At 38.0% G+C, this 97,412-nt stretch carries 79 protein-coding genes and 1 rRNA gene; 33 read left to right on the top strand and 47 right to left on the bottom strand.

Translation table 11 applies throughout. The annotated features are described in order from the left end of the window. Window positions 1-91 precede the first annotated feature (91 nt). On the top strand, window positions 92-1,579 hold the full coding sequence (pdxR, locus tag GWJ01_RS02980; protein ID WP_161710690.1) for a MocR-like pyridoxine biosynthesis transcription factor PdxR: 1,488 nt from the start codon (window positions 92-94) through the stop codon (window positions 1,577-1,579). A gap of 55 nt (window positions 1,580-1,634) precedes the next feature. Here the strand turns inward: pdxR and GWJ01_RS02985 are convergent, their stop codons facing one another. Continuing rightward, the gene (locus tag GWJ01_RS02985) at window positions 1,635-2,204 is read right to left on the bottom strand and encodes a class I SAM-dependent methyltransferase (RefSeq protein ID WP_109402168.1); all 570 of its coding nucleotides are present in this window, start codon (window positions 2,202-2,204) and stop codon (window positions 1,635-1,637) included. A 472-nt stretch (window positions 2,205-2,676) separates the two neighbouring features. Between GWJ01_RS02985 and asd the strand changes: the two genes are divergently transcribed. The 3 genes from asd to pepT all read left to right on the top strand — a co-directional run bounded on the left by asd (window position 2,677) and on the right by pepT (window position 7,070). Next, window positions 2,677-3,783 carry an aspartate-semialdehyde dehydrogenase gene (asd, locus tag GWJ01_RS02990; protein WP_109402169.1) on the top strand — a complete coding sequence of 369 codons (1,107 nt, stop codon included), beginning with the start codon at window positions 2,677-2,679 and terminating at the stop codon, window positions 3,781-3,783. 462 nt (window positions 3,784-4,245) lie between these two features. After that, on the top strand, window positions 4,246-5,793 hold the full coding sequence (locus tag GWJ01_RS02995) for an AbgT family transporter (protein WP_109402170.1): 1,548 nt from the start codon (window positions 4,246-4,248) through the stop codon (window positions 5,791-5,793). 41 nt (window positions 5,794-5,834) lie between these two features. Beyond that, window positions 5,835-7,070, top strand: coding sequence for a peptidase T (gene pepT / locus GWJ01_RS03000; RefSeq protein WP_109394438.1), 1,236 nt, complete (start codon window positions 5,835-5,837; stop codon window positions 7,068-7,070). A gap of 74 nt (window positions 7,071-7,144) precedes the next feature. Here pepT and gyrB read toward each other — a convergent pair whose 3' ends face one another. The 5 genes from gyrB to GWJ01_RS18670 form a co-directional block, all read right to left on the bottom strand. Next, window positions 7,145-9,559 carry a DNA topoisomerase (ATP-hydrolyzing) subunit B gene (gyrB, locus tag GWJ01_RS03005; protein ID WP_109394440.1) on the bottom strand — a complete coding sequence of 805 codons (2,415 nt, stop codon included), beginning with the start codon at window positions 9,557-9,559 and terminating at the stop codon, window positions 7,145-7,147. A gap of 20 nt (window positions 9,560-9,579) precedes the next feature. Continuing rightward, window positions 9,580-10,668, bottom strand: coding sequence for a DNA replication/repair protein RecF (gene recF / locus GWJ01_RS03010; RefSeq protein WP_109394442.1), 1,089 nt, complete (start codon window positions 10,666-10,668; stop codon window positions 9,580-9,582). 11 nt (window positions 10,669-10,679) lie between these two features. Next, window positions 10,680-11,783, bottom strand: coding sequence for a DNA polymerase III subunit beta (dnaN, locus tag GWJ01_RS03015; protein WP_075673270.1), 1,104 nt, complete (start codon window positions 11,781-11,783; stop codon window positions 10,680-10,682). A gap of 4 nt (window positions 11,784-11,787) precedes the next feature. Continuing rightward, entirely contained in the window at window positions 11,788-13,188 is a 1,401-nt protein-coding gene (gene dnaA / locus GWJ01_RS03020) for a chromosomal replication initiator protein DnaA (RefSeq protein ID WP_109394444.1), read from the bottom strand. 529 nt (window positions 13,189-13,717) lie between these two features. Beyond that, window positions 13,718-13,945, bottom strand: a complete 228-nt coding sequence (locus tag GWJ01_RS18670) for a hypothetical protein (protein ID WP_167394835.1) — start codon at window positions 13,943-13,945, stop codon at window positions 13,718-13,720. Here GWJ01_RS18670 and rpmH point away from each other — a divergent pair. The 10 genes from rpmH (at window position 13,928) to GWJ01_RS03070 (ending at window position 23,475) form a co-directional block, all read left to right on the top strand. Continuing rightward, the gene (gene rpmH, locus GWJ01_RS03025) at window positions 13,928-14,071 is read left to right on the top strand and encodes a 50S ribosomal protein L34 (protein ID WP_004246509.1); all 144 of its coding nucleotides are present in this window, start codon (window positions 13,928-13,930) and stop codon (window positions 14,069-14,071) included. The two genes, GWJ01_RS18670 and rpmH, sit on opposite strands and share 18 nt — an antisense overlap. A 17-nt stretch (window positions 14,072-14,088) precedes the next feature. Continuing rightward, window positions 14,089-14,448 carry a ribonuclease P protein component gene (rnpA, locus tag GWJ01_RS03030; RefSeq protein WP_071788569.1) on the top strand — a complete coding sequence of 120 codons (360 nt, stop codon included), beginning with the start codon at window positions 14,089-14,091 and terminating at the stop codon, window positions 14,446-14,448. Beyond that, window positions 14,412-14,672, top strand: coding sequence for a membrane protein insertion efficiency factor YidD (yidD, locus tag GWJ01_RS03035; protein WP_072064717.1), 261 nt, complete (start codon window positions 14,412-14,414; stop codon window positions 14,670-14,672). Before rnpA ends, yidD begins: the two co-directional genes overlap by 37 nt. Window positions 14,673-14,674: 2 nt before the next feature. After that, entirely contained in the window at window positions 14,675-16,315 is a 1,641-nt protein-coding gene (gene yidC / locus GWJ01_RS03040; protein ID WP_109394445.1) for a membrane protein insertase YidC, read from the top strand. Between the two features lie 130 nt (window positions 16,316-16,445). After that, window positions 16,446-17,810 carry a tRNA uridine-5-carboxymethylaminomethyl(34) synthesis GTPase MnmE gene (gene mnmE, locus GWJ01_RS03045; RefSeq protein ID WP_109394447.1) on the top strand — a complete coding sequence of 455 codons (1,365 nt, stop codon included), beginning with the start codon at window positions 16,446-16,448 and terminating at the stop codon, window positions 17,808-17,810. Window positions 17,811-17,958: 148 nt separating this feature from the next. Then, window positions 17,959-18,216: a helix-turn-helix domain-containing protein gene (locus GWJ01_RS03050; protein WP_072070485.1), complete on the top strand. Its 258-nt coding sequence runs from the start codon at window positions 17,959-17,961 to the stop codon at window positions 18,214-18,216. After that, window positions 18,217-19,530: a type II toxin-antitoxin system HipA family toxin gene (locus GWJ01_RS03055; protein ID WP_109402173.1), complete on the top strand. Its 1,314-nt coding sequence runs from the start codon at window positions 18,217-18,219 to the stop codon at window positions 19,528-19,530. It abuts the gene before it with no gap. A 404-nt stretch (window positions 19,531-19,934) separates the two neighbouring features. Further along, complete coding sequence (locus tag GWJ01_RS03060) at window positions 19,935-20,399, top strand: DUF1097 domain-containing protein (protein WP_109402174.1); 465 nt, start codon at window positions 19,935-19,937, stop codon at window positions 20,397-20,399. Window positions 20,400-20,562: 163 nt separating this feature from the next. Next, the gene (locus tag GWJ01_RS03065; RefSeq protein WP_109402175.1) at window positions 20,563-21,492 is read left to right on the top strand and encodes a metallophosphoesterase; all 930 of its coding nucleotides are present in this window, start codon (window positions 20,563-20,565) and stop codon (window positions 21,490-21,492) included. A gap of 21 nt (window positions 21,493-21,513) precedes the next feature. Next, window positions 21,514-23,475, top strand: a complete 1,962-nt coding sequence (locus GWJ01_RS03070) for an insecticidal delta-endotoxin Cry8Ea1 family protein (protein WP_109402176.1) — start codon at window positions 21,514-21,516, stop codon at window positions 23,473-23,475. A gap of 57 nt (window positions 23,476-23,532) precedes the next feature. Here the strand turns inward: GWJ01_RS03070 and GWJ01_RS03075 are convergent, their stop codons facing one another. The 7 genes from GWJ01_RS03075 to GWJ01_RS03100 form a co-directional block, all read right to left on the bottom strand. Next, a complete protein-coding gene (locus GWJ01_RS03075; protein WP_109402177.1) occupies window positions 23,533-24,333 on the bottom strand; it encodes an energy transducer TonB in 801 nt (266 codons plus the stop codon). 27 nt (window positions 24,334-24,360) lie between these two features. After that, on the bottom strand, window positions 24,361-24,843 hold the full coding sequence (locus tag GWJ01_RS18905) for a TonB-dependent receptor (protein ID WP_272927635.1): 483 nt from the start codon (window positions 24,841-24,843) through the stop codon (window positions 24,361-24,363). A gap of 35 nt (window positions 24,844-24,878) precedes the next feature. After that, entirely contained in the window at window positions 24,879-27,401 is a 2,523-nt protein-coding gene (locus tag GWJ01_RS03080; protein WP_272927636.1) for a TonB-dependent receptor domain-containing protein, read from the bottom strand. 41 nt (window positions 27,402-27,442) lie between these two features. Then, window positions 27,443-28,804: a porin family protein gene (locus GWJ01_RS03085; protein ID WP_161710691.1), complete on the bottom strand. Its 1,362-nt coding sequence runs from the start codon at window positions 28,802-28,804 to the stop codon at window positions 27,443-27,445. Window positions 28,805-29,015: 211 nt separating this feature from the next. Continuing rightward, the gene (locus GWJ01_RS03090; RefSeq protein WP_157957604.1) at window positions 29,016-29,777 is read right to left on the bottom strand and encodes a Slam-dependent surface lipoprotein; all 762 of its coding nucleotides are present in this window, start codon (window positions 29,775-29,777) and stop codon (window positions 29,016-29,018) included. Between the two features lie 432 nt (window positions 29,778-30,209). Next, window positions 30,210-31,097 carry a LysR family transcriptional regulator gene (locus tag GWJ01_RS03095; RefSeq protein WP_109402180.1) on the bottom strand — a complete coding sequence of 296 codons (888 nt, stop codon included), beginning with the start codon at window positions 31,095-31,097 and terminating at the stop codon, window positions 30,210-30,212. 174 nt (window positions 31,098-31,271) lie between these two features. Then, on the bottom strand, window positions 31,272-32,240 hold the full coding sequence (locus GWJ01_RS03100; RefSeq protein WP_109402181.1) for a nitrilase family protein: 969 nt from the start codon (window positions 32,238-32,240) through the stop codon (window positions 31,272-31,274). A 199-nt stretch (window positions 32,241-32,439) separates the two neighbouring features. Between GWJ01_RS03100 and umoA the strand changes: the two genes are divergently transcribed. From umoA to GWJ01_RS03115, 3 genes are all read left to right on the top strand, one after another. Then, on the top strand, window positions 32,440-32,979 hold the full coding sequence (gene umoA, locus GWJ01_RS03105) for a UmoA family flagellar biogenesis regulator (protein ID WP_161710692.1): 540 nt from the start codon (window positions 32,440-32,442) through the stop codon (window positions 32,977-32,979). 255 nt (window positions 32,980-33,234) lie between these two features. Further along, on the top strand, window positions 33,235-34,098 hold the full coding sequence (locus GWJ01_RS03110) for an ATP-grasp fold amidoligase family protein (protein WP_109394467.1): 864 nt from the start codon (window positions 33,235-33,237) through the stop codon (window positions 34,096-34,098). Window positions 34,099-34,133: 35 nt separating this feature from the next. Further along, window positions 34,134-34,898 (top strand): GNAT family N-acetyltransferase, encoded by a 765-nt coding sequence (locus tag GWJ01_RS03115; protein ID WP_109402183.1) that lies wholly within the window; start codon window positions 34,134-34,136, stop codon window positions 34,896-34,898. Here the strand turns inward: GWJ01_RS03115 and fdhD are convergent. Next, on the bottom strand, window positions 34,895-35,725 hold the full coding sequence (fdhD, locus tag GWJ01_RS03120) for a formate dehydrogenase accessory sulfurtransferase FdhD (RefSeq protein WP_109394471.1): 831 nt from the start codon (window positions 35,723-35,725) through the stop codon (window positions 34,895-34,897). The two genes, GWJ01_RS03115 and fdhD, sit on opposite strands and share 4 nt — an antisense overlap. A 178-nt stretch (window positions 35,726-35,903) precedes the next feature. On the opposite strand from fdhD, the gene fdnG reads away from it, so the two are divergent. The 7 genes from fdnG (at window position 35,904) to GWJ01_RS03155 (ending at window position 46,706) form a co-directional block, all read left to right on the top strand. Continuing rightward, complete coding sequence (fdnG, locus tag GWJ01_RS03125) at window positions 35,904-38,951, top strand: formate dehydrogenase-N subunit alpha (protein ID WP_157957605.1); 3,048 nt, start codon at window positions 35,904-35,906, stop codon at window positions 38,949-38,951. Window positions 38,952-38,962: 11 nt separating this feature from the next. Then, entirely contained in the window at window positions 38,963-39,901 is a 939-nt protein-coding gene (gene fdxH / locus GWJ01_RS03130; RefSeq protein WP_161710693.1) for a formate dehydrogenase subunit beta, read from the top strand. After that, window positions 39,898-40,554, top strand: coding sequence for a formate dehydrogenase cytochrome b556 subunit (gene fdoI, locus GWJ01_RS03135; RefSeq protein WP_075673730.1), 657 nt, complete (start codon window positions 39,898-39,900; stop codon window positions 40,552-40,554). The genes fdxH and fdoI overlap by 4 nt, the downstream gene beginning before the upstream one ends. A 206-nt stretch (window positions 40,555-40,760) precedes the next feature. Next, complete coding sequence (fdhE, locus tag GWJ01_RS03140; RefSeq protein WP_075673731.1) at window positions 40,761-41,681, top strand: formate dehydrogenase accessory protein FdhE; 921 nt, start codon at window positions 40,761-40,763, stop codon at window positions 41,679-41,681. Window positions 41,682-41,696: 15 nt separating this feature from the next. Continuing rightward, a complete protein-coding gene (gene selA / locus GWJ01_RS03145) occupies window positions 41,697-43,088 on the top strand; it encodes an L-seryl-tRNA(Sec) selenium transferase (protein ID WP_109394475.1) in 1,392 nt (463 codons plus the stop codon). Beyond that, on the top strand, window positions 43,085-44,947 hold the full coding sequence (gene selB, locus GWJ01_RS03150) for a selenocysteine-specific translation elongation factor (protein ID WP_109394477.1): 1,863 nt from the start codon (window positions 43,085-43,087) through the stop codon (window positions 44,945-44,947). Before selA ends, selB begins: the two co-directional genes overlap by 4 nt. A 109-nt stretch (window positions 44,948-45,056) precedes the next feature. Then, window positions 45,057-46,706 carry an LTA synthase family protein gene (locus tag GWJ01_RS03155; RefSeq protein ID WP_161710694.1) on the top strand — a complete coding sequence of 550 codons (1,650 nt, stop codon included), beginning with the start codon at window positions 45,057-45,059 and terminating at the stop codon, window positions 46,704-46,706. A gap of 116 nt (window positions 46,707-46,822) precedes the next feature. Here GWJ01_RS03155 and GWJ01_RS03160 read toward each other — a convergent pair whose 3' ends face one another. The 9 genes from GWJ01_RS03160 to GWJ01_RS03200 all read right to left on the bottom strand — a co-directional run bounded on the left by GWJ01_RS03160 (window position 46,823) and on the right by GWJ01_RS03200 (window position 59,993). Then, a complete protein-coding gene (locus GWJ01_RS03160; protein ID WP_109394481.1) occupies window positions 46,823-47,251 on the bottom strand; it encodes a TOBE domain-containing protein in 429 nt (142 codons plus the stop codon). 315 nt (window positions 47,252-47,566) lie between these two features. Further along, window positions 47,567-48,595 (bottom strand): glycosyl hydrolase family 8, encoded by a 1,029-nt coding sequence (locus GWJ01_RS03165; RefSeq protein ID WP_109394482.1) that lies wholly within the window; start codon window positions 48,593-48,595, stop codon window positions 47,567-47,569. A 73-nt stretch (window positions 48,596-48,668) separates the two neighbouring features. Continuing rightward, complete coding sequence (gene galU / locus GWJ01_RS03170) at window positions 48,669-49,628, bottom strand: UTP--glucose-1-phosphate uridylyltransferase GalU (RefSeq protein ID WP_227003157.1); 960 nt, start codon at window positions 49,626-49,628, stop codon at window positions 48,669-48,671. Window positions 49,629-49,796: 168 nt separating this feature from the next. Continuing rightward, window positions 49,797-50,708, bottom strand: a complete 912-nt coding sequence (locus GWJ01_RS03175; RefSeq protein WP_109394484.1) for a sensor domain-containing diguanylate cyclase — start codon at window positions 50,706-50,708, stop codon at window positions 49,797-49,799. Between the two features lie 39 nt (window positions 50,709-50,747). After that, window positions 50,748-51,218, bottom strand: coding sequence for a cellulose biosynthesis protein BcsD (gene bcsD, locus GWJ01_RS03180; protein WP_109394486.1), 471 nt, complete (start codon window positions 51,216-51,218; stop codon window positions 50,748-50,750). Between the two features lie 15 nt (window positions 51,219-51,233). Next, window positions 51,234-54,935, bottom strand: coding sequence for a cellulose biosynthesis protein BcsC (locus GWJ01_RS03185; RefSeq protein WP_109402187.1), 3,702 nt, complete (start codon window positions 54,933-54,935; stop codon window positions 51,234-51,236). Window positions 54,936-54,948: 13 nt separating this feature from the next. Next, window positions 54,949-57,300: a cellulose biosynthesis cyclic di-GMP-binding regulatory protein BcsB gene (bcsB, locus tag GWJ01_RS03190; protein ID WP_161710695.1), complete on the bottom strand. Its 2,352-nt coding sequence runs from the start codon at window positions 57,298-57,300 to the stop codon at window positions 54,949-54,951. Window positions 57,301-57,302: 2 nt separating this feature from the next. Beyond that, window positions 57,303-59,423, bottom strand: a complete 2,121-nt coding sequence (bcsA, locus tag GWJ01_RS03195) for a UDP-forming cellulose synthase catalytic subunit (RefSeq protein WP_109394492.1) — start codon at window positions 59,421-59,423, stop codon at window positions 57,303-57,305. 171 nt (window positions 59,424-59,594) lie between these two features. Then, complete coding sequence (locus GWJ01_RS03200) at window positions 59,595-59,993, bottom strand: hypothetical protein (protein ID WP_109394494.1); 399 nt, start codon at window positions 59,991-59,993, stop codon at window positions 59,595-59,597. 1,365 nt (window positions 59,994-61,358) lie between these two features. Between GWJ01_RS03200 and GWJ01_RS03205 the strand changes: the two genes are divergently transcribed. The 3 genes from GWJ01_RS03205 (at window position 61,359) to GWJ01_RS03215 (ending at window position 63,662) form a co-directional block, all read left to right on the top strand. After that, on the top strand, window positions 61,359-61,910 hold the full coding sequence (locus tag GWJ01_RS03205; protein ID WP_161710696.1) for an NADAR family protein: 552 nt from the start codon (window positions 61,359-61,361) through the stop codon (window positions 61,908-61,910). A 158-nt stretch (window positions 61,911-62,068) separates the two neighbouring features. Further along, window positions 62,069-62,980 carry an N-acetylglucosamine kinase gene (gene nagK, locus GWJ01_RS03210; RefSeq protein ID WP_109394497.1) on the top strand — a complete coding sequence of 304 codons (912 nt, stop codon included), beginning with the start codon at window positions 62,069-62,071 and terminating at the stop codon, window positions 62,978-62,980. Window positions 62,981-63,077: 97 nt separating this feature from the next. Further along, a complete protein-coding gene (locus tag GWJ01_RS03215; protein WP_109394499.1) occupies window positions 63,078-63,662 on the top strand; it encodes a rhomboid family intramembrane serine protease in 585 nt (194 codons plus the stop codon). 19 nt (window positions 63,663-63,681) lie between these two features. On the opposite strand, the gene satP is transcribed toward GWJ01_RS03215, so the two are convergent. Beyond that, window positions 63,682-64,245, bottom strand: a complete 564-nt coding sequence (gene satP / locus GWJ01_RS03220) for an acetate uptake transporter (RefSeq protein WP_098944031.1) — start codon at window positions 64,243-64,245, stop codon at window positions 63,682-63,684. 346 nt (window positions 64,246-64,591) lie between these two features. Between satP and GWJ01_RS03225 the strand changes: the two genes are divergently transcribed. Together GWJ01_RS03225 and GWJ01_RS03230 are read left to right on the top strand one after the other, a co-directional pair. After that, a complete protein-coding gene (locus tag GWJ01_RS03225) occupies window positions 64,592-64,999 on the top strand; it encodes a YgiW/YdeI family stress tolerance OB fold protein (protein ID WP_375804076.1) in 408 nt (135 codons plus the stop codon). A 498-nt stretch (window positions 65,000-65,497) separates the two neighbouring features. Beyond that, entirely contained in the window at window positions 65,498-65,947 is a 450-nt protein-coding gene (locus GWJ01_RS03230; protein WP_161710697.1) for a DUF411 domain-containing protein, read from the top strand. Between the two features lie 104 nt (window positions 65,948-66,051). On the opposite strand, the gene GWJ01_RS03235 is transcribed toward GWJ01_RS03230, so the two are convergent. Both GWJ01_RS03235 and GWJ01_RS03240 read right to left on the bottom strand, forming a co-directional pair. Further along, on the bottom strand, window positions 66,052-67,587 hold the full coding sequence (locus tag GWJ01_RS03235) for an MFS transporter (RefSeq protein ID WP_227003158.1): 1,536 nt from the start codon (window positions 67,585-67,587) through the stop codon (window positions 66,052-66,054). Next, a complete protein-coding gene (locus GWJ01_RS03240) occupies window positions 67,574-68,674 on the bottom strand; it encodes an HlyD family secretion protein (protein ID WP_161710698.1) in 1,101 nt (366 codons plus the stop codon). Before GWJ01_RS03240 ends, GWJ01_RS03235 begins: the two co-directional genes overlap by 14 nt. 118 nt (window positions 68,675-68,792) lie before the next feature. Here GWJ01_RS03240 and GWJ01_RS03245 point away from each other — a divergent pair, with 118 nt between their 5' ends. After that, complete coding sequence (locus GWJ01_RS03245) at window positions 68,793-69,425, top strand: TetR/AcrR family transcriptional regulator C-terminal domain-containing protein (RefSeq protein ID WP_161710699.1); 633 nt, start codon at window positions 68,793-68,795, stop codon at window positions 69,423-69,425. Window positions 69,426-69,481: 56 nt separating this feature from the next. Here GWJ01_RS03245 and GWJ01_RS03250 read toward each other — a convergent pair whose 3' ends face one another. The 17 genes from GWJ01_RS03250 to asnC form a co-directional block, all read right to left on the bottom strand. After that, window positions 69,482-70,888, bottom strand: coding sequence for a YfcC family protein (locus GWJ01_RS03250; RefSeq protein ID WP_161710700.1), 1,407 nt, complete (start codon window positions 70,886-70,888; stop codon window positions 69,482-69,484). A gap of 9 nt (window positions 70,889-70,897) precedes the next feature. Beyond that, on the bottom strand, window positions 70,898-72,031 hold the full coding sequence (locus GWJ01_RS03255; protein WP_109394513.1) for a M20 family metallopeptidase: 1,134 nt from the start codon (window positions 72,029-72,031) through the stop codon (window positions 70,898-70,900). An 813-nt stretch (window positions 72,032-72,844) separates the two neighbouring features. Next, entirely contained in the window at window positions 72,845-74,671 is a 1,827-nt protein-coding gene (gene glmS, locus GWJ01_RS03260; RefSeq protein WP_109394515.1) for a glutamine--fructose-6-phosphate transaminase (isomerizing), read from the bottom strand. A 160-nt stretch (window positions 74,672-74,831) separates the two neighbouring features. Then, complete coding sequence (gene glmU, locus GWJ01_RS03265) at window positions 74,832-76,205, bottom strand: bifunctional UDP-N-acetylglucosamine diphosphorylase/glucosamine-1-phosphate N-acetyltransferase GlmU (RefSeq protein WP_098941544.1); 1,374 nt, start codon at window positions 76,203-76,205, stop codon at window positions 74,832-74,834. A gap of 152 nt (window positions 76,206-76,357) precedes the next feature. Beyond that, complete coding sequence (locus GWJ01_RS03270) at window positions 76,358-76,774, bottom strand: F0F1 ATP synthase subunit epsilon (protein WP_006534340.1); 417 nt, start codon at window positions 76,772-76,774, stop codon at window positions 76,358-76,360. 21 nt (window positions 76,775-76,795) lie between these two features. Next, window positions 76,796-78,178: a F0F1 ATP synthase subunit beta gene (atpD, locus tag GWJ01_RS03275; RefSeq protein WP_023583323.1), complete on the bottom strand. Its 1,383-nt coding sequence runs from the start codon at window positions 78,176-78,178 to the stop codon at window positions 76,796-76,798. Window positions 78,179-78,212: 34 nt separating this feature from the next. After that, on the bottom strand, window positions 78,213-79,076 hold the full coding sequence (atpG, locus tag GWJ01_RS03280) for a F0F1 ATP synthase subunit gamma (protein WP_109394519.1): 864 nt from the start codon (window positions 79,074-79,076) through the stop codon (window positions 78,213-78,215). Between the two features lie 58 nt (window positions 79,077-79,134). Next, window positions 79,135-80,676, bottom strand: a complete 1,542-nt coding sequence (gene atpA, locus GWJ01_RS03285; RefSeq protein ID WP_006534343.1) for a F0F1 ATP synthase subunit alpha — start codon at window positions 80,674-80,676, stop codon at window positions 79,135-79,137. 14 nt (window positions 80,677-80,690) lie between these two features. Continuing rightward, window positions 80,691-81,224, bottom strand: a complete 534-nt coding sequence (atpH, locus tag GWJ01_RS03290; protein ID WP_006534344.1) for a F0F1 ATP synthase subunit delta — start codon at window positions 81,222-81,224, stop codon at window positions 80,691-80,693. A gap of 12 nt (window positions 81,225-81,236) precedes the next feature. Continuing rightward, window positions 81,237-81,707 (bottom strand): F0F1 ATP synthase subunit B, encoded by a 471-nt coding sequence (atpF, locus tag GWJ01_RS03295; protein ID WP_036914499.1) that lies wholly within the window; start codon window positions 81,705-81,707, stop codon window positions 81,237-81,239. 61 nt (window positions 81,708-81,768) lie between these two features. Continuing rightward, window positions 81,769-82,008, bottom strand: a complete 240-nt coding sequence (gene atpE, locus GWJ01_RS03300) for a F0F1 ATP synthase subunit C (protein ID WP_004246596.1) — start codon at window positions 82,006-82,008, stop codon at window positions 81,769-81,771. Window positions 82,009-82,053: 45 nt separating this feature from the next. Then, window positions 82,054-82,878, bottom strand: coding sequence for a F0F1 ATP synthase subunit A (gene atpB, locus GWJ01_RS03305; protein ID WP_023583322.1), 825 nt, complete (start codon window positions 82,876-82,878; stop codon window positions 82,054-82,056). Between the two features lie 31 nt (window positions 82,879-82,909). Further along, window positions 82,910-83,287 carry a F0F1 ATP synthase subunit I gene (atpI, locus tag GWJ01_RS03310; RefSeq protein WP_098941545.1) on the bottom strand — a complete coding sequence of 126 codons (378 nt, stop codon included), beginning with the start codon at window positions 83,285-83,287 and terminating at the stop codon, window positions 82,910-82,912. Between the two features lie 613 nt (window positions 83,288-83,900). Further along, window positions 83,901-84,527 carry a 16S rRNA (guanine(527)-N(7))-methyltransferase RsmG gene (gene rsmG, locus GWJ01_RS03315; protein ID WP_109394523.1) on the bottom strand — a complete coding sequence of 209 codons (627 nt, stop codon included), beginning with the start codon at window positions 84,525-84,527 and terminating at the stop codon, window positions 83,901-83,903. After that, entirely contained in the window at window positions 84,524-86,422 is a 1,899-nt protein-coding gene (gene mnmG / locus GWJ01_RS03320; RefSeq protein WP_109394525.1) for a tRNA uridine-5-carboxymethylaminomethyl(34) synthesis enzyme MnmG, read from the bottom strand. The genes rsmG and mnmG overlap by 4 nt, the downstream gene beginning before the upstream one ends. A 377-nt stretch (window positions 86,423-86,799) precedes the next feature. Then, complete coding sequence (mioC, locus tag GWJ01_RS03325; protein ID WP_161710701.1) at window positions 86,800-87,240, bottom strand: FMN-binding protein MioC; 441 nt, start codon at window positions 87,238-87,240, stop codon at window positions 86,800-86,802. Between the two features lie 101 nt (window positions 87,241-87,341). Further along, window positions 87,342-87,803, bottom strand: coding sequence for a transcriptional regulator AsnC (gene asnC, locus GWJ01_RS03330; protein WP_161710702.1), 462 nt, complete (start codon window positions 87,801-87,803; stop codon window positions 87,342-87,344). 159 nt (window positions 87,804-87,962) lie between these two features. On the opposite strand from asnC, the gene asnA reads away from it, so the two are divergent. After that, the gene (asnA, locus tag GWJ01_RS03335; RefSeq protein ID WP_109394529.1) at window positions 87,963-88,955 is read left to right on the top strand and encodes an aspartate--ammonia ligase; all 993 of its coding nucleotides are present in this window, start codon (window positions 87,963-87,965) and stop codon (window positions 88,953-88,955) included. Here asnA and viaA read toward each other — a convergent pair whose 3' ends face one another. Then, entirely contained in the window at window positions 88,956-90,413 is a 1,458-nt protein-coding gene (gene viaA, locus GWJ01_RS03340) for an ATPase RavA stimulator ViaA (RefSeq protein ID WP_161710703.1), read from the bottom strand. A gap of 7 nt (window positions 90,414-90,420) precedes the next feature. Next, window positions 90,421-91,920, bottom strand: coding sequence for an ATPase RavA (gene ravA, locus GWJ01_RS03345; protein WP_109402948.1), 1,500 nt, complete (start codon window positions 91,918-91,920; stop codon window positions 90,421-90,423). A gap of 281 nt (window positions 91,921-92,201) precedes the next feature. On the opposite strand from ravA, the gene rbsK reads away from it, so the two are divergent. After that, the gene (gene rbsK, locus GWJ01_RS03350; protein ID WP_109394535.1) at window positions 92,202-93,131 is read left to right on the top strand and encodes a ribokinase; all 930 of its coding nucleotides are present in this window, start codon (window positions 92,202-92,204) and stop codon (window positions 93,129-93,131) included. Window positions 93,132-93,196: 65 nt separating this feature from the next. Here rbsK and mdtD read toward each other — a convergent pair whose 3' ends face one another. Together mdtD and GWJ01_RS03360 are read right to left on the bottom strand one after the other, a co-directional pair. Further along, on the bottom strand, window positions 93,197-94,591 hold the full coding sequence (mdtD, locus tag GWJ01_RS03355; protein ID WP_109394537.1) for a multidrug transporter subunit MdtD: 1,395 nt from the start codon (window positions 94,589-94,591) through the stop codon (window positions 93,197-93,199). An 82-nt stretch (window positions 94,592-94,673) separates the two neighbouring features. Further along, entirely contained in the window at window positions 94,674-95,360 is a 687-nt protein-coding gene (locus GWJ01_RS03360; RefSeq protein ID WP_109402947.1) for a FadR/GntR family transcriptional regulator, read from the bottom strand. A 494-nt stretch (window positions 95,361-95,854) separates the two neighbouring features. Between GWJ01_RS03360 and GWJ01_RS03365 the strand changes: the two genes are divergently transcribed. After that, a 16S ribosomal RNA gene (locus GWJ01_RS03365) occupies window positions 95,855-97,397 on the top strand. Window positions 97,398-97,412 lie beyond the last annotated feature (15 nt).

Raw genomic sequence — 97,412 nt, forward strand, 5'->3', positions numbered from 1 at the left:
AAGGTATCACCTGCCTTTAATCGTGGTCATGGTACGTTTAATTTTGGTTCTCAATAAGGTACACTTTTTGTGTTTTTATAGGGTCCACTTTATGAAACAGAAAAAAACAGCTTATTTCCCTAACCTTGTTTTAGAAGAAGGACCTATTGGTTCTCAGGTTTATCACGCGATTAGAAAAGCGATTTTAGATGGACGCTTAACATCAGGTAGTCGTCTACCGTCAAGCCGTACCTTAGCTGAAATGATGTCTATTTCCCGCAATTCTGTTATTGCAGGATTTGAACGTTTAATTGATGAAGGCTATTTATTTACTCGACGCGGTGCAGGTACTTTTGTTGCAAGTACAATCCCTGATGCCATTATTTCGGATAAGTGGATCAAAACAACCCACTCTATTTCATCACCCTCAATCGAAAGCCCATTAGAAACACTAAACCCCAATATGCAAAAAGCACAAGCTTTTTGGCAACAATCACAACCCAATATCAATAATAATCCGATATTTCATGTTGGCGTTGGATGTGTTGATCTGTTTCCACATGAGCTTTGGGGAAGGTTATTAGGGCGAGTTTGGCGACAATCGAAAAAAGCACTCGCAACATTTAATTCGCCAACAGGTTACACACCTTTAAAAGAGATGATATGCCAATATATGCAATCAACTCGTGGGCTTTTTTGCCAACCTGAACAAATCATTATTGTGAATGGAACACAGCAAGCGATTAATCTCACCACCAGAGTATTATTAAAAGAAGGTGATGCAGTTTGGTTAGATGATCCTGGTTATGACAGTGCTCGGGGGATCTTCACATCTTATGGTATAAAATCACATCCAATAAATTCGGATGTTAATGGGATGGATATTTCTCAAGGAATAGAAAAGTGTCCTGAAGCAAAACTTGTTTTTACGACACCTTCGCATCAATTCCCTTTGGGTAATACACTCTCACTTTCACGCCGTATTGTGTTGTTAGAGTGGGCGTCATCCAATAATGTGTGGATCTTTGAAGATGACTACAATAGTGAATTTCGCTATCACTCTAAACCCATTCAATCTCTCCAAGGATTAGATAAATACCAGCGCGTTATTTATGCTGGTACATTCTCAAAAATGATGTATCCCGGATTTCGTTTAGGCTTTTTAGTGGTTCCTTTACCTTTAGTTGATGCCTTTAAAGCCGCTAAATACTATACCGATTCACATTCTGGCTTTTTAGAGCAAGCCACATTGGCGCTGTTTATTTCTCAAGGGCATTATGCACGTCATGTTAGGCGAATACGCAAAGCCTGTTATGAACGTTATCAAGTGTTAACTAATGCTATAAAAACACATCTATCTCATGTTTTCCGTGTTGAACCGACAGACTCAGGTATCCATATTGTCTGCTGGTTACAGGCTGGCTATACAGAAGAATATATTGTGAAAAAATCACGAGAGATTGGATTAGCTATACAGCCTTTATCCCGTTACTGCATCCAAACCTACCCAAAACAAGGCGTATTATTAGGGTATGCGGCTCATGATCCTATTGAAATTGAAAAGAGTATTATTTTGCTTGCTCAAACATTATCTAAATAAATAACATTTATTCTTATTTGTTATTTGCAATATAAATGTCGAACAAGCTTTGCATTTACCCTATTTTATTTTTTGGCGTGCAATAATAAACCCAAGCAGGAGGAACATTCAGCATTACCAATTTTTTTTCTAAATGAAAATAACGAGATAACGTTTTTTCATATCGAGTTGTATATTGAAATAATACAAAACAACCTTGTGTTTTTAATAGCTCTTTATGCACGCGTTTTAAAACTTTTAAACCTGTTTTTTTAGGAATAGATAAAAAAGGTAGCCCTGAAATAATCATATTATAATGGCTATTTAATTTTTCTGCTGATGCGGTATAGACCCTTAATCGCTTATCGTTAATTTTATCTAATTCTGTCGCAAAGCTGGGTTCTATTTCAAAAACATCTAATGAAGAATTCAACGACATTCTTTTTAAGATCTGTTGAGTAATAACCCCTGTACCGGCACCTAACTCAGCAACCTGAATGTCCTGTTGCCAATTGAGTTTATCTAACATTTCGTAGCATAACCAACGAGATGAAGGCGCGATAGTACCCATCGTGGTTGGTGAGATCACAAACCGTTTTAAATATGAGTAGTATGTAGATAATGGAATGAATGTGGATATATCCATCTTCGCCTCCTAGTGCCTTTTAATTAAGGTAAAATAAAATTTAGATTAAATGAAGAACATTCATCATTATTTTTATTTATGAAAATACATCATCTATTGAATAATGACTTTCAGTATAAAGCTTGGAGTCATCTCTAAGTAAATACGTTTTTCTTATATATTACACTATTTTACATTTTTCTATTTTTACTCTATTTTCTTAAACAAGAATATATTTTTATTTATCCTAAAAAAGAAAATAAGATATAGCAGATTATTCTTACACTTTTATGGTTGGTTCATTTTCTTTTTTAACAACTCATTGATATTTGTTCGTTCTGTGGCTTTCTTTTGTTAACTCTACGCAGACTATAAGAAACACTTCTAATTCTTTGGTAAATAATCAATAAATTAACTTGCACCCATCTCTATATTTTGTCAGGTTAGTGTGAGGTCTCTCACTATTCCTACAGATAAAGACAGGGTAATTACAATGAAAAATGTTGGTTTTGTGGGCTGGCGTGGTATGGTCGGCTCCGTTTTAATGCAAAGAATGGTTGAAGAACGTGATTTTGATGGGATAAACCCTGTTTTCTTCACCACATCTCAATTAGGTGAAGCAGCACCCGCTTATGGTAATCACCGTAGCACTCTGCAAGATGCTTATGATATTGATACCTTAGCATCACTCGATATTATTATTAGTTGCCAAGGTGGTGACTACACCAATGAAATCTATCCAAAACTGCGTCAAGCAGGTTGGCAAGGTTACTGGATTGATGCAGCATCCGCACTGCGTATGAATGATGATGCCGTGATTATTCTCGATCCTGTTAATGGACAGCATATTCAAGACAGCTTAAATAAAGGTATTAAAGCCTTTGTCGGCGGTAACTGCACCGTCAGTTTAATGCTGATGTCATTAGGTGGTCTGTTTGCTAACAATTTAGTGGAATGGGCAAGCGTATCCACTTATCAAGCGGCTTCTGGGGCCGGCGCTCGCCATATGAGAGAGTTACTGTCACAGATGGGTTCTTTACATAATCAAGTGGTTAAAGAGCTAGAAAACCCAGCATCAGCAATCTTAGATATTGAACGTAAAGTCACTAACTTTACACGCAGTGGTGCGATGCCCACTGAACAATTTGGTGTTCCTCTAGCAGGTAGCTTGATCCCTTGGATTGATAAACAATTAGAAAATGGTCAAAGCCGCGAAGAGTGGAAAGGACAAGCAGAAACTAACAAGATCCTCAATACAGGTTCAAATATCATTCCTGTGGATGGTCTTTGCGTTCGTATTGGCGCATTACGCTGCCATAGCCAAGCATTTACCTTAAAACTGAAGAAAGACTTACCTGTTACTGAGATTGAACAGTTACTCGCAAGCCATAATGATTGGGTAAAAGTCATTCCTAATGATCGTGAGTTAACTATACGTGAATTAACACCTGCCGCAGTTACCGGTACATTGAGCACACCAGTAGGCCGTATTCGTAAACTGAATATGGGCCCTGAATTTATTTCAGCCTTTACAGTGGGTGACCAACTGTTATGGGGTGCCGCAGAGCCTTTACGTCGTATGCTGAATATTCTGCGTTAATATTAATTATTTGGAATATCGGCCATTTTTAGAAAATAGAAATGGTTGGTATTCTTATTCTCAATAGCTATTAGCTTTATTTCTTATTTCCCCTCCTCTTCTTTTTTCACAAAACTATTTTTTAAATTTTCATATTTTATTTATTTTTAATTTTATGGCGATTTATAAAATACGTTTCCTACAATACTTTCAAAAATAACGCTAAAGAATTCAGTCAGGTTATTCAGAATAATTCACCTATTTTTATTTAAAATAGAGCGCAAAAATAAATAAAGTATTTTTTAACAACTGAAAAGTAATGACGAAGAAAATCCAATTATAACAATTTCTAATATATTATCCCTTTTCTCTTTATTAAAGAGAGGTTGCGGTAACTACTTATTATTTAAAAATAAATTTACTTTATATTGTCATTTATTTATGGTTATTTTTATTACTTTTATAAAAAGATGCATTATAAATATGACAACACAAACACAACCCAATAAAAAAGGTTTTTTAAACCGAGTAGAACGTATTGGTAATGTCATGCCTGATGTTACGATGCTGTTCGTTTACGCCCTAGTGATCTGCTGGATATTTTCATTTCTCCTCTCTTTTGTACATTTTGATTATTTCCATCCAGTGACTAAAGAGAAAATCACCGTTATTAATATGTTTCAATATGAAGAAATCATATTATTTGTGACAAGTGCGGTAAAAAATTTCATTAGCTTTCCGCCACTTGGAATAACGATTGTTGCAACATTAGGAATTGGTATTGCAGAAAGCAGTGGCTTTATTAAAACAGCTTTAAAAAAGATGCTTTCGTTTATTTCTCCTAAAATGCTAACACCAACGGTTGTCTTTGTTGGTATTGTTGCGCACTTAGCGTCTGACTCAGCTTACGTTATTCTTATGCCTGTCTCTGCGATGATGTTCTATGCTAGTGGTCGTCATCCTTTAGCTGGGATCGCCGCCTCATTTGCAGGTTTAGCAGGTGGATTTACCGCAAGTTATACACCGTCAATCATTGATCCAATAATGCAAAGCTTTACTCAAGAAGCGGCGCAAATTATGGCTCCGGGATATAGCGTTAACGTTTTATGTAACTACTTTTTTAGTGTAGGTGGTACATTTGGTGTTATTTTAACTTGTTGGTATATCACTGAAAAAATTGTCGAGCCTTGGTTAAACAAAAACTGCCCAGTCTCTTCAGGGATTGATACCAAGGATGCGGAGTTGGGTGAAATCACACCAATAGAAAAACGCGCATTCCGTTTTGCTGGTTGGGCGGTTGTGTTGATGGGAATTGGTTTATTTGCCCTGTTATTACCAGAAACTTCGCCATTACGTTCACCAGAAGGGAGCTTAACCAGCCCTAAAGCGCCAATTATGCAAATTGTGGTGCCTTTACTGTTTATCTTCTTCTCTGTACCCGGTTTAATCTATGGCTATATGACCAAGTCTTTTGCTTCCACAAAAGATATCGTCAAAGCAATGGAAAATATCACTAAATCGCTGATCCCATTTATCGTTTTTGCCTTTTTTGCAGCTCAGTTTCTTTACTCTTTCCAACACTCGAATTTAGGAACTTTATTAGCGCTATCAGGTGCAGAGTTACTGCGTACGCTTAATATGCCTTCAGGTATGACGGTATTAGGTGTGATTTTGCTGACTGCTATTTTAAATATCATGATCACCTCAGCAACATCAAAATGGGCTGTTATTGCACCGGTATTAGTGCCAATGTTAATGGCTGTCGGAATTTCACCTGAATTAACGCAAGCTGCGTTCCGTGTCAGTGATTCCGCAATGAATGTGAGTACACCGATGTTCCCATTCTACCCACTGATTTTGATGTATTGCCAAAAATACTATAAAGGGGCTGGTATCGGTACACTATGCTCAATGATGATCCCTTTCACTATTGGCTTGCTTATTGTGTTAACGACAACACTGTTTGTCTTCTGGGGACTCGATATTCCTCTTGGCTTTGACAGTGGATATACATGGCAACCGGCATCATAACTCACGCTTATAAAAACAACTGTATTAGGAACAACATTATAATGAACACCCTAGGTCAAAAGTTAGAACAGCGTTTCTTCCGTTATCTGGCAATTGAAAGCCAAAGTGATGCATCTGCTTCTGTTGTACCCAGCACGCAAGGGCAACTTGAGTTAGCAAAGTTACTGGCTAAAGAGCTAGAAACTTATGGACTAAAAGATATCTATATCGATTCTCATGCCATTTTATATGCAATGAGACCGGGTACTAAACCCAATGCCCCTAAAGTTGGGTTTGTTGCTCACCTTGATACTGTTGATGTGGGTATTTCGCCTGATATTCACCCTCAAACACTGCGTTATGAAGGAAAAGATCTCTGCTTAAATAAAGAAAAGGATGTCTGGTTTAAAGCTCAAGAACACCCTGAAGCAGAACCTTATATTGGTGAAGAGATTATCTTCAGTGATGGTACAAGCGTATTAGGTGCTGATAATAAAGCAGCGATCACCGTGGTTATGGAGTTAATGGATAAACTTCAACATGCTGATTTTGATTGTGGCGATATCTATGTTGCGTTTGTACCTGATGAAGAGATTGGATTACGCGGTTCTAAACTGATGGATTTATCTCGCTTCAACGTTGATTTTGCTTACACCATAGATTGCTGTGCATTAGGCGAAGTGGTGTATGAAACCTTTAATGCGGCATCAATTAAAGTGTCTGTAAAAGGTATTACTGCGCACCCAATGTCAGCGAAAAACGTATTATTAAACCCAATTCGTGTTGCTCATGATTTTATTGGCTGTTTTGACCGCTTTGATACACCAGAGCACACCGAACATCGCGAAGGTTATTTCTATGTCACTGATTTAATCGCCAACCCTGATAATGCGGTGATTAAAATGGCCATTCGTGATTTTGATAAACAAAGTTATGAAGCCCGTAAACAGTTTATTAAGCAATCTGTTGCTTTGATCCAAGCTCGCCACCCTCGTGCGCAAATCGATTACGAGATTGTCGATGTGTATAGCAATATCAGTGATTCGATAGGGGAAGATCGCACAGCTATCGAACTTATTTTTGAGGCATTAAAACAATTAGATATTCAACCTAATGTGATCCCAATGCGAGGCGGCACAGATGGCTCTGCACTTTCTGCAAGAGGATTACTAACACCAAACTATTTTACTGGTGCACTGAATTTTCACTCTCGTTTTGAGTTTTTACCTGTTAGCTCATTTGAAAAGAGCTATTTAGTAACAGAAATGCTGTGTCGATTGGTCGGACAACGCGGATAAGCGTTATTGTTTTAGCCAACAAAAAAGCGGAACCATTTTCATGGCTCCGCTTTTTTATCTAACTTAATCTAAAACTAGATATCAATATTTGCAGCTTTCAGCGCATTCTCTTCGATAAAGGCACGACGAGGTTCAACCGCATCACCCATTAAGGTGGTAAATAATTCATCGGTTGCAATCGCATCTTTCACTGTAACTTGCATCATACGGCGTGTATCTGGATTCATGGTGGTTTCCCATAATTGCTCTGGGTTCATTTCACCAAGACCTTTATAACGCTGTACAGCAAGGCCACGACGAGATTCTTTTGTTAACCACTCAAGTGCTTCTTCAAAGCTTGAAATCGCCTGACGACGCTCTCCACGCTCAATAAACGCACCCTCTTCAATTAGGTTACCAATAATGTCACCTAAATGGGTAATACGTTGATATTCACTACTGTGGATAAAGTCATAATCCAGTTTATAGTCTGTATCAATACCATAAGTACGGATACGTAATACTGGCTCAAATAAACGGTTTTCATCGTTTTGAGTGATGGTATAACTATAAGTACTACTTTGCTCTTCCGCATTATTTAAACGGTTGACCAAGCCACTCATCCACTCTTCAACTTTAGCTTTATCTAATAACGCATCTTCTGTTAGCGTTGAATGATATACCAAGCTGTTTAACATGCTAAGTGGATAGATACGCTCCATTCGACGAATAATCTTGTGCGCTACATGGTAATCAACAACCAGTTTTTCAAGTTGCTCACCGTGCATTGCTGGTGCGTGTTCACTCACATAAAGTGCTGCTCCATCAAGCGCGATCGACATCAGATATTCATCCATTGCGTCGTCATCTTTGATGTATTGCTCTTGTTTACCTTTCTTCACTTTGTAAAGTGGTGGCTGAGCAATAAAGATATGACCACGTTCGATAATTTCTGGCATTTGACGATAGAAGAATGTCAGTAACAGAGTACGAATGTGAGAACCATCGACGTCCGCATCCGTCATGATGATAATACTGTGATAACGCAGTTTATCTGGGTTATATTCATCACGACCGATACCACAACCTAATGCAGTGATTAACGTTGCAACTTCTTGAGAAGCCAACATTTTATCAAAGCGCGCTTTCTCAACGTTTAAGATTTTACCTTTTAACGGAAGAATAGCCTGCGTTTTACGGTTACGCCCTTGTTTTGCAGAGCCACCCGCAGAGTCCCCTTCCACTAAGTACAGTTCAGAGAAAGCAGGATCTCGTTCAGAACAGTCCGCTAATTTACCTGGTAAACCACCTAAATCTAATGCGCCTTTACGACGTGTCATCTCACGTGCTTTACGCGCTGCTTCACGAGCACGAGCGGCGTCAATAATTTTACCAACAACAATTTTCGCGTCGTTTGGATTTTCTAACAGGTATTCCACCAGCTTCTCATTCATCAGCGTTTCTACCGCTGTTTTCACTTCTGAAGAAACCAGTTTATCTTTTGTTTGTGATGAGAATTTAGGATCGGGTACTTTAACAGAAACAACCGCAATCAAGCCTTCACGAGCATCATCACCCGTAGCACTGATTTTTGACTTCTTATTAAAACCTTCTTTATCCATATAGTTGTTTAACGTACGTGTCATAGCAGTACGGAAACCAACTAAGTGGGTACCACCATCACGTTGTGGAATGTTGTTGGTAAAACAATAAACATTCTCTTGGAAACCATCATTCCACAGCATCCCCACTTCAACACCGATGCCATCTTTTTCAGTTGAGAAATAGAATACATTTTGGTGAATCGGCGTTTTGTTACGGCTTAAGTATTCAACAAATGCCTTAATACCGCCTTCATAGTGGAAATGATCTTCACGGTTATCACGTTTATCAATTAAACGGATAGAAACGCCTGAGTTTAAGAATGACAACTCACGAAGACGTTTTGCTAAAATGTCATACTGGAATTCAGTCTCACCTTTAAAAGTTTCAAGACTTGGCCAGAAGCGAACAAATGTTCCTGATTTTTCAGTATCACCAATCACTTTTAAGCGATCATCAGGTACACCATGACGATAAATTTGCTGATGGATTTTTCCATCGCGATGAATAGTCAGTTCGAGTTTTTCAGACAACGCATTAACAACAGAAACCCCTACACCATGAAGTCCACCAGAGACTTTATAGGAGTTATCATCGAATTTCCCCCCAGCATGCAGAACCGTCATAATAACTTCTGCTGCTGAAACACCCTCTTCTTGGTGAATGCCGGTTGGAATTCCACGACCATCATCTCGAACAGAGACGGAGTTATCTGAATGGATAGTGACAATAATCTCATCACAGAAACCCGCGAGGGCTTCGTCGATTGCGTTGTCGACCACCTCGAAGACCATGTGATGCAGACCGGTTCCATCATCTGTATCCCCGATATACATCCCCGGGCGCTTACGCACCGCATCCAGCCCTTTTAATACTTTGATACTTGAGGAGTCATATGTATTCGACATCAACGTTTCTCGCTTTATTCCTATGGTTTAACCTCTATTTTGCCACGTTCTACGCTAAATAGCCTGCTATTTACATCTAGCATATCTTTCACTTGCCCTTGTGTTATCGCACTGACAAACACCTGAGCTTGCGTAGATTTTAGACGCTCGGCTAACAACTGACGCCGACTTGCATCTAATTCGGAAGCAAAATCATCGAGCAGATACAGGCATCTTTGCCCATTCTTACGAGTGAAATATTCACCTTGTGCCAGTCTCAAAGCACACATCAATAACTTGAGCTGACCTCGTGACAACATATCTTCTACTGGTGTGCCGTTTGCTCTAATACGTAAATCCGCTTTATGAGCACCAAGTGAGGTATACGCTAGCATTTTATCACGTTCAAATTGACGTGCTAGCAACTCACCATAATCTGTTTCTTTATCCCATCCACGTTGAAAGCTCACTTTCAACAAAAACTCAGGCAAAAACAGACGACACGTTTCTTCAATATCTTTAGCAATATCTTCGGTATATTGAGCTCGCCATTCACTTATCTGTTCTGTTAATGAGATAAGTTCTTTATCCCAAGGCATCAGTTGTCGATATGACGTTGCTTGCCTCAGTGCTGCATTACGTTGTTTTAATACACGTTTTAAATCTGACCATGCAGCAAAAAATCGAGGTTCATTATGAAAACAACCCCAATCAATAAAAGCGCGGCGATATTTAGGCCCACCATTCAGTAGTGTAAAGCCTTCAGGTGTTATTAATTGCATGGGTAACAATTTTGCTAACTCTGCAATTTTATGACCATCGCTGCCATCAATACGAACTGTACTATTTCCTTCGCGATCTTTACTTAATCCAATCGCATAACCACGGCTCTCTTCATTTAGTCCACTTAAGCGGCCATGAAGAATAAATTCATTTTCATCATGCTGGATCACGCGATTAGCTTGAGAGCTACGAAATGCACGCCCATGACCTAGAGTGTAAATCGCTTCAAGTATACTTGTTTTACCACTCCCGTTAGGCCCAACAAGAAAATTAAAGCCATCCGCTAATGGCAGATCCGCCTGTTCAATATTTCTAAAATGACGGATCAATAAACGGGATAAAATCATGTTAGTGACTATTATAAACGCATTGGCATAACAACATAAGCAGCCGCAGAACTTGCCACATTCTCCACTTGAACACTTGAAACAGCATCTGTTAGCAGCAGCTTAACTTCTTCACATTTCAATGTATTAAGTACATCAAGGAGATAACTGACATTAAAGCCAATTTCCATTTCTTCACCTTGATATTGAACATCAACAATCTCTTCTGCTTCTTCTTGCTCAGGGTTATTCGCTGTAATCTTCAATTGACCATTGGTGAGGTTTATACGCACACCACGGAATTTTTCATTAGATAAAATTGCAGCACGAGAAAATGCCTGTTTAAGAATATCACAACCCGCGGTCACTGTTTTTGTTGGGTTTTTCGGTAATACACGACGATAGTCAGGGAAACGACCATCAACCAACTTCGAGGTGAAAATAAAATCACCTACATGGGCACGGATATTGTTACTACCGATTTGCAATTGCAGTGAGCTTTCACCACCGCCATCAAGTAAACGCATCAATTCAATGACACCTTTACGAGGAACAATAACAGAATGTCCCGGTAAAGATTGTCCAATATCCATTGAACATACCGCTAAACGGTGTCCATCTGTTGCAACTGTGCGTAACTCTGTATTTTCAGTTTCAAACAACATACCGTTGAGGTAATAACGCACATCTTGATGCGCCATTGAAAACTGAGTGGACTCAATCAGACGTTTTAATGTTGCTTGAGGCAAAGTAAATTCAACCTCACTTTGCCAGTCATCTAAATTAGGAAAATCAGACGCAGGTAATGTTGATAAAGAAAAACGGCTACGACCTGAACGCACTAAGAGGCGATCACCGTCGAGCTCAACACTGATTTCTGCGCCTTCTGGTAGCCCACGCCAAATATCAAAAAACTTACGCGCAGGAACAGTTGTGGCGCCAATTTCATGAGATTGGCTAAGATTAACTCTTGCCACCATCTCCATTTCAAGGTCGGTCCCCGTTAGCGATAAGGTGTTTTCAGTTACCTTAAGTAATAGGTTACCTAAAATAGGTAATGTTGGACGACCACCTAAAGGGCCACTTACTTGTTGTAGCGGCTTAAGAAGCTGTTCACGTTCAATGATAAATTTCATAGCGCTAGGATGATAATGTTCTGATTAAGTTAGAAAAATCTTCTTTGATGTCATGACTCTCTTCACGCAATTGCTCTATTTTTCGGCACGCATGAAGTACAGTTGTATGATCACGACCCCCAAAGGCATCCCCGATTTCAGGCAAGCTGTGGTTTGTTAATTCCTTCGCCAGCGCCATTGCCATTTGCCTCGGACGGGCAACCGATCGAGATCTCCGCTTTGACAGTAAATCAGCAACTTTAATTTTATAATATTCAGCAACTGTTTTTTGAATATTATCAATAGTGACTAATTTTTCCTGCAAGGCGAGCAGATCGCGCAATGCTTCACGTACAAAGTCGATAGTAATCGCACGACCTGTAAAGTTTGCGTTAGCAATCACTCGGTTTAATGCACCTTCAAGCTCACGGACGTTAGAACGAAGTCTTTTGGCAATAAAAAAAGCCACTTCGTCAGGTAATTGAATTTGGTTTTCATCCGCTTTTTTCATCAAAATCGCCACTCGGGTTTCAAGTTCAGGCGGCTCAATAGCAACCGTTAACCCCCAACCAAAGCGTGATTTTAATCTATCTTCAACACCATTTATCTCTTTAGGATAACGGTCTGACGTTAAAATAATTTGCTGATTCCCCTCTAACAATGCGTTAAAGGTATGAAAAAATTCTTCTTGTGAACGCTCTTTATTGGCAAAAAATTGAATATCATCAATTAATAGTGCATCCACAGAACGGTAATAGCGTTTAAAGTCTTCTATCGCATTATTTTGTAACGCTTTTACCATATCTTGTACGAAACGTTCAGAATGCATATAAACGACTTTTGCATTCGCTTTACGTTCCATAATGCTGTTACCCACTGCGTGCAATAAGTGCGTTTTACCAAGCCCTGTTCCGCCATATAAAAAGAGTGGGTTATAAGCACCACCGGGGTTATCAGCAACTTGTCTTGCAGCAGCTCTTGCTAACTGGTTTGATTTACCTTCAACGAAGTTATCAAATTTATGTTTAGGGTTAACGTTAGAACGATAATTAAGTTCAGGCAATTGAGAAGCTGGTTGATTATCCCAACTTGGGCGAATAGGCTGACTATGCGTAGGAGCCGTATTCACCGTTGGATGTACAACCGCTTTAGGAATACTTTCCGTAGTACGTGCTGATGCGGGTTTATTACCGACTTCAAAACGTAAAGAAGGGACTTCAGAGCCACAAAAATCCACTAATAATGCGTTGATATTATTAATGTATTTTTCTCTCACCCAATCTAAAACAAAACGATTAGGTGCATACAGCGCCAGCGTATCATCGCTTAGTTCTGCCTGCAAGGGACGTATCCACATACTAAATTCAGTGGCAGGTAACTCATCCTGCAATCGGGCAAGACAATGCTGCCAAAGCGAAAGTGACACGGCGGACTCCCCTAAAAAAACAAGACTAAAAAATAAACAGGAAAAATGCAGTTAAACACTGTGTGCCTAAATACAAAGTGCACAACACCGTTCCTCTTCAATTCTTAATAAGGAACAACTCTTGGTGACAACGATTTTTTTACATCGTGACTCACGATCGCAGACTGGCTATTCTGATCGTGACGGGGGATCATATCGCAAAATGAAACGAAGATCCTCTTTCTTTTGCACAGTTTTTATGGTTTTTATCCACAGGCTTGCTGATTTACGATAATTCACCAAATGAAATATGCAAAGGCATTCTAGTGTACTTGAGTCGTCCTATAAATAGCAATTGGGGATAACTTTCTCTTTGCATAAATCTCCCTTTCTTATAGTAAGTGATCAAATATCTCTCATTTGATCCACTAAAGATCCTTGCGCTTTCACCATGAGTCCGTATAATCTTGCACCCTGCGTGCTTGTACCAACAAAGTCACTTATTAAGACTTTATTTAGGTCACTAATAAGCGTACTCGTTGCGCATAAGTCAGGATTGATTATCGGGTTTGCTAAAAAGACGACAAAAATCGGTACTTAAAGCGTCATCTTCATTGACGCATTTGAGTGATTTTATTACAATCCCGCATCTTTCCATCATTGATGCTGCGATTGAAGTACCGGTTTGTTTATTTATTGCACGCCAGTCTGTCAACGCATTTGCTGAATCAGTAATAATATTAAGTAGGTAGAAATCGCCATGAAACGCACTTTTCAACCGTCTGTACTGAAGCGCAACCGTAACCACGGCTTCCGCGCTCGTATGGCCACTAAAAATGGTCGTCAGGTTCTGGCTCGCCGTCGTGCGAAAGGCCGCGCTCGTCTGACCGTTTCTTCGAAATAATAAAAGCTAACCATTCCGTGGTTAAGCTCGCTTTTCCAAGGGAGTTACGTTTGTTAACTCCCAAGCATTTCAATTTTGTTTTCCAGCAACCACAACGTGCGAGTTCTCCAGAAGTTACTATTTTGGGTCGCCAGAATGAGCTGGGGCATCCCCGCATCGGTCTAACAATCGCAAAGAAAAACGTTAAACGTGCTCATGAGCGTAATCGCATTAAACGATTAGCCCGTGAATACTTTCGTTTACATCAGCATGAATTACCGCCGATGGATTTTGTGCTATTAGTAAGAAAAGGGGTTGCTGAACTTGATAACCATCAATTGACGGAAGTATTGGGTAAATTATGGCGTCGTCATTGTCGCTTGGCTCAAAAGTCCTGATCTTGCTGATTAGGGGCTATCAACTGGGGATTAGTCCTCTGTTGGGGCCTCGTTGTCGTTTTAATCCTACATGCTCTAATTACGGAATTGAGGCATTACGCAGGTTTGGAATGATAAAAGGTAGTTGGTTAACAGTGAAACGCATATTAAAATGCCACCCTTTACACGAAGGTGGTGATGATCCTGTCCCACCTAGAAAAAACGACGATAACAGAGAAAATTAACGATGGATTCGCAACGCAATCTTCTATTCATCGCTTTGCTGTTCGTTTCTTTCCTGATCTGGCAGCAGTGGGAGGGTGATAAAGTTTCACAAAACACCACCACTACCGCTCAGGTCTCGCAACAAGCGGACGTGCCAAGCAGTGATAGTCTTGCTGTAACTGGTAACAGCAATGAGCAGGCAAAATTGATTACCGTAAAAACTGACGTACTTGATATTCGTATCAATACTCAGGGCGGTACTATCGATGAGGCTGATTTGTTAGCCTATCCCGCCGAGCTTAATTCACAGACACCTTTCCGTTTACTGGAAACTACACCACAATTCCTGTATCAGGCTCAAAGTGGCTTAATCGGCCCAGATGGTCCAGATCAGAAATCTCGCCCAGTTTATAGTGCTGATAAAAACGAATTCGTACTTGGTGAAAACCAAGATGAATTACGTGTACCTATGACTTTCGTAAATGAAGAAGGCGTGAAATTCGTCAAAACCTTCATTCTGAAGAAAGGTCAGTACGATATCGGTATTGATTACAAAATTGAGAATACAACAGATAAAACGCTGACCATGAACTTCTACGGCCAGTTAAAACAATCTGTTAAATTGCCAGAAAGCCGTGATACAGGTAGTAGCAACTTTGCACTACACACTTATCGTGGTGCGGCATACTCATCAGATGAAACCAACTATAAAAAATATAGTTTTGGTGATATCGAAGATAAAAACTTATCTCTAACCACTAATAATGGTTGGGTTGCAATGTTACAACAATACTTTGCAACAGCATGGATTCCTTCTAAAGATAGTCAGAACAATAGCTTCTACTCTATCACTTTAGAAAACAAATCTATTGCTCTGATTGGTTATAAATCAGCACCGGTGACAATTGCACCAAATAGCAGTGCTGATATCAGCTCAACATTATGGGTTGGCCCTGAAATTCAGTCAGAAATGTCAGCCATTGCGCCACATTTAGACCTGTCTGTAGACTACGGTTGGTTATGGTTTATCTCTCAGCCACTGTTTAAACTGTTGAAATTCCTTCACAGCTTTATCGGTAACTGGGGCTTCTCCATCATCATGATCACCTTTATCGTTCGTGGTATCATGTACCCGCTGACTAAAGCACAGTACACCTCCATGGCGAAAATGCGTTTACTGCAACCAAAACTGGCTGCACTGCGTGAGCGTATTGGTGATGACAAACAGCGTATGAGCCAAGAAATGATGGCGTTATACAAACAAGAGAAAGTGAATCCTCTGGGTGGTTGTTTACCACTGATTATCCAGATGCCAATCTTCCTTGCGTTGTATTACATGCTGATGGGCTCTGTTGAATTACGTCATGCACCATTCATGTTATGGATCCAAGACTTATCTGCACAAGATCCGTACTACATCCTGCCATTATTAATGGGTGTGACAATGTTCATCATTCAGAAACTGTCTCCAACAGCAGTAACTGATCCGATGCAACAAAAAATCATGACCTTTATGCCGGTTGTGTTTACCGTATTCTTCCTGTGGTTCCCATCAGGTCTGGTTCTGTACTATATCGTCAGTAACTTAGTGACCATTATCCAGCAGCAGTTAATTTACCGCGGTCTGGAAAAACGTGGTTTACACAGCAGAGACAAAAAATAAGGTTACATGAGGGAAAACCTCTTCCTTGGTTACATTCAAAGGAAAGTGACATAAAATAGCGAAGGCGGTCTACCATGACCGCCTTCTGTTTTTTATATTGATATGATTATTCTGATTAAGCGAGTACACCATGCATAGCACTGATACTATCGTCGCTCAGGCCACACCTCCGGGAAGAGGCGGTGTTGGTATCCTACGCGTTTCTGGCCCTAAAGCTGCCCTTGTAGCACAAACCATTTTAGGCAAGTTGCCTAAACCTCGTTATGCCGATTATCTGCCATTTCGCAATGATGACAACTCAGTACTTGATCAGGGTATCGCCCTTTTCTTCCCTAATCCAAACTCATTTACAGGTGAAGATGTTCTAGAACTACAAGGCCATGGTGGCCCCGTTATTTTAGATTTATTGCTAAAACGTATTTTACAAATCCCTGGTGTGCGTATTGCTAATCCTGGTGAATTTTCTGAACGTGCGTTTTTAAATGACAAACTCGATTTAGCACAAGCAGAAGCGATTGCCGATTTAATTGATGCCAGCTCAGAACAAGCAGCTCGTTCAGCAATTAATTCGCTACAAGGTGCATTTTCCTCTCATATTAACGAGATGGTAGAGTCATTAACTCACTTACGTATCTATGTTGAAGCAGCCATTGATTTCCCTGATGAAGAGATTGATTTTCTTTCTGACGGTATCATCGAAGGAAAACTTAACGCCGTTATTGCTGAATTAGATGACGTTCGTGCTCAAGCTCGCCAAGGTAGCCTGTTACGTGAAGGAATGAAAGTAGTTATCGCAGGTCGGCCTAATGCAGGTAAATCAAGCCTATTAAATGCATTAGCAGGTCGAGAAGCAGCTATTGTCACGGATATTGCGGGTACAACTCGTGATGTATTGCGTGAGCATATTCATATTGATGGTATGCCTTTGCATATTATCGACACAGCCGGCTTACGTGAAGCCAGTGATGAAGTTGAACGCATTGGTATTGAACGTGCTTGGAAAGAGATTGAGCAAGCAGACAGAGTACTGTTTATGGTTGATAGCACCACAACCGATGCTACAACACCTGAAGATATCTGGCCTGAATTTATGGCTCGTTTACCAAATACCTTGCCTGTCACTGTTATTCGTAACAAGTCGGATTTAACAGGGGAAAATGTCGAGATCACGGCACAAGGTAACTACCCGATGATCCGCTTATCTGCTCGTGATGGAATGGGTATTGAGTTACTGCGTGATCACCTAAAAGAAGCCATGGGCTTTAATAGCAATACAGAAGGTGGTTTCTTGGCTCGCCGCCGCCACTTACAGGCATTAAATACTGCTGCGGAGCATTTACAGCAAGGCCATGAACAATTGGTTTATGCAAAATCCGGTGAATTGTTGGCAGAAGAGTTAAGACTGGCTCAGCAAGCATTAAGTGAGATCACTGGTGAATTTACTTCAGATGACTTATTAGGCCGTATTTTCTCAAGCTTCTGTATTGGGAAGTAACCATTAAATCTTACCTGCTATACCGTGTAAACCTTAGCTTAACGGTTATAGCAGGTAAAATCTGTTTTACACGCTATAACCACTAAATCTTGAACTACACGCTATAACCGGTATATTAGATGTTAACGCCTATAACCGGTAGAAGATGATGATTATAATTAACGCCTATCAACTCAGCGTACATCTAAAAGATGTCCGATTAACAAAAAAACTTTCTCAAGGTAAAGTCGCCCAAAAAGTGGGAATTCGACAAGACACTGTGTCCAATTTTGAACTTAATCCTAATTCCACCAAGCTAGAAACTTTTTTTAAACTACTCTCCGCACTAAATTTAGAGATGGAGATTCATCCTAAAGATGCTAAAAATAATTTAGCACACAAAAGTGAATGGAAAGAGGAGTGGTAAATGGCGAGCCTTGATGTGTATATGAATGAATATTATGTGGGCATTTTTACTAAAAAAAGCTCAGGTGCACATTCATTCCAATATGCTGAAGATTGGGTTAATCAACCAGGAAGTCGCCCTATATCTCTTTCTATGCCACTACAACTTCAAGAATATCAAGGAGATTGTGTCTATAATTTCTTTGATAATCTTTTACCTGATAATCCTGAAATTAGAAATCGTATTGTGAGTCGCTATAATGCAAACTCAAATCAACCATTTGATCTATTAACTGCCGTGGGTGCAGATACGGTTGGTGCATTACGGTTACTTCCTAGTGGTAGTACGCCAGCTAATATAAAAAAAATAGAATATAACAAACTTGATAACGCTGAACTTGAAAAAATACTATTAGGATATCAATCCAATACACCACTCGGTATGCTTGAAGAATATACTGATTTCAGAATTTCTATTGCTGGTGCGCAAGAAAAAACAGCGTTACTTTTAAAAGATGATCATTGGTGTGTGCCACACAGTAATACGCCGACTACACATATTATTAAGCTCCCCATTGGTGTTATTGAAGGGCATTCCTATACAATGGATTTGTCCGATAGTGTAGAAAATGAATATCTTTGTACCTTAATTGCCAAAGAATTTGATCTTCCTGTTCCTCACTGTTTTATTGTTAAAACAAAAAATATTAAAGCGCTTGCTGTAGAACGCTTTGATAGAAAATACTCATCAGATAAATCGTGGATAATACGCTTACCCCAAGAAGATTTTTGCCAAATTCTAAATATACCTTCAGCTCTAAAATATGAAAATGAAGGGGACCCTGGTATTATTGATATTATGAATTATTTGCTTGGTTCATCAAATGCTGATCAAGACCGTTTTCATTTTATGAAGGCACAAGTACTATTTTGGCTTTTGGCTGCAACAGATGGACATGCAAAGAATTTTTCTGTTTTTATCAATCAAGAAGGACGTTTTCACCTCACACCTCTTTATGACATCATGTCTATCTATCCCAATTTTGGAGGACGAGGACTTAATCCACGAGATGCAAAACTCGCTATGGGATTACAGGCAAGCCGAGGCAAAAAATATGCCATAGAGCAAATTTTTCCTCGTCATTTTTACCAAACAGCTGAAGCAGCCAGTTTCGATCCTTTATTGATGACAGATATTCTTCGTTATTTTTATAAAGAAATGGACGATGCCATCAAACGCGTAAAACAACAACTACCTGATGATTTTCCTTCTGAAATTAGCAATAAAATATTGGATGGAATGAAAACACGCTCTGCAAGATTAGCCAACATATAGCCATTTACCTGCTATACCGTGTAAACTTCAATTTAACGGTTATAGCAGGTAAAGATGATAGATGCGCATTCAACTTAGCTAATAAACTCTCTCAAAAAGAGTAAGATAAATTACTTATCTTCTTTTATTTTTATATTATTTAATACCATTCTTTAATTAAACTATTAATAATAAATATCAAACGATGTATCTAGTTATTTTTTATTTAACCATAGATCAAATAGCGCAATCGTTTACTTTTTGCTTTTTCTATCTTGAATAAAGATCAATATATCCAACACGTATTAATACCATTATTAAATGTACTTTTTAATGATCTAAATATAGAAAATCAGTCAATGACAATGCTAAACTTCGTTTTTAGTTAACAGGGTAAATATTCCCCTTATATTTAAGAGTCTATCGTGAGAACGCTTTATTTTACTGCGCTGACAACTGGCATTCTTTCTGCCATTTGGGCATTTGTGGCTAATCAATTTGGCTTATTAAGCTGGGCTGGCTTTTTGGGTTGCACCGCCTATTTTGCTTATCCTAAAGAAGGTATTAAAGGATTAGCTGTCACTATGGCTACCATTATGAGTGGCGTGATTTGGGCATTGGCGATTATTTACGGTAGCCAAGTCTTTAGTGATATTTCTATTTTTGGCTATGCTGTCACTGGTGTTATTGCCTTTGTGATGTGTATTCAAGCTAAAAGTGTACTACTTGCTTATATTCCCGGCACCTTTATTGGAGCATGCACTATATTTGCCGCTCAAGGGGATCTTTCTCAAACCATCCCTTCATTAATTGTCGGTGTTTTATTTGGTTATGCCATGAAAATGAGTGGGCTTTGGATTGCGAATAAATCACAAAAAAATGTAATTTAATTTTTTTATCATATAAATAAAAAGCGGTACGCATAATAAGTATTGCTTTTTATTTTTCTTCTATTTTCTTTTTCCATATATTACTAACAAACTTTGAAATTGTAGTTATTTATCTATTGAGTCAAAAAGGAGGTTCTCAACTTCAGTAAAAAGGAATATAGAAATGACATCCCCAAAATCGACAGATTACAACATTATCGTCATGTCTGACCCTCAACCTTGGCGACTAGATCTAGATAATAACGACCCCAATAATGACCAAGATCGTTGGGAGTCTACCGTTAGAAAAGTCAGAGATAGCATCAAATTATTACACCATGAAAAATCATTTGCTTTTGGCATTATCAATGGTGATTTAACCGAATTTGGTCGTCGTTACCAACGAGAAAGTTTTCGTTCTCTTTTTGCCCCATCCCCATTAGGATTTAACACCTATGTCGGCCTTGGTAACCATGACTATCAAAATAATGTTGGTGATTGCGCTGAGCCGGGTAATTCTGATTACAGTATGAATGCCTGTGCTCGTGGCATGGTATTTGATATGCACTACCGTATTGAAGAATATCAACATTATGCAACATCTGAAAACTTTAAAGCTGATAGTAGCGAATATTCCGGCAGTAAAGCTTATTCTTGGGACTATGGTGATATTCATTTTGTACAATTACAAAACTATCCTACCTATCATGTTGTACTTGATCACTGGGCCGCATCCACAATTACAGTCACCGATTCAATTGATTGGTTAGAAAAAGATTTAATTCAAGCACGAAATCGTAATAAAACCATCGTGTTAAACTTTCATGATGGTAACCAACACTTTCCTGAAAACTCTTCACAAGAGGAACTCTCATTCTTTAAATACATGCTTGAGCATTATGGTGTAAAAGCTGTATTTGTTGGTCATACCCATTATGTTGGGCAGGATAATCTCTATGGGAAAAGTGAGATCTTTGGTGATATTCCTGTTTATAACAGTGGCGCTTTATTTAAAGGTGATTACTTAGCTGTCGGCATCCGGGGCTCTCAATTTTCTATTGCGGTTTATAACGGATTATCAGGACAACCCAAGTTAATCGAGCATTGGAATTAGTGCAAACAAGGAATCTCAGTTATGAATTTAAACCCATTAAAAATCGCCATGAGTCCGTCATCATTACCCGCTACACAGCCATTACATTGTATCGATTATCAAGAATTACAAGATGGTATGTTAGACATGATTAATCGTAACAGTAATGTATTGCCTACAATTGTAGATAAATTTAATGAACAAGATCCACTCAATGCCCCCATTATTGTCGGGCAAACAGTTATTGGACATATTATTGGCTTAGTACCTATTGTTGGTGGTGTATTATCCAAAGTCACTGCAGCGCTCTTTAATATGATGAATAAAAATATGAAAGATAGATCACTCGCTGAGCAGATTATTGAACATGTCTCTCATATTATTGATGCAAAAATTACTGACAATAATGTCAAAATTATCAAGTTAACTACGGAAGGAATTTCTGATGTTTACCAACTATTTTCTGATACTCTCTCCCGTTATCTTGATCATAACGCGAATTATTCTGAGCAACAAAAAAAAGACTTACAAGAACAAGTACTAAACCGTTTCGATGATGTTATTACGACGGTTGTTTCTCAACAACCGCTGGTTTTAAATTTAGCACAATCAGCAGGACTCCCTTTTTACTGTCACTGTTGCGCACTTTTTGTTGCAGCACACTGCGATATTCTAACCAATAAAGATAGCCTAGGATTAAGTGATAATTACTTTAAAAGTAATCTAAGAACATTAAGAGAAAGTATAGATAAGTTTAATCGTGAAATTCATACTGCAATTTATCAGCAAACCTCTGGGATATTTAAAGATGATTACAATAAAAGTAATACTTTTTTATCTGGTATCTATACCTCCGGCCTCTCTTTTTATCAGGCTTGGGTAAAACGCAGTTTTGCCATTGAGTTAAATACTCCATTTTCTCGCTGGAATAGCTTAGAGTTATATGGAAACGACTATAGTCATGATCCCAAAATCAGTTATTACAACGCTTATTTTGATATAGGAAAAGACATATTATACCGAACATCAATGTTGCAAAGTATCGAAACGTATTCCCATATTGATGCCATTATTCGCATTAAACACAACTATTTCAGCGTTGAAAAAGTAGCTGATAGTTTTCAATATGAAGGCTGTTATGGTGTGACGGGTGATAATCAAGATGTCGTAAAAACAAAAACATTCTTCACACCTGATAGTAATAAAGCCTATTTATCGCCCTCTCAAATTTTACCTTCTGTTCGCTATATTTCTGATACACCTTGGGGCGCTTTACATTATATGGTGCTTGATGATGTAAATAATAATAGCTTTACTCTTGGACAAGGTAACAGAGAGAACAAATCCTATCTCAATATTCCAGGTTACTGTTTTAATGGTGTAAACCTTTATTTAAGCCGACATAATGGTAAACAATGCCATGATGATTCTGGTGCTTGGCTAACAGAGTCAGCACCAATATTTCGTTTTTATGATGGCTATGCATCTCTTTTATTAGAAATTGAAAACCATTTACCTGTACCGCAAAAAAGCTATGAGTTAGATTTAAATCATGGGTTTGATACAAAGTTAAGTAACGCCCAATCTGGTTATAGCGATATGCTGGTAGGTAAAAACTGTATTTTATTAAATCAAGATGCTTATTTCTGCTTACCTTCAGAAGAACCCATAGGTAAAGCCAACTCCGCCCAGAAGATAAAAATATTATTACAGTGTGCAGCTGAAAGCGAACAACAATTATCAGTATTTATAAGAACGGGTAACGCGATTAATGGTTCATTGATTGCCTCAAACGAGTTTTCTCTTATGCTTAACCAAGACAATATTATTTATAATATAAAACCGTTACTTAATCACCCTATCACAAATAATAAAGCCTATTTTCGTACCTATCAGCTTGAATTAGATTGTTCATTTACTCATGAGAATGAATCAAATCTTTATTTCTATTTACACTTTTCTAAACCGAATACGGTATTAGCAGATATTACTGTTATGTTCTAATAATTGTTCCTAAAAAACACCTAAGTACGATGTAAACTTAGGTGTTTTAGACAAACCTCAATTTAATTCGAAATCTAATGAAACAATCAAAGGGTTCAATAAGTTTTCGGGTTTAGGACCTATGGGTTTTACGCGTTTAACCGCAGCAATAGCCGCATTATCAAGAGAAGAAATACCAGAAGTACTTTCTATCTCAACCCTTGAAATCGCACCTTCAGATGTGAGTGAAAAAGTCACCACCACCTGACCTTCATGTTGCATACGACGTGCTTGTGATGGGTAACGTTTATGACGCTCTATTTCTCGACGCAGTGAGCTAAGGTAGTGATTATCAGATTCGCCTTGCCCTATCCCTTTCTCGCTTAATGCATGACTTCTTCCTGCTAACGAGCTTGCCGTATATTGCGTTAAACTTTCTGCCGATGCATCTGATGTCGTTTGCGCTATTTGGCTTTCTAAATCACGTTGTTCTGTCGGCTCTACTTTTTCTTGCACCACCTGTTTTTTTACGGGTGTAATTTGTTTTGGTTTTAGAGGTATGGGTTTTTCTTTTATTTTTTCAGGAGGCTTTTTTTGTACTTCAACAAATTCGCCTTGTTGAGCGCTCGGTAAAATAATAGCCGTATCCTGAGATCCAATTTCTTCAATAGGCTCGGGTACCACTGTAGATTGTTGAGGCGGTGAAAATACCACTTGGTAAACGGATAATGTATTTTCTTGTCGCTGATGAATATGGTGTGCACTTTCTGTCATAGAAAGTGAACGCAACACCCAACTTAATATAGCGATATAAACTAACGATATGCCAATCAGCCAATAATAAATATTAAACGGATGCCTGACAGAAAGTGCCAACATAAATAAAAGCTCCTTACTCTCTTTTAGTTAAAATTGTGCAGTCACACCTAATCGGAATGTTCTTCCCGGCGCAGGCATACCTGATCGCGTTAAAGGATCAATGTAGTATTCGTTTAATAAATTACTGCCTGTTATTTCAAAAGATAAATTAGGGCTATACTGATAGTTAATATAAGCATCAACGGTAAAGACTTTTGCCCAACGCATTGGGTTGTTATTTCTGCCATACATTTCTCGTGGTAATTTTTCTTTTAGCCATTTTTCATCTTTATTTTCCACTTCTGATGAATAAAGCCAACGACTTCCAACTTCTAATTTATTATCTAACCAACGAGTCCCTAAATGTAAATTAACCGAATATTTAGGTTGGATAGAAGTACGTAAAAAACCACCGGGATAACCCCCCGTCATACATTGTTTAACACCTAATAACCCTGAAGGATCGTAGTTACTAAAGGCATTTTTATCACATACTTTATTTTTATGGCTATAAACTAAAGCTGTATCCATAAAAATAAAGCCATTATCAAAGCGAGCTTGAACCTCTAACCCTCTAATATTTGCTTTTCAAATTGCCTAATTTGCCAATTCGCATCTCTATCAAACACATTTTCAATATTGGTACGAAAATAATTAATTTTAATATCGGCATGGCGCTCCACATTGAGCCAATCTGTCAAATCAAACACAACACCTAACTCAGTACTTTTTGCACGTTCGGGTTTTAATTTAAAACCGTAATAACGCGCTTTTGACCCAGAAAAACCACTGGTGTCTTCAAATAAACTAGGTAACCGTAGCTGCTCAGTATAACGTCCATAAAAACGCAATATATCGTTGGCATATATCGTCGCAGACACTAAGGGTGAAAATGCACCATGATGATAGCTGGGCTCTGGTGCAAATTTATCTTTATCATCAAGATAAATAGGTATCGGATTAGAAACGCCCATTTCATACTTATTAACTAATTCACCTGTAATTGGATCAGGTACTTTTTCATTAATATTAATATAACCGTTTAACAAAATATTATTGCTTTTTAATAACTCTCCATATTCATCAAAACCCCAATATAATAACTCTGTTTTCATTGGTCTCATAGTAGTAGAGTTGAAAACAACATTTCCATTCTCATCACGGAGATATGTTCTATTTTCAAAATGCATTTGTTTTGAGATTTTTATTTTACGATTAATTTCTTTTTTTATATTATCAGGTAGTTTTTCATACTCTGGATGAGTTAATTTATACGCTTGTACTATCCTTCTTTTTTCTCTAAGTTCAGGATCTCTTATTACTCTTTTATATTTTTCTGGTAACTGTTGTTCCGTAATTCCACATAGAGTGCCAACTAAATAACACTCTTCCTGTGTCAATGTTCTTTTATAACTTACTATATATCCTCTAATAGAGGGAGTTTTCTCATAACCTTTTACGTTATTCCTTCGCTTATTATTTAAAAAAGTATCTGTTAAATGATAATAATGGTATTTCCCACCCGCAGTAATGGCTAACCAAGAAAGTGGCTTCCAATCTGTGGAAAGGGCTAAATTAATTTCATGACGCTGCCCTGCTCGCCCGGCGGTAACAAAATCAAGCCCTGTAGGTACTTCCAATTCATCACTGTCTAATTTTTCAAACTGATAATTACTGGAAAATGAAATAGAAAATTGAGGTGATAATTTAAATATAGAAGATAAATCCACACCATAGCGGTTATTTTTTTGATAAAGAGAAGCTGTATCAATAAAATGGGTATCTACTTTTGCATCCCATTTAGATAAATACCGTTCTTCATAATCAATCTCCATTGATACTCTGGGTTCACCACCACGAGTATTCGTATGCCCTGAAGTTAAATTACCCCATAAACGTAACAGAAAATCCGCTTGCTTATCTTCTGGTTTCCACTGATAAGTTAATATTCCCGCCTGTTGATTAATCGTTGCTAGTGGCCATTGAGTCACGACATTTTTTTCGTAACGAGCCCACTCTAATCTCAGAGGCATAATATCGCCAAACAGTAAGTCTGTGTATCGATAGTTAATCGAAAAACGGTGTGTTGATTCGGGGAATAATGTTCCTTTTACTAAAAAGGAACGATTACGACTGGAGGTATTAGGGACTTCATTACCAGGACGATAAATATGGGCAATAAAAGGAACATAAGGCGTTAACCTTAATTTATAATCAATAGAATGGATTGCCTTCATATCATCCGTTTCGAGATAAGCTTTTGTATTTCTTTTTCCTGCTAAATAATTTCCTTTTTCTCGTAATGCATAAGCAAATAATAAATTAAATTTTTCTTCTTCAAAACCAACCCCAAGTCGAAATGAATGGTCATGAAAATTCCAATCTTTATTTTTTTGAGGTGTTATTTCTAAAGCAGGATCAACGACCCTTGAACCATGATGATAGAAATAAGGATAATTGCGATAATCTCCGAGCATATCTAAATAGACTTCTTTATATCGTGTGGAGTTATTACTAATATCTCCTTTAAAATTAATCCCAAAAGAATCACCTATAGGTACAATATCTCGAATATCTAAGGTTTTTATCGCAATACCGCCACCAATACCTGTTTTCATATCAGGTGTTAATGAGGGACCTTTTTCAATATAGATACTGCTAATCAGATTAGAATCAATATAGTTACGATTAGATGCACCACTATAACCTCGATAAACGGTAATTGCCTGCTCTGTCCCATCGACAGTCACAGGTATTCGGCCTTGTCCTTGAATACCTCGAATATTAGGATCAAGCGCCCCCCCATTACGCGCCTCACCACTATAAACACCAATGGCGCTTTTTAGTAAATCAGCGGGAGAAACACCTTGATAACGCTCTAATAGCTCTTTTCCTAAATAAACATTAGAAACATCTTTTTCATATACTTGTGAATAACCTTGTTTATCTTTTTCTTTATTATCAGAAATTTGAATATGACCAAGATCGGTTTTATCTTCTTTGGCTTGCAGATAAAAGCAAGGTGAAAATAGCGATAGAGAAACGAAGATTGAAACAATTTTTCGCTTTTTAAAAAGCATTACATGCATTGTTTTACCTATTCAATTAATAAAGGAAGTCACTTATTTAATTAAAATTGTTTTTCTAATTTAAATAACACTTCATGTTGCTGATATTGATATAACCAATCCACATTGCTTAATCTTCGGGTATAACGTAATTCAATTGTGGGATAAAACCCTAAAACAAAAGGCGATTTACTTTTAATATTGGTTGTAAAAATAAAACCATTGTCTTTTCTTCTCTTTTTTAATAAAGAATTATAGTTATTAAAACATTTAAATTGATACTGTAAAAAAAGAGAGATATGCCAATTAGCTGGCAATGGATAATAAACGCCAGTTTTTATACCATACAGATGATAATTTAATAAAGTGTTTTTTTTACGAGCTAACTGATAATTTAATTGATTAACTAAGTGTATTTTATTATTAAAATAATAGTTATGGTAAGCACTATAACTAAATCGCTTACTATTTAAATTATTTAACGATTTTTGATATTTCTTTATTTTATAATTAAAGATTAAATTAATAGTTTGCTTTTTATTAATAAAATAGGAAAGCTGTGTTTCATTTCCCCATGCTTGATATTCATATTGTTCCCGTGATGATTTTATTTCGTAATAAGGTGTTATTGACCACTGATATTGAGGTTTTTGATAGCGATAACCCAGTTGTGTATATAATGCAAAAAAATTGGCGTGACGGTGAGAGAGATAATCTATATATCGAGCATAAGTATAAGAAGAAAAAGCATGGTGAGAATAAATAATAACAGGTTGATAAAAAGAAAAATAATGGGTAATTCCTGTAGATGCAATAGGTTTTGCACCTCTTAGCGTCGTTTTCCCTTGAGTGGATTGAGAGACAATTTTTTCAGATAAGTAAGGTGCATGATTAATATTATCGTCATAAAAAAAGCCAAGTTGATAGAAACGTTGGCCTTGAAAATAAGAGGCTAACTTAACCTTATAAAACTCAATAGACTGGATAATATCTTTAGATAAATCAACAATATTGCTCAGTTGATTAAGTTGTTGCTGTGCTTTTTTATATTCTCGTAAATGAAAATAAAGTTGAATTAGCCCGGTTTGGGCTGGGATAAAATCGGCTTTTTGCTTAAGTTGTTGCCGATAATAAAATTCAGCGTTTAAAAAATCACCTCTGTTTTGTGCCAATAACGCCTTTGCATAATTAACAAGTAATACTTCATGTTGAGATTGTTGTTGATAATAAAGCAATAATCTTTCTGCTTTTTGCCACTGTTGTTGTTGCAAATAGTGATAAAGTTGCTGACCAATTTCAGCTGTATTCGTTGTTTCAAGATAATAAAATGGCTTGTCACGGCTCTCTTTTGCACTCCCATTAAATGAAAATAAAATAAGCAATAAAGCCAATAATCCTCTTATTAAAGGTCGATAATAATTCATGGTATATCCTTATAAAAACAAAAGAACAATTCCTTTAAATCGGCTTAATTTAGATAAAAAAAAACAGATAACCCTATACCAGATTATCTGTTGCTAACATTTAGCGTAATGACCACTAATACCACTTTTAAAGAATTAACCGATTGTTTTATCAAATAAAGCTATAATATTATTTTTGAAAAAATCAAGAAGCATTCATGCCTGCTGTCATTTATTCACTGTCACTGCTATTTTTCATACCACCAAAACCAATATCTTTTTTATGGTCTGAACTAAACACCACAATACCTGCTAATCCTTCAGCACTTTCACCAAAGAAAGCGCCTTCAACAACCCCTGATGTTGACCCTTCATTTGCATCTGCAGAAAACGTCACTTCATTATTTGCGGTATAAAGATTTCCTCCTGCTAAATCAACCGTACGTTGACTATTAGTCAGCGAACCTTCGATTTTCTTCTGTGAAAAATCAACATCAAACGTACCTGAAAGTAAGTTACTGCCGCTATATTGACTAATACCCGTTACCGTATAAGTAGCGCTATCTGTTGGTAATGTGGTTGTAACATCTTTACCGATATAATAGGTTTGGTGTGTCGCATCTGTCGTTGATGTTGTTTTTGCCCAGTCACCAAAATAGACATTAGCATCAGTAATTTTGGCAAAATGGAAAACACCCATATCACTATGTTGATGATTGGATTGGACTGTATAAATCCCATTACTATCCGCTCCACCACTCATCCTTGCTGATGTTAACGAAGCAAAACCAATTTTTTTCCCGCCTCCTACTGTGCTAATACCAACACCCGGTTCTCCTCCAGCTGATTGATGAGGACCTCGATTAACTGCATCACTTGCTCCCACTTCCATCGTTGTTAAAGGGCCACTTTGATTAGAGTGAATTTCAGCATGTACAGTATGAGAGCCCATTAATATAAATAATGCGCAGACTAATTTATTACGTTTATTCATAATAACTTCCTTATTATTCATTGAAGGGTGTGGCTACTTATTATAAATAGAAATAACAAGTAGCCACTTACAGAAATATTGATATTTTATCTATCGTTCCAGCTTCACTTACGAATATAAAGTTTGCTGTGTTGTTCGTAGGTAATATTAAATAAATCTCTTTTATTGTAAATAACACATTTTAATTAGAGAGATTTTAATTAACCCTATTTATGTTATGAAAATTAAATTAATTAAATGATTTACTTTGATTTTTTATTTAAACACATAAAAAACCAATAAATATTTCATGTTTATTTCTGTGAACAGTCTCGCAATTATTTATCTTTATTCATTTTAAGACTAATTAATATTTATTAGGTATTTTAGCTTTATTATAAATTATATATTATAAATATAATCATTACTCAAATTAAAAATCTTTTTCATTCACTATATTTTATTTATTTCCTCAGAAATTATTTTTATAAAGATATCACGATCTTTATTCTGAATATTATTATTCCAAATAACACCTATTTCCCATTGTGTATACAAGCCAGATAGTGGCAATAAAGTGACTTTTTGTTTGTCACAAATAAGTTCTGCATTTTTAGGCACCAATGCCATACCTAATCCTGCCGCAACTAATGCTAACTGCGTTTGAATATCTTGTGATTGTTGTAATACACGAGGTTTGATTTGATGATATTTCAGAAAATCATGGATTTGTTGATACAGTTTTTTTCCTTTTTCAGGAGACAACTGAATAAGCCCAAGCGTATTAAAGTAGTAGAGTGGATCATCATCAGCCTCTAGCACCATAATAGTTTGCGTGGGGATTGCTAACATTAATCGCTCTTGCACTAATGAAATACTTTTTAGTGGCTCTGTAACTGGTAAACGTGAAAATGCCAGATCAAGCTCACCCAAAAGTAATTTGTCTTCCATTGTGTTAGAAGGCATATCATCAATGTGAACAGTAATATCAGGGTGAACACGATTAAATTTTGCCAATAATGGTGTAATAAAATTTAATGAGGACAGACCAAATCCTGCATACAGCTCTACTTTTTGAGGTGCACTTAATTGGCGAGCTTGTTTTTCTAGAATACGGGCTTCTCTTAAGACTGACTGAGATTGACTCAGTAAATACTGTCCTTCAGGGGTTAATTTTGCGCCGTGACGCCCACGCTGAAAAAGAGTGACACCCAACTGAGATTCTAATGTTTTTATCTGTTTAGTGAGTGCGGGTTGGCTAATAAAAAGCCTTGATGAAGCTTCACCAAAATGTTCTGTTTCAGCTAAAACAACAAATGCATTCAATAAACGGGTATCCATGATTAATTATTGATCCTATCTTATTTTTCCTTTTATTATTCTAACATAGAATAAATAAATAAAATTAATAACCAACAGCAATACATTAATAAGTAAAACAAATAAATTAAATTGAGATTATTCTTTAACCAAAACAAAAACAGCCAACAAAATGAAAGCTGTTTTTTTATTGAATTACTCTTTACCAAATCGAACTGAAATAGGATCTTGTTCATTTCCTAATCTTGTCGTTAATATCGAATAAAGTTCAGGTCTTCGCCCTGTTAGCCAGCGTCTTCCTGTTGAGTTTTCTAATAATGTAAGATCAAGATCTGCAATCACCATATCATCATCAATTGCTTTGCTCTCTTTTATTACTCGTCCATAAGGGTCAATGATCATCGCATTACCTGTGCGAATTTCTTCCTCATCACGGCCTACACCATTACTAAATAACACAAACATGCCGTTATCATGGGCTCTTGCTGGTAACCAACGCATTAACCAACCTCTTCCATGCTCTCCTTGAAATGCTTCTTGTAATGATGTGGGGTCTTGATGTCGATTTTCCCAAAGTGTCATAGGGATCGGCTTCATACTATGTGGACTACGTGAATTTGTTCCACCTGTTTGATGAGGCGCGAGTAAAATATCAGCACCTAATAATGCATTAGCCCTTGCATTTTCAACCAAGTTATTATCCCAGCAAATTAACACTCCCATTTTAACGCCCCAAGGGGTTTCAAAGACAGTGTATTGCTCACCACTTTTGATGATTGGATGTTCGAAAGCATGTAATTTCCGATGCTTATGTAAAGAGCCATCAGGCATACAAACAACCCATGTATTATAGAGTGTATTGTCTTCTGCTTGCTCAATAAGCCCGACACCTATCGCCATTTGATGCGCTATCGCTTTTTGTTTGATTAACGCTAAAGACTCACTATCAGAAACACGCTCGCTTAATGCATAGACTGCATGTTCTGGCAATTGAGGAACATGCCAATATCCAGTAATACACATTTCAGGAAGCACTAATACATTCACCTGCTGACTGGCTGCACTATCTATGAATTGATGGATTTTCGCTAAATTATAAGCTTTGTCGTTTGCTTTATGCTGAAACTGCACTGTAGCAACGCGTAATGTTTTAGATGTATTCATACGTTTCACCTATTAAGCCTGATATCTCTATCAATATAAAAACGTATTTATTGCTTAAAAGATAATCACTTATTCTCTATTTTTGATAACCTTTTGGAATGAAATTAGATAACAGCAAGAAATAACAGGGTTATACACCTCTGTTTCACGGAACAATTACCTTATTTTTTGGCATCATAATGGCAATAAAGGAGTATTTATGTCAGCCAAGTCCCTATTTATAATTCTTTCATTGTTAGGATTATCTGTTTCCTGTTTGGCAGGAGATGGCTTAGTGGATAGAACATGGCCAGTTTCTGGATTAGATACACAAAACTATCGGCAAGCATTAAGACAGCCAACGGCAAGTTCTCGATATACACTTTTTAATATCACACCAGATATGCCCGTTCCGGGTGGTGCAAGCCATTCAACTCCTCCTCAAGGCATTCGTTATATTGCAATGAAATACGGCCCTTATGGTCAACCAGAACACTACAAAACCTACCAAATTATGTTTTCTCACTATTCAAATAGTAGTACGAAAAAAATTCGCTATTTAGGTGAACTATATACCGTTGTTGGCGATATCTATTTGATAGATCCTTTTGCAACAACCAATGAATGGCAACGTGGCCGTAGCCAAATCGTTGAAGAGTATTATGAGATATTAGATGCTCACGGAAATAGAACCGGCAAAGGATTACGCTTTAATAATTGGGATAAACCAATTCATATAACTAAATGGTCATCAAATTAATATACTCTTAATTAATATTCATTTTTGTTAACTCTCTCTTAATGTCGTCATTTTTTCTTTTATTAAAATAAGTACTTTGAATATTAACCTACGTTAATACTTTCTAAGTTTACATAAATAAACAATATAAGAATATCAATAACTGACATTATTCTCTTAATTTCTATTTAATTTAATTATTTCTTTATATAGAAGTTTAATTCAAAGAAAAGTTAGTTTTTATTTCACTTATCTATTTAAAATAATCATTAGCTTATGAAAATCATAGAATATTATTTCAAACAGTTTCGCACTATCGCATTACCTGATCGTGTGTACTTAAAGAATAAGTTTATACGTAACTTAGGTTATCAGCCTAACTTTAAAATACCGACATCACTTAATGAAAAAATTAATGCTCGTATGCTATTCGATAGAAATCCAATTTATACGCGCTTAGCTGATAAAATCAAAGTCAGAGATTATGTGATAGAAAAGATTGGCCCACACTATCTTGTTCCAATTATTAACACCTATTCTCATCCTGATGAAATCGATATTACTCAACTTCCTTCACGTTTTGTACTCAAATGTAATCATGACAGTGGTAGTACAATCATCTGCCTTGATAAAGCCACTTTTGATTTTGAAAAAGCAAAGAAAAAGCTTCAGTTTCATTTAAAACGTAATCTCTATCCTGTCACGCGCGAATGGCATTATAAAAATATCAAGGCACAAATTCTCTGCGAAGAATATATTGATTTATTTGATACAAAAAAACCAATGATACCAACAACTTGTCGTCTTCACTGTTTTAATGGCCAACCTCATTATGCTGAAATTGATATTTCTGACACCAAAGGGAATGAGTACATTAATGTGTATGATACAAATTGGCAGTTACAACCTATAACATTAGAAGATCCCAACACTCCAGAATATGTTGAAAAACCAGCTCAATTTGAAAATATGTTGCAATTAGCCACTAAAATGGCAAGTGACTTTAATTATTGCCGAGTTGATTTTTTAATGTCTGAAAATAGGCTGATCTTCAGCGAAATGACCTTTACTCCAAATGCAGGACGTATCCCCATCAAACCTAAAGAGTGGGATTATAAATTAGGTGCATTGTGGCCATAATCGGCTGGCTACGTTTATTAATAAGTTAATTAACTATGAAGAATATCGTAATTACACATTTTCAGTCTCGTACTGATTTACTCGAAAAAGCAGAAAAAATGATAGCTGCTCATTGGCCAGCTTTTATGATGGGAACATCGATTAATGAAAGCTATTGGGATCGCTTATATGCACCTCCTTTTTCTTATTATCAATTTCTCGCAGTATTAAAAGAAAACGATCAAGAAGAAGTCGTTGGTGTAATAAACGCTGTCGCTTTACCTTGGGAACATAATAGTTTTGATGCTCTTCCTGATAATGGCTGGGATTGTGTATTTGAATTAGGTATGCAAGCTGATGAAAAACAGCTCCCATGCCAACTTATTTCAGCATTATCCGTAACCGTTGATAGCCGTTATCGTGGCCAAGGTATTCCTCAGCATTTAATTAATGCCTTAAAAGCCTACGCAAAAAAACAAGGCTATCTAGGTGTTGTGGTTCCCGTTCGACCCACATTAAAACACCGCTATCCACTGCACTCTTTTGAAGAATATTGCCAGTGGCAGAATAATAATAATGAACCTTTTGATCCTTGGATACGTACACATTGGCGATTAGGTGCAACGATTATCAAAATAGCCCCACAGTCTATGAAAATCGAAGCCACGAAAGAAACATGGGAGCAATGGACTTCGCTACAATTTCCAATGAGTGGTGATTATGCCATTCCTATGGGGCTTGCACCGGTTAGTATTGATACTCAACGCCAATCTGGTACTTATCTTGAACCCAATCTTTGGATGTTCCACGATATTAATTAGTCAGTCAGTCGTTGTGGATGAGTAAACACCGTTGCTCTTCCGCGACGGCAAAAACCCACCAGTGTAACATTATATTTATTAGCCACTTCAACAGCTAAAGAGGTTGCCGCAGAAACAGCGAATAAAATTTCTGCACCACACATAGCGGCTTTTTGCACCATTTCATAACTGGCACGACTAGAGACTAATACCGCACCTTCTTTCCATTTTTCTTGTGCTTTCATACCTAACAGCTTATCAAGTGCGACATGACGACCCACATCTTCACATCCCCCTTGCATTTCACCTTCTGGTGATAACCAAACAGCCGCATGAGTACAGCCGGTTAATTCACCGATTTCTTGAACAGTTGTCATCTGCTCTAAAGCTTTATCAAGGTTTGAAAGTGAAAACGTTTGTGTAAAAGGTAACGGCGTAATCGGTCGAAAAATCTCTTCCAGTTGTTCAGTTCCACAAATACCACAGCCAGTACGGCCAGTCATATTGCGGCGACGCTCTTTTAATCCCATAAAACGTCGGCTTGATAATTCAACTTGAACTTCAATGCCTCCGTTACAACTTTCCACAATTTCGATACTGCGAATTTCATTAGAAGACTCTATAATGCCTTCGGATAAAGAAAATCCGACAGCAAACAACTCTAAATTTTTAGGGCTAGCCATCATAACAACGTGAGAAATTCCGTTGTACACTAATGCAACAGGAACTTCGAGTGCAATATAATCGTCTTCTTGTCTGTTAAGCGATCCTTTGTGTTGCACAATTGTTTGATCTACGCCAACGATTACACGTTTAGTTAACAATTTTGTCGATTTTGTTTCATCCATAAGATGAATTCCTAAATTTATTAATACATAATAACAATACGGGTAAAACGATTTTACACTACCTATCAGGCAATGAACCTGATCCTATTAAGGATAATAGGAATAAAAAAACAATCAGCTCCATTTTCGTGAAGAAAATCAGAGTCAGTAAAAGCAATGTATGATGAGGAGAGACCCCATGCAGGTCAGCAGAAGGCAATTCTTTAAGATCTGTGCTGGCGGTATGGCAGGTACTACAGCGGCGGCGCTTGGTTTTGCACCAGCAGTTGCGCTAGCAGGTTCACGTCAGTATAAATTACTGAGAGCCCGCGAAACCCGCAATACCTGTACGTACTGTTCTGTCGGTTGTGGACTATTAATGTATAGTCTGGGCGATGGCGCGAAAAACGCAAAAGAAACGATATTCCATATTGAAGGTGACTCAGACCATCCAGTAAACCGTGGTGCATTATGCCCTAAAGGTGCTGGTCTTGTGGATTTCATCCATAGTGAAGGTCGTTTAAAACACCCTGAATACCGTGCACCCGGCTCGGATAAATGGGTAAAACTCTCATGGGAAGAAACATTCGATCGTATTGCGCGCTTAATCAAAAAAGACCGCGATGCCAACTTCCAAAAATTCAATAAAGAAGGTGTAGAAGTCAACCGTTGGTTAACAACCGGTATGCTTTGCGCCTCAGCAGCAAGCAATGAAACTGGGTTTTTAACTCAGAAATTCTCAAGAGCTCTTGGGATGCTAGCTGTCGATAACCAAGCGCGTGTCTGACACGGACCAACGGTAGCAAGTCTTGCTCCAACATTTGGTCGCGGTGCGATGACCAACCACTGGGTTGATATGAAAAATGCCAACCTTATCGTCGTTATGGGCGGTAATGCGGCAGAAGCACACCCTGTGGGATTCCGCTGGGCGATGGAAGCTAAAATCCATAATAACGCCAAGCTCATTGTTATTGATCCTCGCTTCACCCGTACTGCGGCTGTTGCGGATTTCTATACGCCTATCCGTTCTGGTACTGATATTACGTTCTTATCGGGCGTTATCTTATATCTGCTCGAAAATAAGAAATATCAAAAAGAATACGTTGAGGCTTATACCAATGCTAGCTTGATTGTCCGTGAAGACTATCATTTTGATGATGGTTTATTCAGCGGATATGATGCAGAAAAACGTAAATACGATAAAACCACTTGGAACTACGAGATGGATGAAAATGGTTTCGCAAAACGCGATACCACATTACAACATCCTCGTTGTGTCTGGAATCTGTTAAAACAACACGTTAGCCGTTATACGCCTGATGTAGTTACTCAGATTTGTGGTACACCAAAAGACGATTTCTTAAAAGTCTGTGAATATATTGCTGAAACAGCGGCGAAAGATAAAACAGCTTCTTTCCTGTACGCATTAGGCTGGACTCAACATACCGTTGGTGCCCAAAACATTCGTACCATGGCAATGATCCAATTACTGTTAGGTAATATGGGTATGGCTGGTGGCGGTGTTAACGCACTACGTGGTCACTCCAATATTCAAGGCTTAACTGACCTCGGTCTATTATCTCAAAGCTTACCAGGCTATATGACTCTGCCTTCTGAAAAGCAGACTTCATTAGAAACCTACTTAGCTGCGAATACGCCAAAAGCGACAGTACCGGGACAAGTTAACTACTGGGGCAATTATCCTAAATTCTTCGTCAGTATGATGAAGACATTCTATGGCGATAATGCTCAACGTGATAATGATTGGGGCTTCTCACTGTTACCTAAGTGGGACAAACCTTACGACGTTCTACAATATTTCGACATGATGGATAAAGGTGAAGTCAACGGCTATATCTGCCAAGGCTTTAACCCAGTTGCATCGTTCCCGAATAAGAACAAAGTTGTTCGTTCATTATCAAAACTGAAATTCCTTATCACAATGGACCCGCTAAACACTGAAACTTCGTGTTTCTGGCAGAACCACGGTGAAGAGAACGACGTTAAAACAGCAGATATCCAGACAGAAGTCTTCCGTCTACCAACAACCTGTTTCGCAGAGGAAGACGGTTCTATCGTTAACTCTGGTCGCTGGTTACAGTGGCACTGGAAAGGTGGTGATGCCCCAGGTATTGCTATCCCTGATGCTGAGATTTTATCAGGTATTTTCCATCGTTTACGCCAACTCTATAAAGAAGAAGGCGGCGCGATGCCAGAGCAAGTGTTGAATATGACTTGGGATTACTTTGATCCTGATAATCCAACATCGGCAGAAGTGGCTCAAGAAAGTAATGGTAGAGCATTAGTAGATTTAAAAGATGCTGATGGCAATATCATTCTGAAAAAAGGTCAACTGCTTAGCTCGTTCGCTCAGTTACGTGATGATGGTACAACAGCAAGTGGCTGTTGGATCTTCGCTGGTAGCTGGACAGAGAAAGGTAACCAAATGGCCAACCGTGATAACTCAGATCCATCAGGATTGGGTAATACATTAGGTTGGGCATGGGCATGGCCTCTTAACCGTCGCATTATTTATAACCGCGCATCGGCAGATCCACAAGGTCAACCATGGGATCCTAAACGTAAATTAATCGAATGGGATGGCAGCAAATGGACAGGTATTGATGTACCTGACTATAGCAACGCTGCACCGGGTTCTGATGTTGGTCCATTTATTATGCAGCCGGAAGGTATGGGACGTCTGTTTGCTATCGATAAGATGGCAGAAGGCCCATTCCCTGAACACTATGAGCCAATTGAAACACCATTGGGTACTAACCCACTGCATCCAAATGTGGTTTCAAACCCAGCAGCGCGTATCTTTAAAGATGACTGGAAAGATATGGGTAAAGCAGAAGATTTCCCATATGTCGGTACGACTTATCGTCTGACAGAACATTTCCACTTCTGGACTAAACACGCGCGCTTAAATGCGATTATTCAGCCTCAACAATTTATTGAAATTGGTGAGCGTTTAGCCGCAGAAAAAGGCATTGTTCAAGGCGATACCGTTAAAGTCAGCTCAAAACGTGGTTATATCAAAGCGAAAGCGGTAGTCACTAAACGTATTAGAACCCTTGATGTTGATGGACGCAAAGTGGATACCATTGGTATTCCTATTCACTGGGGCTTTGAAGGTGTTGCAGTGAAAGGCTTTATTGCGAATACATTAACGCCATTCGTTGGTGATGCGAATACACAAACGCCTGAGTTTAAAGCGTTCCTTGTTAATGTGGAAAAGGTGTAAGGAGATAAATTATGTCACTGCAATCCCAAGACATTATTCGTCGCTCTGCTACCAATTCCCTTACTCCCGCGCCTCAGGTGCGGGATTACAAGGAAGAAGTGGCAAAACTTATCGACGTAACAACCTGTATCGGCTGTAAAGCCTGTCAGGTTGCTTGTTCTGAATGGAACGATATTCGCGATAAAATTGGTACTAACGTCGGTGTTTACGATAACCCAACTGACCTAACCGCGAAATCATGGACAGTGATGCGTTTCTCTGAAGTTGAAGAGAACGGCAAACTGGAGTGGTTAATTCGTAAAGATGGTTGTATGCACTGTGCTGATCCAGGCTGTTTAAAAGCCTGTCCAGCAGAAGGTGCAATCATTCAATACGCTAATGGTATTGTTGATTTCCAATCAGAACATTGTATTGGTTGTGGTTATTGTATTGCAGGTTGTCCTTTCGATGTGCCTCGCATTAATGAAGAAGATAACCGTGCTTACAAATGTACGTTATGTGTTGACCGTGTCGAAGTCGGTCAAGAGCCTGCATGTGTGAAAACTTGCCCAACCGGCGCGATTCATTTTGGTTCGAAAGAAGCCATGATCAATCTTGCTAATGAGCGTGTTTCTGAACTGCAAACTCGTGGTTACGACAACGCTGGTCTTTACGATCCACAAGGTGTGGGTGGTACACACGTGATGTATGTTCTCCATCATGCTGACAAACCAAATCTGTACCACGGTTTACCAGAAAACCCAGAAATTAGCTCTACCGTTAAATTCTGGAAAGGTATTTGGAAACCATTGGCTGCCGTTGGTTTTGCCGCAACCTTCGCGGGTGCAATTTTCCACTATTTAGGTGTCGGTCCAAACCGTACAACTGAAGAAGATGAAGAAGAAGCGCTCAAAGAGATGGAAGCATCTTCTAAAACACAGACCTCTGTGAATAAGGAGGAGCAGAAATGATGAAGAAGAAAGGCGATAAAATTCTTCGCCACACCGCTTCTGAGCGTATTAACCATTGGTTAGTAGTGATTGTATTTCTGTTTACTGCTATCAGCGGATTGGGTTTCTTCTTCCCATCTCTGAACTGGTTCATGAATATTTTAGGTACACCAGAACTGTCGCGTTTGTTACACCCATTCGTGGGTAGCGTGATGGCGTTCCTCTTTCTCTTTATGTTCTTCAGATATCTGAAGCACAACTTTATTGATAAAGATGACTTAGTCTGGGCTAAAAACATTCATAAAGTACTGCAAAATGAAGAAGCTGGCGATATTGGCCACTACAACTTAGGTCAGAAAGGCATTTACTGGACATTAAGTATCAGCCTGATCTTACTAACAGTCAGTGGTGTTATTATTTGGCGTCCTTATTTCGCAGAGTATTTCTCGATCCCAGTGATCCGAATTGCCTTATTAGTTCACTCATTATCAGCAATCTTACTGATAATCACCGTATTTGTTCACGCTTATGCGGCATTCTGGGTGAAAGGTTCAATTCGTAGCATGATTGAAGGCTGGGTAACTCGTGGTTGGGCTAAAAAGCACCACCCTCGTTGGTATCGTGAAATTCTCGAAGAAGAGAAAAAAGAAGCCGAAAAACAGTCAGAGAAATAATGCCCTAAAGCGTATTTCTGAACAAACGGAGGCTTGTAAGCCTCCGTTTTTTATTCAATTTACGTCTGATTTTAAGGCGTAAAAAACAATAAAATCACGCTATTATTACCCACTGTCATGGCTTCGTATCTGTATTTGATTTATTCTGAAGCCAAACCCTGTGGGTATTCACTATAAAATTTATGATAATAGGAAGATAGAACGTTATGAGTATTCGCATCGTTCCTAAAGAGCAATTAGGTAAAGAGCAATCAGAAAAAGGGATCAGTTTTATTCCACCCGTATTATTCCCTAATCTGAAAAACCTTTATCAACGTCGTGCTGAACGTTTTCAAACACTAGCAAAAGATAATCCTTTCGCAGACTACCTTGAATTTGCAGCAGAAATTGTCAAGGCTCAAGAAAAAGCACTTCATGACAATCCGCTTGTCATTGATCTTGCCCCACTCCTTGCACAACAAGTTGGCGTAGCGCCTTTAGATAGAAAAACATTTAAACGCAGTAAACATTGGCATGCTTTATTAGCCTCGATTATTGCTGAATTACGTCCAGTTGTGCCTGAAAGTGCCACTATCACTTTAGAAAACCTCTCTAAAGCTTCTGAAACTGAATTAGAAGAGATGGCAACAGCATTACTCAATGATGAATATTCAAAAGTCTCAGCAGATAAATCTGTCTTTATTTGGGCAGCACTGTCTCTTTACTGGGCACAATTAGCAGCAAATATTCCAGGCAAAGCTAAAACAGAATACGGTGAAAATCGTCAATTCTGCCCAGTTTGTAACAGTATGCCAGTGGCAAGCATGGTACAAATCGGCACAACACAAGGTTTACGCTATTTACACTGTAATTTATGTGAAACACAGTGGCATGTCGTACGCATTAAGTGCACTAACTGTGAATTAACCGGCAAATTAAATTACTGGTCTTTAGATAGTGAAAATGCCCCTGTGAAAGCAGAAAGCTGTGGTGATTGTGGAAGCTATCTGAAAATTTTATATCAAGAAAAAGATGCCAATGTGGATGCTGTCGCTGATGATTTAGCGTCTATTGTTCTTGATGCAAAAATGGAAGAAGAAGGCTTTGCTCGTAGTAGCATTAATCCATTCCTGTTCCCAAATGAATAATAATTAGGTATTAGCATGACAAATGATACGCGCTCACTTTATAGCCAACTGCCATCTATTGATAAGTTACTGCACCAAGCAGACATTCAAGCCCTTGTAACTTCTTATGGTCAGACATTTATTGCAGAGCATTTACGAAAGTTACAAGAAGAAGCGCGTATCATTATTCGCCAAGAAAACGAGTTACCACAATGGCACAACCATTGGGCTGATGAATTAAAAAATCGCATTACATTACAACGAAAATCTTCGATTAAACCTGTTTTCAATTTAACAGGTACCGTTTTACACACCAATCTAGGGCGTGCATTAATGGCAGAATCCGCCATCGAAGCCGTTAGCCAAGTTATGCGTTCACCAGCAACCTTAGAGTATTCTCTTGATGGTGCTTCAAGAGGACACCGTGATCGCGCTATCGCTGACTTGTTATGTGAATTAACAGGAGCAGAAGATGCCTGTATCGTAAATAACAACGCAGCGGCTGTTTTACTGATGCTTGCAACAGTGGCTCCAAATAAAGAGGTTGTTGTTTCTCGAGGTGAATTAGTTGAGATAGGTGGTGCTTTTCGTATCCCTGATGTAATGACACAAGCAGGATGTACACTCAAAGAAGTCGGTACAACAAACCGAACCCATCTTAAAGATTATCGTAACGCCATTAATGAAAATACAGGTTTGCTAATGAAAGTTCATACTAGCAACTATTGTATTCAAGGCTTTACAGCTGAAGTACATGGTGATGAACTTGCTGCGCTTGGTAAAGAGATGAACTTACCAACCGCTATCGATTTAGGCAGTGGCTCAATGACTAATTTAGCTGCCTTAGGTTTACCTTCAGAGCCAATGCCACAAGATTATCTGCAACAAGGCATCGACCTTGTCACCTTCTCTGGTGATAAACTATTAGGTGGTCCACAAGCAGGAATAATCCTTGGTAAAAAAGTGTGGATTGAGGCTATTCAGCGCCATCCTTTAAAGCGTGCATTACGTGTTGATAAAATGACATTAGCTGCTTTAGGCGCCACATTATGCCTTTATCAGCAACCTGAAAAAATGGCTGTTGAGATCCCGACATTACGTTTGTTAACTCGGACACAAACAGAAATTAATGATATGGCGCAACGGTTATTGCCTCATTTTCAGGCATATTATGGGGATAACTACCATATCACGATATCCTCATGTGCTTCTCAAATAGGCAGTGGTTCGTTACCTATTGAAAGTTTACCGAGCGTAGCACTTACCTTTGAAGCCAAAGATGGAAAAGGTAGCCAGTTAGATGCGCTAGCTGCGCATTGGCGTAATTTAGAAAAGCCGATTATTGGTCGAATTACTGATGGTCGCCTGTGGCTTGATCTGCGCTGTCTTGAGGATGAAAATGCATTAATACAGGCACTTTTACTATGATTTTTGCGACAGCTGGTCACGTAGACCACGGAAAAACCACTCTTATACAGGCCATTACTGGAGTAGACACTACCCATTTACCTGAAGAGAAAAAACGAGGCATGACCATTGATTTAGGTTATGCCTATTGGCGTCAAGATGATGGAACCTCAATTGGTTTTGTGGATGTTCCCGGCCATGAAAAATTCCTTTCAAATATGCTCGCGGGTGTCGGTGGGATCTCTCATGCACTATTAATTGTGGCTTGTGACGATGGCGTTATGGCACAAACCATCGAACATATTTCTATTTTACGTCTTGCTGGCTGTCCTCAAGTTACCATTATTCTCACCAAAGCAGATCGCGTTACACCTGAGCGAATTGAAGAAGTTCGTTCACAAACAATTGATGTATTAGCCAATTTAGGCTGGCAACAACCTGATATTTTTGTCACCTCAGCCCCTTCTGGTGAAGGTATTCCAGCGCTTCGTGACTACCTTGTTGAGTTGCATCAGCAAGAGCAACAACACCCTCAATGGCATAAGCGTTTTCGTTTAGCAATAGACCGTGTTTTTAGCATTAAAGGGGCAGGATTAGTTGTCACAGGTACCGCACTTGCGGGACAAATCTCTGTTGGTGATACCTTTTGGCTAACTGGTGCAGATAAACCCGTAAGAATAAGAGCTTTACATGCACAAAATCAGCCCGTAGAGAGTGCGGGTGCAGGTCATCGTATTGCAATTAATATCACAGGAGATGTCAGTAAAGAAAACGTCTCTCGTGGTGACTGGTTGCTTTCTCAAGTACCTAACTATCAATCTCATAAAATATTAGTCAGTTTAATTGGAGATGAACCTTTAAAGCATTGGCAGCCTGTACATATTCACCATGGTACACGCCATATTACAGGTCGTGTTGCTCTTTTAAATGATGCTAATGAAACATCACAGTTAGCTGAGCTTATTCTTGATGACCCCCTTTGGCTGGTGGATAACGACAGACTTATCTTGCGCGATATCAGTGCTCAACGCACTTTAGCTGCTGCGAAAGTCTTACATTTGCACTCACCACGTAGAGGTAAACGACAAGCTGAGTTCTTAACTTGGTTACACCAACTTGATAGTGCAAACAGCGTTAGTGCCAATTTAGCGTTATGTTTACCAAAAGGTGAACTTTCTCTAAATCAGTTTGCTTGGGCTCAGCAATTAACTGAAAGTGCGCTAACTCAATTATTAGAAACCTTTGATTTAGTCAATGTTGCAGGTGTTATTCTTTCTAAAGAAAATGCTGATAATGCAAAACAGAAATTACTCGATACCCTTGCGGAATATCATCAACAACATAATGATCAAATGGGTGTGGGTCGTTCTCGTTTAAAACGGATGTCACTACCGACTTATCATGATGAATTGGTCTATCACTTAATAGATCAATTACGTAAAGAAGGTGCTATTAGTCAAAGTCGTGGTTGGCTTCATCTCCCAACTCATGGTCTTGCTTTTTCCCCAGAACAAGATGCGTTATGGCAAAATGCCAAAGTCTACTTTGAGCAATCTGAACCTTGGTGGGTACGTGATCTAGCCAATGAAATGAAAAATGATGAGAAGGTGATCCGCTCATTATTACGTAAAGCAGCGCAATTAGGTTTAATTATTCCGATTATTGCCGATCGCTACTATACACACCAAACAATAGAAAAATTTGCATCTATCATTGTGAAATATAATGAAAGCAATGGCAGTGTTACCGCAGCGGATTTCCGTGATGAATTATCCGTTGGGCGTAAATTAGCAGTGCAAATTTTAGAGTATTTTGATCGCACGGGTTTTACTCGTCGCAAAAAAGATCTTCATATTTTACGAGACAAAGGGTTATTCTAAATACAGATGTTAATTTAGGCTAAATAAAGTTATTTAGCCTATTTAATGTTATCTCCTACAATACTTGTAAAATACCCCTTTATTCTTTATCGCTATACTCGGAAGAGATATGAAAAAAATATTAGGAAGTGCTTATCTTGCACTTATTCTTATAGCATCACTCTTTATTATTTTTGAGAAAGTAACGTTTATTTATACTGCACTTCTTTCTGTAGGTGCTTATTTTATTCTTTTTTCTCTTTGCTTTATTTTATCTGCTCGTGTCTTATTTTCGGCTATTACCACCGGTACACTCTTCCTGATAACTAAGTTTATTAATCAGCTCAAAGTCCATTATTACAAAGAAACATTAATGTTCTCTGACTTTGATCTGGCTTTTGATAGCTCGAATTTAGGGACATTAGGCCATTATTGGGAAGCCGGTGTTGCATTGATTGCGATGCTAATATGGCTTCTTATCAATATGTCCATCGCTTGGCGTTTTTCCCAAAAATCACGCCCAGCCTTACGTATAAGTAGCCTACTCTTAATAGTCATTGGGTTTACCACTATCCATTTCACCGTAGAAAAATGGCAGGCTGAATGGGAAGGCACACTTCCGGGTGGACGAGGTACTGTCACTAATTTAATTATGTCTGGCTACCAAACGGCTTATCACCCTCCTTATTTCAAGGAAGATGCAGATTACTTTCTTGAACAAGCGAACAAAACCGTGTTACCAGAAACACAGACAGGCATAAAACCTGACATTATTGTTTTATTACAGGAATCGACAGTTAACCCTCATATTTATCAATTTAATACAGATGTTGCACTGCCTGATTTATTTATGTTCCAAAAAGATGAAGGTGTGAGTGCACAAAGCCCTTTACGTGTACAAACCTTTGGTGGTGGTACTTGGCTTTCTGAATTTTCTGTATTAACAGGGCTAAATACGGATGATTTTGGTGCGCGTAAAAACTCTGTATTCTATTTTGTTGTCGATAATCTTAATGAAAGTTTATTCCGCCAACTAAAAGCTGAAGGCTATTACACCGTTTTACTCACCCCGTTTAATCGTAGTGCCTACCATGCAGGTTACGCTTATGAAAAAATGGGAATTGATGAAATCATTCAACCTCAAGAGCTTGGCTACCCGGGAACATTAGAGGAAAACCTCTGGAAGATATCGACAGTAGATATGCTGGGTTACGTTGAAGAAGTACTGAAGAAACGCACAGATAAACCCTTATTCATATTCTCATTAACCATGTACGAACATGGCCCTTATGACGAATCACACAGAGATATGTACCAAATTGCAGGTCATACAGAAAGTAGTAATGCACCGGGTAAATTTAGCCACTATATGGAAAAAATAATTACCAGTGATCCGGCAATTAAAGATTTCTCTAATTTTGTCGCCCAAAGAGAAAAACCGACAATGTTTCTCTATTTTGGTGATCATCAACCAAATATTGAGCTAAATAATTACCAGTCACCATTTACTAACCCCGCACATATCACTCAATTCACATTGAGAGATAACCTAACGCAAGGTGCATCACTTTCAACGGGTGAGTTAACGGATATTAGCTTTTTAGGTGGCATGATACTGGAGCGTGCTCGTTTGCCATTATCTCCTTTCTACAAAGCAAACATTCAAATGCGCCATTTATGTGAAGGTAAATTAAACGATTGTGAAGACGAGAAATTAGTTAATAGTTATAAAAATTATATCTATGACAAACTGAAAGTTGCAGGTAGTACAGATAATTAATTTTTATTACCTGAATAAAAGATGATCGGGATAATAAATTCAAAAAAATAATTAATATCAAAAAGAAAGAGGCTAAATATTTAGCCTCTTTTTTATTTCAATAAATAAACTTGCAATTATTTGCGTGTCGCAACAATCACACTTGATGCTTTCACTAGCGCTAAAACATCACTGCCTTTTGCCAGTTTCATCTCTTGTAAGCTTTCATTTGTAATAACAGCTGTCAGTTCTAGACCTTTAGCTGTTTCTAAATGAACGGTAGAGTTCACCGCACCTTGTGCGATTTGAGTTACTTTACCTAAAAATTGGTTACGTGCAGAAAAATTTAAACCGCAATCAGGTAGTGCTAAAACAACCCACGGCGCTTTAATAATGGCAATTGCTTCGCCATCTTTTTTGATCTTTAAACTGTCACAGCTCTCTTTAGTAATAATTGTGGCAAGTTTTTCACCATGAGCTAAAGATAAAATCACTTCGCTATTAACGGCACCGTCAATAATATCAACAACTTTACCAACTAGCTGATTACGTGCTGAAACTTTCATTTATTCACCTCTATTCTATTATTGATGAGAAATTATATTAATAACACTATCAAATTACTGAGATAACTTTAGCATAAACATCATCAAATAAATTATTTTCAGATCATGGTTTAAAGTTTATTTATTATTTAAAAACATAGCGTTATAAAAAATATGGAGATAACGAATTATTATTAACTTATTAGAATCGAATAAGTATAAATAATTTAGAAAGTTATTTTTTTAGCACTATCAATATAAAAAAATAGATAACTTAATGCCTTTCTGTATTAAAAGGAATTTAAGCTATCTATCATTAAAATTAACTAAATATACTTATTGCCCGTTTTGAGCAAAAGCCGCTAATAAATGTAAAGCTGAAGAATAATAGTCCGTATCTTTACTTAAATCGACATCTTCAATAGGTGTTTTCATCGTTAAATCTCTCACCGCCATCATGCCGGGAGTAAGGTTATATTCAGCGCGCTCTTGAGCATCAATACTTACCCAAGCTGGGGTTTTATAACGATCAAATTGCTGCCAATACTGCACAAAAGGTTGTAGCGCTAATTCGTCATGTGCCCAAGCTAAATAAAGTGGAATGCGTATTGCATCAAAGCTAAATCGTGCAGGCCATTTTTCACTCGGTTCTATCTTTCCATCTGGATATAAACTTACCCAGTCAGTGGGTAATTGATATTCACCAAATCGCATGTTTCTAAGTAAAGACTGGCTATCATTAATTAACGCTTTCCAACGAACATCTTGGCTTGTGCGATAAAAATCTTTCCATGCAGGGAAAATAAAATAGGATGGGTTAATAATAATTTCTTCTGGCGTTTTAAACCCATTAATACCGGGTAAAAGTACGGTATAATTTTTTGTCTTAACTAAAGTATGTTCCAAAATAGCGTGTTGAATAGAATCAGAAGCTGAAAGGTAACTTTCATCATTCCATTTTTCGCCAGCTTTTAATAATGCCCACGCAATTAAGATATCACCATCTGTCGCATTATTAGGATCAGGGGTATGTTCACTATTTTCAGGCTCATAACGCCATTTAAATAAGCCTAAATCGCCACGATAAAGAGAAGCTGCTGTCCAGCGCCATAACTTATTAAATGTTTCATGATCATCACTCATCACAGCCATTAACATGCCATAGCCTTGACCTTCAGAGTGTGAAATATTTTTGTTAGCGCTGTCTATAACTCGCCCATCATCCTTAATGTAGCGCTCTTTAAACTGTTGCCATCCTAATTGAGTATCTGCTGCCTGTATTGAGGGTGAAACCATAAGCAACAAACCTAAAATAAAAAAGGTGGAAAATAGAAAATTACAACGAGATAAGTGCCTAAAAGACATTGCCTTTCTCTCCTGCTATTGCCGACCGCCATCTTAGTTCGGTCGGCATATTGCATATTATTTCAAGATAAACTCAAAAGATAGCAACTATCTTTTGTGCTTCACTTACTTCATCTTCTTCTATGACTTCTGTTTTGGGTAACAATGTTTTTTCACAAAAGTCCTGCATCCAAGAAGCAAATTCTTCTTTTAACACAGAATTATGTAGGCCATATTCAACAAAGGCTTTCATATATCCTAGCTTATTACCACAGTCATGTGATTTACCCACTAAGGTATATGCTTCAGCGACTTCTTTTTTCAATAATAAATCAATCGCATCCGTTAATTGAATTTCACCACCTACGCCAGCTGGTAGACCATCTAATAATTCCCAGATAGCTTCAGAAAAAACGTAACGGCCAACAACAGAAAGATTAGAAGGCGCATCTTCAGGATTTGGTTTTTCTACGATACGACGAATAGGAGCCCAATTACCTTGAGGACAGAAAACCCCTTCACAATCTACAACACCATATTGTTGCACTTGGCTCATTGGCACAGGTTCAACCATTATTTGGCTACGTTCTGTTTTTTCAAAACGTTTTATCATTGCTGATAAATTATCATGTTGAGGATCACAATAGTGTGCATTTAATAAAACATCTGGCAGTAAAACAATAAATGGATTATTGCCAATAACTGGACGTGCACAGCAAATTGCATGGCCTAAACCTAAAGCATGACCTTGACGAATTTGAACAATTTTGACATTGTCAGGACAAATTGAGCGCACTTCTTCTAATAATTTATTTTTAATACGCTGTTCCAGCATATTTTCTAATTCAAAGCTGGTATCAAAGTGATCCGCAATTGAATTTTTAGAAGAGTGAGTCACTAAAATAATTTCCTCAACACCTGCCTGAGCGCACTCTTCAACAATATATTGAATTAAAGGGCGATCAACGATTGGCAGCATTTCTTTAGGAATTGATTTCGTTGCAGGTAACATACGAGTACCTAATCCAGCAACAGGGATAACCGCTTTCATCATAATAAAATCCTCTAATAGATATTTATCTAAAACTAATATTTAGTGTTATTTTAAAATTACTCTTATATTTCATTAGGAATGCTAGATATATTTTAAAAACAGTCACCTCCCTCTTCGTTAAAAAGAGATAACGTTATTTTATATATCTTTATTTAAAAATTTTTCTATTTAAAATCCAGAATAAAATCCATATTTGTTACCACCCTTTTCTTTTATAGAATAAAGTGTTTCATCTGCAGATTTTAATAATTCAGATAATGTTTTTCCGTCTTTAGGATATTCAGCAATACCTAAACTAATTGAAGGGGTTAACATAAAATCCGAATTAATATCGATAGGCTTTTCCATTGATTTCCAAAGTGATTCTATTATTTCTAACAAAATCACAGAACAAGAACGTAATCCTTTAGGGAAAAGCACAGCAAATTCATCGCCACCAAGCCGGCCACAATAGACTTCACTATTTTCTAATTGTGACAATCGTTTTGATATTTCACACAATACTTTATCGCCAGCATGATGCCCGAATTGATCATTAATAGATTTGAATTTATCGCAATCTATAATACCCAGACAAAATGAAGATGGCTGTGAAATATTTAAGCGTTCATTTTCGATTTTTTCAACAATACTTAATCGATTAGATATTCCAGTTAATGAGTCAATATAGCTTTTATTAAATAACTCATTTCTTAGCTCTACCTTATCAGTAATATCCAAGCTAATAAATACATAATGAGAAATTAAATTACTTTCATCAAAAACAGGAATAATACTAATATCTTCCCATACATCTTGTTGTGTATCGTTATTTCTTTTGGCTTCTAATCGATATACTCCCTTATTATCATTATTACCATTTACACAACAATTAATTTGATTCTCATCAACTAAGTTAAATAAGCTGTATTTTTTACCTTTTATATTTTCAAAGTGAACATTATTAAATTCGCAATATTTTTCATTTGCATAAATAATGATGCCATTAATATCTGTTACTAACATCATGAAAACATTATTAGTAAATTGCTTTATTAATAAGCATTTAGAATTATCATCATTAAATATCATTTCATTCATTTTTGACCTCCTATGCTCATCAATAAAGCATATATATTATTATTCGGCTGATGAGTTATGCGCATAGCGGAAAATAAAGACATCTTTTGCATCAGTAGGTTGACGATGCACTTGCATTTTGTCATTACCACCTTGATTCGTTAACCAGCCTTCATATAACCCTTCTAAAACACCGGCACTTGCAACACGCCACTGAGCATCATCTTGGCTTTGCGTAAAATGAGGCCATGCACAATGAACCAATAAAAGTTCACTCATTGCCGGGGATATCGTGACAAACCCCCATTTAAAAAGTGTTAATACGCGATTAATATGTGATTCAAGTAATTGAATATTTTCGCTTTCAGGTAAAGGATAACGTAAGGCAATATCTTTACCTATATTCCTTAATTTATTTCCAGCAGTAGAAATATCATTGTCATTTAAGATTTGAAAAAATAATAATTGAGTTAGATCTTGCCAGCCACTTTCAAAAGGTAATTGTAAGATATCACTGTCATGCTTATTCATTATTTGTCTCCTTAATTATTTAGACAGGAAGTCTGGGGTATATTTTAAGTGTAACCACATATTATCTTCAGCATAATCACCCGATGTATCATGCGATAAGCTGACACCTAACTCGGTTTCTTTGTTTAAATAATATTTCGCGTCTAAACCTAATCTATAAGTAAAATTCGTTTCGTCTTCTTCTTCGTACTGAGATTTAATACGAGGATCGCTCGCATTCTTTTTATTTAATGCGTTTTGCATATAACCATGTGTTGGGAAATAATCGCTGCCTTTCTGTTTGTAACTTTGTATCCCTATTGCACCATTTAGTGAGACTTCACCTTTTTCAAAACGGCGGGTATAAGCAACAGGCAATGTAACAGACACATAATCTTGTGGGCTAAAGTAGCCACCATGTCCTAGAGAGAAGTAGTTTTGGTTATTTCTAAAGTTCATATAATCAACATGCACACCGGCTTTTACTTCTTGTTGATCATCTTTATAGAACTTAGCATAAGAGCCAATCCACGCTTTCACTTCATCATTACTCGCAACACTTTTACCTTCGTAGTTATAGAAACCACCACCAGCATAAGCCCCAATTTTTCCATCATCCCAAGCATATTGAACTTTAGCGCCGTTACGAGTTACACGCCCCCAACTTTCGCCAGTCATTGGATCAGTACGCCCCATATAAGAAAGTAGACTATCTTTTATGGCTCTGCGCTCTGCGGTCAGTGTTAGTTGCCCATTTTGGCTAATTTGAGGTGAATATGTGAGGCCACCGACAACCGTTGCCGTATCTTTACCTAATGGCGTTGAGCCCACATCAAAGCTGACATCCTTGTCTGATAAGCGCAGTCCTAATTCAACACCAGAAGCACGTTGGCTACCGGCTTCATCGGCATTAATTTTGTTTTTCTCATCATGGTTATCGCTATTCTTAGCAAAGCGTTCAGCATGTTGAAGCTGACCAGTACCAAAGCGGTTAGCTCTTTCTCCAGAAACCGAACCACTGGTCATCGAAACTGGGTTAACACTAAATTCCCAACGGAATTCTTCACCAGGTACACTTGAAATACTCATTGGTGCCGAAATTTCAGTGACGTTAGATAATCCTTTATCACCATTGCGATGACGAACAGCAACACCACCTTGTACCCAAGGTGAAACTTTCTCTTCTAATTCACGAATAGAGCGTTGAACCGATGCCATCTCTTTACGTTCATAAATAGACCCCGCAATCGTGGCATTATCACTGTCACCTAATGCTTTTAATTGGCCTGCTGAAGTTTTCAATGAGCTATCACTATTTTGCCATTGCGCACTACGCAGTAACGTTAATGCTTTGCGATTCTCACCATTTAGTTGCGCAATTTGTGCAGCTTGTAATAAATAAGCTGGCTGTGAAGAAGATGGGAGTTGTTGCAACAACTGCTGTGCTTTTCTTCCATCTTTCTGTGCTAATGCCACTTCAATTTGAGCTTGGATTAATTTGCTATCTTTTCCTTGCTCTTTTTCTAAGTAAGAAAGAATTTTGTTTGATTGTTCAGGCATGGATTGCGCTAAATAAACACGACTTAATGCCATTAATAAATCGGGATCATTAGGTGATGCTTTTAAAGCAACGACTAACGTGTCGTAAGCCGCTTTAATTTCGCCTTTTTCACGTAAACTATCGGCTTGCGCAACTTTAGTCGCAGCTTCTAAACGTTTTTTCTCAACAATCGGTGTTTCTTGTTGTAAAGCAGGATCATTAATCAAGCTAGACGCCTGTGTATAATGACCTAACTCATTGAGAACGTTGATGTGACCTGCGTAGTTACCTACCGAGCCTTTAGTGCCTTTTGCAATATCACTTTCAACTAATTGTAACGCTTCATCGTTTAATCCACTGTTAACTAATTTCTCTGCTAATTCACCCACATCATTTGGATAATCAGCAACTTGATTAATTAATGGACGTAAAATATTACGCATGGCCACAAGGTTTCCAGCCTGACGATAATGGTCAGCTTGCGCAAGTTGGCGATGGAAACGAGCTCGTTGTAATAACTCTTTTTCAGCTTCAGTTTGTTGATTATGGCTACTTAGTAAGTTAAAAACTTTATCCCACTCTTTTTGCTCAACATAAAATAGAGATGCCACATAATCAGAATCTCTTGTTCTGCGGTTTTGTAGTTGTGAAATAATATTTTTTGCACCAACACTATCGCCATCCGCCACCATTAGGCGTGCTAAGTCAAGGTAAACCCAGTTATTTTGCGGGTTTTTACGCTGTGCTTGTAAAAGTAATTGTCTTGCTTGAACACGATCACCACTTTCTAATGCTTTTTGCGCTTCACGGCGTAATTTCTCAGAAGGATCGGTATTCGCAGTCAATTTTTGACGCAAAGAAGCAGATTGTTGAGCCAGTAATTGTTCTGCTTTCGTATTCTGTCCTTCCTGAACTAATAAATAGTAATAAGCAGAAATCACTTTTTCATTACGGCTATTTTGCTGATAAATCCCTGACAGCAATTGGTGGGCAGCAGGTAAATTACCTTGCTTTCGCAATAAGTCAGCTTGTAATAAATTGGCAGATAACCCTTTTTCACCTGAAGCACTGGTTAATGGGGCTAATTGTTCAATAGCTTGTTGAATATTTCCTTGTTTAGCGCGTTGTTGTGCGCTGCGTAATTGCGCATAAAAACCCGCATCTTCCGCTTGTTGCTTCCATTTACTGCCTTGTTCGCCACCCGATTGCGCAGCTTGATTTAATAAACGCTGACCGGTGGTTAAATCACCTGAACGTAATGCGATATAACCTAAACCTGCTAAGGCTTGCGCATCATTGTTATCTGACGCCAAAGCTTGTTTGAAATAACCTTCGGCTTCTTTCAATTTGCCTTTGTTTAATGCGGTATAACCTGCTTGGCGTGCATTACCTTGAATAGCACCTTGGAAATGCTCTGCAACCGCTTTATCGTTCGGGTTTGCTTGCAAATAAGTTTTATATAACACTTCATCATCAGGACGAACATTCAACCATAACAGTGCTTGACGCAGACCTTTTTTGGCCGACTCATCACCCGAGATATTCCCTAAAATAGTTATCCCTTCACGACGAGTCTCTTCGTTATAAGTCAATGTTAATCCTAATGCTTTTTGCGTTTCTTTATTATCAGGCATCAATGCAGCACGTTGCTTTAATCCTGTAATGGCTTGAGGCAACATTGTGGGTACACCTGCCATCGTTTGATAATATTCTAACGCCAGTGTTTCAGGTGGCTCACTGCTTACAAATAAACGTTGGTACGCTTTTATCGCTTCTGCGTGTTGCCCCTTTTTCGCTAACTCTCTGGCATATCCTAATTGTTGTTCACTAAATTGTGATGAACGGATGTTTTTTAATCCTTCAATTCGTGGATCTTGCGGTGCAATTTGCGCAAGTTTTTCTCGCCAATAAGTTGCTTGTTTTTCATTACCTTGTTGTGCAGTAAAGAATGCCATTAAATACAGCGCATCCTGATTATTGCTTTCCATAATCAAAACTTTTTGTAATGCTTCTACTGCACGTTCATCGTGAGCTCTACCATGCCAATAATTAGCTTGTTCAATAAGAGAACTGACAATACTTGGATCAGTTGCTGTTGTATTTGCCTCAACTGCGGTTGCTTGTACTTGGCTTGAAGCCCCTAGAATGCAACCTGCATAGATGACTTGAACGATGATATTAAGTGCGTGATTTTTCATCTCATATCCCCCCTTATTTGTCTGAACGATGCTGTGATATCTGATGTAAACGACGAGTTGAACGACGTTGTAACCAGTAATAAGTCACGAAGCCCGTCAACGCACAAAAACCAACCGCTAAAAGACCCAGCAAATAGACGTGTCTAGAGCTATACCAAAGGAATTGTTGTAAGAAAGGTAAGTCACCTTGCGAGAAGTGTTCACCTAAATGGAAGCTTTTTACAGTATCTTTACCACTAATAAGAGTGATATCGCCTTTAATCGCCGCATTTATTTGAGCTAAATTTAAATCATTGATAATGGTTTTTATCGAATCATTACCTTTAGCAGTAACTAACACAACAACCCTATCGCTTGCCCAAGGTGAGATAAAACTCATCATGCCACGCCAATCTTTCACCGAAGATAAGTAACTTGCAGCATCACTACTTTGAGATAAATAATCACCAGCCATCCAACCTTTTGCTTTATCAATCAATGATTGTGGTTTGACTTCGACGTTTTTATTTAAAAATGAGAACGTTTGTTGTGAAAAACGTGCTGGTAAAAAACCGTCACTACTTAATGAGCCAATCGCTAGCACATCGTGTTGAGAGAGATTATTTTTCTCAAGCTCTTTAGCACCTAAGAAAACTGATGCATGAGAAACTGGTGTACCTGTGGCATAACCTGATCTCGCCATTAAGTTCACTAAGGTATAAAGCTCTTCAATTGTTGGATTTTCAGGTAATAGCAGTGTGGTTTGTGAAAAATCCGCACGACGACTAAATGGGAATGACGCCCCTGAAAAATAAGCCAAGTTTGGCATTCTTGAATAGTGCCAAGTATTTTTAAATTGCAGCGTTGATTGCGGATCAATTTGGCTAATCAAACCACTGCCATCCGTTAAAATACAAGGAGCATCCTCAGGTTCACGTAAGTCAAAATAAAACTGCAATTGATTCTGACTGTAGATCTGACGAGGATTTAAATAGAGTGTGCTATTTTGCTGTTCACTCTCCATTCCCAGCCATTGTCTTAACATACCTAAAGGTTCTGAACGCGCCGGATACAATGCACCTAAGAATTGGTTATTCAAAGAAACAATTAATGAAGAGCGACGACTATTTAGTTTATCCGAATGAGGGAAAACATATTTCAAATCTAAAGGTAACGCATCACCATCCCACCAAAAGAGATCGGGTGAGACACGAAACGAAAACTGGTTCGGAGCATGGTTAATACCTTGACGCGAAAAATCATCACTACTATTGGAAATTTGACTTAACGAAACAGGTTTATTGGTATTTAACCAACGAGGTGCATCATAATCTTTACGCATAGCAAGCGTTTGAGACGGCACCACTAAGTGATCATTTTGTGGCAATTTACCGTTGTTTAACGCCCATACTGCTTGGCGAAGAGATTTCTCATTATCACCACTGATCAGTAATAATTTGAAAACAGGATCGACCGGATTATCAACAATGGTTAATTGCCCACTATTTCCTGAAGGTAGTGTAATACCCGCAATAGTCTGTCCTGAATAGCCCACTAAAATACCATCACTTTCAGGTAGCTGATTCATTAAAACAGGTAAATCAACTTGCTTAATATCATGGCTGAGACTACCAAACCATGATGCAGCAATAGCTGCTGTTGTTACTTCTGCATGGTCAGGTTTATCCGACAATATGATGGGTAACGAGGTCGCTGTCATTCTGTCAGGATCAAAGAACGGTAGGGGCAATCGCTCCAGACTATACCCGCCATTAATCCAGCGACCTCGATAATCTAATGATGAATCTGGTGAAATAACCAGACTTAATCCTTCTGCCAATGGAGGAATACATTGGTTTTCATCCAATGCATCACGATTGGCTAAACGAAAACTGAGGTTATTTACATTCGTCAACATCATTTCAGGGATTTCTAAAACATATTCATGCTCTTGCCCACCTTCTTCTAAAGGTAGAAATCCCATAGGTTGACCATTTAGCATTAAGTGAAGTGTTTGATCAGATTGAATTAATCCTTGAGACGCTTTCACTTTCATCGTTAATGTGGCGTTATCAATAAATAAATCATTCGCCATATTAAAAGTTACACCAGAAAGTAATTTTCTTCCTGATAATACGATAGGTGATGGATTTCCCATCTGTGCCAATGTTAATTGCTCTTCGATATTACGCGCTTCAGACAATACACCCTTTTCAAGTTGGAGCGGGTTATTCGTATTTTGTTGCACTGGCGAATGTGTATAAGAAGTTGGGTCAAGTAAAAACTCCCCTCCTAGCTCTAACATTCCGGTATCTGCTTGAGAAAGATTAATACTTGCGATCGCCATCGCCGTTAGGCTTAGCATTAATGTCAGTTTCTTTTTCATGCTTAGTCATCCCCGTTAATAGATTGCACAGAGAGTGAAGCTTTTGCTTTCGTTCTTGTTGCTGGTGCTTTCACTTTTTGGCGACGACCAAAGAACAGTTCAAAAATACAACGCGTAATGCCTGCCAATTCTTTAAATGGTTTGTCTTTATAATCCGCTTGATGGATCCATGCATCAGCACGACCAAAGACAATACGCACTAATTTACGGCGAAGATTTAAATCAATAGGCAAGAATTCAAGACGTAGTTGATTGCTTTCTAAACTCACCATGTCAACAGGAACAGTAACTTCATCTCGTTGTACATTCAGAGTGATTGAAGTGACATTACGTTGGCGAAGTTCAGACATCTTATTCACGGCGATGCGAACGCCCCCCATTGAAATATCTTCAGTGGTTGTCGTTAACTCAGCACCATCATCAAAATGTAAGGTAATAGGGAGAGACGCGTTGATCCGTGTATGCTTACGAATTTGTCGAGTCTCTTTACCTACTGCAATAGAGGCAAGAATGATAAATAAACTGTAAGTTGCCCAAGAAAGGTTTAAAACAATAACCAGTGGATCAATACCTTGGAAGTCATTTAATAGGTAACGGATAACAACCCATGAAATCCCAGTAACCAGAAGAAGTGCAGTAATAATTAATGGACGTACAGTGAGATAATCCATATAGCTTTTATCAAGCAAATCACCTTTATCTGTTACGTTAAATTTACCTAATTTTGGTGAAACTAAGCTCAATAAAGTAGGTAACACCAAACTAAATGCCATAACAGTTTCATAAATTTCGCCCCAGAAAGAGTAACGGTATTTACCGATATTTTTCGAGTTTACATAAACCGACATGATTAAGTGTGGTAACGCATAGGCAAATATCATGCTGGCGGATGAAGCGATAATATTGAGGTTAAATAACATAAACAGTAACGGTGCAGTCAAAAAGATGATACGAGGTAAACCGTACTGAAAATGGAGCATGGCATTGAGGTAACATAAACGCTGAGGGAATGTTAAACCACGACCTAACATTGGGTTATCTACGCGGAATATCTGTGTCATTCCTCTCGCCCAACGAATACGTTGATTAACGTGCAATGCTAAACGTTCAGTCGCAAGACCTGCAGCTAAAGGAATATCAATAAATGCAGAGTTCCAGCCTAAGCGTTGTAATTTAAGCGCAGTGTGCGCATCTTCAGTTACTGTTTCAACAGCGATACCACCGATTTCTTCAAGGGCACTACGACGCATAACAGCACATGAACCACAGAAGAATGTCGCATTCCAGTTATCATTACCACGTTGAACAGGGCCATAGAAAAGCGCACCTTCATGCGGTGCATCTTTAGCCGCACTTAAGTTACGTTCAAATGGGTCTGGCGAGTAGAAATAGTGTGGTGTTTGGATCAGCGCTAATTTTGGATCTTCAAGGAAGCTACCGACTGTTGCCTGCAAGAAAATACGTGTTGAAATGTGGTCACAGTCAAAAACGCAAATTAGCTCACCGTCTGTTAATCCCATCGCATGATTTAAGTTACCCGCTTTTGCGTGATCATGAACTTCACGTTCAATGTAAGTTACACCAACATCACCAGCGAATTGTTTAAATTCTTCACGGCTACCATCATCCAATATATAAACTTTCATTTTATCTTGTGGATAATCGATAGCTTGTGCAGCTAAGACAGTATCACGTACTACATCCAAACTTTCGTTATAGGTTGGAATATAAATATCAACAGTAGGCCATTGAGAAATATCTTTAGGTAAAGGTGCTATTTTTCTATTTAATGGCCATGATGTTTGGAAATATCCTAGGACTAATATTATCCAAGAATAAATTTCAGCCATAAATAAACCACTACCTAAAACAGCCTCGATAGTTGTATTAAAATTTAAGGTATTTGTTGCACGCCAGTAGAGATAACGCGTTGACATCAACAATGAAATAAAAACCATTGTTAACAATCGTTTTTTTGATTTTTTAAAACCGATAACAAATAACAGCAATATATTGATAATACCGAATATATATTGTTGTTCGGCACTCATTGGCATAACAATGAGTGAAAACATTGTTATCAATAGAAAAGCCGTAATTAATGTTTTAAATATTTTATTCATAAACCCATACCTTTGTCATCGCCATAGATCTTTTCTTAAGACAAAGGCATCCCATCGACATTAATAAACATCGAAAAGAAATAAACCTATCTTAAAAAATAAAATAACAATGGCTAACGATTGACACCAGTCAATATTATTTATCTACACAAAGAGTTTTACTTATTTAGATTAGACAGAGGCAATAAATGACAATATATCTTTTAGTGATATATTTTCATGAGCATGAACTCTATCTGTTTCTTTGCTATCAAATATTTTATTATCTGCTAACAAATTTTTCTTACTCTTAATTAAACTGTCTTTCTTTGCTTTAACAACTAAAGCATCCTGGTGATAAGAAGAGATAGACGATGAAGTAACAGGCTGTTTTGGTTCGTTTTTCACAACAAGTGAAGTTTCAGAAAACGTATTATTACTTAAATTACTAATTTTATTATTATCTTCTTTATTTATAACTACTGGTTCTATTTTATTATCAACATCTTGTATTGTAGAGGAAGAAAACTCCTGAAAAGCAAAGGCATCTTCCTGAAACTTATCTTTTAGGTTACTAATATCATCATACATAGTGTGGCCCCTTTAATAACTGTACTCTAAACCTCGTTCAATAATTTGATGCTCATCCAAAATAAGGAAGAGAGAACCTTATAGATAATTTTTACAACAAGTTAAAAATATATCTTTATAAATTCATATTTAAACTCTCATTAAATCATCAATTAATGAACATCAACTATGTAGGGTAAAATAATCTTATAAACACCGATTTATTTAATTACAAATAAGCATCATCCGATTAGGAGTAATGATTATTTAAATTAAATTGTATAATTATTTTAATGAAAAAGACAACATCAAAAAAAGTATAAAAATTTAAATATTACTCATTTTCACTTCATAAAGTTGGGTATTTTTACTTAATTTAATATTCATTATCACCATCGAAAATAGCGTATTTTTCACCCAAAAAAACACGGTTAAAAACCGGATAATAACTACTATTAACTAATAACAATTTGTATAAATTTTATAAAAATAAAATTCTAAAATAATCCTTAATTAATATTATTTCCTCTAAGAACTAAAGAACCTTTCAAGATCAAATAAAAAAAATCTTCATATTTTCATTAAATTTACCCTCTAAAAAAGAGCAGAAAAAATGTTAAATATTATTAATCCATATTGATCATCATCAAAAATGATTTATTTTTTACACTCAAAAGGTGAATTTATTGCTTTTTATCATATAAAGATAGGCTGTTTTTATTGAAAAAAAATAAAATACATCAGTGTTGGTTAAGTTTTGGAAAAAACACCCTAAGAAAACAGACAAAAATAGATTATCTAACTATGAGTAGTATCACTATTTACTTATAGTAAATACCACTAAGAATAACCCGTATTTCAGGATAATTAACTTAAGTTATATTTTATACCTAAAACAGTATTGTTAATTTAGCTTAACAAACCAACAAGCGTGATCTAGTTCAAATTATAAATGTAACAATGAAAAAATACGTTATCATTCATTTAACCTATTGAATTTTATATTAAACAAACAAAACAATAGTTATATATACTAATAATTAGTATAAATACCCATTATTATGTTTTTTTATATTAAAAATACTTAACCAACTACATCTTTATACTAATAAAGTTATATCATTTTAAGATAATCTTTTTATGTAATCATATAAAATAATATACTTTTTAGATGTTTTTTTTTAAGAACAATCCTACGAGTTTAAGTTCTATTTTTTTATTATTCGATAGAAACTAATCAAAATAAGACGTTTAATTATATCAATATGATCAAATAGCGGAATCGCTTCACCTACTCACAGAATCACAAAAAGGCACTCTATCCTTCTTTACTTCTATGCTATCTTTATTAGATAAGCAAAAAGCCTTCGTGATAATGGAAAAAAAATGGATTTAGAACAATTAAAGAAAGATTTCCGTACAGGTAAGAAAATAAAATTTGTTTACTTTTGGGGACACAAAAGTAAAACAGATGAAGTCACAAAAAGTTGCTTTAGCCAATGGTACCCAGCACCCTTTATCTTAGATGATGTTCGTTACATCAGTGCTGAACACTATATGATGGCTGAAAAAGCGAAATTATTTAATGATATAGAAGTCAGAGAGCGGATTATCACTACATCTAATCCGGGCTCAGCAAAAGCATTAGGCAGAGAAGTAAAAGGGTTTGACCAAAGCATTTGGGAACAACACCGTATGGATATTGTTATTCGTGCCAATATCGCAAAATTTTCCCAAAATGAAGAACTCGGTAAATTTCTGATTTCAACAGGCAATCGTGTGCTTGTTGAGGCAAGCCCCGTTGATAAAATATGGGGAGTCGGTTTAAGTGAGCAAGATAACGAGATTAACAATCCTCTTCTTTGGAATGGATTAAATTTATTAGGCTTTGCTCTAATGAGAGTACGTAGTGTTTTGATTGAAGGTAGTAATCAATAGATAAAGAAAACTCAACTGTCACCAATCACTGTTCTTCTTTAACCTAGTGTATATAAGCAGTAGAGATAACTTAAGTATTGACTGAAATAGAAATGGCCATGTAACGACAACCTTGTCGTTACTATAAATAATATTTACAGAATAATTAAGAGACTGATATGTATTATGGTTTTGATATGGGCGGCACAAAAATTGAGCTTGCCGTTTTTGATAAAGATCTGACTCAAGTATGGCAAAAACGTGTTCCTACACCTAAAAATGACTATCAGGCATTATTGAATGTTTTTAAGGAACTGACTTTAGAAGCTGACAATGAACTAGGTTGTAAGGGAAAAGTAGGTGTGGGTGTTCCTGGTATTGTGAATGCTACAGAAGGAACGGTGTTTACCACTAATGTTCCGGCAGCTAAATACAAACCTATGGTTCACGATCTCGCACATATACTCAATAGACCCGTTAAAGTCGAAAATGATGCTAACTGCTTTGCTTTATCAGAAGCTTGGGATCCTGAGTTTCGTCATCACCCTTCTGTATTAGGTCTTATATTAGGCACGGGAGTGGGTGGCGGATTTGTTATTGATGGCAAAGTATTGTCTGGTAAGAATGGGATTGCTGGTGAAATCGGTCATATGAATCTGAATGTAGATGCAGATAATGTGATCGGTGAGACGATGCCAAAAATTATTTGTGGCTGTGGCAAAAAAGCGTGTTTTGAAACCTATTTATCGGGCCGTGGTTTTGAACGTATGTATAAAGCCTTCAATCATACCCCACAAAGAGCGGTTGATATTGTTGAGCAATATTATGCAGGCGATGAAAAAACTCAAGAACATGTTGATCGCTATATGAAAGTACTTGCGATTTACCTTAGCAATATTCTTACTGTACTTGACCCTCATTTGATTGTTATTGGTGGTGGATTATCACAATTTAACGCCCTGTATGAACTATTACCTGAATATCTCTCACACTGTGTTTACGGCAATGCACAAATTCCATTAATAGAAAAAGCACGTCATGGTGATGCAGGTGGCGCTCGTGGAGCTGCTTGCCTTAATTTATTAGACTGATAAAGAAAAAAGAGCCTTTCTTCTTTTTTCTTAAAGGCTCTTCTATTTATAGCTTATAGTGTTTTATCAGCACCATCACATTATTAAGGCTATCGGTATGGATAAGATTTGGTTTAAAAAAAGACTCACCTTTCTTGGTGGGTTAACTATCATATTAGTCTTACTTCAACTTATTAACTCACTACTCCCCATCTCTCTTCTTCAATGGGGCATTATTCCAAGAACAGGTGAAGGTTTAATTGGTATTTTTATCGCGCCTTTCATTCATGGATCTTGGTCTCATCTATTTAGTAATCTACTCCCGCTTCTTATTCTTAGCTTTTTATCCATGACCCAATCTCTACGAGAATATGTGTTATCCAGTATATTTATCATTATCGTAAGCGGTTTATTAGTTTGGATTTTTGGACGAAGTGCTATTCACGTCGGTGCAAGTGGATGGATTTTTGGATTGTGGTCTTTGCTTATTGCTCACGCTTTTACTCGACGTAAAATCATCGATATAGTGATCGCACTCTTTGTTCTATTCTATTATGGGTCAATGGCCTACGGATTAATCCCAGGACAATTAGGTGTATCAACAGAATCACATATTTCAGGTGTTGTTGCAGGGCTACTTTATGCATGGTGTGCAAGAAAGCTAATTCGCCGTAAAAGCCGAGTAGTAGAAGTGGCTAAATAGCCACTTCTCTATAAAACAGTTACTTATGACCAATTGGCAGTATTGTTCTGCCATACATCTCATTTAATACTTCAGCCATTGCAAGATAAAAAGCACTGGCACCACAAATAATACCTTCAAAACCTGCAATTTTTAAAATTAGTGCATTGCCGGTGATATTTCCTATCGCCAGTAAAGCAAATAAAACTGTCAGACTTAAAAAGACAAACTGTAGCGCTCTATTGGCTTTTAACGTGCCAATAAACATGAAAAAGGTAAATATTCCCCATAGCGCTAAAAACACACCTAAAAAGAGAGGTGTTGTTGGCTCGCTTAAACCCATTACTGGTAATAACCAAATTCCTACCAATGTTACCCAAAAGAAGCCGTAAGAGGTAAATGCAGTGGCGCCAAAAGTGTTGCCTTTTTTAAACTCAAAAATTCCAGCAATAACTTGAGCAATCCCACCATAAAAAATTCCCATACTCATAATGACTGAGACAACTGGGAAAAAACCGGCATTATGTATGTTCAACAAAATCGTTGTCATACCAAAACCCATTAAACCTAATGGACCCGGATTGGCAATACGTTCGTTAGTCATAAAACCTAAAACCTCTAAAAATAATAGGGGAAAATTTAAAAAAATTTGAAGGCGCTGGATGATAAGAGGTAACACATCCAAAAACAATGATCCCAAAGGGTATATTTTTGAATAACCGCCAACATCGATCCCAAGGAGAAATAACTAGTAGATTTAACTTAGAGAAAATAAGTATTTAGTGATAGATGCTTATATCAACAAAAAGAACAAAGCAAAATAAAGGTCTATAATTTAAATGTTAATATCAATCAGTTGATATATTAATACTTAAATTTACCTTAAAATGCGGTTTTATACATAGAAATGAAATAAAATCTAATACATTAATTAGTTTAATTATTAACCTATAAGCGAGCTTGTTATGAAAAAAATACTTGTATTATTAATCGGTAGTACTTTGGCTTTTGCATCTCAAGCAAGTACAACACATGAAGGTGGCTTTCAAGGATCTATTCAGCCCCCCACAGAGCAAGGTGGATTTAAAGGCCCTTCTATTAGTGAAACAACCGTTGCTAAAGCAAAAGATCTTTCTGATGACACTTGGGTTATCTTGACGGGAAAAATTACCAAAAAAATTGGTGATGAGCTGTATGTTTTTGAAGATACCACCGGCGGTATCAATGTAGATATTGATAATAAAAGATGGCGCGGACAAACAGTGACACCAGAAAATACTGTCAGAATTGAAGGTAAAGTTGATAAAGAGTGGACAAGTACCGAGATCGACGTAAAACAAATTACTATTATTAAATAATTATCATCAAATAATTTGTCTTTAAATTAAATACAACTTAATTATTATAAAAGCTAATATATTGAAATATATTAGCTTTTTATTTTTCACTTTTTTATATTTTAGTTTAATCAATAAAATTGGATCCTTTATACAAATTTCTCCGCTTTAACCTCAAGTTAAGTTTAGGTTTATAGTTATTATCAGTTAAAACACAGCTACTCTTCACAAGAGGTGATTTAACTCATGAGATACCCTCATAGTCGTTTACATCCTAACTACTCTACGTTTACCCTGTTTTCTCCATTTTAAGCCTGCTATGCAGGCTTTTTTTCTACTTATATCAAGTCATATTCTCGAAAAACATCAAAAAAGGATAAGCAAAGTATTATTTATACCTTTGTTTTCTATAAATATTTTTTTACAAAACTCTACGCGTTTATACCTTAATTAAATTGACCTTCCAGTAGGGGGAAAGATTATTGTTTCGTCTATCAACTTAATGAAAGGAATAAAACAATGAAAAAGTTATTACTGCCTTCTCTTATTGCAATCTCTGCTTTTACAAGTACAGCTTATGCTTCCAACCATAATGTTGTTGAGGTTTATAAAACAGAGAGTTGTGGATGCTGTACTTTATGGGCTGATGGTGTAAAAGAAGCAGGATTTAACGTTAAAGTGAATATAGTTTCAGAAACACAATTAATGGAAAAGTACCAACAAGCAGGTGTACCTAATAATTTATTAAGTTGCCACTTTGCGACTTATCAAGGTAAAGACTTAGTCGGACATATCCCGGTTGATAGCTTAAAAAATATCGACTTAGTGGATAAATCTAAATCCGGTATTGCTGTTGGTGGAATGCCTGCGGGAAGTTTAGGTATGTATGCTGGTGATTATAAAGAGCCTTACCAAGTTATCGCTTTTGATAAGTCAAGTAACCAATCTCTATTTAAATCTTACAACTAGTTTTTTTGTACTTGTTTGTTCTTACTATAATGCTGTTTTAATAGCGATATATCTCTCCGATAGTGCTATTTTCCTCTGCCTGTATTCCGTTTACAGGCAGTATTTTATTTTTGAATAGTAAATAATGTTGGCACAATAGGATTAGCAGGTGAAGGTTTTAAAAAAAATAGACAAATCAATCCTAAAACAACAAACCATGTTATTAAATGAAATCCATCTATAAAGGATGCAACATGAGACTCTCTTGTTATTAAAGCCATGACATCTTGAACGTTATCAAGCCCCTTTCCTAATAGTTTTTGCTCCCCTGTTTGCACATACCCTCTTAATGACCCTTGATGTGTATCATAAGATATTCTTAAATACGTATTCATTAAGGCCCCAGCTAGCGCTGGCATTAATACTCTTGCTATTGAAATATAAGCCCCAAGATGCAACGCTTCACTGGGTTTAATATTGGTCACAAATGAAGCAATTAAACCAATTAATAAAATACATTCTCCAATAGCTTGTACCACAATAAGCAAAAAGAAATCGTCCGCTCTCCACTGATAAGTAATTTGATGACCAAGTAAACAAGAAACACCAATAATAGTAATTCCGATCATCATCACTAAACGAGGTTCTAGCCGACGTGCGATAATAATGGCTAGAGGACTACAAAGAAGATAGGTAATAAAACCAACATTGCTTATTTCTCCTATTTGTTGTGCTTTAAAGCCTGCAACAATACTCAAAAAAGAAGGAACAAATAATGAGTTGGGCAACATTAAAAAACCGTATAAACAAGCAATGACAAAACAGACCCTTAAATTATAATTTGTAAGCCAATTTAAATATCCAAAACTTTTGCTATAAATTACAGCTCTAATAATAAAAGTAAGTATTAAAATAGCACTACCAAGTAAACAAGAAATAATCAGTCCTGAATCCCACCATCCAAGTAATTCACCTTGAATAACACTAATATATAATAGAGTTAAACCTAGACATTTTAATGTCATTCCTCCCCAATCACTTTGTGCAAGTTGCTCTTTATTGATAGGTGTAATTGGCATTCCACGCCAAGCAAAAAACATAATAGCTAACGAAAATAACATTGAAACCCAATAGAGCCAGCGCCAATTTAAGATTTCGAATATTGAACCAGATATTCCTACTCCTGCATCCATTCCGACTGAAACTCGTAGGCTATAAGCTGCCATAACGATTAGCCAAACATTAGGATTTAAACTTCTTAATGCCAAAGATATTGTCATTGGCAAATAGACTCCCAAACAAAAACCAATCAAAAAATGCAGTATTAATAAAAAAGGTAGCCCAATAAAATCACCACTACTAGAGACCAAAATACAACAGAAAAAAAGTAACAAGCTTGAGCTAATTAATATTTTCTCAGCACCATAAATCACCATAAACCAAGGTACTAATGTCATACTGATTAACTGAGCAGAATTAATTGCTACGTTTAACCAAGAACCTTGCACTATATCTAGAGCAAAAATACCGCGTAAATCAGCTAAAGACATAGAAAACATACGAATAAATAGCGTAGATAAAATAGCACCAAGAAAAACAGAAAATACTATAAATAAAGGCCTGTTTTCTTGTGCTCCTGACAAGAAATTAAGCGTCATCATCAACCTCCTCTATAGATAAACTTTCTGTGTCTATTTTTACCTCGGCAGACATACCAGCACGCAATTTTGCTAATAATTTATTATTACTATCAAAAGTGATGTAAACAGGAATACGTTGAACAACTTTAGTAAAATTGCCACTCGCATTATCGGCAGGAATTAGTGCCGATTCTCCACTACTTTGCGCACCAATATAACGAACTTTTCCTTGATATATTTCATTAGGAAAAGCATCTATATTGATAGAAACAGTTTGTTCAGGAAGAATTTTTTTTATCTGTGTCTCTTTTAAATTCGCAATGATGTAAATATGATTTAGAGGAGTCAGTGTGACTATTTCTGTGCCAGGCGTAACTAAACTACCAAGATTGACTTTTATTTTATTTAACTGAGCATCAAAAGGGGCTTCTATTCTTGTATAAGTAAGTTCTGTTTCTGTTTGTTGATAACGTGTTTGAGCAATATTTTTTTCTGTTAGACGTATTTCTTCTTGAGCTTTAAGTAATACCAATGATTGTTTAGCTTGCTCCCATTCATTTTTAGCTGCGCTTTGTAATTTTATTAAACGTTGTAAATCAGATTGAGCGTCAAGGTAATTTTGTTGAGTTATAGCCCCACTTCGAATCAAATCTTTTCGTAATAAAGGATTTCTTTTCGCTTGAGCAACATCAATGACAGTCGCTTCATAGCGATTATGTAAAGTTTCGATATTAAGTTCAGACGCTTTTATCTCTTCTTTTAAATTATTAAGCTGTAATTGTGCTTTTTTAAACTCGGCAATAGCAGCTTCTTTATTAAGTAATTGTTCGTTATTATTAATAAGAGCAATAATATCTCCTTGTTTAACAAACTGATAATCCTCCTTTTTTATTTCAGAAATAAATCCCGTCATTCTTGATTTTAATATTGTAGGGTCTGTTTTTATGTAGGCATTATCAGTGGATTGATATCGTGCATCACTCCACCATTTATCCCAATCTAACGTTGCAGTTGTAATCAATACAATAACTAAAATAACAGCAACCCAAGGAGTATAAGTCATTATAAATTCTGTTATTTTTTCTTTTCTTGATAGCATATTTTTCATATTTCATTCCCAAATAACGATATTTCCACTCACTTAATCTTCAATCTAACATTGTTAGGTTTTACAAATATGGTAAACTAACAATGTTAGATAGAAAAGAGGGAAATGAGAATTATTTATGAAAACACCTAAAATTGAACGGCTGAAAGTATTGGATACCGCCCTTACATTACTAGAAACAGAAGGTATTGAAGGCTTAACAATGCGTAAACTAGCGGATGCTTTACAGATAAAAGCAGCCTCTCTCTATTGGCACTTTGATAACAAACAGACGTTAATTGAAGGGATCGCGGATAGAATAGTCAGCGATGTTGCTATAGATTTTGAATTTCATAATGATTGGAAAAAAGATATAGCACGTCTTTCTGCTGATTTAAGAAATGCATTTTTACTTCATCGAGACGGAGCAAGAGTATTTGCAGGTACTTATGTCATTTCTGAAAATGTATTACGTATAAATAATACTTTTATTAATGCAATTATACAGTCAGGTGCTTCTGCTCAATTAGCCAGCAAGATGACAATGGCGTTACTCTATTTTATTTTAGGATGTTGTATTGAACAACAATCCGTTATGCTCATTGAAAAAGTAGAATTAATGAATAAAAGAGAAGCATTTGAGCAATTAGTCCAAGATAAATTCCCTCAAACTTGGCAAGCAAGAGATGTACTTTTTGCCGATGATTTCACAAGCCGTTTCGAATTTGGGTTAGAGCAATTATTACTCGGTTTTCAGCATCAAATTAATTAAATTAAAAAAATAGCCGCTTACTATATGCGGCTATTTTAATTTTCTTATTTTATAAATCAGACAGGGCCATAGTTAATAGCGGTTGCGATACCAATTGCTGCCATACCAATCACCGTCCAAATGATCAATATTGGGAAAACAAATTTAACCCAACGAGTCCAAGGCACTTTACCCACTGCCAATACTGCCATTAATACGCCAGATGTTGGTGTAATAATGTTAGTAAATCCATCACCTAACTTAAGGATCAAAACACCAGTTTGGCGAGTGAGATCCAATATATCTAAGATAGGTACCATAATTGGCATCACAATAGAAGCTTGTCCAGTTCCTGATGTTACTAATAAATTGAATAATAAATTAAAGAAATAAAGTAACTGCGCTCCCCAAAAATGAGAGGTTTGCTGTAATGGAACGAGTGTGGCTTGAACAATAGAATCCAGCACACGACCTTCATCTAAAATAACAATCACAGCTCTAGCAATACCGACGACTAATGCACCATAAACTAAGGATTGAGCGCCTTTCATAAAAGTTTTTATGTAGTCATTAGGGCCAATTTTAAACATCGCCGCAACCACAACACTCATCATAATAAAGATGGCAGATAAGTGCTCAATTCCCCATTTATATTCAAATGCACCGTATAAAAACAATCCAATAAATGCAATAAAGACCACAAGACTCAATTTCTGCATTAAAGAGAAAGTACCATCCACGGTTTGATCTTTGTTAGCATCATAATCAGGATCATCTGTTGCTAGTCCATACATATAACTTTTAGCTGGATTATTCGCGATACGTCTTGCATACCAAACAATATAAGCAATAGTGACCACAATCAGAACTGAGAATAATACAATTCTAAAAATCACACCTGAAAATAAAGGCACTTCAGCTAAGGTTTGTGCTGTACCTAAAATAGTAGGATCTAAAACACCGACTGCATTTCCTGCATAATATCCTAGGTAAACAACAGCAACTCCCGTTATGGCATCTAATTTCATCGAACGTGAAAGGGCTATTCCTATTGGAATAAAAGCAATCACCGCATTTGCAGCCAATCCTAATGATGAAAGCATTCCAAATATAAACGCAACGGTAATAATCAGTGCTTGGTAATTACCTTTTGTTTTGACAATTAACGCATTGATCCCTGAATCAATAGCGCGAGTTCTATCATAAATAGCAATTGCACCACCAATCATAAAGATCAGAAAAATAATACTCGCTGACTGCTTTAATCCTACAGGAATAGCATAAAAAACATCCATTAATGAAGCTGGATTTTGGTCAACATAACCAAAACTACCTGGTACAACACGATTTAGCCCATTTACTGTTTCGCGTTCATAAGTTCCTGCTGGGATTAAATAAGTCGCAATAGCTGCTAAGATAACGATGCCAAAAATAATAATAAAAGCATCAGGCATAGCCCACTTTATTTTTTTATTCTTATCCATACATTCACCTTATTGAGACAAGCGCTTTAAAATATTGGCAAATAGCACCGTTCTTTCAGTTAATGAAGGCAAATCAATATATTCCTTATCGCTGTGTTGATATCCCCCAATAGGGCCTAAGCCATCTACACTAGGAGTGCCGACACCCGCGGTAAATGAAGCATCAGAACCACCACCAGTTGAAATATCTTCAATATCAAGACCAAGCAGATGAGCTTGCTCTTTGATCATGTCAATTAATGCACCACTTTCAGGAGTTTTGACCATAGGAGGGCGATTAATACCGCCATTAAGTGTAAGCTTAATTCCTTCTAATACAGGTTTGCTGCATACTTCTCTTACAAGTTTATCAATTTCAACACCTTGCTCATCGGTTGAAATACGAACGTCAATCTCAGCACGTGCATTAGGTGCGACGGTATTAACTGATGTACCACCAGAAATCAATCCTACGTTGACAGAAAGGCCGTCATCATGACGAGAAAGTGCGTGTAATGCTTGGATTTTATAAGAGAGCTCTTGAATAGCGCTAATTCCCGCTTCTGGTGCAATACCAGAGTGAGATGCTTTACCTTCAATTAAAAGCTCATAAGTTCCCACACCTCGACGCGCACTCACAATCGCTCCATTAGCACGAGCAGGCTCCATCACTAAGGCATAGGATTTATTCTTGGCATACTGTTCAATTAGACCACGAGAAGTTTTTGAGCCAATTTCTTCATCACAATTCAGGAAAATTTCAACATTTTTATAAGCACTATTGCCTGATTGTATCAATGCATTGATCGCGTAATAAGTCAGAACGTGACTGGCTTTCATATCAATAACGCCAGGGCCGTAAGCACGAGTACCTTCGATACTAAATGGACGCTCTGCCACTGTTCCTTTAGGGAAAACTGTATCAAGATGAGCAGCAATGAAAATTTGTGGATCTTTAGCTTCTTTATGCACTAAACGGTAGTTATTCCCTAATTTGTCATTTTTAAAAATTTCAACAACAAAACCGAGTTTTTCATAACGTTGGATAAGTAAATTAGCAACAGCATCAACGCCTTCTTTATCATAAGAGCCACTTTCTGTGTTCACTAATTCTTTTAAAAATTCAACCATTTCATTGTATTGTGAATTAATTGTGTTTTGCATTTCTCTTACCTCTTGTAATTATAATTTGCAGTTTTTCTTAGCTTACTTTTGAGCTTTATTTCTCCTGAAAGAACTCGCTTATAAACTGCAATAAAACGCTAAGTAACAATCATTAGCATTAATTTTTAATTTTCATTGGTTGTTAATAAATAAAACAACCTTAAACTTTACATATATTTAATGTGATTGCATCTATTTTTTAAAATCATAATAACAATTAATTAAACAACCCATAAATACAATTTAAAGAAATATATTTTTAAATAAGAGATCAGAGGAGATAAGAGAGTTAACCTGAACATTGCTTGACTGTTTTAATAAGAAATTAGAAAAATAAAACCAAATAAAACGTAAAAAAATCTCATTTTAAATCAAATTAATATAGATAAAATAAAATACCGATATAATAAAAGATCAAATAAAACACAGAATGCCTATAAAAATAAAAAACATAATTATCAATATAAACAGTACATTACAATATTTACTGTAACTATTTTTTAAATTATAAAATATAATTTATTTTTATTATTAAATATTTTATTCCTAGAAAAGATAAATAAATGTTCTTATTGAATAAGAGGATTTATTTAGTTATTTTTTCTTTAAGTTAAGCGAACCTCATTAATCATTATTAACGATTATTATTATTGACGTTGTTGCTAATGAGCAGCATTAGCCTTATTTAATAAATTTTATTTATATCTAAAGACCTGGATATATGATAAATATAATAAAAAACCCAGTGTATCTGTTAAGATCTCACTGGGTTCAAGTATAAATAACAATAAATTATTTATAAAAAGCTAATTTTTATTCAACCGTAACCGATTTTGCTAAGTTACGAGGTTGATCTACGTCTGTGCCTTTAATTAAAGCAACATGATAAGACAACAACTGTAATGGTACGGTATAGAAAATAGGTGCGATAAGTTCTTCAACGTGAGGCAGTGAAATTAACTTCATCGTTTCGTTTTCTTCAAAGCCTGCATCTTGATCAGCAAACACATACAGTAAACCACCACGAGCCCGAACTTCTTCGATATTAGATTTTAATTTCTCTAATAATTCATTGTTTGGAGCAATGATGATAACCGGCATATCTGCATCAATTAATGCTAATGGACCATGTTTTAATTCACCAGCAGCATACGCTTCTGCATGAATATAAGAGATCTCTTTTAGCTTTAATGCACCTTCTACTGCAATCGGGTATTGATCACCACGACCTAAGAATAAAGCATGACTTTTTTCTGAGAAGTCTTCAGCTAACGCTTCAATCACTTTATCTTTCGATAACATGCTTTCAATGCGGCTTGGCAATGCATGTAATGCTGTTGAAACTTCCTGTTCTAATGTCGCGACACCTTTAATTCGTCCCATATATGCCACCAGCATTAATAGAACGGTTAACTGTGTTGTAAATGCTTTGGTTGATGCAACACCAATTTCAGCACCCGCTTTAGTCATTAAAACAAATTCAGACTCACGAACTAAAGAAGAGCCAGCAACGTTACAAATTGCTAAAGAAGATAAATAACCTAGCTCTTTAGATAAACGTAAAGCAGCTAATGTATCTGCTGTTTCACCTGATTGAGATAATGTGATCAGTAAGCTATTACGGCGAGTTGCTGGTTTGCGGTAGCGATATTCTGATGCAATTTCAACATCACAAGGAATACCTGCTAAAGATTCAAACCAATAACGAGAAACCATACCTGCGTTATAAGAAGTCCCGCAAGCTACAATTTGAATATGTTCAACTTTAGATAAGATCTCTTCAGCTTTAGGCCCTAACTCACTGAGATCGATAGTTTCTGATTTTAAACGACCTTCAAGGGTGTTTTTAATCGCAAGAGGTTGTTCATAGATCTCTTTTTGCATGTAGTGACGGTAAACACCTTTATCACCCGCATCGTATTGAACATTTGATTCAATCGTATCACGATTAACTTCATTGCCATTCACATCAAAAACATGAACGTGGCGACGAGTAATTTCAACAATATCCCCTTCTTCAAGGTAGATAAAGCGGCGGGTAACAGGTAATAAAGCCAATTGGTCAGAAGCAAGGAAGTTTTCACCTACCCCAAGACCTACCACCAGCGGACTACCAGAACGAGCTGCCACTAATAACTCAGGTGTACGGCTATCCATAATAACGGTACCGTAAGCACCACGTAATTGAGGAATAACGCGTTGTACAACTTCACGTAATGTACCACCTTGACGCTGTTCCCAGTTAACAAGGTGAGCAATTACTTCAGTGTCAGTTTGAGAGGCAAACTGATACCCTTTTTTAATTAATTCTGCTTTCAGTTCTTGGTAGTTTTCGATAATGCCATTATGTACAACCGCAATCGTACCTGATACATGAGGATGCGCATTATCTTCACAAGGTTCACCATGTGTTGCCCAACGTGTATGAGCAATACCTGTACCACCAATCACTTGTGTCTTTTCTGCTTCATCAGCCAACATTTGCACTTTGCCAGCTTCACGCAGACGTGTCATTTTACAGTCATTATCCACAACCGCTAAACCCGCAGAATCATAACCGCGGTATTCTAAACGACGTAAGCCTTCAATTAAGATTTCAGCGATATCGCGTTGTGCAACTGCACCTACTATTCCACACATTGTGTTATTCCTAAAACTGTGCGTTTATTCGCACTTGGATGTCTTATACCTGATTGGCTTATTCCCCAAGCCATTGTAGAAAGCGGGGATATTTTTTTGTTTTTAGAATAATAGCGTACAAGAAAAGGGCGCTAATTAAATATACGCCCTTATCTTAAAATTATTGTTTTTTCTTCACTGGACGTTTCCATCCACTGATATGAGTTTGCTTAACTCGACTGATCACTAATTCGTTTTCATTCACGTTTTTAGTGAGTGTTGTTCCCGCACCAATTGTTGCTCCATTAGCAACAGTCACTGGTGCCACTAATTGGGTATCTGAGCCAATAAAGACATCATCACCAATAACTGTTTTGAATTTATTCGCACCATCGTAGTTACAAGTAATAGTACCTGCACCAATATTAACATTAGCGCCTACTTCAGTATCACCTAAGTAAGTTAGATGGCCGGCTTTAGAGCCAACTCCTAAACTTGCTTTTTTCATCTCAACAAAGTTACCAACATGAGCTTTATCCGCTAATTCACTACCAGGGCGAAGACGTGCAAAAGGCCCAACAGTACACTCTTGTGCTAAGTTTGCATCCTCGATCACCGTATATGGGCTAATAATCGAGTTATCACCAATCACACAGTTTTTCAGGACACAACCTGTACCAATTTCAACGTTATTCCCTAAAGTCACATCACCTTCAATGATAACGTTAGTATCAATCACGACATCTTTACCGTGAGTTAATGTGCCACGTAAATCAAAGCGCGCCGGATCAAGCAACATAACGCCTTCTAATAATAAACGTTCTGCTTGTTCTGTTTGGTAAATACGTTCTAATGCAGCCAGTTGTAAACGGTTATTCACGCCTTCCATTTCACTATGACGACGAGGGTGAGCCGTTTCAATTTTACGGCCTTCTTTATACGCTAATGCGATAATGTCAGTAATGTAATACTCTTTTTGTGCATTGTTATTATTGAGTTTACCTAACCAACGTTTTAAATCACCACCATTCGCTACTAAAATACCCGTATTGATTTCAGTAATTTTGAGTTGTTCTTCAGAAGCATCTTTTTGCTCGATAATGCCAGTCACTTCGCCATTTTCACGAACAATACGGCCATAGCCCGTTGGGTTATCTAAAATAACCGTTAATAAGCCAATACCGCCTTCTGGTTTTACTTCAATTAAACGTTCTAACGTTTCTTTGGTGATAAGTGGAACATCACCATAAAGCATCAGGATATCTTCATCATCAGCAAAGAAAGGCGCAGCTTGTTGCATTGCGTGACCTGTTCCTAGTTGCTCTGCTTGTAGTACCCAATTAACAGGTTGTGAACCTAATTTTTCTTTCATTAGTTCACCACCGTGCCCATAGACAAGGTGTGTTTGTTGAGCACCTAATGACTTGGCAGTATCAATCACATGTTGCACCATGGATTTACCCGCAAGTTTATGAAGAACTTTAGGTAACTGTGAATACATGCGGGTGCCTTTTCCCGCAGCAAGAATAACAACGCTTTTAGCTGAATTAGACATAATTAACCCGATAACTCCCGTAAAGAATGGCAAGTAAACCTGTTTATGCCAAATAATACTACATATTTCGTCACACAAAATATTTCATGACGCAAAAAAGCCAGTTAGCTAAGAACCAACTGGCTTTTTTATTCATAGACTGCCTATTTACATCAACGTCGAGTCAATTCGATTACACGTAGTTTTGCAATCGCTTTGGCTAATTCTGCTGATGCTTGAGCATAATCAACATCACCATGAGAGGATTGAATGTGTTCTTCAGCTTTACGCTTAGATTCCAACGCTTTCGCTTCATCCAAATCACGACCACGGATAGCTGTATCTGCCAGTACAATGACGCCTGTCGGCTGAACTTCGAGAATACCACCTGAAAGGTAGATAACCTCTTCTTCGCCCGATGTTTTTACGACACGTACCATGCCCGGTTTTATGGCAGTTAATAACGGGGTATGCTGCGGATAAATACCGAGCTCACCTTCGCTACCAGTTACCTGAATTCGTTTGACTTCGCCGTCATATAACTGCTTTTCAGCGCTGACAACTTTCAGGTGGAACGATGTATCGGCCATATCAACCTCCCGTCAGCCGTATTAAAGCTTCTTAGCTTTTTCTACTGCTTCTTCGATAGTACCAACCATGTAGAACGCCTGCTCTGGCAGGTGGTCATAATCACCGTTCAGAATACCTTTAAAGCCACGGATAGTGTCTTTCAGGGAAACGAACTTACCTGGTGAACCGGTAAATACTTCAGCAACGAAGAATGGCTGAGATAGGAAGCGCTGGATCTTACGCGCACGCGCAACAACCAGTTTATCTTCTTCTGACAGTTCATCCATACCTAAGATAGCGATGATGTCTTTCAGTTCCTGATAACGTTGCAGGATAGACTGAACACCACGAGCAACATCATAGTGCTCTTGGCCAACTACCAGTGGGTCTAACTGACGACTGGTTGAATCCAGCGGGTCAACCGCAGGGTAGATACCTAATGAAGCAATTTGACGGCTCAGTACAACTGTCGCATCTAAGTGAGCAAACGTTGTTGCTGGTGATGGGTCAGTTAAGTCATCCGCAGGTACGTATACAGCCTGTACAGAGGTGATTGAACCTGTTTTGGTTGAAGTGATACGTTCTTGCAGAACACCCATCTCTTCAGCCAATGTTGGCTGGTAACCTACCGCTGATGGCATACGACCTAACAGTGCTGATACTTCAGTACCTGCTAAGGTGTAACGATAGATGTTATCGACGAATAACAGTACGTCACGGCCTTCATCACGGAATTTTTCAGCCATAGTCAGACCAGTCAGTGCTACACGCAGACGGTTTCCTGGTGGCTCATTCATCTGACCATAAACTAACGATACTTTGTCAAGAACGTTAGAATCTGTCATTTCATGATAGAAGTCGTTACCCTCACGAGTACGCTCACCAACACCGGCAAATACAGAATAACCTGAGTGCTCGATCGCAATGTTACGGATCAATTCCATCATGTTAACTGTTTTACCAACACCCGCACCACCGAACAGACCTACTTTACCACCTTTAGCAAACGGACAGATTAAGTCCATTACTTTGATACCGGTTTCAAGCAGTTCTTGTGAGTTTGATAACTCTTCGTAGGTAGGTGCTTCACGGTGGATAGACCAACGCTCTTCAGTTGCAATATCACCTTTCATATCGATAGGTGTACCCAGAACGTTCATGATACGTCCCAGTGTTGCTTTACCTACTGGTACTTCAATTGGGTGGCCCAAGTTTTCAACTTTTAAGCCACGGCTTAAACCGTCTGATGTACCCATTGCGATACAACGAACGATACCACCGCCTAACTGTTGCTGAACTTCCAGCACCAGTTTTTCTTTACCATTCATAACCTCAAGAGCGTCGTATACTTTAGGGACGCTATCCTGAGGGAACTCGGCGTCCACTACGGCGCCGATTACCTGGACAATCTTTCCAGTAGCCATCTTGAATCCTCTACGTAATTCGTAAACCTAGCTGTTATACCGCGGCTGCACCAGACACAATTTCTGTAAGTTCCTGAGTAATGCTTGCTTGGCGTGCTTTGTTGTACACCAATTGCAGTTCTTTAATCAGGTTACCACCGTTATCTGTAGCGGCTTTCATCGCGACCATTCGGGCGGCCTGCTCACTCGCTAAGTTCTCTACGACGCTCTGGTAAACTTGCGATTCGATATAACGACGCAGTAAAGTATCCAGTAACGCCTTAGGATCAGGTTCGTACAGATAATCCCAAGATTTTTCTTTCAGCTCTTCATCATCACCTGGTGGTAATGGTAAAACCTGAAGAATTTTAGGCTCTTGAGCCATGGTATTGATGAACTTATTTGCCACCACATACAGTTTATCTAAACGACCTTCGTCATAAGCCTGCAACATGATATTGACTGGACCGATAAGGTCTGACAGTTTTGGATCATCACCCATACCAGTTACTTGACCAACAACATTCCCGCCAACAGAGCCAAAGAATGAAGTGGCTTTAGAACCGATTAGTGCTAAATCTACCTGCACACCTTTTTCAGACCACTCCTTCATGTCTGCCAGCAGTTTTTTGAACAAGTTAATGTTCAAACCACCACACAAACCACGGTCGGTCGAAACAACCAGGTACCCGACACGTTTAACTTCACGCTCTTCGAGGTATGGATGTTTGTATTCCAGATTCCCTAACGCAAGGTGACCAATCACACTGCGCATGGTTTCTGCATAAGGACGGCTGGCTGCCATGCGTTCCTGCGTTTTACGCATTTTCGACGCGGCGACCATCTCCATCGCTTTAGTGATCTTCTGTGTGTTTTGCACACTGGCGATCTTCGAACGTATCTCTTTTGCGCCGGCCATTTCTGCTTCTCCTCATGAACCAGACGGCCTAATATTTAACTATTAGGCCGAATAGTTATTACCAGGACTGAGTCGCTTTGAAGTTTTCTAGCACGCCTTTCAGCTTCGCTTCGATTTCTTCGTTATAAGTACCAGTCTGGTTGATTTCTTTCAATAAATCAGCATGTTCACGAGAGGCATAAGCTAATAAAGCCGCTTCAAATGGCACAACTTTTGAAATTTCAACATCTTCCAGATAACCACGTTCTGCTGCAAACAGTGATAAAGACTGTTGTGCGACAGACATTGGTTCGTACTGTTTCTGTTTCAGCAATTCAGTCACTTTCTGACCGTGGTTCAATTGTTTACGGGTAGCATCGTCCAGATCTGAAGCGAACTGTGAGAATGCTGCCAGCTCACGATACTGCGCAAGTGCAGTACGGATACCACCAGAAAGTTTCTTCATGATCTTAGTCTGAGCTGCACCACCAACACGAGATACGGAGATCCCTGGGTTAACAGCTGGACGGATACCTGCGTTAAACAGGTTAGATTCTAAGAAGATCTGACCATCGGTAATAGAGATTACGTTCGTAGGAACGAATGCAGAAACGTCCCCTGCTTGCGTTTCGATAATTGGTAACGCAGTCAGAGAGCCGGTTTTGCCTTTAACTTCACCATTAGTGAAAGCTTCTACATACTCAGCATTAACGCGAGCAGCACGCTCCAGTAAACGGGAGTGCAGATAGAAAACGTCACCAGGGTATGCTTCACGTCCAGGTGGACGACGAAGTAACAGTGAAATTTGACGGTATGCGACAGCCTGTTTAGACAGGTCATCATAAATAATCAGGGCATCTTCACCACGGTCACGGAAGTATTCACCCATTGCGCAACCTGAATAAGGAGCTAGGTATTGCAGCGCTGCAGATTCTGATGCAGAAGCAACAACAACAATGGTGTTTTCTAACGCGCCATGTTCTTCTAATTTACGAACAACGTTCGAAATAGTAGAGGCTTTCTGACCGATAGCGACATAGATACATTTAATGCCAGAGTCACGTTGGTTGATGATCGCATCGACAGCCAGAGCAGTTTTACCTGTTTGACGGTCACCGATGATCAATTCACGCTGACCACGACCGATTGGGATCATGGCATCGACGGATTTGTAACCTGTTTGTACAGGCTGATCAACTGATTGACGGTCGATAACACCAGGAGCAATCATCTCAACAGGTGAGAATCCATCATGCTCTACTGCACCTTTACCATCAATCGGCTCACCCAGTGTGTTTACCACACGACCAAGCAGACCACGCCCTACAGGTACTTCCAGAATACGACCTGTACATTTAACTTTCATGCCTTCTGCTAAGTCAGCATAAGGACCCATCACAACCGCACCAACAGAGTCGCGCTCTAAGTTCAGTGCGATAGCGAAACGGTTACCCGGCAGTGCGATCATCTCACCCTGCATAACTTCGGCTAAACCGTGGATACGAATGATACCGTCACTAACGGATACAATCGTACCTTCATTGTGAGCTTCACTCACTACATTGAACTGAGCAATGCGCTGCTTGATCAGTTCGCTGATTTCAGTGGAATTCAGTTGCATATGCTCCAGTCCCCTTAAGACTGCAAGACGTCCGTTAATCGCTCTAAACGGCCACGAATACTGCCATCGATGACGAGGTCACCGGCGCGTATAATCATGCCTGCGATAACAGACTTATCAATTTTGCAATTCAGCTTCACTTTGCGTGATAGACGTTTTTCCATCGCTGCAGAAATGTTAGCTAGCTGCTGTTTAGTTAGCTCAATGGCAGAAGTTACTTCAACGTCAACCGTTGACTCTAGTACTGCGCGCAATTGAATAAATTGGCTCAATACTTCAGGCAACGTTGATAAACGGCCATTATCAGCCATAACACGAATTAAATTCTGAGCATGACCATCTAATTGTTCGCCACAAAGGTCAACAAAGATGTCAGCCAGTTTTTCTGATGCTAAAGAACCAGAAAGTAATTCGGTTACCTGCTCATTGCGTGCTACTTCAGCGGTGAACGCCAGCATAACCTGCCATTTATCGACAGCCTGGTTTTCCACAGCAAAGTCAAAAGCTGCTTTGGCGTAGGGGCGAGCTACCGTTGCTATTTCAGACATGCCCCTCCCTCCTTACAGTTCAGCGACCAGTTTATCAACGATGTCGCTATTAGCAGCTTCATCCACGGAACGTTCAATAATTTTCTCGGCACCTGCGATAGCCAGCATTGCGACTTGTTTACGAAGTTCTTCACGAGCACGTTTACGCTCTGCATCCAATTCGGATTGAGCTTGTGCAACGATCTTACTACGTTCTTGCTCTGCTTCTGCTTTAGCATCTTCAATCATTTGAGTGCGTTGTTTATTCGCGGATTCAATGATTGCTTGAGCTTCTGCTTTTGCTTTCGCTAGCTGATCGCCTGCATCGGCTTTCGCTAAATCTAAGTCCTTTTTAGCACGTTCTGCAGATGATAAACCGTCAGCAATTTCTTTTTGACGTTTTTCAATGGCCGCCATAATTGGTGGCCATACGAATTTCATACAGAACAAAACAAACAGGACAAATGCGACGGCCTGGCCGAGGATTGTTGCATTTAAATTCACAGCACAATACCTCTTTCTTGGTTATTAACTAACTTGATGCTTTTACTGCTCATTGCCATCATTAGGCAACAGCAAACATCACGTAAAGGCCCAGACCCACAGCAATCATTGGGATGGCGTCAACCAGACCCATAACGATAAAGAACTGTGTACGCAGAAGAGGGATCAGATCAGGCTGGCGAGCAGCACCTTCTAAAAATTTGCCTCCGAGGATTCCGATACCGATTGCAGCACCGATTGCAGCTAAACCCATCATAATAGCGGCAGCCATGTACAGCAGATCCATACTCAGGTTTTCCATGACAGTCTCCAGTTTGTTTCAGTTATTTCTTCAAAGAGTTAATAATTAATGTTCTTCAGATGCCATCGACAGATAGACAATCGTTAGAACCATGAAAATAAATGCTTGTAACGTAATAATCAGTATGTGGAATATTGCCCAAGGAAGGCTTAATAACCACTGTGACCACCACGGTAACAGACCAGCAATAAGAATAAAGATCAGTTCACCTGCATACATGTTACCAAACAGTCGAAGACCGAGGGAAACAGGTTTTGATAGCAGGCTTACCCCTTCCAAGATTAAGTTGATAGGAATAAAAATTGGGTGATTAAAAGGCTGTAAAGTCAGCTCTTTTGTAAACCCTTTTATGCCTTTCATCTTAATGCTATAGAAAAGGATCAGGATAAATACACCAATTGCCATCGATAGAGTAATACTCACGTCCGCAGTCGGAACGATGCGTAACGCTGGTAACCCTAAGATGTGTTCACCGATATAAGGGATGAAGTCGATTGGTAATAAATCCAGGGCATTCATTAACAGCACCCAAACGAACACAGTCAATGCCAAAGGTGCAATGACCTTGCTCTTTCCGTGATACATATCACGGACGCTGCTATCAACGAAACCGATGATCATTTCTACTGCAGTCTGGAATTTTCCCGGTACGCCACTGGTTGCTCTTACTGCTACTTTTCTAAACAGCCATAGGAATAATGCTCCCATCAATACTGAAAAGAAAAGTGAGTCAATATTTAACACCCAGAATGATGGCGCATTTTCAGCATGGGGATTGACCAACTCGAAAGTACGCAGGTCCAACTGAAGGTTATTCAGGTGGTGACCTATGTAGTCTCTAGTGGTTAATGCTTCTCCTGATGCAGACATGATGCCAATTACCCTTTTGTTGTTAAAAACGCTAACCGTTAATGACGGCTGGTGCAACGACCTGCATAACAAGCACCGCTAAGTAGGTCATGACCAGTGGTGCAAATGCCGCTTTAAACACTCCTAAAGCAACAATCAGCAAGGCTATTGATAATATAACCTTCAACCCTTCACTGAAAGCAAAAAGCCAGTTTATGCGAACTGGAGCTTCTTCTTCGTTGACTTTTTGTAAGCGCATTAACAAAAGAAAAGCAATATTGGGTAACCAACATGCCAATCCGCCTAAAAAAGCCGAAAAACTCCAGTCAGTACTCTTTAAGTAGAAACTCGCACTGAGAATAACAAAAGTCATAAACTGCAAAAATAACAGTTTCAGTGCAACTTTCCCGTTGTAGAGGGAGACAGACATGACGTTTGTATTCTCCAGACTAGCTATCGTAAAAGGTATTACTGAATGATGTATCAAACTGTCTTTGCTATAAAGTGTCAAGTGACAAAAACGAGCAAATTATACGGGGCGTGGCAATGAATTCAATCAATAAGTAGCGAAAAAGTGAAGATTAATTTAAATTTCTTACCAAGGTTCCATTTATGAAAAATGATTAAGGACAAAAAGAGTAAAAATAATAGTACTGAATAAAATAAATAGCGTGATATATGTCACATATATAAAAGTATAAATAAAGCTTATTTCATAAAATATATAACAGAGTTAACAAATAAACTCCCTTTTATGAACAATTTAGTGGCAATTGAAAAATAATTAGCCAATTTTCAATTAAATAAATTCAATATTTTTATAATGCACAGAATTATTAATTTATTTTGGAAATAAAAAGAGAAAAACTAAGGTTACAAAGAGAATTGAAGTAAAAGATAACAAATTGTTAAATTATTGTTTTATTAAGGTGATTTTTAATGTTCCTCATAAATCCCCATAAAACAAATGGCGATAACATTGTAAATATTATCGCCAGAGCACAAAAAATGAAAAAAGGATCAGTGAAGCTCAATATTTTTGATTAAATAATCACCAAATGTCTTTGTTCATTCAATTCAGGTATCGATAAGCTAATCACTTTCTCAGGCATTTTTAATCCATTTTCAGTAAGTTCATCTAACTCTTCTTGATGAATTTGTCCTTTCAATGCATAAAAACGACCATGTTCTTCAGTCACTAAATGAGAGCACCAAGAGAGCATATCGTTCATAGAGGCAAATGCTCGACTGATAACACCATCAAAAGGTTTCTCTGTTTGGTATTCTTCAACACGGTATTGAACTGGCTCAATATTATTAAGTCCTAGTTCGTGCTGAACTTGCTTCATAAAGCGAACGCGTTTACCTAAGCTATCCAATAACACAAAGTGGTGATCGGGACGCATTATCGCCAATGGAATACCTGGCAATCCAGGTCCAGTTCCCACATCAATAAATCTTTCACCTTCAAGATATTGGCTCACAACAATGCTATCCAAGATATGACGGATAAGCATTTGCTGTGGATCTCTTACAGATGTGAGATTGTAGGCTTTATTCCATTTATCAAGCATCGCAACATAACCCGTAAGTTTTTCAGCTTGAATATCGGTAAGCTCAATGTTGGCTTGCTTAGCCAGCTTTTTTAGCCGATTAAGTAAGTCACTCATGATGCGCTCCTGCGTAATAGACCCTGTTTTTTTAACCAAACTAATAAAATGGAAATAGCAGCAGGTGTAACTCCTGAGATCCGCGATGCTTGTCCGATCGATGTTGGTTTGTGATCGTTAAGTTTTGCAATAACTTCGTTAGATAATCCGCTAACTTGTTTATAGTCCAGATCAATCGGTAACGCAGCATTTTCGTTGCGTAGTTGCTTTTCGATCTCTTCTTGCTGGCGACTAATGTAGCCTTCGTACTTAACTTGGATCTCAACTTGTTCAGCTGCTTGCGGTTTTGAATCATCAATACCCGGTGCAAAACGAGTAATATTCTTCAGTATGTCGTAAGTCATTTCAGGGCGACGTAATAAATCTTCACCATTAGCTTCTTTGGATAATGGTGTATTTAGTAATTCATTGATTTCTGAAAGATTATCAGCTTGTGGATGAACCCAAATATTTCTTAAACGTTGACGTTCTTTTTCAACAAGCTCAACTTTTTCACTAAATTGTGCCCAACGGTTGTCATCAACCATGCCTAATTCACGACCAATTTCGGTTAGACGTAAATCAGCATTATCTTCACGTAACATCAAGCGATATTCAGCACGTGAAGTAAACATGCGGTATGGCTCTTTTGTACCAAGAGTACATAGATCATCAACTAATACACCTATGTATGCTTGATCACGACGAGGGAACCAACCTTCTTGATCGAAGGCATAACGTGCCGCGTTAAGCCCTGCAAGCATGCCTTGAGCAGCGGCTTCTTCATAACCCGTTGTACCGTTAATTTGGCCAGCAAAGAATAACCCGTTAATAAACTTGCTTTCTAGGGTTTGTTTTAGATCTCTAGGATCGAAGAAGTCATATTCAATAGCATAACCAGGTCTAATGATCTTCGCATTTTCCATACCTTTCATGGAATTTACGATTTGCATTTGAACATCAAAAGGTAAGCTTGTTGAAATACCATTTGGGTAAATTTCGTTACTTGTTAAACCTTCAGGCTCTAAAAAGATCTGATGTGAATTACGATCAGCAAATCTCATCACTTTATCTTCAATAGATGGGCAATAACGAGGCCCTATTCCTTCGATGACGCCAGCGTACATTGGGCTACGATCGAGGTTATTACGAATAACTTCGTGCGTTTTTTCGTTTGTGTATGTGATATGGCAAGGCATTTGTTCAGGATGCTGATCCACATTTCCTAAAAACGAGAAAACAGGCATTGGAGTATCACCCAACTGAACGGCTAATTGGCTAAAATCGATAGTTCTAGCATCAATACGAGGTGGTGTACCTGTTTTTAAACGACCTACACGTAGCGGTAATTCGCGTAGTCTGTGTGATAACGAAACTGAAGGTGGATCTCCAGCACGGCCACCACTGTAATTTTCTAAGCCAATATGGATTTTTCCATCAAGGAAAGTACCTACAGTTAGAACAACAGATTTAGCACGGAATTTTAAGCCCATGCGGGTAACAGCACCCGTTACTTGGTCATTTTCAACAATGAGATCTTCAACAGGTTGTTGGAAGATCATTAAATTAGGTTGATTTTCAAGAGTAGTACGAACAGCTTGGCGATAAAGAACACGGTCAGCCTGTGCTCTTGTTGCTCTTACAGCTGGGCCCTTACTTGCGTTAAGGGTTCTGAATTGGATCCCTGCATGGTCAATAGCGGTTGCCATTAATCCACCCATGGCATCGATCTCTTTTACCAGATGCCCTTTACCAATCCCACCAATAGCTGGGTTACAAGACATTTGGCCCAAAGTATCAATATTGTGGGTCAGTAATAGGGTTTGACGCCCCATACGAGCTGCAGCCATAGCGGCTTCTGTACCGGCGTGACCACCACCGATGACAATGACGTCAAAGTGTTCTGGATAAAACATGTGTGAACCTTAAATGTTACGAATGCTGAATGTGTTGCATTGGGAAAACGAATTCTACTCAACTTTTTGACAGATACAAGCGAGCAGATCCGCAGGTAATTATTTAAAGATCTTTTTATTTAAAGATCTCTTTATTAGATCTTTTATTAAGGAAGCGATCCTCTGTGGATAAGTGGATTTTCTATTTAAAGATCATAAAAGTGTAAAGGATCATATACTGTGAATGATCCGTGATCTATCTGCTGATAAGCTGGGATCAAAATGACGACTTATACACAGGTCATTTATTGATATAGCCTTATACAATGGATAACTACGGGTTAACCCCTGCTTTTAAGCAGAGTTATCCACATTCGTTTGCTGTTTTTTTGTGCAAATTAAAGTAAATTTTTCCAAGAAGCTATCCATTCTTCTGCTGGATCTTCCGGAATGTCGTACTTTTGAATATCAATTTCGAGACGATCGCCAAGGCGAGTTGCCCCTTTTTCCACCAATTTTTGATCCAATGTTCTGATCGCACCGCAGAAAGTATCATATTCACTACTTCCTATGCCGATCGCACCAAAGGTGATATTGCTAAGATCAACGGAATCAGCAGATATCTCATTAGCAAAAGGCAGTAGGTTGTCAGGAATATCACCCGCACCATGCGTTGATGTGACCACCAGCCAGATCCCTTTATTTGGAAGATCATTAAGAGAAGGCCCATGGTGCAGATCTGTCTCAAATCCTTCATCAGATAAGATCTCTGCAAGGTGTTCTGCGACATATTCAGCACTACCCATGGTACTGCCACTAATAAGAGTGACTTTTTTCATTAATGATCTCCTTATGTTCAAGACGCGCTATTGTACGCTGTGAATCACTTGGGATCTACCTGTGGATAATGTGGTTATAAAAAAAAAATAAGAATTTACCCTTATGGCTTGATCGTCCTTATTATCGGGTTTTGCAGTGAGATCAGGGTTTCTGTTGATTGAATTTCATCGATTGTCTGAATTTTGTTGATAAGTACGTCTTGTAAGGCTTCTATACTTTTACACATAACCTTAGTAAAAATACTGTATTGCCCTGTTGTGTAGTACACCTCTACAACTTCATCTAACTTGTCTAGTTTATCTAATGCTGTGTGATAGTCTTTTGCACTCTTAAGAATAATTCCAATAAAGCAGCAGACATCAAAACCGAGTTGCTTTTCACTAATATCAACTCGAGTTCCTGCAATAATTCCCGCTTGCTTCATTTTCTCAACTCGAACATGAATTGTGCCTGGGCTAACTTCGAATTTTTTGGCTAACTCAGCGTAAGGTGTTCTCGCATTCGCCATTAATGCGTGAAGTATGTCACGATCGAGATTATCGATCTGATAAATATTGTCCATAAATCCCCTCTGTTTTTAACGATAATACATTTTTATAGCGTTATTTTTAACGATTTTAAACAAGCAAGGCTATTTTTAATGAAGTATATTGAATTTAGTACCCATTTTGTTGCTTAATCTATATCAGCAAAACACGACATCACCACTAGGGATACAAAAATGGAAAAATCATTCATCCAGACTCAACAGCAAATTAGCTTTGTTAAATCTTATTTTTCACGACTGCTGGAAAAAGAATTAGGACTGATTGAAGTTCAAGGACCGATCTTAAGTCGCCTTGGTGATGGAACTCAAGATAACTTATCAGGCCATGAGAAGGCAGTACAAGTTAAAGTCAAATCTTTACCAGATTCTACTTTTGAGGTTGTCCATTCATTAGCTAAATGGAAACGTAAAACATTAGGTCGTTTTGGATTTAGTTCTGGGCAAGGTCTTTATACTCATATGAAAGCTTTGCGACCAGACGAAGATCGCTTAACTCAAATCCACTCAGTTTATGTTGATCAGTGGGATTGGGAAAAAGTGATGGAAGATAAAGAGCGTACAGTTCCTTATCTTAAACAGACAGTGGGTAAAATTTATCAGGCAATAAAAGAAACTGAAAAAGCCGTCAGCGAAGAATTTGGTCTGGTACCGTTCCTGCCAGATCAAATTCAATTTATCCACACTGAAGAGTTATTGCGTCGTTATCCTGATCTTGATGCTAAAGGTCGTGAAAAAGCAATTGCCAAAGAATGTGGCGCCGTTTTCTTAATTGGTATTGGCGGTAAGCTTTCTAGTGGTGAAGCTCATGACGTGAGAGCACCTGATTATGATGACTGGACGACACCAAACGAAGATGGATTTGAAGGTTTAAACGGTGACATTCTTGTCTGGAACCCTGTTCTACAAGATGCGTTTGAATTGTCATCAATGGGTATCCGTGTCGATCCTGAAACATTAATGCGTCAGTTAACACTAACAGATGATACTAAGCGTCTTGAGCTGGATTGGCACAAAGCATTAATGCATGGTGATATGCCTCAAACTATCGGTGGTGGTATCGGCCAATCTCGTTTAGTGATGTTACTGCTACAAAAAGAGCACATTGGGCAAGTACAATGCGGCGTGTGGGAAAAAGACACCCGTTTAGCTTTTGCCGATATGCTGTAATTATTGGCGCCAGCGTCGAAGTAAACGACTTTTTAATCCAGTATCAAAACGCCATATATGGTCAAAGATTTTCATGATGCTGGGTTTACCGTAATTGGATAGGGTAACCGCATGGAAGCGATTGTGCTGTTGCTGTTGGCTTTTTTTGATTTTGTTGATTAGGTTTTCGGGTAACCTTTGGGCGACAAAGTCAGAAATAACAACAGCATCAGCATCTTTCCATGCTGGGCTATTGAGTTTTTCTGCGACATTATCTAGACAAGCACTTAAATCTGTCCCCCCTCTAAATGACTGATTCAAAAACTTGATAAGCTCTTGCAGGCCATTAGACGATGACAATTGGTAATGTACAGTTTCAGTGGAAAATAACATCACATGGCATGAACGATTATTAGCTAGCGCTATTTTCATCAATGCTAATCCAAAAGCTTTAGCACACTGTTCGTTAAATCCCCCCATTGAACCTGATGTATCAATACATACAATAAAAGGCCCTCTCGGTCTTTCTTCATCATGATGATGAGTTACTGGACGCAATACAGTACGCTCTTGCCAATTATCCCCTTGTAACCGATAAGTATTGAGCTGCTTTTCCACCAGCTTTCGATAAAATTCATATTCTATTTCATTAATACCTAACAAGGCGAGTTCGGCAGGAAGTAAGCGCAAGATATCATCACTGAGCCCTATTCCATTGACTTGCTCTGGTGTTGTATCGGGTGCTTTCTCAACAATAGTCACTGGTTCAAAAATCACACTCTCTTCAGGAAGTGATTTGGCTGTTTTGCTACGGCCAAGCAAACTTGCGAGTTTATGTAATTCAGGTTGTTGATCGAGAAAGTCGCTATAACGTTGAATAATTTTCTCATCGAAAGGTGTTTTTGTTAAAACGCCTTTGCTCATATCCCATAAACGTCCTGCTGCACGCTCATTTTCTGAGAATGTATTACTTAAGCTTCCACTTAACGCTAAACGTTCTTGTAGTTCTGCAAGGAGTTGCTCTTGTTCTTGGTCAAATAGCGCTTTGTGTAATGCTGTGACTTGGAAAATTAAACTTATCCGCCAGTGTTGAATAAACAAAGCTTGTTGGGCTGGTGAAAAAGGCTTATTGGTTTTAATTAGTTGTGATGCTTCTTCAATAAAAGAAGAGTCTAGTTTGTTTAATTCAGCCAGTATTTGCTCTACTTGCTGATTAAATATGGCGTTACCTAATGACTGAGTTTGTTGATAAAGGGCAAACTCATCAGCAATCATGGTAGGTACTAAGGTTTCTTTTACTCTTTGCTGTAAGCTTTTTTTCCATTGGTGGATATCTTTAAGTAAGGCTTTTTTGAGCTTTGGGTGTTTTTCAAAAAATACCGCTAATTGAGGTGATGCAAGTATAGCAATAATGACTTCCTCAATAAGCTGCCCTTCATTTATGGCTAAAAGCATATCTAATGTTGAAAGTGTCAGCATAATATCATTACTTTATTTGGCTTTTTAATTGCGATAATTTTTCATTAAGCTGAACAAAGCTTTGTTCGATGGAAATAAGGCTATCATTATCAATAAATAAATTTGGTTGATGATGATTAAATTTTTCCTGCTCACCATAAATTTCTTGAGTCAGATCTTTTAATTTATCTAGCCACTCTTTGTTATTTTCAATAGGAGCGGCAGGCGCAGTCTCTTTTTGTTGATAAAGAGATGTTGTTCGACGACTAACATCTAAAATTTCTAATACACCATCTTGACGTATTTGCGCATTAATTGATTGTGGGAAACCAATGCCATTTAAACGCGCTAATAATTCATTCCCTTTAGCTAAAAAGTTTTCTAATGCTTTTTGCTCGATAGTAATAAAGTTAACTTGAATACTATGGATATGTAGAGGGATATGTAAAAACAACGTGAATTTATCAGCCTGCATTTTTTCTGATAGGCTAAAATGTGCATTTCGTCCAAACATTCCACTTTGTTTTTCAAAACGAAAGGCCTGTTGCTCTTGTTTACTTCTTGTTGATTGCATCCACTCAGCCCATAAACTTTCTGTTTTTCTAATCAACTCTAGCTGGTGGTAGGCTTGTTCTGTTAAAAGGCTTTGTAATAACTTATCTAATAATGCAAATGATGCTTGGTCATGCCACAGGCAATCTTTTAATAAAATAAGATCTAATGGTGAAATAGCACAACGGCCATTAAAAAAAGCACTGGCTTGTAAAAGGCGTACCGCTTTTTTCCAACGTCTATCTGAAACATAAGGTGCTGCATCACTTTTATCTAAAGACTCACGAAGTTGATAAATTAAATCAAATAAGTGGTCATCTAAAGTGACCTTTTCTAATTCTGATTGCCAACGTGAGAACTCTTCTGCGGTAATTTGGATATGTTCTGGAATATGAAAAGAGCTTACATCTTTATTAATGAGTAGTGCACGAAAGTTTTTCTTATCCTGAACTTTGGTTAGCCAAATGCGGATAAGCATTCGGTCATATAGTGCTTCAAGACTACTGTCTGAATCAGGTAGCTCATTAGAGGCTGAGACTAATAAACGCATTGGAATAGCAACTTCAGCTTCTCCATTTCTAAATTTACGCTCATTAATCGCCGTTAATAATGTATTAAGAATAGCGGGCCCTGCTTTCCATATTTCATCAAGAAAGACAACCTCAGCATCAGGTAGATATCCCTCGACCAAACGCTGATATTTACCTTCATCTTTTAAAGCTTGAATAGATAAAGGGCCAAAAATTTCTTCAGGGGTTGAAAAACGCGTCATTAGGTATTCAAAAGCTTTAGCCTCTTTAAAGGCTTCTTTCATTCTTCTGGCTATTAAACTTTTAGCAATACCCGGAGGGCCAAGTAAGAAAACACTCTCACCACTCAGTGCTGCAAGTAGACAAAGACGGATAGCTGACTGTCGCTCATAAAGCCCAGTTTCAAGATATTGGCTAAGTTGTGATATCCGCTCTGCAAGTTGCATAAACACTCCTAATAATGGGTACTTATTTTCGTCATCACCCTGAAAATATCAGAAAAGGATCGCTGACATATAGTCAAACATTCTATTAGCACACAAATTGTTTATAACAAAAATCGATTCAGCTTCCTACTGCTTATTTTTGGTTCTTTTTTGTTTTACTAGCGAAACGTTTCGATGGTGATCACGTTTTTTCATTAATGTTGCTGAGATGATCGGTTTAAAATATTGAATGTCATTTATGTGATACATCTAGAATTTATTACTGAGAGTAAGGAAAAATCATGGAAGCGAAGAAACTTGTGATTTTAGGTAGTGTTAATGCTGATCATATTCTTAATGTTGCCCATTTTCCGCTTCCTGGTGAAACTATTTCAGGTAACCAATTTCAAATGGTATTTGGCGGTAAAGGTGCTAATCAGGCGGTCGCCGCTGGGCGTTGTGGTGCGAATATTTCATTTCTTGCTTGTTTAGGAAACGATGATATTGGTAAAAAAGCCAAAGCTCAATTAATGACGGATAACATTGATACCAAGAGCATTGAGTTAATTGATGACGTAGCAACAGGTGTCGCGCTGATTTTTGTTAATCAGCAGGGTGAAAATGTCATCGGTATTCATGCTGGTGCTAATGGACGATTAGATACAAGTTATGTTCAGCTCCATGGGAATATAATAAAAGAAGCTGATGCTCTATTAATGCAATTAGAATCACCACTTGATTCTGTTTTGAAAGCCGCGGAAATCGCTAAACAAGAAAATGTGCAAGTAATATTAAATCCAGCACCAGCTCAGGCATTACCTGATGAGCTGTTATCACTTGTCGATATTATTACTCCAAACGAAACGGAGACTGAATATCTGACTGGAATTAAAGTTATCGATGATGAAAGTGCTCAACAAGCAGCGGATGTTTTACATAATAAAGGTATTAAAACGGTTCTTATTACATTAGGAAGCCGTGGAGTTTGGGTGAGTGAGCAAAATAATAAAGGTTGTATCGTTCCTGCATTTAAAGTGAAAGCAGTAGATACCATCGCAGCAGGTGATACATTTAATGGCGCGTTAATCACTGCTTTATTAGAAGGGCAATCTATGATGTCAGCGATTAAGTTTGCTCATGCCGCGGCTGCTATTGCTGTCACTCGAGCAGGAGCTCAACCATCAGTACCTTGGCGTCATGAAGTGGATACTTTTTTAGCTTCATCCTTATAGGGTGTTTCTTCTATATATAAAGAAAAAGAGAGCATAGGCTCTCTTTTTTAGTTTAAATAAAGCTATCAGGCCTTTTTCTTTTTATTAGTTAAATTATCGCCATCATGTTTATCAAGGAGTAAGAATACAAAGGAAGACAGCAATGTAATGATACCAACAGTAATAAAAGTATAATGGAAGTTATCAACCGTAGTGCCCACATTCTCTGTATCAAAATATCCTAAAATAGATGCACTCACTGCAATACCAAAACTAATTGCCAATTGTTGGGTGACAGCCAAAACACTATTTCCTGAACTTGCATTATTGTCTGTTAAATCAGCCAATGAAATTGTATTCATTGATGTAAATTGTATAGACATGACCACCCCTAATAAAAAGAGTGGAATGACAAGATAGTAAATAGACATATCCGGTGATTGAAGTGAGAACTGAGCTATCATCAAACCAATAATAATTGTGATAGCAAAGAGTGTTCGGCGATAGCTAAATTTTACTAAGATCTTTGTGACAAATGATTTTGCTAAAATAGAACCTAAAGCCATTGGGGCCATCATCATACCAGAAATTATTGCAGGGTAACCAAAACCCACTTGCAACATAAGTGGCATTAAGAAAGGAATACACCCAGTTCCTAATCTTGTTGCAATATTTCCTGCAATACCGACAGAGAATGTGCGTGTTTTAAATATATTGAGAGGGATTAGTGGTTGCTGGTGGCGTCTTGCATGATTGACGTATAACCCAAGTAAAGAAAATCCACCTAAAATAATGGCAATAGGAATATAGCGAGAGATATTTTTATCACCAAAAAGATCAAGACTGACAGAAAGCATGACTAAGCCAAAACCAAAGAAAATAAAGCCAAGTAAATCAAACTTTCGTTTTGGCATAGTGAAATTAGGCATATGCTTGATGGCATAGAAAATACCTAATAGGCCAATAGGAATATTTATAATAAATATCCAATGCCAAGAGGCATAAGTAACCAATATCCCTCCTAAAAGAGGTCCAGCTATGGGGCCTACTAATCCTGGCATTGTGACAAAGTTGAGAATGGGCAGTAATTCGCTGCGTGGATAAGCTCTTAATAAAGCAAGGCGTGCAACCGGCATCATCATTGCGCCACCTATACCTTGTATAATTCGTGAAATAACAAGAAAAGTGAGGTTAGGAGAAAGTGCACATAATAAAGAGCCACCAGAAAATAAAGAAACCGCAATAATAAAAATTTTACGCGTTCCAAATCTATCGGCTAACCATCCACTGACAGGGATTAATAATGCAACAGTTAAGGTATAGCTGATAACAGCCGATTGCATCGCGAGAGGAGAATGATTAAGACTTTTTGCTATGTCTGGTAATGCCGTATTAAGAATGGTTGCATCGAGAGCCTGCATAAAAAAAGCCATTGCAGCAATCCAAGGCAACCCAGACATATTTTTGGCGGATTTCAACATGAAGCATATACCGTCTTTGTTCTATATTTTGATTATCGCTTCATTATAAACAGAAAACCTACAAAATTTGTATTAAAACTATTCAATCACTGGTTAATAATACTAAACAGAGATCACGCGCCTTATTTCCATCTTTATCAATAATTGCCTGAACAATTTGGTTATGTGTTTCCGGTTGAACTGTTTCATTACCCACAATAAGATCAAAATACTTTTTATAAGCAGAAAGAAATAATGAGCCAAAAGAGGCAAAGAACGGATTGCCACTTGCTTGATAAATGAGATAGTGAAATTGAGTATCGATATCTAGCCAATGTTGTCTGTCAAAATTCTCATCAAGTAACTGCATTTCTCTGCCAAATAAAACAAGAGACTGTTTTTGGCTTTCAGTTGCATTAAATGCGGCTAAATAACAGGCTTGAGGTTCTATTGCTAAACGAACGTGATGGAAATAATGGCTGACTTTATTAAATTCGCCACTGTCTATCCACCAATTAAGAAGATCATTATCTAATAGATTCCAATTTTGCATTGGAGTGACACGAGTACCTATTCTTGGACGAGGTAAAAGCATTCCTTTAGCAGCAAGCATTTTTATTGCTTCTCTAATAACAGTCCTGCTGACAGAGAGCAATTCTGCTAATTCTATTTCTCCTGGTAACAAAGATTCAGGTTCATAGTGACCAGAAAGAATTTGTTTACCTAATTTTTCAGCAACTATATAAGAAAGATTTTTTTGAGAAGCTGAACGTTGTTCGCTAAATTGCATAATAAAGGTTACCTATACCATAATTTGTCTTCTATCTTACGTGAGTCAGCTAGAGAAAGCTGTTCGGATTTCACGCTATCAGCATAAAATTAGAGCGTTTTTCTTTATTTTGTTGAAAAAAAAAGCGAACAGAAAAAAAGTTGAAATAAATACTTGCGCTAATCCGAGAACTCCCTATAATGCGCATCCACTGACCGACGATGAGCTGACAACAGCCACGAAGGATAGCGAAGAGAAAAGAAAAAAGTTTGAAAAAACTCTTGACTCTTCAGAGGAATAACGTAATATACGCCTCCTCGCAACAACGCAGAAGACCGGAAACGGCAGCGAATGTTGCACTGCTCTTTAACAAATTATCAGACAATCTGTGTGGGCACTCGCAGAGACGATATCTTCTAAAATATTAGATGTATCAAGTCTTGAAGAGTGAACAACAAAAGTAAATTCATTTATGAATAGCTAAGTTTTCGATTTCTTTGAGCATCAAACACTTTTAATTGAAGAGTTTGATCATGGCTCAGATTGAACGCTGGCGGCAGGCCTAACACATGCAAGTCGAGCGGTAACAGGAGAAAGCTTGCTTTCTTGCTGACGAGCGGCGGACGGGTGAGTAATGTATGGGGATCTGCCCGATAGAGGGGGATAACTACTGGAAACGGTGGCTAATACCGCATGACGTCTACGGACCAAAGCAGGGGCTCTTCGGACCTTGCGCTATCGGATGAACCCATATGGGATTAGCTAGTAGGTGGGGTAATGGCTCACCTAGGCGACGATCTCTAGCTGGTCTGAGAGGATGATCAGCCACACTGGGACTGAGACACGGCCCAGACTCCTACGGGAGGCAGCAGTGGGGAATATTGCACAATGGGCGCAAGCCTGATGCAGCCATGCCGCGTGTATGAAGAAGGCCTTAGGGTTGTAAAGTACTTTCAGCGGGGAGGAAGGTGTTAAGATTAATACTCTTAGCAATTGACGTTACCCGCAGAAGAAGCACCGGCTAACTCCGTGCCAGCAGCCGCGGTAATACGGAGGGTGCAAGCGTTAATCGGAATTACTGGGCGTAAAGCGCACGCAGGCGGTCAATTAAGTCAGATGTGAAAGCCCCGAGCTTAACTTGGGAATTGCATCTGAAACTGGTTGGCTAGAGTCTTGTAGAGGGGGGTAGAATTCCACGTGTAGCGGTGAAATGCGTAGAGATGTGGAGGAATACCGGTGGCGAAGGCGGCCCCCTGGACAAAGACTGACGCTCAGGTGCGAAAGCGTGGGGAGCAAACAGGATTAGATACCCTGGTAGTCCACGCTGTAAACGATGTCGATTTAGAGGTTGTGGTCTTGAACCGTGGCTTCTGGAGCTAACGCGTTAAATCGACCGCCTGGGGAGTACGGCCGCAAGGTTAAAACTCAAATGAATTGACGGGGGCCCGCACAAGCGGTGGAGCATGTGGTTTAATTCGATGCAACGCGAAGAACCTTACCTACTCTTGACATCCAGAGAATCCTTTAGAGATAGAGGAGTGCCTTCGGGAACTCTGAGACAGGTGCTGCATGGCTGTCGTCAGCTCGTGTTGTGAAATGTTGGGTTAAGTCCCGCAACGAGCGCAACCCTTATCCTTTGTTGCCAGCGCATAATGGCGGGAACTCAAAGGAGACTGCCGGTGATAAACCGGAGGAAGGTGGGGATGACGTCAAGTCATCATGGCCCTTACGAGTAGGGCTACACACGTGCTACAATGGCAGATACAAAGAGAAGCGACCTCGCGAGAGCAAGCGGAACTCATAAAGTCTGTCGTAGTCCGGATTGGAGTCTGCAACTCGACTCCATGAAGTCGGAATCGCTAGTAATCGTAGATCAGAATGCTACGGTGAATACGTTCCCGGGCCTTGTACACACCGCCCGTCACACCATGGGAGTGGGTTGCAAAAGAAGTAGGTAGCTTAACCTTCGGGAGGGCGCTTACCACTTTGTGATTCATGACTGGGGTGAAGTCGTAACAAGGTAACCGTAGGGGAACCTGCGGTTGGATCACCTCCTTACCTAAGAGATACGTG

The sequence above is a fragment of the Proteus sp. G2618 genome (assembly GCF_009915995.1).
In the GTDB taxonomy this organism is placed as follows: Bacteria; Pseudomonadota; Gammaproteobacteria; order Enterobacterales; family Enterobacteriaceae; genus Proteus; species Proteus terrae.

What these genes read in the sequence shown, in the direction of transcription:
- fdhE (WP_075673731.1), top strand. Translation starts at nt 40,761, where the DNA reads ATGAGTATTCGCATCGTTCCTAAAGAGCAATTAGGTAAAGAGCAATCA.
- selB (WP_109394477.1), top strand. Translation starts at nt 43,085, where the DNA reads ATGATTTTTGCGACAGCTGGTCACGTAGACCACGGAAAAACCACTCTT.
- rsmG (WP_109394523.1), bottom strand. Translation starts at nt 84,527, where the DNA reads ATGAGTGACTTACTTAATCGGCTAAAAAAGCTGGCTAAGCAAGCCAAC.
- atpI (WP_098941545.1), bottom strand. Translation starts at nt 83,287, where the DNA reads ATGTCTGTCTCCCTCTACAACGGGAAAGTTGCACTGAAACTGTTATTT.
- pepT (WP_109394438.1), top strand. Translation starts at nt 5,835, where the DNA reads ATGAACACCCTAGGTCAAAAGTTAGAACAGCGTTTCTTCCGTTATCTG.
- yidD (WP_072064717.1), top strand. Translation starts at nt 14,412, where the DNA reads ATGGCGTCGTCATTGTCGCTTGGCTCAAAAGTCCTGATCTTGCTGATT.
- GWJ01_RS03230 (WP_161710697.1), top strand. Translation starts at nt 65,498, where the DNA reads ATGAAAAAGTTATTACTGCCTTCTCTTATTGCAATCTCTGCTTTTACA.
- asnC (WP_161710702.1), bottom strand. Translation starts at nt 87,803, where the DNA reads ATGGACAATATTTATCAGATCGATAATCTCGATCGTGACATACTTCAC.
- GWJ01_RS03110 (WP_109394467.1), top strand. Translation starts at nt 33,235, where the DNA reads ATGAAAATCATAGAATATTATTTCAAACAGTTTCGCACTATCGCATTA.
- GWJ01_RS03215 (WP_109394499.1), top strand. Translation starts at nt 63,078, where the DNA reads ATGGATAAGATTTGGTTTAAAAAAAGACTCACCTTTCTTGGTGGGTTA.
- GWJ01_RS03155 (WP_161710694.1), top strand. Translation starts at nt 45,057, where the DNA reads ATGAAAAAAATATTAGGAAGTGCTTATCTTGCACTTATTCTTATAGCA.
- GWJ01_RS03240 (WP_161710698.1), bottom strand. Translation starts at nt 68,674, where the DNA reads ATGAAAAATATGCTATCAAGAAAAGAAAAAATAACAGAATTTATAATG.
- atpH (WP_006534344.1), bottom strand. Translation starts at nt 81,224, where the DNA reads ATGTCTGAAATAGCAACGGTAGCTCGCCCCTACGCCAAAGCAGCTTTT.
- GWJ01_RS03160 (WP_109394481.1), bottom strand. Translation starts at nt 47,251, where the DNA reads ATGAAAGTTTCAGCACGTAATCAGCTAGTTGGTAAAGTTGTTGATATT.
- pdxR (WP_161710690.1), top strand. Translation starts at nt 92, where the DNA reads ATGAAACAGAAAAAAACAGCTTATTTCCCTAACCTTGTTTTAGAAGAA.
- GWJ01_RS03360 (WP_109402947.1), bottom strand. Translation starts at nt 95,360, where the DNA reads ATGCAATTTAGCGAACAACGTTCAGCTTCTCAAAAAAATCTTTCTTAT.
- GWJ01_RS03055 (WP_109402173.1), top strand. Translation starts at nt 18,217, where the DNA reads ATGGCGAGCCTTGATGTGTATATGAATGAATATTATGTGGGCATTTTT.
- umoA (WP_161710692.1), top strand. Translation starts at nt 32,440, where the DNA reads ATGTCAGCCAAGTCCCTATTTATAATTCTTTCATTGTTAGGATTATCT.
- atpB (WP_023583322.1), bottom strand. Translation starts at nt 82,878, where the DNA reads ATGTCTGCATCAGGAGAAGCATTAACCACTAGAGACTACATAGGTCAC.
- GWJ01_RS03270 (WP_006534340.1), bottom strand. Translation starts at nt 76,774, where the DNA reads ATGGCCGATACATCGTTCCACCTGAAAGTTGTCAGCGCTGAAAAGCAG.
- asnA (WP_109394529.1), top strand. Translation starts at nt 87,963, where the DNA reads ATGGAAAAATCATTCATCCAGACTCAACAGCAAATTAGCTTTGTTAAA.
- fdhD (WP_109394471.1), bottom strand. Translation starts at nt 35,725, where the DNA reads ATGGATGAAACAAAATCGACAAAATTGTTAACTAAACGTGTAATCGTT.
- GWJ01_RS18905 (WP_272927635.1), bottom strand. Translation starts at nt 24,843, where the DNA reads ATGGATACAGCTTTAGTTTATAGCCATAAAAATAAAGTATGTGATAAA.
- bcsD (WP_109394486.1), bottom strand. Translation starts at nt 51,218, where the DNA reads ATGAATAAGCATGACAGTGATATCTTACAATTACCTTTTGAAAGTGGC.
- GWJ01_RS03185 (WP_109402187.1), bottom strand. Translation starts at nt 54,935, where the DNA reads ATGAAAAATCACGCACTTAATATCATCGTTCAAGTCATCTATGCAGGT.
- mnmE (WP_109394447.1), top strand. Translation starts at nt 16,446, where the DNA reads ATGCATAGCACTGATACTATCGTCGCTCAGGCCACACCTCCGGGAAGA.
- GWJ01_RS03165 (WP_109394482.1), bottom strand. Translation starts at nt 48,595, where the DNA reads ATGTCTTTTAGGCACTTATCTCGTTGTAATTTTCTATTTTCCACCTTT.
- GWJ01_RS03080 (WP_272927636.1), bottom strand. Translation starts at nt 27,401, where the DNA reads ATGCATGTAATGCTTTTTAAAAAGCGAAAAATTGTTTCAATCTTCGTT.
- GWJ01_RS02995 (WP_109402170.1), top strand. Translation starts at nt 4,246, where the DNA reads ATGACAACACAAACACAACCCAATAAAAAAGGTTTTTTAAACCGAGTA.
- bcsA (WP_109394492.1), bottom strand. Translation starts at nt 59,423, where the DNA reads ATGAATAAAATATTTAAAACATTAATTACGGCTTTTCTATTGATAACA.
- atpE (WP_004246596.1), bottom strand. Translation starts at nt 82,008, where the DNA reads ATGGAAAACCTGAGTATGGATCTGCTGTACATGGCTGCCGCTATTATG.
- GWJ01_RS03065 (WP_109402175.1), top strand. Translation starts at nt 20,563, where the DNA reads ATGACATCCCCAAAATCGACAGATTACAACATTATCGTCATGTCTGAC.
- nagK (WP_109394497.1), top strand. Translation starts at nt 62,069, where the DNA reads ATGTATTATGGTTTTGATATGGGCGGCACAAAAATTGAGCTTGCCGTT.
- GWJ01_RS03175 (WP_109394484.1), bottom strand. Translation starts at nt 50,708, where the DNA reads ATGAATGAAATGATATTTAATGATGATAATTCTAAATGCTTATTAATA.
- GWJ01_RS03075 (WP_109402177.1), bottom strand. Translation starts at nt 24,333, where the DNA reads ATGTTGGCACTTTCTGTCAGGCATCCGTTTAATATTTATTATTGGCTG.
- GWJ01_RS03250 (WP_161710700.1), bottom strand. Translation starts at nt 70,888, where the DNA reads ATGGATAAGAATAAAAAAATAAAGTGGGCTATGCCTGATGCTTTTATT.
- rpmH (WP_004246509.1), top strand. Translation starts at nt 13,928, where the DNA reads ATGAAACGCACTTTTCAACCGTCTGTACTGAAGCGCAACCGTAACCAC.
- asd (WP_109402169.1), top strand. Translation starts at nt 2,677, where the DNA reads ATGAAAAATGTTGGTTTTGTGGGCTGGCGTGGTATGGTCGGCTCCGTT.
- yidC (WP_109394445.1), top strand. Translation starts at nt 14,675, where the DNA reads ATGGATTCGCAACGCAATCTTCTATTCATCGCTTTGCTGTTCGTTTCT.
- atpG (WP_109394519.1), bottom strand. Translation starts at nt 79,076, where the DNA reads ATGGCCGGCGCAAAAGAGATACGTTCGAAGATCGCCAGTGTGCAAAAC.
- selA (WP_109394475.1), top strand. Translation starts at nt 41,697, where the DNA reads ATGACAAATGATACGCGCTCACTTTATAGCCAACTGCCATCTATTGAT.
- ravA (WP_109402948.1), bottom strand. Translation starts at nt 91,920, where the DNA reads ATGCAACTTGCAGAGCGGATATCACAACTTAGCCAATATCTTGAAACT.
- GWJ01_RS03235 (WP_227003158.1), bottom strand. Translation starts at nt 67,587, where the DNA reads ATGATGACGCTTAATTTCTTGTCAGGAGCACAAGAAAACAGGCCTTTA.
- atpD (WP_023583323.1), bottom strand. Translation starts at nt 78,178, where the DNA reads ATGGCTACTGGAAAGATTGTCCAGGTAATCGGCGCCGTAGTGGACGCC.
- glmU (WP_098941544.1), bottom strand. Translation starts at nt 76,205, where the DNA reads ATGTCTAATTCAGCTAAAAGCGTTGTTATTCTTGCTGCGGGAAAAGGC.
- GWJ01_RS03090 (WP_157957604.1), bottom strand. Translation starts at nt 29,777, where the DNA reads ATGAATAAACGTAATAAATTAGTCTGCGCATTATTTATATTAATGGGC.
- GWJ01_RS03085 (WP_161710691.1), bottom strand. Translation starts at nt 28,804, where the DNA reads ATGAATTATTATCGACCTTTAATAAGAGGATTATTGGCTTTATTGCTT.
- recF (WP_109394442.1), bottom strand. Translation starts at nt 10,668, where the DNA reads ATGATTTTATCCCGTTTATTGATCCGTCATTTTAGAAATATTGAACAG.
- GWJ01_RS03255 (WP_109394513.1), bottom strand. Translation starts at nt 72,031, where the DNA reads ATGCAAAACACAATTAATTCACAATACAATGAAATGGTTGAATTTTTA.
- GWJ01_RS03200 (WP_109394494.1), bottom strand. Translation starts at nt 59,993, where the DNA reads ATGTATGATGATATTAGTAACCTAAAAGATAAGTTTCAGGAAGATGCC.
- GWJ01_RS03050 (WP_072070485.1), top strand. Translation starts at nt 17,959, where the DNA reads ATGATTATAATTAACGCCTATCAACTCAGCGTACATCTAAAAGATGTC.
- fdxH (WP_161710693.1), top strand. Translation starts at nt 38,963, where the DNA reads ATGTCACTGCAATCCCAAGACATTATTCGTCGCTCTGCTACCAATTCC.
- mdtD (WP_109394537.1), bottom strand. Translation starts at nt 94,591, where the DNA reads ATGTTGAAATCCGCCAAAAATATGTCTGGGTTGCCTTGGATTGCTGCA.
- atpA (WP_006534343.1), bottom strand. Translation starts at nt 80,676, where the DNA reads ATGCAACTGAATTCCACTGAAATCAGCGAACTGATCAAGCAGCGCATT.
- glmS (WP_109394515.1), bottom strand. Translation starts at nt 74,671, where the DNA reads ATGTGTGGAATAGTAGGTGCAGTTGCACAACGCGATATCGCTGAAATC.
- bcsB (WP_161710695.1), bottom strand. Translation starts at nt 57,300, where the DNA reads ATGAAAAAGAAACTGACATTAATGCTAAGCCTAACGGCGATGGCGATC.
- GWJ01_RS03095 (WP_109402180.1), bottom strand. Translation starts at nt 31,097, where the DNA reads ATGGATACCCGTTTATTGAATGCATTTGTTGTTTTAGCTGAAACAGAA.
- GWJ01_RS03070 (WP_109402176.1), top strand. Translation starts at nt 21,514, where the DNA reads ATGAATTTAAACCCATTAAAAATCGCCATGAGTCCGTCATCATTACCC.
- gyrB (WP_109394440.1), bottom strand. Translation starts at nt 9,559, where the DNA reads ATGTCGAATACATATGACTCCTCAAGTATCAAAGTATTAAAAGGGCTG.
- GWJ01_RS03115 (WP_109402183.1), top strand. Translation starts at nt 34,134, where the DNA reads ATGAAGAATATCGTAATTACACATTTTCAGTCTCGTACTGATTTACTC.
- viaA (WP_161710703.1), bottom strand. Translation starts at nt 90,413, where the DNA reads ATGCTGACACTTTCAACATTAGATATGCTTTTAGCCATAAATGAAGGG.
- dnaN (WP_075673270.1), bottom strand. Translation starts at nt 11,783, where the DNA reads ATGAAATTTATCATTGAACGTGAACAGCTTCTTAAGCCGCTACAACAA.
- mnmG (WP_109394525.1), bottom strand. Translation starts at nt 86,422, where the DNA reads ATGTTTTATCCAGAACACTTTGACGTCATTGTCATCGGTGGTGGTCAC.
- galU (WP_227003157.1), bottom strand. Translation starts at nt 49,628, where the DNA reads ATGATGAAAGCGGTTATCCCTGTTGCTGGATTAGGTACTCGTATGTTA.
- GWJ01_RS02985 (WP_109402168.1), bottom strand. Translation starts at nt 2,204, where the DNA reads ATGGATATATCCACATTCATTCCATTATCTACATACTACTCATATTTA.
- GWJ01_RS03245 (WP_161710699.1), top strand. Translation starts at nt 68,793, where the DNA reads ATGAAAACACCTAAAATTGAACGGCTGAAAGTATTGGATACCGCCCTT.
- fdoI (WP_075673730.1), top strand. Translation starts at nt 39,898, where the DNA reads ATGATGAAGAAGAAAGGCGATAAAATTCTTCGCCACACCGCTTCTGAG.
- GWJ01_RS03205 (WP_161710696.1), top strand. Translation starts at nt 61,359, where the DNA reads ATGGATTTAGAACAATTAAAGAAAGATTTCCGTACAGGTAAGAAAATA.
- GWJ01_RS03100 (WP_109402181.1), bottom strand. Translation starts at nt 32,240, where the DNA reads ATGAATACATCTAAAACATTACGCGTTGCTACAGTGCAGTTTCAGCAT.
- rbsK (WP_109394535.1), top strand. Translation starts at nt 92,202, where the DNA reads ATGGAAGCGAAGAAACTTGTGATTTTAGGTAGTGTTAATGCTGATCAT.
- satP (WP_098944031.1), bottom strand. Translation starts at nt 64,245, where the DNA reads ATGACTAACGAACGTATTGCCAATCCGGGTCCATTAGGTTTAATGGGT.
- mioC (WP_161710701.1), bottom strand. Translation starts at nt 87,240, where the DNA reads ATGAAAAAAGTCACTCTTATTAGTGGCAGTACCATGGGTAGTGCTGAA.